This window comes from Rhizobium sp. MHM7A, assembly GCF_005862215.1.
Taxonomy (GTDB): domain Bacteria; phylum Pseudomonadota; class Alphaproteobacteria; order Rhizobiales; family Rhizobiaceae; genus Rhizobium; species Rhizobium bangladeshense.
The window spans coordinates 1-112,461 of record NZ_VCHT01000012.1; the positions used below are offsets into that span (position 1 = coordinate 1).

Annotated in this window: 107 protein-coding genes, 3 pseudogenes and 1 riboswitch (1 of these 111 only partly in view); of the genes and pseudogenes, 48 read left to right on the forward strand and 62 right to left on the reverse strand. The window is 61.0% G+C overall.

The window, feature by feature from the left end; all coding sequences use genetic code 11:
• The first annotated feature begins 58 nt into the window (after window positions 1–58).
• The 7 genes and pseudogenes from FFR93_RS29480 to FFR93_RS29510 all read left to right on the forward strand — a co-directional run.
• Entirely contained in the window at window positions 59–325 is a 267-nt protein-coding gene (locus FFR93_RS29480; protein WP_138395764.1) for a hypothetical protein, read from the forward strand.
• Window positions 322–1,182: a hypothetical protein gene (locus FFR93_RS29485; RefSeq protein ID WP_138395765.1), complete on the forward strand. Its 861-nt coding sequence runs from the start codon at window positions 322–324 to the stop codon at window positions 1,180–1,182. The genes FFR93_RS29480 and FFR93_RS29485 overlap by 4 nt, the downstream gene beginning before the upstream one ends.
• A gap of 100 nt (window positions 1,183–1,282) precedes the next feature.
• Entirely contained in the window at window positions 1,283–2,947 is a 1,665-nt protein-coding gene (locus FFR93_RS29490) for a hypothetical protein (RefSeq protein WP_138395766.1), read from the forward strand.
• A 123-nt stretch (window positions 2,948–3,070) separates the two neighbouring features.
• Window positions 3,071–3,703, forward strand: a complete 633-nt coding sequence (locus tag FFR93_RS29495) for a hypothetical protein (RefSeq protein WP_138395767.1) — start codon at window positions 3,071–3,073, stop codon at window positions 3,701–3,703.
• Window positions 3,690–4,211: a M15 family metallopeptidase gene (locus tag FFR93_RS29500; RefSeq protein ID WP_138395768.1), complete on the forward strand. Its 522-nt coding sequence runs from the start codon at window positions 3,690–3,692 to the stop codon at window positions 4,209–4,211. Before FFR93_RS29495 ends, FFR93_RS29500 begins: the two co-directional genes overlap by 14 nt.
• Window positions 4,212–4,468: 257 nt before the next feature.
• Window positions 4,469–5,665 carry a hypothetical protein gene (locus FFR93_RS29505; protein WP_138395769.1) on the forward strand — a complete coding sequence of 399 codons (1,197 nt, stop codon included), beginning with the start codon at window positions 4,469–4,471 and terminating at the stop codon, window positions 5,663–5,665.
• A 665-nt stretch (window positions 5,666–6,330) separates the two neighbouring features.
• Window positions 6,331–6,600: pseudogene (locus FFR93_RS29510) on the forward strand (transposase); the annotation flags it as partial.
• 102 nt (window positions 6,601–6,702) lie between these two features.
• Here FFR93_RS29510 and FFR93_RS29515 read toward each other — a convergent pair.
• Entirely contained in the window at window positions 6,703–8,604 is a 1,902-nt protein-coding gene (locus tag FFR93_RS29515) for an adenylate/guanylate cyclase domain-containing protein (RefSeq protein WP_138395770.1), read from the reverse strand.
• A gap of 231 nt (window positions 8,605–8,835) precedes the next feature.
• On the reverse strand, window positions 8,836–10,827 hold the full coding sequence (locus tag FFR93_RS29520; protein WP_348640336.1) for an EAL domain-containing protein: 1,992 nt from the start codon (window positions 10,825–10,827) through the stop codon (window positions 8,836–8,838).
• A gap of 242 nt (window positions 10,828–11,069) precedes the next feature.
• Here FFR93_RS29520 and FFR93_RS29525 point away from each other — a divergent pair, with 242 nt between their 5' ends.
• Window positions 11,070–12,113 (forward strand): class I SAM-dependent methyltransferase, encoded by a 1,044-nt coding sequence (locus FFR93_RS29525; RefSeq protein ID WP_138395771.1) that lies wholly within the window; start codon window positions 11,070–11,072, stop codon window positions 12,111–12,113.
• A gap of 171 nt (window positions 12,114–12,284) precedes the next feature.
• On the opposite strand, the gene FFR93_RS29530 is transcribed toward FFR93_RS29525, so the two are convergent.
• The 5 genes from FFR93_RS29530 to FFR93_RS29550 all read right to left on the reverse strand — a co-directional run bounded on the left by FFR93_RS29530 (window position 12,285) and on the right by FFR93_RS29550 (window position 16,654).
• Window positions 12,285–13,514: an MFS transporter gene (locus FFR93_RS29530; protein ID WP_138395772.1), complete on the reverse strand. Its 1,230-nt coding sequence runs from the start codon at window positions 13,512–13,514 to the stop codon at window positions 12,285–12,287.
• 115 nt (window positions 13,515–13,629) lie between these two features.
• Window positions 13,630–14,685: an NAD(P)-dependent alcohol dehydrogenase gene (locus tag FFR93_RS29535; RefSeq protein ID WP_138395773.1), complete on the reverse strand. Its 1,056-nt coding sequence runs from the start codon at window positions 14,683–14,685 to the stop codon at window positions 13,630–13,632.
• A gap of 114 nt (window positions 14,686–14,799) precedes the next feature.
• Window positions 14,800–15,558 (reverse strand): alpha/beta hydrolase, encoded by a 759-nt coding sequence (locus FFR93_RS29540; RefSeq protein WP_138395774.1) that lies wholly within the window; start codon window positions 15,556–15,558, stop codon window positions 14,800–14,802.
• Between the two features lie 17 nt (window positions 15,559–15,575).
• Window positions 15,576–15,872, reverse strand: coding sequence for a putative quinol monooxygenase (locus tag FFR93_RS29545; protein WP_138395775.1), 297 nt, complete (start codon window positions 15,870–15,872; stop codon window positions 15,576–15,578).
• Window positions 15,873–15,979: 107 nt separating this feature from the next.
• Window positions 15,980–16,654, reverse strand: a complete 675-nt coding sequence (locus tag FFR93_RS29550) for a type 1 glutamine amidotransferase domain-containing protein (RefSeq protein ID WP_138395776.1) — start codon at window positions 16,652–16,654, stop codon at window positions 15,980–15,982.
• 869 nt (window positions 16,655–17,523) lie between these two features.
• Between FFR93_RS29550 and FFR93_RS29555 the strand changes: the two genes are divergently transcribed.
• Window positions 17,524–20,463 carry a winged helix-turn-helix domain-containing protein gene (locus tag FFR93_RS29555; protein ID WP_246661374.1) on the forward strand — a complete coding sequence of 980 codons (2,940 nt, stop codon included), beginning with the start codon at window positions 17,524–17,526 and terminating at the stop codon, window positions 20,461–20,463.
• 173 nt (window positions 20,464–20,636) lie between these two features.
• On the opposite strand, the gene FFR93_RS29560 is transcribed toward FFR93_RS29555, so the two are convergent.
• From FFR93_RS29560 to FFR93_RS29570, 3 genes are all read right to left on the reverse strand, one after another.
• A complete protein-coding gene (locus tag FFR93_RS29560) occupies window positions 20,637–20,993 on the reverse strand; it encodes a hypothetical protein (protein ID WP_138395777.1) in 357 nt (118 codons plus the stop codon).
• Between the two features lie 97 nt (window positions 20,994–21,090).
• Window positions 21,091–22,026: a pirin family protein gene (locus FFR93_RS29565; RefSeq protein WP_138395778.1), complete on the reverse strand. Its 936-nt coding sequence runs from the start codon at window positions 22,024–22,026 to the stop codon at window positions 21,091–21,093.
• Between the two features lie 233 nt (window positions 22,027–22,259).
• A complete protein-coding gene (locus tag FFR93_RS29570; RefSeq protein WP_138395779.1) occupies window positions 22,260–22,919 on the reverse strand; it encodes a hydrolase in 660 nt (219 codons plus the stop codon).
• Between the two features lie 136 nt (window positions 22,920–23,055).
• Here FFR93_RS29570 and FFR93_RS29575 point away from each other — a divergent pair, with 136 nt between their 5' ends.
• Both FFR93_RS29575 and FFR93_RS29585 read left to right on the forward strand, forming a co-directional pair.
• Window positions 23,056–23,928, forward strand: coding sequence for a LysR family transcriptional regulator (locus tag FFR93_RS29575; protein WP_138395926.1), 873 nt, complete (start codon window positions 23,056–23,058; stop codon window positions 23,926–23,928).
• A 467-nt stretch (window positions 23,929–24,395) separates the two neighbouring features.
• The gene (locus FFR93_RS29585; RefSeq protein WP_138395780.1) at window positions 24,396–25,136 is read left to right on the forward strand and encodes a 3-oxoacyl-ACP reductase family protein; all 741 of its coding nucleotides are present in this window, start codon (window positions 24,396–24,398) and stop codon (window positions 25,134–25,136) included.
• A 316-nt stretch (window positions 25,137–25,452) separates the two neighbouring features.
• Here FFR93_RS29585 and FFR93_RS29590 read toward each other — a convergent pair whose 3' ends face one another.
• The gene (locus tag FFR93_RS29590; protein WP_138395781.1) at window positions 25,453–26,226 is read right to left on the reverse strand and encodes an SDR family oxidoreductase; all 774 of its coding nucleotides are present in this window, start codon (window positions 26,224–26,226) and stop codon (window positions 25,453–25,455) included.
• Window positions 26,227–26,314: 88 nt separating this feature from the next.
• Between FFR93_RS29590 and FFR93_RS29595 the strand changes: the two genes are divergently transcribed.
• A complete protein-coding gene (locus tag FFR93_RS29595; protein ID WP_138395782.1) occupies window positions 26,315–26,950 on the forward strand; it encodes a TetR/AcrR family transcriptional regulator in 636 nt (211 codons plus the stop codon).
• Between the two features lie 260 nt (window positions 26,951–27,210).
• On the opposite strand, the gene FFR93_RS29600 is transcribed toward FFR93_RS29595, so the two are convergent.
• The 3 genes from FFR93_RS29600 to FFR93_RS29610 all read right to left on the reverse strand — a co-directional run bounded on the left by FFR93_RS29600 (window position 27,211) and on the right by FFR93_RS29610 (window position 31,299).
• Window positions 27,211–28,434 carry an ATP-binding protein gene (locus FFR93_RS29600; RefSeq protein WP_138395783.1) on the reverse strand — a complete coding sequence of 408 codons (1,224 nt, stop codon included), beginning with the start codon at window positions 28,432–28,434 and terminating at the stop codon, window positions 27,211–27,213.
• 287 nt (window positions 28,435–28,721) lie between these two features.
• The gene (locus tag FFR93_RS29605) at window positions 28,722–30,353 is read right to left on the reverse strand and encodes a GMC family oxidoreductase (protein WP_138395784.1); all 1,632 of its coding nucleotides are present in this window, start codon (window positions 30,351–30,353) and stop codon (window positions 28,722–28,724) included.
• A gap of 151 nt (window positions 30,354–30,504) precedes the next feature.
• The gene (locus tag FFR93_RS29610) at window positions 30,505–31,299 is read right to left on the reverse strand and encodes an alpha/beta hydrolase (RefSeq protein WP_138395785.1); all 795 of its coding nucleotides are present in this window, start codon (window positions 31,297–31,299) and stop codon (window positions 30,505–30,507) included.
• 145 nt (window positions 31,300–31,444) lie between these two features.
• Here FFR93_RS29610 and FFR93_RS29615 point away from each other — a divergent pair, with 145 nt between their 5' ends.
• A complete protein-coding gene (locus tag FFR93_RS29615) occupies window positions 31,445–31,912 on the forward strand; it encodes a MarR family transcriptional regulator (protein WP_064710478.1) in 468 nt (155 codons plus the stop codon).
• Between the two features lie 28 nt (window positions 31,913–31,940).
• Here the strand turns inward: FFR93_RS29615 and FFR93_RS29620 are convergent, their stop codons facing one another.
• Together FFR93_RS29620 and FFR93_RS29625 are read right to left on the reverse strand one after the other, a co-directional pair.
• On the reverse strand, window positions 31,941–32,720 hold the full coding sequence (locus tag FFR93_RS29620) for an SDR family oxidoreductase (RefSeq protein WP_138395786.1): 780 nt from the start codon (window positions 32,718–32,720) through the stop codon (window positions 31,941–31,943).
• On the reverse strand, window positions 32,717–33,046 hold the full coding sequence (locus FFR93_RS29625; protein WP_138395787.1) for a nuclear transport factor 2 family protein: 330 nt from the start codon (window positions 33,044–33,046) through the stop codon (window positions 32,717–32,719). Before FFR93_RS29625 ends, FFR93_RS29620 begins: the two co-directional genes overlap by 4 nt.
• Before the next feature lie 138 nt (window positions 33,047–33,184).
• Between FFR93_RS29625 and FFR93_RS29630 the strand changes: the two genes are divergently transcribed.
• Window positions 33,185–34,081, forward strand: a complete 897-nt coding sequence (locus FFR93_RS29630) for a LysR family transcriptional regulator (RefSeq protein WP_064710475.1) — start codon at window positions 33,185–33,187, stop codon at window positions 34,079–34,081.
• Window positions 34,082–34,279: 198 nt separating this feature from the next.
• Here FFR93_RS29630 and FFR93_RS29635 read toward each other — a convergent pair whose 3' ends face one another.
• Genes FFR93_RS29635 through thiC form a run of 5 tightly spaced genes read right to left on the reverse strand, consistent with a single transcriptional unit; the run spans window position 34,280 to window position 38,681 of the window.
• The gene (locus FFR93_RS29635; RefSeq protein WP_138395788.1) at window positions 34,280–34,894 is read right to left on the reverse strand and encodes a thiamine phosphate synthase; all 615 of its coding nucleotides are present in this window, start codon (window positions 34,892–34,894) and stop codon (window positions 34,280–34,282) included.
• Window positions 34,891–35,664 (reverse strand): thiazole synthase, encoded by a 774-nt coding sequence (locus tag FFR93_RS29640; protein WP_138395789.1) that lies wholly within the window; start codon window positions 35,662–35,664, stop codon window positions 34,891–34,893. Before FFR93_RS29640 ends, FFR93_RS29635 begins: the two co-directional genes overlap by 4 nt.
• Window position 35,665: 1 nt before the next feature.
• Entirely contained in the window at window positions 35,666–35,863 is a 198-nt protein-coding gene (gene thiS / locus FFR93_RS29645; RefSeq protein WP_064710472.1) for a sulfur carrier protein ThiS, read from the reverse strand.
• Complete coding sequence (gene thiO / locus FFR93_RS29650) at window positions 35,860–36,846, reverse strand: glycine oxidase ThiO (RefSeq protein ID WP_138395790.1); 987 nt, start codon at window positions 36,844–36,846, stop codon at window positions 35,860–35,862. The genes thiS and thiO overlap by 4 nt, the downstream gene beginning before the upstream one ends.
• 2 nt (window positions 36,847–36,848) lie before the next feature.
• Window positions 36,849–38,681, reverse strand: a complete 1,833-nt coding sequence (thiC, locus tag FFR93_RS29655; protein WP_138395791.1) for a phosphomethylpyrimidine synthase ThiC — start codon at window positions 38,679–38,681, stop codon at window positions 36,849–36,851.
• A gap of 94 nt (window positions 38,682–38,775) precedes the next feature.
• A riboswitch (TPP riboswitch) is annotated at window positions 38,776–38,907 on the reverse strand.
• A 286-nt stretch (window positions 38,908–39,193) separates the two neighbouring features.
• Between thiC and FFR93_RS29660 the strand changes: the two genes are divergently transcribed.
• The gene (locus tag FFR93_RS29660; protein ID WP_138395792.1) at window positions 39,194–40,108 is read left to right on the forward strand and encodes an acetamidase/formamidase family protein; all 915 of its coding nucleotides are present in this window, start codon (window positions 39,194–39,196) and stop codon (window positions 40,106–40,108) included.
• A gap of 15 nt (window positions 40,109–40,123) precedes the next feature.
• On the opposite strand, the gene FFR93_RS29665 is transcribed toward FFR93_RS29660, so the two are convergent.
• Together FFR93_RS29665 and FFR93_RS29670 are read right to left on the reverse strand one after the other, a co-directional pair.
• Window positions 40,124–41,026 carry a proline iminopeptidase-family hydrolase gene (locus FFR93_RS29665; RefSeq protein ID WP_138395793.1) on the reverse strand — a complete coding sequence of 301 codons (903 nt, stop codon included), beginning with the start codon at window positions 41,024–41,026 and terminating at the stop codon, window positions 40,124–40,126.
• 69 nt (window positions 41,027–41,095) lie between these two features.
• Entirely contained in the window at window positions 41,096–41,884 is a 789-nt protein-coding gene (locus FFR93_RS29670; RefSeq protein WP_138395794.1) for a LuxR family transcriptional regulator, read from the reverse strand.
• A gap of 129 nt (window positions 41,885–42,013) precedes the next feature.
• Between FFR93_RS29670 and FFR93_RS29675 the strand changes: the two genes are divergently transcribed.
• Genes FFR93_RS29675 through FFR93_RS29695 form a run of 5 tightly spaced genes read left to right on the forward strand, consistent with a single transcriptional unit; the run spans window position 42,014 to window position 47,973 of the window.
• Window positions 42,014–42,904 carry a proline iminopeptidase-family hydrolase gene (locus FFR93_RS29675; RefSeq protein ID WP_138395795.1) on the forward strand — a complete coding sequence of 297 codons (891 nt, stop codon included), beginning with the start codon at window positions 42,014–42,016 and terminating at the stop codon, window positions 42,902–42,904.
• 51 nt (window positions 42,905–42,955) lie between these two features.
• Entirely contained in the window at window positions 42,956–43,894 is a 939-nt protein-coding gene (locus tag FFR93_RS29680; protein ID WP_138395796.1) for an ABC transporter permease, read from the forward strand.
• Entirely contained in the window at window positions 43,891–44,742 is an 852-nt protein-coding gene (locus FFR93_RS29685) for an ABC transporter permease (RefSeq protein WP_138395797.1), read from the forward strand. Before FFR93_RS29680 ends, FFR93_RS29685 begins: the two co-directional genes overlap by 4 nt.
• A complete protein-coding gene (locus FFR93_RS29690; RefSeq protein WP_138395798.1) occupies window positions 44,739–46,439 on the forward strand; it encodes an ABC transporter ATP-binding protein in 1,701 nt (566 codons plus the stop codon). Before FFR93_RS29685 ends, FFR93_RS29690 begins: the two co-directional genes overlap by 4 nt.
• A gap of 19 nt (window positions 46,440–46,458) precedes the next feature.
• Entirely contained in the window at window positions 46,459–47,973 is a 1,515-nt protein-coding gene (locus FFR93_RS29695) for an ABC transporter substrate-binding protein (protein ID WP_064710463.1), read from the forward strand.
• An 83-nt stretch (window positions 47,974–48,056) separates the two neighbouring features.
• Here the strand turns inward: FFR93_RS29695 and yghU are convergent, their stop codons facing one another.
• The 7 genes from yghU to FFR93_RS29730 form a co-directional block, all read right to left on the reverse strand.
• Entirely contained in the window at window positions 48,057–48,932 is an 876-nt protein-coding gene (gene yghU, locus FFR93_RS29700) for a glutathione-dependent disulfide-bond oxidoreductase (RefSeq protein ID WP_138395799.1), read from the reverse strand.
• A 154-nt stretch (window positions 48,933–49,086) separates the two neighbouring features.
• On the reverse strand, window positions 49,087–49,467 hold the full coding sequence (locus FFR93_RS29705) for a cupin domain-containing protein (protein ID WP_138395800.1): 381 nt from the start codon (window positions 49,465–49,467) through the stop codon (window positions 49,087–49,089).
• Complete coding sequence (locus FFR93_RS29710; RefSeq protein WP_138395801.1) at window positions 49,464–50,573, reverse strand: Gfo/Idh/MocA family oxidoreductase; 1,110 nt, start codon at window positions 50,571–50,573, stop codon at window positions 49,464–49,466. Before FFR93_RS29710 ends, FFR93_RS29705 begins: the two co-directional genes overlap by 4 nt.
• 2 nt (window positions 50,574–50,575) lie before the next feature.
• Window positions 50,576–51,403: a carbohydrate ABC transporter permease gene (locus tag FFR93_RS29715; protein WP_138395802.1), complete on the reverse strand. Its 828-nt coding sequence runs from the start codon at window positions 51,401–51,403 to the stop codon at window positions 50,576–50,578.
• Window positions 51,400–52,407, reverse strand: coding sequence for a sugar ABC transporter permease (locus FFR93_RS29720; protein ID WP_246661375.1), 1,008 nt, complete (start codon window positions 52,405–52,407; stop codon window positions 51,400–51,402). Before FFR93_RS29720 ends, FFR93_RS29715 begins: the two co-directional genes overlap by 4 nt.
• Window positions 52,407–53,660: an extracellular solute-binding protein gene (locus FFR93_RS29725; RefSeq protein WP_138395803.1), complete on the reverse strand. Its 1,254-nt coding sequence runs from the start codon at window positions 53,658–53,660 to the stop codon at window positions 52,407–52,409. Before FFR93_RS29725 ends, FFR93_RS29720 begins: the two co-directional genes overlap by 1 nt.
• Before the next feature lie 78 nt (window positions 53,661–53,738).
• Window positions 53,739–54,404: a GntR family transcriptional regulator gene (locus FFR93_RS29730; protein WP_064710457.1), complete on the reverse strand. Its 666-nt coding sequence runs from the start codon at window positions 54,402–54,404 to the stop codon at window positions 53,739–53,741.
• A gap of 133 nt (window positions 54,405–54,537) precedes the next feature.
• Between FFR93_RS29730 and FFR93_RS29735 the strand changes: the two genes are divergently transcribed.
• From FFR93_RS29735 to FFR93_RS29745, 3 genes and pseudogenes are all read left to right on the forward strand, one after another.
• A complete protein-coding gene (locus tag FFR93_RS29735) occupies window positions 54,538–55,734 on the forward strand; it encodes a Tm-1-like ATP-binding domain-containing protein (protein ID WP_138395804.1) in 1,197 nt (398 codons plus the stop codon).
• On the forward strand, window positions 55,718–56,569 hold the full coding sequence (locus FFR93_RS29740; RefSeq protein ID WP_246661376.1) for a phosphoenolpyruvate hydrolase family protein: 852 nt from the start codon (window positions 55,718–55,720) through the stop codon (window positions 56,567–56,569). Before FFR93_RS29735 ends, FFR93_RS29740 begins: the two co-directional genes overlap by 17 nt.
• A pseudogene (locus FFR93_RS29745) lies at window positions 56,532–56,942 on the forward strand (SDR family oxidoreductase); the annotation flags it as partial. The gene FFR93_RS29740 and the pseudogene FFR93_RS29745, both read left to right, overlap by 38 nt.
• A 212-nt stretch (window positions 56,943–57,154) precedes the next feature.
• Here the strand turns inward: FFR93_RS29745 and FFR93_RS29750 are convergent.
• The 3 genes from FFR93_RS29750 to FFR93_RS29760 are packed head-to-tail and all read right to left on the reverse strand — an operon-like array spanning window position 57,155 to window position 59,889.
• A complete protein-coding gene (locus FFR93_RS29750) occupies window positions 57,155–57,739 on the reverse strand; it encodes an intradiol ring-cleavage dioxygenase (protein WP_138395806.1) in 585 nt (194 codons plus the stop codon).
• A gap of 50 nt (window positions 57,740–57,789) precedes the next feature.
• The gene (locus tag FFR93_RS29755) at window positions 57,790–58,872 is read right to left on the reverse strand and encodes an aldo/keto reductase (RefSeq protein WP_138395807.1); all 1,083 of its coding nucleotides are present in this window, start codon (window positions 58,870–58,872) and stop codon (window positions 57,790–57,792) included.
• Window positions 58,873–58,896: 24 nt separating this feature from the next.
• A complete protein-coding gene (locus FFR93_RS29760; RefSeq protein ID WP_138395927.1) occupies window positions 58,897–59,889 on the reverse strand; it encodes an MBL fold metallo-hydrolase in 993 nt (330 codons plus the stop codon).
• A gap of 166 nt (window positions 59,890–60,055) precedes the next feature.
• On the opposite strand from FFR93_RS29760, the gene FFR93_RS29765 reads away from it, so the two are divergent.
• Complete coding sequence (locus tag FFR93_RS29765; protein ID WP_064710451.1) at window positions 60,056–60,976, forward strand: LysR family transcriptional regulator; 921 nt, start codon at window positions 60,056–60,058, stop codon at window positions 60,974–60,976.
• A 40-nt stretch (window positions 60,977–61,016) separates the two neighbouring features.
• Here the strand turns inward: FFR93_RS29765 and FFR93_RS29770 are convergent, their stop codons facing one another.
• The 3 genes from FFR93_RS29770 to FFR93_RS29780 form a co-directional block, all read right to left on the reverse strand.
• Window positions 61,017–61,367, reverse strand: a complete 351-nt coding sequence (locus tag FFR93_RS29770; RefSeq protein ID WP_246661377.1) for a helix-turn-helix domain-containing protein — start codon at window positions 61,365–61,367, stop codon at window positions 61,017–61,019.
• 305 nt (window positions 61,368–61,672) lie between these two features.
• Window positions 61,673–62,167, reverse strand: coding sequence for a lipocalin-like domain-containing protein (locus tag FFR93_RS29775; protein ID WP_138395808.1), 495 nt, complete (start codon window positions 62,165–62,167; stop codon window positions 61,673–61,675).
• Between the two features lie 49 nt (window positions 62,168–62,216).
• Window positions 62,217–63,050: an SDR family oxidoreductase gene (locus FFR93_RS29780; protein WP_138395809.1), complete on the reverse strand. Its 834-nt coding sequence runs from the start codon at window positions 63,048–63,050 to the stop codon at window positions 62,217–62,219.
• A 94-nt stretch (window positions 63,051–63,144) separates the two neighbouring features.
• Here FFR93_RS29780 and FFR93_RS29785 point away from each other — a divergent pair, with 94 nt between their 5' ends.
• Complete coding sequence (locus tag FFR93_RS29785) at window positions 63,145–64,044, forward strand: LysR family transcriptional regulator (RefSeq protein WP_138395929.1); 900 nt, start codon at window positions 63,145–63,147, stop codon at window positions 64,042–64,044.
• Between the two features lie 95 nt (window positions 64,045–64,139).
• Here FFR93_RS29785 and FFR93_RS29790 read toward each other — a convergent pair whose 3' ends face one another.
• A complete protein-coding gene (locus FFR93_RS29790; RefSeq protein WP_064710448.1) occupies window positions 64,140–64,469 on the reverse strand; it encodes an Atu4866 domain-containing protein in 330 nt (109 codons plus the stop codon).
• A 79-nt stretch (window positions 64,470–64,548) separates the two neighbouring features.
• On the reverse strand, window positions 64,549–65,103 hold the full coding sequence (locus FFR93_RS29795) for a nuclear transport factor 2 family protein (protein ID WP_138395810.1): 555 nt from the start codon (window positions 65,101–65,103) through the stop codon (window positions 64,549–64,551).
• Window positions 65,104–65,276: 173 nt separating this feature from the next.
• On the opposite strand from FFR93_RS29795, the gene FFR93_RS29800 reads away from it, so the two are divergent.
• The 4 genes from FFR93_RS29800 to FFR93_RS29815 all read left to right on the forward strand — a co-directional run bounded on the left by FFR93_RS29800 (window position 65,277) and on the right by FFR93_RS29815 (window position 68,271).
• Complete coding sequence (locus FFR93_RS29800) at window positions 65,277–66,167, forward strand: LysR family transcriptional regulator (protein ID WP_138395811.1); 891 nt, start codon at window positions 65,277–65,279, stop codon at window positions 66,165–66,167.
• Window positions 66,168–66,429: 262 nt separating this feature from the next.
• On the forward strand, window positions 66,430–66,897 hold the full coding sequence (locus FFR93_RS29805) for a universal stress protein (protein ID WP_138395812.1): 468 nt from the start codon (window positions 66,430–66,432) through the stop codon (window positions 66,895–66,897).
• A gap of 130 nt (window positions 66,898–67,027) precedes the next feature.
• Window positions 67,028–67,945, forward strand: coding sequence for a J domain-containing protein (locus FFR93_RS29810; protein ID WP_138395813.1), 918 nt, complete (start codon window positions 67,028–67,030; stop codon window positions 67,943–67,945).
• Window positions 67,946–67,947: 2 nt separating this feature from the next.
• Window positions 67,948–68,271 carry a chaperone modulator CbpM gene (locus FFR93_RS29815; RefSeq protein WP_138395814.1) on the forward strand — a complete coding sequence of 108 codons (324 nt, stop codon included), beginning with the start codon at window positions 67,948–67,950 and terminating at the stop codon, window positions 68,269–68,271.
• A 28-nt stretch (window positions 68,272–68,299) separates the two neighbouring features.
• On the opposite strand, the gene FFR93_RS29820 is transcribed toward FFR93_RS29815, so the two are convergent.
• From FFR93_RS29820 to FFR93_RS29830, 3 genes and pseudogenes are all read right to left on the reverse strand, one after another.
• Window positions 68,300–69,229 (reverse strand): phosphatidate cytidylyltransferase, encoded by a 930-nt coding sequence (locus FFR93_RS29820; protein ID WP_138395815.1) that lies wholly within the window; start codon window positions 69,227–69,229, stop codon window positions 68,300–68,302.
• The gene (locus FFR93_RS29825) at window positions 69,226–69,846 is read right to left on the reverse strand and encodes a lysophospholipid acyltransferase family protein (RefSeq protein WP_138395816.1); all 621 of its coding nucleotides are present in this window, start codon (window positions 69,844–69,846) and stop codon (window positions 69,226–69,228) included. The genes FFR93_RS29820 and FFR93_RS29825 overlap by 4 nt, the downstream gene beginning before the upstream one ends.
• A gap of 35 nt (window positions 69,847–69,881) precedes the next feature.
• Window positions 69,882–69,980 (reverse strand): annotated as a pseudogene (locus FFR93_RS29830) (CDP-alcohol phosphatidyltransferase family protein); the annotation flags it as partial.
• 233 nt (window positions 69,981–70,213) lie between these two features.
• Between FFR93_RS29830 and FFR93_RS29835 the strand changes: the two are divergent.
• The 6 genes from FFR93_RS29835 to FFR93_RS29860 are packed head-to-tail and all read left to right on the forward strand — an operon-like array spanning window position 70,214 to window position 77,445.
• The gene (locus tag FFR93_RS29835; RefSeq protein WP_064710440.1) at window positions 70,214–71,200 is read left to right on the forward strand and encodes a BMP family protein; all 987 of its coding nucleotides are present in this window, start codon (window positions 70,214–70,216) and stop codon (window positions 71,198–71,200) included.
• Between the two features lie 7 nt (window positions 71,201–71,207).
• Complete coding sequence (locus tag FFR93_RS29840; RefSeq protein WP_138395817.1) at window positions 71,208–72,620, forward strand: amidase; 1,413 nt, start codon at window positions 71,208–71,210, stop codon at window positions 72,618–72,620.
• Window positions 72,617–74,149 carry an ABC transporter ATP-binding protein gene (locus FFR93_RS29845; RefSeq protein WP_138395818.1) on the forward strand — a complete coding sequence of 511 codons (1,533 nt, stop codon included), beginning with the start codon at window positions 72,617–72,619 and terminating at the stop codon, window positions 74,147–74,149. Before FFR93_RS29840 ends, FFR93_RS29845 begins: the two co-directional genes overlap by 4 nt.
• On the forward strand, window positions 74,139–75,188 hold the full coding sequence (locus FFR93_RS29850; RefSeq protein ID WP_138395819.1) for an ABC transporter permease: 1,050 nt from the start codon (window positions 74,139–74,141) through the stop codon (window positions 75,186–75,188). Before FFR93_RS29845 ends, FFR93_RS29850 begins: the two co-directional genes overlap by 11 nt.
• Complete coding sequence (locus tag FFR93_RS29855) at window positions 75,185–76,129, forward strand: ABC transporter permease (protein WP_064710436.1); 945 nt, start codon at window positions 75,185–75,187, stop codon at window positions 76,127–76,129. Before FFR93_RS29850 ends, FFR93_RS29855 begins: the two co-directional genes overlap by 4 nt.
• A gap of 26 nt (window positions 76,130–76,155) precedes the next feature.
• Window positions 76,156–77,445: an amidohydrolase family protein gene (locus FFR93_RS29860; RefSeq protein WP_138395820.1), complete on the forward strand. Its 1,290-nt coding sequence runs from the start codon at window positions 76,156–76,158 to the stop codon at window positions 77,443–77,445.
• 32 nt (window positions 77,446–77,477) lie between these two features.
• Here the strand turns inward: FFR93_RS29860 and FFR93_RS29865 are convergent, their stop codons facing one another.
• A complete protein-coding gene (locus FFR93_RS29865) occupies window positions 77,478–78,257 on the reverse strand; it encodes a class I SAM-dependent methyltransferase (protein WP_138395821.1) in 780 nt (259 codons plus the stop codon).
• A 76-nt stretch (window positions 78,258–78,333) separates the two neighbouring features.
• Between FFR93_RS29865 and FFR93_RS29870 the strand changes: the two genes are divergently transcribed.
• Complete coding sequence (locus tag FFR93_RS29870; protein ID WP_138395822.1) at window positions 78,334–79,200, forward strand: alpha/beta hydrolase; 867 nt, start codon at window positions 78,334–78,336, stop codon at window positions 79,198–79,200.
• Between the two features lie 65 nt (window positions 79,201–79,265).
• Here FFR93_RS29870 and msrA read toward each other — a convergent pair whose 3' ends face one another.
• Window positions 79,266–79,775, reverse strand: coding sequence for a peptide-methionine (S)-S-oxide reductase MsrA (msrA, locus tag FFR93_RS29875; protein WP_138395823.1), 510 nt, complete (start codon window positions 79,773–79,775; stop codon window positions 79,266–79,268).
• 187 nt (window positions 79,776–79,962) lie between these two features.
• On the opposite strand from msrA, the gene FFR93_RS29880 reads away from it, so the two are divergent.
• Genes FFR93_RS29880 through FFR93_RS29895 form a run of 4 tightly spaced genes read left to right on the forward strand, consistent with a single transcriptional unit; the run spans window position 79,963 to window position 83,936 of the window.
• Window positions 79,963–81,108 (forward strand): extracellular solute-binding protein, encoded by a 1,146-nt coding sequence (locus FFR93_RS29880; protein ID WP_138395824.1) that lies wholly within the window; start codon window positions 79,963–79,965, stop codon window positions 81,106–81,108.
• A complete protein-coding gene (locus FFR93_RS29885; RefSeq protein WP_138395825.1) occupies window positions 81,108–81,998 on the forward strand; it encodes an ABC transporter permease subunit in 891 nt (296 codons plus the stop codon). Before FFR93_RS29880 ends, FFR93_RS29885 begins: the two co-directional genes overlap by 1 nt.
• Window positions 81,995–82,822 carry an ABC transporter permease subunit gene (locus FFR93_RS29890; RefSeq protein WP_138395826.1) on the forward strand — a complete coding sequence of 276 codons (828 nt, stop codon included), beginning with the start codon at window positions 81,995–81,997 and terminating at the stop codon, window positions 82,820–82,822. The genes FFR93_RS29885 and FFR93_RS29890 overlap by 4 nt, the downstream gene beginning before the upstream one ends.
• A 34-nt stretch (window positions 82,823–82,856) precedes the next feature.
• Window positions 82,857–83,936, forward strand: a complete 1,080-nt coding sequence (locus FFR93_RS29895) for an ABC transporter ATP-binding protein (RefSeq protein WP_138395827.1) — start codon at window positions 82,857–82,859, stop codon at window positions 83,934–83,936.
• A gap of 4 nt (window positions 83,937–83,940) precedes the next feature.
• On the opposite strand, the gene FFR93_RS29900 is transcribed toward FFR93_RS29895, so the two are convergent.
• The 7 genes from FFR93_RS29900 to FFR93_RS29930 form a co-directional block, all read right to left on the reverse strand.
• A complete protein-coding gene (locus FFR93_RS29900) occupies window positions 83,941–84,774 on the reverse strand; it encodes an inositol monophosphatase family protein (protein ID WP_138395828.1) in 834 nt (277 codons plus the stop codon).
• A gap of 109 nt (window positions 84,775–84,883) precedes the next feature.
• Entirely contained in the window at window positions 84,884–85,954 is a 1,071-nt protein-coding gene (locus FFR93_RS29905; protein ID WP_138395829.1) for an ABC transporter ATP-binding protein, read from the reverse strand.
• Entirely contained in the window at window positions 85,951–86,781 is an 831-nt protein-coding gene (locus FFR93_RS29910; RefSeq protein WP_138395830.1) for a carbohydrate ABC transporter permease, read from the reverse strand. The genes FFR93_RS29905 and FFR93_RS29910 overlap by 4 nt, the downstream gene beginning before the upstream one ends.
• A complete protein-coding gene (locus FFR93_RS29915; RefSeq protein ID WP_064710418.1) occupies window positions 86,778–87,680 on the reverse strand; it encodes a sugar ABC transporter permease in 903 nt (300 codons plus the stop codon). Before FFR93_RS29915 ends, FFR93_RS29910 begins: the two co-directional genes overlap by 4 nt.
• A gap of 205 nt (window positions 87,681–87,885) precedes the next feature.
• Window positions 87,886–89,118: a sugar ABC transporter substrate-binding protein gene (locus FFR93_RS29920; RefSeq protein ID WP_138395831.1), complete on the reverse strand. Its 1,233-nt coding sequence runs from the start codon at window positions 89,116–89,118 to the stop codon at window positions 87,886–87,888.
• 62 nt (window positions 89,119–89,180) lie between these two features.
• Window positions 89,181–90,083, reverse strand: a complete 903-nt coding sequence (locus FFR93_RS29925; protein WP_138395832.1) for a sugar phosphate isomerase/epimerase — start codon at window positions 90,081–90,083, stop codon at window positions 89,181–89,183.
• A gap of 11 nt (window positions 90,084–90,094) precedes the next feature.
• Window positions 90,095–91,129 (reverse strand): Gfo/Idh/MocA family oxidoreductase, encoded by a 1,035-nt coding sequence (locus FFR93_RS29930; RefSeq protein WP_138395833.1) that lies wholly within the window; start codon window positions 91,127–91,129, stop codon window positions 90,095–90,097.
• 109 nt (window positions 91,130–91,238) lie between these two features.
• Between FFR93_RS29930 and FFR93_RS29935 the strand changes: the two genes are divergently transcribed.
• From FFR93_RS29935 to FFR93_RS29945, 3 genes are read left to right on the forward strand one after another with little or no spacing between them, the layout of a single operon-like run.
• Window positions 91,239–92,327, forward strand: a complete 1,089-nt coding sequence (locus FFR93_RS29935) for a LacI family DNA-binding transcriptional regulator (RefSeq protein ID WP_138395834.1) — start codon at window positions 91,239–91,241, stop codon at window positions 92,325–92,327.
• 51 nt (window positions 92,328–92,378) lie between these two features.
• Window positions 92,379–92,630, forward strand: coding sequence for a type II toxin-antitoxin system Phd/YefM family antitoxin (locus FFR93_RS29940; RefSeq protein ID WP_082928066.1), 252 nt, complete (start codon window positions 92,379–92,381; stop codon window positions 92,628–92,630).
• A complete protein-coding gene (locus FFR93_RS29945) occupies window positions 92,630–93,061 on the forward strand; it encodes a type II toxin-antitoxin system VapC family toxin (protein WP_138395835.1) in 432 nt (143 codons plus the stop codon). Before FFR93_RS29940 ends, FFR93_RS29945 begins: the two co-directional genes overlap by 1 nt.
• An 18-nt stretch (window positions 93,062–93,079) precedes the next feature.
• Here the strand turns inward: FFR93_RS29945 and FFR93_RS29950 are convergent, their stop codons facing one another.
• On the reverse strand, window positions 93,080–94,417 hold the full coding sequence (locus tag FFR93_RS29950; protein WP_138395836.1) for an LLM class flavin-dependent oxidoreductase: 1,338 nt from the start codon (window positions 94,415–94,417) through the stop codon (window positions 93,080–93,082).
• A gap of 278 nt (window positions 94,418–94,695) precedes the next feature.
• On the opposite strand from FFR93_RS29950, the gene FFR93_RS29955 reads away from it, so the two are divergent.
• Entirely contained in the window at window positions 94,696–95,913 is a 1,218-nt protein-coding gene (locus FFR93_RS29955) for an SfnB family sulfur acquisition oxidoreductase (RefSeq protein WP_138395837.1), read from the forward strand.
• Between the two features lie 79 nt (window positions 95,914–95,992).
• Here FFR93_RS29955 and FFR93_RS29960 read toward each other — a convergent pair whose 3' ends face one another.
• Together FFR93_RS29960 and FFR93_RS29965 are read right to left on the reverse strand one after the other, a co-directional pair.
• Window positions 95,993–97,201 carry an acyl-CoA dehydrogenase family protein gene (locus FFR93_RS29960; protein ID WP_138395838.1) on the reverse strand — a complete coding sequence of 403 codons (1,209 nt, stop codon included), beginning with the start codon at window positions 97,199–97,201 and terminating at the stop codon, window positions 95,993–95,995.
• A gap of 75 nt (window positions 97,202–97,276) precedes the next feature.
• Complete coding sequence (locus FFR93_RS29965) at window positions 97,277–98,323, reverse strand: substrate-binding domain-containing protein (protein ID WP_138395839.1); 1,047 nt, start codon at window positions 98,321–98,323, stop codon at window positions 97,277–97,279.
• A 231-nt stretch (window positions 98,324–98,554) separates the two neighbouring features.
• Here FFR93_RS29965 and FFR93_RS29970 point away from each other — a divergent pair, with 231 nt between their 5' ends.
• From FFR93_RS29970 to FFR93_RS29985, 4 genes are all read left to right on the forward strand, one after another.
• On the forward strand, window positions 98,555–100,039 hold the full coding sequence (locus FFR93_RS29970) for a sugar ABC transporter ATP-binding protein (RefSeq protein ID WP_138395840.1): 1,485 nt from the start codon (window positions 98,555–98,557) through the stop codon (window positions 100,037–100,039).
• The gene (locus tag FFR93_RS29975) at window positions 100,036–101,097 is read left to right on the forward strand and encodes an ABC transporter permease (protein WP_064710407.1); all 1,062 of its coding nucleotides are present in this window, start codon (window positions 100,036–100,038) and stop codon (window positions 101,095–101,097) included. The genes FFR93_RS29970 and FFR93_RS29975 overlap by 4 nt, the downstream gene beginning before the upstream one ends.
• Before the next feature lie 16 nt (window positions 101,098–101,113).
• The gene (locus tag FFR93_RS29980; protein ID WP_138395841.1) at window positions 101,114–102,511 is read left to right on the forward strand and encodes an LLM class flavin-dependent oxidoreductase; all 1,398 of its coding nucleotides are present in this window, start codon (window positions 101,114–101,116) and stop codon (window positions 102,509–102,511) included.
• A gap of 320 nt (window positions 102,512–102,831) precedes the next feature.
• Window positions 102,832–103,701 carry a glycerophosphodiester phosphodiesterase family protein gene (locus tag FFR93_RS29985; RefSeq protein WP_138395842.1) on the forward strand — a complete coding sequence of 290 codons (870 nt, stop codon included), beginning with the start codon at window positions 102,832–102,834 and terminating at the stop codon, window positions 103,699–103,701.
• Here the strand turns inward: FFR93_RS29985 and FFR93_RS29990 are convergent.
• From FFR93_RS29990 to FFR93_RS30030, 9 genes are all read right to left on the reverse strand, one after another.
• Entirely contained in the window at window positions 103,698–104,519 is an 822-nt protein-coding gene (locus tag FFR93_RS29990; protein ID WP_138395843.1) for an inositol monophosphatase family protein, read from the reverse strand. The genes FFR93_RS29985 and FFR93_RS29990 overlap by 4 nt on opposite strands.
• Window positions 104,519–105,523, reverse strand: a complete 1,005-nt coding sequence (locus tag FFR93_RS29995) for a LacI family DNA-binding transcriptional regulator (RefSeq protein ID WP_138395844.1) — start codon at window positions 105,521–105,523, stop codon at window positions 104,519–104,521. The genes FFR93_RS29990 and FFR93_RS29995 overlap by 1 nt, the downstream gene beginning before the upstream one ends.
• Window positions 105,516–106,286, reverse strand: a complete 771-nt coding sequence (locus FFR93_RS30000) for a glycerophosphodiester phosphodiesterase (RefSeq protein WP_138395845.1) — start codon at window positions 106,284–106,286, stop codon at window positions 105,516–105,518. The genes FFR93_RS29995 and FFR93_RS30000 overlap by 8 nt, the downstream gene beginning before the upstream one ends.
• Window positions 106,286–107,341: an ABC transporter ATP-binding protein gene (locus tag FFR93_RS30005; protein ID WP_064710401.1), complete on the reverse strand. Its 1,056-nt coding sequence runs from the start codon at window positions 107,339–107,341 to the stop codon at window positions 106,286–106,288. Before FFR93_RS30005 ends, FFR93_RS30000 begins: the two co-directional genes overlap by 1 nt.
• Entirely contained in the window at window positions 107,341–108,183 is an 843-nt protein-coding gene (locus tag FFR93_RS30010; protein WP_138395846.1) for a carbohydrate ABC transporter permease, read from the reverse strand. The genes FFR93_RS30005 and FFR93_RS30010 overlap by 1 nt, the downstream gene beginning before the upstream one ends.
• A 2-nt stretch (window positions 108,184–108,185) precedes the next feature.
• Complete coding sequence (locus tag FFR93_RS30015; RefSeq protein WP_064711942.1) at window positions 108,186–109,487, reverse strand: sugar ABC transporter permease; 1,302 nt, start codon at window positions 109,485–109,487, stop codon at window positions 108,186–108,188.
• A 59-nt stretch (window positions 109,488–109,546) separates the two neighbouring features.
• Window positions 109,547–110,893, reverse strand: a complete 1,347-nt coding sequence (locus tag FFR93_RS30020) for an extracellular solute-binding protein (protein WP_064710398.1) — start codon at window positions 110,891–110,893, stop codon at window positions 109,547–109,549.
• Between the two features lie 230 nt (window positions 110,894–111,123).
• Entirely contained in the window at window positions 111,124–112,158 is a 1,035-nt protein-coding gene (locus tag FFR93_RS30025; protein WP_138395847.1) for a patatin-like phospholipase family protein, read from the reverse strand.
• A 247-nt stretch (window positions 112,159–112,405) separates the two neighbouring features.
• Window positions 112,406–112,461, reverse strand: the 3' end of a protein-coding gene (locus tag FFR93_RS30030) for a hypothetical protein (protein ID WP_246661379.1). It continues 217 nt past the right edge of the window; only the last 56 of its 273 coding nucleotides appear in the window; its start codon lies off the right edge, out of view; the stop codon is at window positions 112,406–112,408.

The following is a 112,461-nucleotide window of genomic DNA, read 5'->3' on the forward strand; positions in this document are numbered from 1 at the left end:
GCATAAGCTGAATTGTGGAACAAACCCTAACGCGAGAAACGAATGTTAGGGGGTTCTAATGAACATCAAGAGCATGATCGACCGCAAGCTTGTCTTGCTGGTCGTTACTCCCCTCGCCCGCGCGTTGTTATCCGCTCTCGTCGGATATCTCGCGAGCAAGGGCGCACCCGCCGATCAGATTGAGCAACTCGCCGCTGCCCTTGGGGCAGGGGGGGTTGTTGTTTTCAATATCTGCTGGGAGTTCATCGACCGGCGTAAGGCGGTGAACAAAGCCGAGGCCCGACTTATCGGGGAACTCGGCCTGCACGATAGGACCGCCGTATGATCGGCGAGCTTATCGGTGCTGGCGCAACGCTTCTTGGGGGCCTGTTTGGCTCCAAGAAGCCGAAGAAAGAGAAGACGCAGACGACGACGACGAACGTTAGCAGCGTCGACTATCAGAAGATGGTCGACAGTGCGCGGGCGGCGGGTTTCAACCCGCTGACGGCGCTCCGCAATGGCGGGGCGGCGGGCTTTAGCACGTCAACGTCTACGTCTAACTCTACGACAACGGTCCCGACAACGTCAGCGTTGCCGGGTGCCTTGCAGTCCGTTGGCGGTATTCTCGGTCAAGCCTTGTCGAGCAAGATTGATCCAGTTGCAGCCGGTAGGCGGCAAATGGATACGGCGTTGGTTGATTACCAGTTGCGCCGAGGCGACAGGCAACCGGGGACGTTGTACCCCGGAAGTACCTATGCCGGAACGAAGATGGGGCGGCAGCTAATGCCGGCTGTCGGCCCGTCAACCGGCAAGGTAGCGGCATCGCCCGCGACCATGGCAAATCCGCGCGGCTATGACCTGCAGCCTGCCAAGCAAACCAAGCTGTTCGGCGAGAAGCCGGGGTCGTGGTGGCAACACCACCCGTTGGTGCCGGATGGACAGACGTTCGAGGATGTCTACGGCGAGCATGTCGGGCAGATCATAGGCGCGCCGATCAAGCTGGTTGCAGACCTCGGCTGGAATATGGCGCGCGCTGAGCGGCATGTGAAGCGGTACACCGATCCGTACGTGCTCGGGTTCTACGACAAAGTCGGCAAGTGGTGGGAGCGGACCGCGCCCAAGGTGCCGACGACGGCGGCGCAACGCTTTCGCGGCTGGGATCCGCTGGTGCGCCCCCGAAACGTTGGGGGGGGTGGCTGGTGACAGGCAAACCCTCCGTCAAATGCGCCGCGTGTGCGCGGCGTCGTGAAAACATCAAACAAGCCGCCGTCAAGGTATGGCGCACGATCAAAGGAAAGAAGTAATGCAGCAGCTTTCTGCAAATGACATTCGCAGCATCGCCAGGACGAACACGACGCCAATCCCGATTGCGCGTTCCGTCCGGCAGATAAACCAGATCGTCGCCACCTCGATGCCTGCGGGCAAGATGGTGCCGGTGACGGCATTTCCGCTGCTCCGCGAGGACACGCTTCGCAATTCCATGATCCACTGCAAAGTTGATCTCATGGAAACGGCGGAAATCATCAAGAACGGCGTCAAATGCCGGTTCATGGCCTATTTCGTGCCGTTCCTCGCCTTTGAGCGCTTCAATGGCGGCATGGACGAATTCAACCGTTCGTACATGAAACAGAACATCGCGGACGGCGCGACGGTGACGCCGTTCTTCAACACGATGGTAGCCGGGGCGGTCGGGTCTATCCCGATCCACAAATATCTCGGCTTCCATGCCGCCGCCGCCGACACGATCAATACGGCCTATATCGAGGCCTATAACCTGATTTGGAATTTCCGCGCGCGTAACCGCTCGGAAACGCTCTATCAGGCCAAGAAGCGCCTGATGACGGCGACCACGCTAGCGCCTGCCTTCTGGCAGCATGAGCAGTTCAAGTATGTCGTTCCCGATTGGGATGACGTGGCCATGGAAGGCTCTGTTGACCTGAGCTTTACGAGCGCGAAGGTGCCGGTCTACGGCGTCGGCTTTGATCCGACCGTGGCGGGAGCGGCGGGCGCTGTGTCGTCTATGCGGCATGCGACAGGCGTGACGGACAACGTCAACAACTATAACGCCAACAGCGGAAACGTTAAGGTCAAGTCGAAGGGCATTGCCGGCCAAGTCTTCCCCGACATCTACGCCGATCTGCAAGCCAGCGGCGTCAAGATTTCGCTTGCGAACATCGAGCTTGCGAAGCGTACGCAGTGGTATGCGGACCTGAAAGCGCAGTTCGAAGGTCTGCCGGATAGCTGGATTATCGACCTGCTGATGCAGGGCGTTTCCGTGCCTGAGCAGATGTGGAAACAGCCTATCCTCATCGCCGACAAGACCGAGATTTTCGGGATCGAAAAGCGGTGGGCGACGGACGGCGCGAACCTGACTGACGCCGTGGTGAACGGCGCGGCCATGTGCGATCTGGACATGGTGCTTCCGCGTACGCCGACAGGCGGCATTGTCATGGTCGTCGCTGAAATTCTGCCGGAACAGCTTTTCGAGCGTGGCCGCGATCCGCTGTTGTTCATCACGGACCCGGCCAAGCTGCCGAACGCGATGAAAGACGATCTCGATCCGCAGAAGGTCGAGCGCATGTCGAAGGGCGAGATCGATACGAGCCACAGCGATCCGAACGGCCTGTTCGGCTATCGTCCGCTGAACTGGCAGTGGCAGCAGTCCAACACGCGCATTGGCGGCAAGTGGTTCAAGTCGGCGCCGTCGAACACGTTCAATGAAGAGCGTCAGCACTTCTGGACGGTGGAAGTCACGGACCCGGCCTACAACTCCGATTTCATGATTTCGGAGGTGTTCAACCAGCTGCCGTTTGTCGTGACCAATCAGGATGTTGGCGAAGTCCAGATTCACGGGACTGCGATCATCGAAGGCAACACGCAGTTCGGCACTCGCTTGCTCGAAAACGATAACGCCTATGCCGAAGTGATCGCCCAGGTCGATCAGGGGCGCATCACGAAGGGGGTGTGAGGCCGTCGAAAGCGCCGAATGCGCCGGCGGCTACATAGCCTACGGCGCATATCACCCACCACCACAACCAAATCTTGAACAGGAGTTTCAAGGTTTTCATTTTAACTCCTACGGAGAAAGCAAATGCAGAGACTTAATATGCTTCAGGCCTATCAGCGTATAGCTGAAGCCAGCACGACTGTCTTTCAGCAGCCGGTAGACAACGCCGAACAGTCGCGGCTTGTCAAGTTCCGCATTATCACTGAACAGGACGTAGTCCTAAAGGTCAGTGATTGCGTGTTCGATCCTGTAACAGGTGAGGTCAGCGATGTGACGAACACGCGGCTGCTGACGGTGGTCAAGGCAGGCTTTGACGAGGTGGAATTTTACTACCTCGGCACGTTCGCGCTCGACTTCATGGGAGCGGTCGAAATCTGGCTAGAGACGGTGGATAGCATCGTGGTCGAGACCGCAGCCGCCGACCTGACGAACTATGCGCGGCTTTGGGAGCGCGAGGAGCGCGACCCGCGCATTCTCGAAATCGAGCGCGCCGCTCGTTACAACCAGATGCAGTTGCAGGCGCAGATGCAGGAAGATTTCGCCCGGTATGCGGCGGCAATGGAGGCGAAATATGCGCAGTCTGCGGTTACAGCTCCTGCAAGTGGCGGAACGACAAGCACTGAGCCGGTCGTGTCCGCCAGCGCACCTGCAGGCGATACGACGACTGCAACAGCGCCTGCAGGAGGAACTGGCGGGGAACCCGATGCCGGAACCTGATCTGAGCCGGATTGATCCGGCGACGAAGTTCCCCAGGGCGATTGCTGCCATGCAAAACCCGGCGTTTCTCAAGACGCCGCGTTATCAGGAGCAGCAGCAGCGAGCAAACCGGGAGGGGGCGCACCCGCGCCTCCTCGAATTCACCGACAAAATGGTGAAGCGGTGCGCGATGCTGCAAATCCCGGTGTTTCCTCACTGCATTGTCAGGACGCGGGAAGATCAGGCGTCCGCCTACGTGCGGGGCGTGTCGAATGACAGTCCTGACGATGGGCTGTGGCCGCATCGGTTCGCGGCGGTGGATATCATCCACTGCCAGTATGCGTGGATGGATAAGATTCCGCATGCGTGGGATGTCATGGGCCATATCGGCAAGCAAGTGGCGATCTCGATGGGCCTTAAGGTCGTGTGGGGCGGCGATTGGAGCCGCTTCCACGATCCGGCCCATTGGGAGCTTGCTGGATGGAAGCAGATGGACCCGAGCACGTTCCTCCGGGACGTGGAGCGCTAGCGAACCAAAGCAGGGCCTAGCGCGGCCCTGCGCACCCGCAACGGGGCGGGGGAGTGGTGCCGGTGCTTAACCGGCGACGGTGCCACGATCCCAAAGCCCCACTCCCGCCTCAAAGCAAAAGCGAACGCCGGAAGCAATTTCGGCGCTCGCATAAGCGCGCCTACGTCACAGCCTCATGTGTACGTAGGCGCGCGCACCCGGTCTCCCTTGTCGAAGAGTGCATTTACTGACACCGGCCAAAACAGGAGCGAAATGGAATGTGCAACGCACCGAACATGCTAAGCGATGGGTCTTTGGTCGCGTGTCGAAAATGCGAGCAATGTAAGGACCACCGGGTGCTAGACTGGGTGGGACGGTGCATTGCTGAAAGTAAGACCAGTGTCGCAGCTACCTCAATTACATTGACCTACGGGCGCGATGCCGAGGGGAACGAGAGCCACGCGCGGGCGGCGATCCTGTCTTACTCTGACGTGCAAAAATACTTCAAGCGACTGCGGAAGGCGGGCTATCCCTGCCGGTACTTCGTAACCGGTGAGATGGGGTCGAAGAAGGGTAGGGCGCACTGGCACGGCATAATCTTCTGGAAGAAGAAGGTTCCCACTGCGCAAATGGACTATGGCAACAATTCGTGGAGCGATTGGAAGCCTCTCGACCAGCCGGTCGAACGTCCGATGCAGTGGAACAAGCGGTTTCATGATCCCTGTTGGCCCCATGGCTTTAGCCACTGGGAGCCGGTCCAAAAGGGGACTATGCGGGGATCAATCCGCTATGTGTGCAAGTACATCTACAAAGATGTTGATGACGCTGCATCACAGTCAAAGCTCGCTATGTCGAAGAAGCCGCCGCTAGGCGCGGAATACTTCGAGCTGCGAGCGTTACGCTTCGTGCAGGAGGGCATTAGCCCGCAAGACAGGTTCTACCAGTTCCCTAACGAAGCGACGCAGAAGAACGGGACGCCGTTACGGTTCCGTCTGGCCGGTAAGTCGGCCGATCTCTTCTGCGAAAACTTCATACGCCTTTGGCACGGGTATCCGCTGAGGGCCTATCAAGGCCCGCCCTCCTTCGCGCGCGGGGTGCATTACCCGCATAGCGACTGGCTTGAGGAGTATGAAGACCGGATGACGCGGGACGAATGGGACCGCGATGCCGAATTCGCGCCTGCGCTACAGCCGAAGCCGGGGCGCTGGCCGATGCATCCGCCGCTTGGATATTCCGAATTTGACATTGAATGGGACCCGATGGCCGAAGCGCCAAGGGTTAAAACCGAGGCCGGTTACCTGTGGTACGGCCCTAACGAAGAAGGAAGGAAGCGAGCATGGCGAGACGTGGTTCCAAGCGGAATAGGACAGACAATCTCGTCCAAGGCGAACGCCCTGGACGAGCCACGGCGCACGATCCTATCGGCGCAAGAGTGGATAGAGGGCCAAGAGTGGCCCGAAGTCTGGCCGGACTGACGGAGCCGGTCGAGCGGCGGGGACCGCCGATCAATGACCGGCGCGCAGACTACGCAAGGGACGTGGCGAAAGCCAATGCCTTGAACGAGGCTCTGCGCAAAGCGCGCCGAGAGCGAGCCATAGGCGAGCATCAGGCCGCGCATGAGCGAGCGAAGCAAGCGATAAAAGACACGCCAGCCCGGCCTAATCAGGTCCGGGTTAGCGATTACGGCTCGCTGGCGAGCCCGGTAAACAAGGCCGCAAGGCAGGTGAAGGAGCCCGATGTAAAGAGGTCACCTGATAAGGTGCGCGACGGTCCAACCTGCAAAGAGCGGCCCAAACATAATCGCGGTAATGGCGGGTCAAGGGCTTTCGTGCCGTGGTGCGGTAGAAAGTCCTGAATAAACGGAAAAGTGGCAAAAATGTCACTTTCAATAACACGCAAATCAGTTCATGCGTGTTGTGGGGGTAGGGTTCATTGAAGCGCGCCGCGCCGGTCGAAAGACCGAAATGGGTCCTAGCGGGTCGCGGGTAAACCCGCTCTAGCCCCCACTAATGCGAGTAGGGGAGGGGGATTTCTCCCCTTCACCTGTTAAGTTGTGAAATCGCGTTTAGGTTGGTCATATTCACCTTATGTGCTTTTAGTGTCGCATAAGCTGAATTGTGGAACTGCCCAAGTGGCGCCGTTGCCAATCACCCGCAATGCATCAGCGCCGATTGCCGAGGATGGCGTCAAACGGATTGGTGAACTGTATCGCATCGAAGCCGAATTGCGCGGCCTTGACCTGGCGCCTCGCCTCCCCAGGCGACAAGAGCGGTCAGCGCCGCTGATCGAAGACATGCAGGCATGGCTCGTCCATCATCATGCCCGTGTCCCGACGAAGTCGCCACTCGGCGAGGCTTTGGCCTACATCGTCAAATACTGGGACGGCCTGAAGCCCTTCCTGACCGACGGCAATAGGAGCCAAAGCCACGCGCGATTACGGTCGCCTGTTCCGGGCGCCCCAAAGCGCGATGCTCTGCGAGTGCGATCGGAAAGCAACGTGGATCTTGACGGTTCAAGCGGGTTGCATTGATTTCAGCGCAGTGGCGGTTTCAGGAGCCCTCGCCCTGGCGAGGTCCGCCAGAAATCTTTCCATCAGATCGGAATCGCCAAAGCGGCGATATTCCCTCTCCTTAGCCAAGGAGAGATCGGGACTGGCTTTCACCAGGCGCGCCATCATATCCTGCGCATCCGCCAGCTTCCCCTGGCCCGTGAGCACGGCTGTCTTGATCAGCAAGCAATCTTCTGCCTGCGGCGCACGGATCAGGCATTCGTCCAGCACCTTGTCCGCGTCATCCAGCCGGCCAGCCGCGTATAATGCTTGTCCATGGACATAGATATAATACTCCGGCGCCATAGGATGCAGGCGCCGGGCCCGTTCTGCATTGGCAACGGCGTTCGCGTATTCACCGAACCGCACCTGTGCCTTGGCGAGGGCCATGAGGCTATCGGGATCGTTCGGGTTGAGTTCGACGGCCTGCTGCGCCGCCTGCCTGGCGCCGGGGTAGTCTCCCTTGGCGGCAAGGCCGAAACTCAAGGCCTGATAGCCGCTGGCAAGATTTGGGTCGAGCCGGATCGCCTGACGCGCCTCGCTCAATCCCGTTTCGAGATCGGCATCGGTGGCAAGCCCGCTCACGGATTGCACCTTGTCCAGAATATAGGTCATGCCGAGATGCGCCCGCGCGGCGGCATAGCTCGGGTCCAGCTCCAGGGCGCGCTGGAAAAGTGTCCGCGATGCCAGAAAGGCGTCCTTGTCTTTCGATCCGTGCCTGTACCGATCACGACCGCGGAGCACGAGGTCGTAGGCCTGCAGATTTTCCGTCGGCCGCCGCGCTGCATTTTCAATCTCGGAAACTCGAACATAAGAGACGAGATGGGCTACGATCTCCGACGTCAGCTCCGTCTGCACCGCGAAGACGTCATCGACACCCCGGTCATAGCTGCGCGACCAGATATGAGCGCCGCTACGGGAATCGATGAGCTGGGCCACCACGCGAAGCTTGTCACCCGCTCGCCGCGCGCTGCCTTCGACTATGTATCCGGCGCCCAATCTTTCGCCGATCTCGCGCACATCGGCCGGGCGACCACGCAAGGCAAATGTCGAATTCCGGGCGATGACCTGAAGCTCGGGATTGCGTGCAAGCTCCGTGATAATATCTTCGGTAAGCCCATCGGCGAAGTAGCCTTCGTCGGCTTTGTCGCTCATGTTGTCGAAGGGCAGCACGGCGACCGAAGGACGGACATCGACGCTCGCTATACCCGACAACAAGGCGACGCCATTCGAAATCTCCCGGGAAATCCCCCTGAACGGGGGAACGTCTGCCAAGGCCGCGGCGCCGCCGATAACGGCAATGGCAGCGGCATAAGGTGCCGCACGACGAAGCATCTGGCGAGGGCGGGAAAGCCGCTGCCAAAGCGCGGGACCGGCCGTCAGTCGCACGGCATAAACATCCAAGGGTTCGGGAATGTTCTTGGCCTGGCGCCGACCAATCCGATAGAAGAGCTTCGCCCTCTCCCTTTCGGCGCTTCGCACTACGGCCGCACTCACGAAGATGCTGCCGGGCTCCGCCATGGACTCAAGACGTGACGCGACATTTACGCCGTCGCCGAATACGTCGCCATTGTCTTCGATGACGTCACCGAGATTGATGCCTATGCGAAGGTTGAAGGTTCGATCGGCAAAGCCGCGCTGGATCTCAATGGCAGCGTCAAGCGCTTCGTTGACACTGGGAAAGGCCGCGAGAAATCCGTCTCCGGCGCTCTTGAAGGTGCGGCCACGGTGCTTCAGAATGGTCGGTGCGATCAACTCATCCAGAACGGAGCGGAGTTCGCTGTAGGTCCCCGCCTCATCCTCCGCCATATGACGGCTGTACCCGACGATATCGCCGGCCATGATCGCAGACAGCTTGCGTTCCACGGGGGGCTCCTGGGTGATTTCCTATCGGGTATCATATAGCGACGGCAGGTGCCATTCACAGTTCGGTGTGCCATTTTTCCAGGGTGGCAGCTGAAACCGTGCAAGCAATGCATGTATGTCATCAAGCAAGAGGTCTCTGCGGTTGATGGAAGCAGAAAAGAGACCTTCATAGGGAATCCGGCCTCAGTCAAAGGTTGAACCTATGTCCATCTCCGAAACAGGCGTTTAGTATCAAAGCTTCCTGGCCATGCTGAACGGCAGCACGTTATCAGTTTCAAGCTGAGCTGCCGGCGCCGGCCGTCCAATGTAATATCCCTGAATCTGGCTGATTCCGTACTGCTGCATCAGCCGCTGATGTTCAATGGTCTCGACGCCTTCAACGAGGATCCTCACACCGCGGTTGCGCAGCAGGCTGATGATGTCGAGCAGCATCCTCTTCCCTCTCTCCGTGTTGCAGTCATGGAGGAAGGATCGATCGATTTTGACCGTGTCGAATTCTATCAGGCGAAGCCATGAGAGCCCGGCGAACCCTGTGCCAAAATCGTCGAGCCAGACTTGAGCGCCCAGCTTTCTCAAGTCGCTGATGCAACGAACCACATCCTGGTCGATTTCCAGCTCCACGCCCTCGGTAATTTCGAAAGCAAGCCGAGCGCCCGCCACGTCGAATTCCGCTAGTGTTGCTGCGACATAGCTGGCGAAACCTGGCTTCTTAAGTTCAATCGGCGAAACGTTGACGCTGGCAACTTGCACCAGGTCGGTTGCCAACAAGTCCCGGCAAACAGTGCGAATTGCCCATCGGCCAAGTTGGATGATAGAACCTGTCCTTTCCGCAACTGGGATAAATATAGCAGGCGACACGGGCGTCCCGTCCAACATCCTCAAACGCATCAAAGCTTCAACGCCGTCCGTCTTGCCTGTCTGGATGTTGCGGATCGGCTGATAGACGAGGGAGACGAGGCCGTGTTCGAGCGCGATTTTCAGGGTCGCGGCTATATCCTCGCTGTCATCTCTGCTCTGCGGGTCCTCAGGATCGAAGACCACGAGGGTGTTGCGACCACTTGCCTTGGCAGCATAAAGCGCGCGGTCAGCTTCATGAATGACCTTGTCGACCTGCCTGGTCTCATCCCGTGTATAGGATACGCCGACACTTACGGTGATGACAGTGGTCCCGTCCCGCCTGTGCTCGTGTGGCCAAGCCAGTGCTCGGACAGCCGCACACATTGCATCTGCGAGTTCGGTCGCTCTTTCCGCATTCTGCATTGGTGTGATGACGATGAATTCTTCACCCCCGTATCGCCCGATGATCGAGCCGCAGGACGAGGCGACGCTTTGGAGAAGCTGGGAAACGGCGACAAGGCACCGGTCACCCTCCTGATGGCCATAATAGTCGTTATAGTGCTTGAAGTAATCTACATCGATCAACAGGACGGCAAAGGGCGACCTATCGTTCTGCCAGCGTTGCCAACAATCACGCAGACGTTGATCGATTGCCCGGCGATTTTCCAGGCCGGTCAACGAGTCGGTGTTTGAGAGATGCAAAAGAGCCTTGCCCCTTTCGTCGGCGGCAGCTTGCTGCAAACTCGCTTCAAGAGCGTTCAGAAAGACTTTATAGCGCTCTCTGTTGAGCTGAAGGTTCACGTAAGAAGTAAAAATGAGGCAAGAGATGCAGAACGCACCGAGGATCAGCTTGTGGAGAAGCAACATAGGCGCGAATAGATAAAGCGCGCCGATGAAGATGAGCATATTCGTCACGGATGACGCAAGAGCCAGCGGAAAGCGGAAACTGAAGAACAAGTTGACGCTCATCATGAAGATCGCGCCAAAAACCATATAGTATGAGAACGCGTCCCTGACCGTGGTCATCTGGGCGGTGAGAAGCCAGACAAGATAAGCTGCCAGCACGGACGCCGCCGCGGCCATGTCGACGGTATCGGCTTTTGCCTTGCGGTATAGCAGGAGTTCCAGCATGCATAGCGCACTGACGCCAACCGCCAGCCGGCCAGCGATCGTGTACCGGACGACATCGCCAATAAAAAGATAGTCAGTGACAGAGTATGCAAGGTAGGCAGCTACCGCTATCCAGAGACCGTTGCGGGTGGCGGTCTTTCGGCTGCTCTCGCTCTTCTTCTCATAAAGGCAACGCAGCTGTTCTGGCGACAGAGTCGGCCGCATGGTGGCGACTGCCGTCTCGGCTAACACGTGCATCATGCCCCTGCCACCCAACATCCTGCAGCCGTTGCCCTACGCAGACCGCTAGCTGAAGCTGGATAGCCCTACGCAGACACCACATCAACCGATAACGCTCGAACGACCGCTAAGCGGGCGGAGTATCTCTCGGGTTCACTAATATTTTCTAAAATTAATAGGTGTACTGGCGACCGCGGCCGCCAACCTTGACTTGACCTTTGCGAGAATACTGAGAATTTTATGCAATCGATTAAATTCTTATTCACCAGTGAGGTTCCGTGGCTCAGCCCCTCTTTTCTCTTGATGGCCAAAGCTTGATCACTCCGCAGTCCGTCAGCAACAATTTCCTCTCACCTGACCAGAATCACCAAACAGACATCCTGCGAACTGCGGAAGCCGAATTTGCGATCGTCATCAACATCGCAATGCAGCGGTTCGCCGGAGGCAAAGACCTGCCTGGCGCAGTCAGGTGGTTGATTGGTCAGCTCCACGACGTCCGCCAAAAATTCGGCGCTGCTACCTGGCAGAAGCTCATTCCGATTATTCAGGCCCATCCCTCGGCAAAGATTCTGCAGCAGTGCCCGTTCACCCGCTGGTCCTTCGAAAAACCGCGCGGCTATTCCGGTGATGCCGGTCTCATCGACTTTATTTATGGGCATCCGGCGGCGGCCGACGAAGTGGCCAGATCCACTCCTCTCGGTCTCGATATCTTCGAATACACGATAAACGCTCCCGGCCCGGTAGCCGTAAGGGAACGCCGCGACATCCTGACCCGCTACGTTGATGAGACCGCTGCGCGAACAGGTTCGGACACCGAGGTCCTGGCCATCGCCGCCGGTCATCTTCGCGAAGCGGAGACATCAACAGCACTCGCAGAAGGCCGCCTTAAACGCTGGGTTGCTCTTGATCAGGATCCCCAAAGTATTGGCTCGATCTCAAGCCAGTTTCACGGAACTGCGGTCGAGCCGATCGACGGCTCCGTGCGCGGCCTGCTGGCGCGAAAGCATCAGATCGGCAGCTTCGATCTGATCTACGCAGCAGGATTGTACGATTATCTCACCGATAAAGTTGCAATCCGACTCACGCAGATCTGCATGGAAATGCTGAAGCCTGGTGGCGTCTTTCTATTTGCCAACTTCTCCGATGAAATGGCGGATGACGGGTACATGGAATCCTATATGAACTGGGAGCTCCTCCAGCGTTCCGAAGCCGACATGTGGCGTATTGCCAATGCTAGCGCGGCGGAAAACACGGTCGATAAGACAGTCTGGTTCGGTAGCAACCGCAACATCATCTACAGCACGATCAGAAAGCTGTCGTAAGTTGCGACGGGCCGGGCGCGTCACAGCCGATGCGTCCGGATCCCGCGATGTTACTGCTCACAACCGGTACTGCCAACGGAGCAGATTGAACAACTGCGCTCCCGCACTCTGCATTTGCTCTCTGAAATGGCATCTGCTGATGCCAAGGCCGGTGCGTCGGCGCGGAGCTGATCACGCTCCGGCGAGTTGGGGCGCACGTGGCTGCGTGACGGCGAACACGATCAGGCCAAGAAACGTGAGGGCGAAGCCAGCCCAGACTGCAGAAAGCAGGCCAAATCCCGCCGCGATTGCCGCCCCGCCGGCCCAGGCGCCGATGGCGTTGGCCACATTGAGTGCCGCGAGGTTCATCGCGCCCATCAATGTCGGGGCTTCCGGGGCGAAGCTTGCTAACCTCACTTGGATTGTGGGGATGGCAATCATCATCGTCGTGCCGACACCGAAGAGCCCGATCATGAGCAGCACAACATTTCCACCGAAGGATGCGAGAATTGCGAGCATAACCAGCGCGCTGCCGAAGCCGATGATGAGGCCCCTCGAGGGATGGTTGTCTGCAAGACTTCCACCAATGAGATTGCCTAGCGTCATACCGATGCCGAAGAGAGCGAGGGCTAATGGAATCCAGGCCCGGTCAATCATTGAAATATCAGTCACGAATGGTCCGATGAAGGTGTAGACAGCAAAGATGCTGGCGACTCCCAGCGCCGCGACGAGCATCATATTCCAGACAGATGCGCGGCGAAGCGAGCTCAGCTCCTGCGCGATCGATCCGCCATTCAATGCGTCGGCCCGCGGTACCCATACCGAGAGCGCCAGCAACGCCAGCAAACCTACCCCGGAAATGGCAAAATAGGTGTTCCGCCAACCGAGATTCTGCCCGAGGAAGGTAGCGACTGGCGAACCGATGATGGTTGCAACCGTAAGCCCGGTCATGACGAGCGCAAAAGCCTTGCCCCCATGTCCAGGTCCCACAATGTAGGAGGCGACCACGGCGCCCGCCCCGAAATAGGCGCCTTGGGGCATCCCGCTGACGAAGCGGGCGAACGCGAACATGCCAAGATTGACTGCGATTGCCGAGAGCACATTGCCGACGATGAAAAGGCAGAGCAACGCCAGGAGCAGAGTTTTCCGGTTGAAGCGGGCAGCCGCCAGGGTGACGAGCGGAGCCCCGATTACGACGCCAAAAGCATAGGCGGTGATCGCGTTCGTGGCCACCGGTATGCTGATATCGAGGCTTTCGGCAAAGAGTTGCAGAACCCCCATGCTGGCGAATTCGGACGTTCCAATACAAAAGCTTCCAAGGGCCAGCGCAAACAAGGTCAGACCCCGGCGCCGATGCTGCGCCTTGTCCGTGCAATAGGAGCTGACCGTCCTACATTGAGGTTCAAACGCTTTTTGGAGCATGTTCAGACTCCTCTGCACCGCTCGAGGGTGGGTTGATGATTGCCAGGCCTGGATCCGCGTCGCCAATTCAGAGGTTCCAGCGCGGCTGCGATGCCGTCATGCGGCCTCAACGGCATCAGAACTTCACGACCGCCCGCCCGACGACCTTGTTGTCTCGCTGGAGATCGAGATATTCGTTGATCTCATCGAAACCGATAGTCTTGATAGTGTGTTGGATTTTGCCTGCGGCGGCGAGCGCCATCACCTCGGCGAGGTCGGCGTTATTGCCCCAGAAAGACCCATGAAATGTCTGCTCGCCGGAGACTCGTGGGAACAACGGAATGTCGATGCGATCGGCGATGAAGCCGACATCGGCATAGTGGCCACTGATCGCCAACAAGGCGAAACCCAGTTGCATCATCTCCCGGGCGCCGGCGCAATCGATGATCGCATCGAGCTTGTCCTGCCCGGTGGCCTTCTTGAGCTCCTCGCCGATATCGCCAGTGGACCTGCCCTTGATATCGATGATGTGGTCGGCTCCATAGCTCTTTGCGATGGCCAGCTTGTCCGGATTGCGGGCGAATGCAACCACAGTCGCACCGGCGCCAAGCAGCTTGGCATATTGGACCGCATAGGCACCGAGGCCGCCGATGCCGAACACGCCGATCACCCGATCAGGTCCCAGGCCACCGGCATCGCGGATCTTCTTGATGCCGCGATAGGGCGTCAATCCGGCATCCGTGAGTGGAGCAAGCTCTTCAAATTTCAAATGCTCCGCGACCTTGATCACGTAGCGGGCCGGAACGGGAATATATTCCGCAAAGCCACCATAGGAGCCGAAGCCGGGCCAACGCACGTTAGCGCAGATATGCGTGTTGCCGACCTGGCAGTGGCGACATACGCCATCGCCCCATCCGGGAGCGACCACGACATGATCACCTTCTTCGAGCCCCGCAGATTTTGAAACGACGCCGCCTATCTTCTCTATCGTACCGGTGATCTCATGGCCCGGAATGACCGGCGGGGGAATATCGCCGTAGTTCTGGAAAAATCCGTCGACCAGAAGAACGTCGGAGCGGCACATCCCGCATGCCGCAACCTTGACCAGAACTTCGTCCGGCTCGATATCGGGAACCGCTATGTCTTCCAGGACGAGCGGCTTGTGATATTGGAGTATGCGCGCGGCTCTCATGCGTTTCTCCTTTCCTCGATAACCTGGCTTCATCGACGGCTACCTCTGCAACCGCGATATTCTGCTCAATCCTTCTGGCACCCAGGGCCGTTAAGACGGCATGCGCGCATTGTCTTAGTTTGCCGGCGCAGCCGCGCTGGCGATAAAGTCTGCGACGTCCTGCGGATGCGAGAGCATCACGGCGTGGCTGGAGTCGATTTCAATGACCTTGGCGCCGGCACGCGCTGCCATGGAACGCTGCTGGCTGGGCGGAATCATGTGGTCGTTCTTCGTCACCATGAAGTAGGTGGGCTTGTCCTTCCACGCCGGCGCCGTGACTTTGGCCTCTACGGCGCCCAGCCCCCAGGGAACCTGAGACTCGGCCATGAACCTGGTCTTGGCGGGGTCGACGTCCGCTGCGAAGGACGTCGGGAACTTGGCCGAGTCCACCAAGAGGAAACCGTCGCTAGGCGGAAGCAGCGGCGCCTTGTCCTCGCCGGGCGTCGGCACCGTGGCGATGTCGTGGACCGACTCACCTGCTTCAGGCGCAAATGCCGCCAAGTAAACCAGGCTCTTAACCTTGGGCAGGCTGCCGGCCTCGGAAATTACTGCTCCACCATAAGAATGCCCAACCAGAACGACCGGTTTGCTGGCCCTGCCAATGACGTGCCTGGTGGCATCTACGTCACCCTGCAGGGTAACGGTTGGATTCTGGACGGCCAGAACCTCGTAGCCGTCGGCGGAGAGGATGCTGTGGACGGCCTGCCAGCCCGAAGCATCGACGAAAGCGCCGTGCACCAGCACGATGGACACGGGCTTGTCGGCCGCGTGGCCGACGACGGCGGAAGCGGTTGTGATCATGACAGCGAGCAATCCTGTTATCGCGCTTTTCATCGGAGTTCTCTCCAGGGTTAATCGACCTCGACCGGGTCGAGAGTGATCGGTGTCCGATCGGCGAGATCGCCGATCCTGGCGGCATAGTCCTTGAAGTGCGGAGTGTCGCGATGGGCGGCGACAGCCGCGTCATCGGCATAAAGCTCGTCGAGCACGAAGCGGTCATGATTGGCCTTGTCTCGCCAGATATCCCACCGCAGATTTCCAGGCTCGGCCCGGCTGCGCACCCGCATTGCGGACAGGAGCGTTCGGAGTTCGGATGCCTTGCCGGGGTGCCCGGTCAGGATACCCACAATCTTCACGTGAGCGGACATGGTTCATTCCAATCTTGGACTTGGCCCATCTTCGACGTGAGTTGGGCAAGTGTCGGCTGCGGTCTGCGACCGGCGAACCGCGACGACGTGCCGGCCGGTTCACAAACTCATGCCTGCTCTCTCAGAGCAGTGAGCAACTCTTTTGCCAGCGGTCCCGCCGAGGCAGGATTCTGGCCGGTGATGAGGCGGCCATCGACGACAACATGCGGTTCCCAGTTGGACGCAGACGAGTATTCGGCGCCTTCCGCCCTCAATGCGTCCTCGAGTTCGTAAGGCACGTCATCTCGGGCGTAGTCATATTCCTCTTTCTTCGAGAAGGAGGTGAGCTTCTTGCCGCGCACGAACGGCGTGCCGCCACCGAGGTCCACGCCGAGCAATGAGCACGGGCCGTGACAAACGGCGCTCACGAGCTTGCCCGTGCTCCAAGCCCGCACGACGGCCCTCTGGACGTCCGCATTGCGCTGGATGTCGACCATCGGCCCGAGGCCGCCGGGGATCAGGATGGCGTCGTAATCCGCGGCGTCCACCTCGGCTAACTTGCGGCTGTGATTGAGGCGACGAAAGGCCTCGCTCCCGAGGAATCCTTTCTGGGCAGGGTCCTTCTCGTCGTAGGCGTCGTACGGCGTCCATCCGCCGGCAGGTGATGCGAACTCCACCGCGACACCGGCCGTGTCGAGGACATCGAAAGGATGAGCGACCTCGGCGAAAAAGAAGCCGGTCTTGCGATTGTGCGGGCCGATCACGGCCGCGTTGGTGACGATGAACAAGACGTGTTTTGTCATGGCTTTCCCCTTGAAAATGATTCAGTCGAGGATTCCGCTTCAGCGCGGCGTCCGCCGTCTCAATGAAGTGGTGACCTTGCACGGATGCGACAGCATCACTGCCTGGCCGCTAACTGATTCCGTGGCCTGGCGCGCCTCCGCGCTTCGCCATCATTGCAGCATGCTGGGCGCCGCATGCTCGGCAATCCCTTGCCGGTCCGCGCCTCATGCGACCGCAACCTCACCATCGCCGCCTGGTGCCGTTAGACCCATAGCCGCGCCCTGAGGTGCTGAATTCCTTTAATGAACTTCTTCAAATGCTCAGCCGCTTTGGGGCTGCCGCACGTTGCAAGCGGCCATCCGCGACCAAAGACGATCCATGCGTCGGGCAACTGGATCTTTACTCACGCAGCGAGTTTACATCGAATCCCGCGTGCCGCCCGTTAATCATGGTAAAATTTGGTAATGAGCTTCCGCGACGAGACCTTCTCGCCAGCTAATCCCGTTCCAATGGCGCCGGCGCGGCCGATATCTCGCCTGATGTTCCGGCCGAAAGCCTTGGCCCTTCGCCGCCGACTGCATCAGTTCTGCTCGAACCGGCGCAGGATTGCCTGGGGTGCTCGCAATACTGGCCGAGAACGAGTATTATAGATTGGTTATTCGCATATATTATGATTGTCCAAGTGCGCCGGGTTTCGCGTTCGATAAGATTCATCTGAGTGCCGCGCCGCGACCCGTTTAAGCGGCTCGCGGGTTTTTGCTGTTTTGTGCCAACATTCCATTAGGCGCGCAGATAGGCTCATAAGCAGCCCCGTAGTTGGACGCTGCGCCTTTCGCTTCGGTGGCTGGTCGGCAGACTGCTATCAAGTTCAGTTCGGTAAGAAGGAATCTTGAGGGAAAAGATTGTGACGAGCGACCTTGCCGAGCAGATTTCCCGGTCCTTCTCCTTCGGGCCCTTCGTGCTCATTCCCGAGCGCCAGTTGCTCTTGCAAGGCGATGCCCCTATTCGCATAGGTGGCCGCGCACTGGACATCCTGACGACACTGGTCGAGCGCCCGGGGGAATTGGTCAACAAGCGCGAATTGATCACACGCGTTTGGCCGGACGTCGTTGTCGATGACGGAAACCTCAAGGTCAACATGGCTGCCTTGCGGCGAGCCCTCGGCGATGGCGCTGGAACGACGCAATACATAGCGACGGTTACCGGGCGGGGCTATCGGTTCATTGCGCCAGTCGAGGTCGTCAGAATGTTCGGCTTCGCGCCACCCGCAGCGGCGGCGAGAAAGCGCAGTCACAATCTACCGATCGCGACGACGAGGGTCTTCGGAAGGGCCGAGGCGATTGAAACCATTCGACGCGAGTTGAATTCATCCCGTTTGGTGTCGGTTGTGGGTGCCGGCGGCATCGGAAAGACGACGGTCGCGCTGGCCGTCGCCGAGCAGACGATCGGCGTGTTCAGAGACGGTGTCTGGCTGATCGATCTGGCGCGGTTAAAGGATTCGTCGCTCGTGCCCTATGCCGTTGCGGCTGCAATCGGTCTGGCAACGCACTCTTCGAATATGCTCGCTGCCTTGGGCAGCTATCTCCGCGATTGCGAAATGCTCCTCGTGTTCGACAATTGCGAGCACATCATTGAAGCGGCCGCCTTCTGTGTGGATCGGATCCTGGCGGAAGCGCCAGGCATCAGGATTCTCGCCACCAGCCGAGAGCCGCTCGGTGTGAGAGGCGAACGCGTCCGCAGGCTATCGGGATTGGACACGCCACCTGCGTCGTCCGACTTGAAAGCTGCCGAAGCGCTCGACTATCCCGCCATCCAACTCTTTGTAGATCGCGCGACCGACAGGCTGGAGTCCTTCGAGCTAAGCGACGCCAACGTGCTGACGATTACGGAAATTTGCCGGCGGCTCGACGGCCTTGCGCTGGCGATCGAACTTGCGGCGACACGCGTCGATTCCTTCGGCACGGACGGGTTGCTCGCGCATCTGGACGGTCGATTTCGCTCGCTGAGTGGGCATCGCGCCGGCCCCAAGCGCCATCGCACGCTGACGGCGATGATCGACTGGAGCTACGATACTCTCTCGGAGAGCGAATGTGCGGTCATGCGCCGGCTGTCGGTCTTTGCCGGTTCGTTCGATCTCGATTCGGCCTGCGCCGTCGCCGGCGACGATCTCGACCGGGTGCAGGTGATCGACGACGTCGCCAATCTGGTTGCAAAATCCCTGCTTTCGGTTGACGTCGCTGCCGACAAGCTTGTCTACCGCCTCCTGGAGACGACGCGCGGATATTGTCGCGAGCGGTTGCAACTGAGCGGCGAGGAGGAGGTCGTCCGCCGTCGGCATGCGGAGCATATTTGCACGGTTCTGGAGCGCGCAGCGAGCGAGTGGGCGCAAAGGCCGGCCCCGGACTGGGCTGGTGCCTACGGAGGCGTCCTCGACGACCTGCGCTCGGCGCTGGACTGGGCCGGAGGGGTCGCCGCGGACAAATCGCTGTACGCCCGGCTCGCGCTCGCGGGAAGCCTGCTCTGGAACCACTTCTCTTTTACCGAAGAATGCCGCGTTCGCGTCTCGCGGGCGCTCGAGGAACTCGATGCAGCGGGGCTTGTCGGGACGGCGGCAGAGATGCAGCTTCAGGTGTCGTTCGCAGGCACGACGATGTTCACCCGCGGCGCCATACCCGTGGCCATGGATGCGATGCGACGGGCATTGGAAATTGCCGTTCGGATCGGCGACATCGACCATCAGCTCCGTTGCCTGCGGATGATCGGTACATACCAGCTCTTCAGCGGCGAGCACAATGCCGGGATCGGGACGCTTGAGACCTTCATTTCAATCGCCACCGCGGCGGACCCTTCCGCGTTGCCGGCGGGAGAAACGCATTTGGCCGTAGCCGATCTACTCATCGGCCGGCTGGAAGGCGCCCGGCAACGTATTGAACGTTTTTATGGGAACTACTTGAAAGACTCCAACGACCCGCGGTTCGCGCGTTTCCTGTACGATGGAAATGTCGATGTGGGGATTATCCTGTCGCACATACAGTGGCTGACGGGTTTGCCCGACACGGCCGCGCGCACCACAGAGGTCACAATCGCGCTCGCGCGAAAGACCGGGCATGAGCTTTCGCTCAGTAATGCGCTCGCCTGGGCCAGCCTAACCTTTCTGATGAGCAGGCGTTATCAAGAATGTGACCGCTTTGCCGCGATGCTTGACGATCAAATCGTACGGCATGGTATCGTCATCTGGCGGCCTGTTGCCACCTTCTGTCGCGGAGCAGTGGCGTGTGCTCAAGGGGACATGGCGGGCGAAGTTTTGGGCGTGCTCGAACAAGCTGTTGAAGAGTTCCGCGCTATCAGGCATCTAGCGCGGTTCCCTTTCTATCTCGGAGGCTTTGCGGACGCACTAGCCAAGTACGGTCGGCTAATCGACGCCGCCACTGCCATCCAGGAAGCGATCGATTGCGCGCAAGAGCAGAACGAGCAGTGGTGCGTTCCTGAGTTGCTGCGCATCCAGGCGTCCATTCTGTCGGCCGAGGCCCGCCGCGATGAGGCGGAAGCACTCCTCATCGAGTCGATGGCGTTGGCCGAGAAAATCGGTGCGTTGTCGTGGCGATTGCGATCAGCCTGCGATCTCGCAAGCCTCTGGCAAATACGATTGCGGGCGCATGATGCGCGCAAAATGCTGCAACCGGTTTATAATGAATTCACTGAAGGATTGGAAACGCACGACCTTGCCCTCGCAGCCGACCTGCTCGCCTCCCTTGCGCACCTTGGAGAGGACAAAGAGGTTAAAACCAATTTCGCCGACTTCGTCCCTCAAACTGGATGCGAACTCTAAGGGTGAGATGAAGTGGTAAGGAAGAAGATGACGGGTCAGCTACTATGACCAACCGTATGGCAGCGTTCGAGCACGATGATTTGCAGCGAGCGCTAGCCCTATGACGAGAACATTCCAAGATCCTCCCGCAGCGAAGAAACCCCGGCGGGTCTTGGGAACGGCGAATTCGGTCATCAATCCCTGTCACCCTCCCTTGGCGGATAAACTTCGATGTTCGCTGACCAGTAGTGTCTGGCAATGTTCTGGCTGTTGCGGATGACGTGATATGCAATATCGGGATCACCTCCTTCGAAAGTGTCGGGATCCGCACCGCACATCAGGCAGTACATGCGCTGATGAACGACAGCAGCGAAGTACTCAATCGTCGGCGCCATGCCTTGCTGGCCGATTGCCGTCATGGCTTCGCAAGCGTGATTTCTTGCCTCCGTCAGAGCTGCAAGGATTGCGTTCGACAACATCTTGTCAGTGCGGTGGATAACCTCGGCGATCTGCATCTCGGCAGGATCTTTGCCGGCATTGCCTTGTTGCATGGGCTTTTCCTTCGATCCTCGTGCCGGAATTCAGCCGCCGTCGGGTACCATCGTGCTGTACGACAGGTAGTTTTTCGCGCTGTCGGTGAACTCGCGGTCAGTCCGGAAGAGGAATGAACTCACCACGATCGCCGATCGGAAGGTCGAAGCGTCCCTCCCCCCACTTTCCGGCTCGCCACTCCGCCTTCGCTTCTTCGATACGTTCCTTCGACGAGGCAACGAAATTCCACCAGATATATCTGGGTCCTGAGAAGGTGGCGCCGCCGAGGATCATGATCCTCGCGCCCTTTTCACCCGCCGCCACCGTGATCCTGTCTCTGGGACGAAACACCATCATTTGCATCGCTGCGAACTCTTGCCCGGCGACAGAGATCGAACCGTCGACAATGTAGATCGCACGGTCTTCATGCTCGTCCGGCATCGGCAGACGCGCGGCCGGAGCCAGTTCGACGTCCGCATAGAAGGTTTGCGAAAGCATCCTGGCGGGCGCCTGCTCGCCGTAAGCGCTACCGAGGATAAGTCGCGCCGAGATACCATTATCCTCGATCATGGGCAGCGCGTTCTTGGCGTGATGTTCGAATGACGGGGTCACATCCTCATGGCTTTCGGGCAGAGCCAGCCATGTCTGGATTCCGAACAAGCTGTTCGGGCCGGTCCGCGCTGCGGCACTCGTGCGTTCCGAGTGAGATACGCCCCTGCCTGCGACCATCCAGTTCAACTCTCCCGGTCTTATGATCTGGTCGGCGCCGGTGCTGTCCCGATGGTGAAAGTCGCCGCGATAGAGGTAGGTGACGGTGCCGAGGCCGATGTGAGGGTGGGGACGAACGTCGATGCCCTGCCCGGTCAGGAGTTCGGCGGGGCCGGCCTGATCGAAGAAAATGAACGGCCCGACCATCTGCCGTTTCGGCGCGGGCAGAGCGCGACGGACTTCGAAGCCGCCTAGGTCGCGGGCTCGGGGAATGATCAGCGTTTCAATCGCGTCCACGCCCACTTGATCAGGGCATCCGGGTTCGATGCCGGGGTTCCAGCTCATGTACTACGTCCTTCTGGTGGCGTTTTCATCCGATGCGTTTGCCTTGGGGTCCACAGGAGACGGAAGCTCACAAGCTACAGTCTGCGCGCGCGCCGGTCTACGTCCGCATGATCGGTTGCGCCAAGGCCAGCGAAAAGCTAGGGGCGGTCGGCTGTTTGATCGCCGGCCCGAGCGAGGACGTGATTGGCGAGCGAAGGCCGCTCCCGGCTTTCGCTCGCCAACGCGTAACCCGATTACATTCCTGTGCCGGTTTTGGGCGCTGGGGTGTTAAGCAATTGCTGCTCCCACAGATATGCAATCCCGCTACCGCCAACATGCTGCACGATAACGTCTGTGATCCTTGCCGCCTGTTCTGCACGAGCCCAGTCGCGCTGCCATTCGGCCGCGAGCGCCAACCAGGTCATCATGTTGACGCCGGCTGCGATCATGCGTTGAATCGCGACCTGGTGCGCCTCGACCGAGACTGCACCCGAGGCGTCGGTAATCACCGTGACGTCCCAGCCTTCGCCCGCAGCCTGAATTGCCGGCATCGCGACGCATACCTCTGTCCAGAGACCCGCTATAACGAGTTGCTTGCGGCCGGTTGCCTTCACGAGGTCGACGACCTTCTGATCCTGCCAGGTGTTGATGAGCGTCCGGTCGATTATCTCCTGGCCAGGAAACACGTCCGCGATCTGGGGGAACAGATTGCCGCCGCGCTCTGCGATCACTGTGGTTAGGATCGTCGGGACGCCGAAGGCGTTGGCCGCTTTCGCCAGACCGACGGTGTTGTTGACCACCATTGTAGGCTCATGGCTGTTTACGTTTGCGAGCTGATAGGGCTGGTGGTCGATGAGAACGAGCACCGAATCTTCGGGACGCAGGAGTGAGTTGAGGCCGTTACGAAAGGTCATGGATTATCCTGGGTTGGCGGTTCGTCGAGGTACATGTGAACGCTTAAAAAGCGATCCGCGAGAACCCTGTCATTCTCACATGCGATACGGTAGTCCTCGGATAAGGTGAGGAGTGTTGCAGAAAGAGGAACGCCGGGTGGAAATCGAGGATCTCAGGACATTCGTGGAAGTTGCCGATGCGGGCGGAGTGACACCGGCGGCGCAACGGCTCGGCATCTCCAAGTCAATGGTTAGCAGGCGCATCGCCCGGCTTGAGGCAGATCTTGGCGCGCAGCTTGTGGCGCGGACGACGCGCGGAATCGCCCTTACCGAAGAAGGCGCCACTTTCCGAGACTACGCAGCGAGAATCTCGGCTGAGATCGATGCGGCGCGCGAGACGATCCTTCCGGCCGGAGAGCTCTGCGGCCGCCTGCGAGTTGCAGCGCCTCTTTCCTTCGGGCCGACGCACTTTGCCCCTGTCCTGTCTCAAATGGCGCGTCGGCACCCGCAACTACACGTCTACTCGTGCTACACCGACCGTTTCGTCGATCTCATCACGGAAGGTTTCGACTGCGCCATTCGGGTCGGCTACCTGCCGGATTCCAATCTCGTCGCCAGACGAGTCGGACCACTGTATGGAAAATTCGTCGCCAGCCCGGACTACATCGCGGCGAACGGTTCCCCTGAGACGCCGGACGAGCTTCTCAACCATCAGGCTCTAATGCAAGGAACCGAAATCTGGCAGGTCACCGATGGAGACCAAGTTCTCAACATTCGGCCACAAGGACGCTTCAAGGCCGACAACGGCGTAGCGCTCCTTGCGGCCGCGTTGGAAGGGCTCGGGATAGCAAGACTCCCGAACGGCCTTACGGACGAACATATCTCCTCGGGTGCGCTCGTCGAGGTGATGCCACGCCACGCGCCGCCTCCAGCCGGCATCTTCGTCGTCAGACCTCCCGGACATCACCCGGCCAAGAAGGTCCGTGTGCTGACAGAGATGCTGATTGAATGCTTCGATTCCGGCTCGTAGAAAGCGCCTCGAATCTGTGGCGCAAGATGTTCTGAGTAAAACTCGCCCAGCCGCATTGCCGCCTGGCCCACATATTCAGGCAACCGCGACAGGGAGATCGTCAACGGTGCTGTGAACTGCTCGCCTTTCGAAGAGCAAGCCCATAGGCTGCCATAGATCGACGTCGAGCTTGCTGCCTCCAGCCTTTCCAAGGAAGACAAACGGCTTTCGGCAGCGAGCGCGGAGAGTGAAGCCCGTAGCCGCGCTGAGGAGCGTAGAGCTGTAGCCCTGCAGGTTTATTGACCGCACCGACGAGAGACGAAACAGCGGATACCCTGGCCGCTGTTCCTCTTCGCGCAACACTCTGTCGCGATCGTCGTCACTACGGGAATCCCTGCGGAAGCACAAAATAAGCCGAACTGGTCGTCGCGGGCTTCTGAGCCTCCCGACCTGCTGAAACTTGACTATCAGTAACGGAAAGGACCAACATGATCGATCTAAGCGGAAAGCGCGCCTTGATCACCGGCGGCTCGCGCGGCATCGGTGCAGCAATTGCCGAGGCGCTTGCCGATAACGGAGCCGACGTGGCGTTCACCTATCAGCATTCGGTTGAGAAGGCTGAGGCGGTGGCAAAAAACATTGAAAGCCGCGGCCAGCGCGCGTTTGCCATCCAGGCCGACAGCGCCGATCCGAACGCAATAGCTCGAGCGGTAGAAAAAGCCGTGTCTGCGCTCGGCGGGCTCGACATCCTTGTCAACAGCGCAGCTATCGGCCATTCCGGAACCATTGCCGACCTGGATGTGGAAGAATACCAGGCCCTGATGGACGTCAACGTGCGAGCGCCAGTGCTGTTCGCGAAAGCTGTCATCCCACATTTGCAGGAAGGTGGCCGTATCATCACCATCGGTTCGGCCCTTGGCGAGCGGGTGCCATTTCCTGGAATTACCCCTTACGCCATGTCCAAGGCGGCGCTCACCTCATTCACCCGCGGCCTCTCGCGTGAGCTGGGACCAAAGGGCATAACCGTGAATCTCGTGCAACCAGGCGCCACGGATACGGATGCCAATCCCGCCGACGGCGCGGCCGCCGATTTCCAGCGCAGCTTGACGTCGCTGGGACGCTACGGCGAGCCACGCGAGATCGCGAACGCCGTGGTCTTTCTTGCGAGCCCTGCCGCCAGTGTGATCACCGGCGCAACCCTGACTGCAGACGGAGGGGCAATCGCCTAGCCGCAGCAAGACTTTAGTCGCCGGACGCACTTGTCGCTTCGCCACGGCGAAGCGGTGCGGCCGGTGGGCCGGGCATCTCTAGCCAGGATCAAAGGCGATCGGCTCGGACGTACCTGGGGGTATGCCCGTCGCCGATCGCCTTTGCCCTGACGAAAACCTGCTCCGGCAGAATGCTTCGATCTAACCCGGAAAAGCTCTGGTCGAGCACCTCTCAGTGGCTCCGGCTGTGAAGGCCGTCACGCTGAGAGCAATACAACGGAGCATTGTCACAAGGCGCGCTCGGCACGGCTGCAGACATAGTGGAGCGTCAGATCGATCAGATCCGGGCGCCGCCCGTCGCGTCAATCATCTGACCCGTCGTCCAACGCGCATCGTTCGATGCAAGGAAGGTGATGACGTCGGCGACGTCCTCCGCCCGTCCGACACGTGAGAAGACCGAGAGTGCTTCGGCGCCGGCGCGCGCATCCGGCGATGCCAGCCACTCGGCATTCATGTCCGTCTCCGTCACACCCGGCAGCACGGCATTGACTGTAATCCCGCGAGCCGCAAATTCAGGTGCCAGCGCAAGTGTCAATGTCTCGAGCGCGCCCTTGGAGGCAGCATAGGCGGGATGCGTCGGCGCCGCGATCCGTGTAAACCCGGTCGAGACATTGATGATCCGGCCGTTCTCGCGAATGTGGTCAGCCACGGCCTGGATCAGGAAGAACGGCGCCTTGTAGTTAATCGTCATCACCTCGTCGAACGCGTCTTCGCTCGTCTGCTTCAACGGCAGTGCAGGCGCGATGCCAGCATTGTTCACCAGAATGTCGAGACCAGCCGAGCCCGTCTCGGCACGCGCGGCTTCGCTGAACTGCGCCCAGAGGCTGTCGGCCGCGTCCTTGCCCCGTCTGAGATCGGCCTTCACGGCGACGGCCTTGAGGCCTAGCGCTTCGATGTCGCGTACCGTGGCATTGGCCGCATCCGAATTAGCGGTGTAGTGCACGCCGATCAGCGCGGCACCCTCCTTGGCGAATGCAAGGGCTGCCGCCCGGCCGATACCACGAGAACTTCCGGTTACAAGGGCTATCTTGTTTGCTAGTCTTCGGGACATGGGTCACTCCGTTGCTAAATTAAATAGTGAACCCTATAATAAGAGGAGATAGACGTCTGTCAATAATTTAATAGGGATCGCTATTTTAATGGCTGAGGCTGTCCGCAAACGAGGCAGACCGCGTGTTCTCGACCGCGACATCGGGCTCGACATCGCGGTACGGCTTTTCTGGGAACGGGGCTACGAGGGAACATCGACCGCCGACCTTACAAAGGCGATGGGAATCAATCCGCCCACGCTTTATTCCATGTTCGGCTCAAAGGAAGAGTTGTACCGTCAGGCGCTCGACTTCAGCATTGCCCGTGAAAACAGCCGACGGTTGAAAATCCTGCAATCGAGTCTTCCGGTTTATGAAGCCCTGAGCCTCTACCTTTATGATATCGCTGACGGAGACACGCAGCCGGACAAGCCGCCAGGCTGCATGGTCTCGACGGCCGTCCTGCAGCATGCGGAAGAAAATGCATCCGTCGCGCAGATGACGGCAAAATTGCGCGAGACATCGATGCAGACCCTCAAAGCCCGCTTCGACCGTGCCGTCGAGGAAGGCGAACTGCCTCCACATACTGATACCGACACGCTCGCGCGCTTCTATGGTGCGATTATCCAAGGCATGTCCGCCCAGGCCTGCGACGGCGCCTGCAATGCGCTTTTGAAACGGCTGATCGACATCGCACTCACAGCTTGGCCTGGAAAGCGGCAGACTTCCGCGGAAAACTCAGATTAAAGGCGCTTAACCACTCATATGACCGCAAGGAAGGCAGTGCTCGATATTGGAAATGTTATTGCCTCTGGCTGCCGAAGGAAGAGGGAAAACTTTCGCGCGTCTTGTTGAATTGGCGCGGCATGTGGCGCTAGTTTACCTCCGGCGTGGACAATCGGCATCCGGTGCAGTTGATGGGGCTCGAACCTGAGGCCCATTTGTTTCGAAACCGTCGAAGTTTCAAGAATGCTCGAGTCTGGAAACTGAAGCCAAATCCTCACGCGCTAACGCCACAATGCCGATATTGGAACAGCGGACAAACGTTCCCCGAAAGGGATCACCTTATGATGGTCATACAAGACCATGCCCGAAACAAACCGTTCTCCGGATGCTTCGGCCAAAATTCGCAATCCCGAAAAATCGGAATTCGAGACAGATGCTGCCGCTTTTATCTCGACGCCGACGATCCGGCCTCTTCTATCTTCAATGACGATATCGACTTCGTTCTGCTGCTTGTCACGAAAATGCGAAAACTCGTATCGGCTATGCCCGCCGCTGGCGAGCTTTAGGATCTCCCCAAACACGAAAGTCTCCAGCAAAGCCCCGAACTGACCCCTGTTGTCGCGCAGGCGGTCGAGAGAGAGGTCACGAAGAGAAGAGAGCAGACCAGAGTCGAGGAAATGGATTTTCGGTGTTTTGGTCAGGCGTTTCAGTTTGTTCGAAAACCATGGTTGCAAGGTTCGGGCGAGGAACAGGCTCTCGAAGATGCCGACATATTTTTGCGTTGTGATGTGATTCATCCCGATGGCGGCGCCAATTCCGGAATAGTTCACGAGTTGTCCCGAATGCTCTGCCAGAATGCCTAGCAAGCGCGGCATTTGAGCGATCTGCTCGATCTGCGCGACATCGCGAACGTCGCGTTGAACGATCGCATTGATATAATCCGCATACCAGTCCTGCCTGCGGCTCAAGGTTTTGCGGCCCAATGCCTCGGGATATCCACCTGCCAGAACTACAGCTATCAGGTCGTCACCGACGATTGGTTCTCCGGCCGTGGCTTCATTTTGAAAGGCGTCACGCAGGAAGGTGCTGCCGGCCCTTCTGATCTCGCTTTGCGCAAGTGGTAGCAATCGAACGACTTCCATGCGCCCTGCGAGTGAGTCTGCCACGCGTGGCAGCGTCATGAGATTGGCTGAACCAGTCAGGAGGAAACGCCCTGGGCGCTGGTCGGTATCCACGCTTTCCTTGATCGCCAACAACAGCTCGGGAGCGCGCTGAATTTCGTCGATGATGGCGCGATCCATACGTCTTACAAAGCCAACTGGATCCTGCCGCGCTGCGTCCAAGGTCGTCGCATTATCGAGCGTGTAATACTCCATCCCCTCCTTGGCCATTTTCTTGGCCAACGTCGTTTTTCCTGATTGTCTGGGACCTACGATCAGTACGACTCGCGTGTCTGACATGGCGTCGGCAACGCGCCGCTCAACGAGCCTTGGGTACAGCGCCACAGCTTCATTCCCTTGATGACTGTTTGAAACTACGGCGATGACTGATTGAAAGTCAATGTGTGACCGTTTGAAATTAACGTGGCGGGTAATTTAAAGTTGGCGATATGCCAGATTGCGGCATGAGGTAGGCGAGAGGCCATGCAGGCGCTGCTGAACCTTCGCTGATTGGTCACCGAGTAACCTTGTAAGCGTGGTAGGACAAGCCAACTGAGCACGAACAAACACATACCCACGTCGAAAAACTTTGCGCCACGGATAGCGGAGCGCAAAGTCCCTCGTCGTTGAAGTCACACGGACTGAGCGAAAGGTTCACGCAAAGCGGACAGACCATGTGACTTGCGCAACAGATCGGCCGCCCTCTCTCCGATGACAACACATGGTGCCATCGTGTTGCCGGTGGTGATCCGCGGCATGATCGAGGAATCCGCGATACGAAGGCTATCGATGCCATATACCTTGAGCTCACTATCGACGACCGACATATTGTCACGTCCCATTTTGGCGGTGCAGGATTGATGCCAATAGGTGACGGCCGAGCGTCTAATGAAATCGATCATGCCTGACCTGCTGCGCGCGCCTGGAGCGGTTTCACCCGTTACCAAAGGTCTAAAGCCATCGCTGTTTCCGAGTTCGCGACACAACTCGACTGCGGCCAACGCGGCTGCCATGTCTTCGGGCTCACTGAGGGAGTTCGGCTCGATCAGGACGGGATCGTCTATATCGGAGCCAGAGAGCCTCAATCGTCCGCGGCTTTTCGGCTGTGCAAGACCGTTAAACATCGTCCAACCGTGTTCTGGCGTTTGGAGACCCGTTTCGGATGGTGAAGGCACCGCGAACTCCAACTGACACTGGAGGATGTCGGGCTGGTTTAGTCGCGTGTCACTCTTCCAGTAGATGTTCGCCTCGCAGCCGCTACCGCCCACAGCTTCCGGTTTTCGGTAGGCCCAGGTGCAGCCGAAAGCGAGATGATCCTGATGATTGCGACCGACACCCGGCAGGTCCTGCACGACTGTAATACCATCCGACTGCAGATCTTTTTCCGGGCCGATCCCGGACTGCATAAGGACCTTCGGCGTATTGATCGCCCCCAGTGACAGCACCGTCTCGCAATGCGCCATGAACTGGCGTTGCCGACCATCGACCAGAGCCTCCACTCCTTTCACCCGCTTACCATCGAAGATGAGACGCGTTACCAACGCATCGGTCAGCACAGTCAGGTTGCGGCGCGACAGCAGTGGACGAACATAAGAGTGGAATACCGATTCCCGCTTGCCATCCCGGATCCGTAGCTCAGCGATCGATGCCCCTCCGGGGACTTCCATCATCTCGCCGTTCGTTGAACCGAAGACCGGAACGCCCAGAGCTGACGCGGCGCTCAACAGGGCCTCTGCGACTGGCTGGGGTGACAGAGGCTGTGCGACATGCACTGGCCCCCCCGTTCCGCGACGGGACGGGTCCACATCCCCCTGCCAATCTTCGATCCGGCGATAATAACCGAGGATCGACTCATATCCCCAGGCATCATCACCCGCCTCTGCTGCGAAGTAATCCCAATCCGCCTTGTGTCCCCTGGCCCATACCATGACGTTGATACTCGAACCGCCGCCTAGCCCCTTACCCATACTGAGAGGGAGTCGTCGCCCGTCCAAACCAGGAGCCGGTTGTCCAACAAAACCCCAGTCCCGGCTCGATCCGAGATTAAGCGGCCACTGCGCGGGGTTCGATACGGTTTCGGATTTATCATCTCCACCTGCTTCAAGCAGCAGGACGCTGGCGTTTCCATCCTCTGCCAATCGCGCTGCGACAACCGAGCCGCTGGACCCTGCGCCGCAGACGATGAAGTCAAAGACATCGCCGACGGCGTTCTGCGGAAAGGACGTATTTGCGGGCATATTATTGTCGTGGTTGTATAGTTTCACGTGAGTTCCTCCGTGAATTGTATCAGGTAAATTGCTGAAGTCTGTGTCGCGGGACGCGAGGAAATGCCCATGGATTTCGGTCGGGGATCCGGTGCACCACCGGTATCTCGCTTCCGCAGCGCTGATCAGTTAAGGGATAGCGCGAAATCGTTCACTGCTTTTCTGCCGATGCGGCCTTGGCGGCCTTGTCAATTGTATCGGCGATGACCGCCGGCTGCGTCATGAACAGGGCATGGCTCGCCGACACCTTGGTGACCTTAGCATTGATGCGCTCCGCCATATGGATCAACATGGCCTGGTCGAAGGCCTTGTCTTCGGTGGCAATAACGGCCCAGCTGGGCTTGGTGCGCCATGCGGCGTTCTCGAGCTTGGTGCCGAACGCCGACATGTTGATCGGAACCTGCGCATCTCTCATGAACGCGACATCGGCGTCGCTGACGTCGTGTGCAAACCCTGACTTGAACTTGGCCGGGCTGACGTAGCCGAAACCGTCCTTCGTGGTCTCGATAACGAACTCGGACGCGGGCGCAAATCCCTCGTACTGCTGAGCCGTCGTCTCGCCGGCATCTGGGGAGAGAGCAGAGACATAAACGAGGCCTTTAACCATTTCATCGACCCCAGCTTCCGTGATGACAGTACCGCCCCAGGAGTGTCCAACGAGAATGACCGGACCATCTTGCCGCTCAAGTGCACGCTTGGTGGCGGCAACATCATCTGCAAGAGACGTTAGCGGGTTCTGCACAATCGTGACGCGATAGCCACGTTTTGTAAGATTGTCGTACACGCCCCTCCAGCCGGAACCGTCCGCAAATGCGCCGTGAACCAGGACCACGTTTCGCACGGATTGGTCTTGCGGGAGCGATTCAGCGGCCTGCGCCGGCAAGGTGGCCGAAAGGGAGGCTGCAGATGCGATTGCGGCAATCGTGGTGATGGTCTTGCGTGTCATGGCTTTCTCCTCCTGGTAAATCGCGATAACAGTTATCGCGATATCTATAAGCTGACAGATGTGGAGTTATGCGTCAACAAGATTGTTATCGCGATATTTGTTTTCGTGATAATATCGGTTATATGTATGAGGACAGGAGTTCAAAATGACCCAACGCCACAACGATCCCCCGCCCCTGCGTGACCAACTGTGCTATGCGATCTACACCGCCGGCATCGCAATTCAGCGTGCCTACAAGCCGCTACTCGACGAGCTTGGGTTGACATACCCGCAATATCTTGTCTTGAACGTTCTTTGGGCGCACGACGAACAGACCGTGGTTTCCATCGCTGATCAGCTTGCTCTGGAATCCAGCACCTTGACACCTCTTTTGAAACGCCTGGAAGCCGCCGGGCACGTGCGCCGGACACGCAATCTCGGCAACGAACGGCAGGTTTTGGTGGCGCTGACTGACCAGGGACGCGCATTGCAGCACAGAGCAGGCTGCCTCGGCGATACATTGCTTGCAGCCTCAACCCAGACACCACCGAAACTCGCTGCTTTGAACCGCGACGTGCGACATTTGCGCGATGCGATCTACTCCCAGATCGGCGGGTGGGATGCACCCGCCTGACCTGTAATGGCGCCAGATGACCTAAAGCTCACGCGGTCGGAACAGTCCCACCGTCGATCACATGCTCGGTCCCGGTAATGGATGTTGCCCGATCCGAGGCGAGGAACGCGATCAGGTCTGCGACCTCCTCCGGCGCGGCCGGTCGTCCCAGCGGTATGCCGCCGAGCGACTTCATGATCACGTCGACCGCGGCGTCGTAGTCGATGCCAGCTTGCTCGGCTATGCGCAGAGCCAGACCATTGGAATTCGGACTGGCGATCCAGCCAGGGGACACTCGTACCACCCGCACGCCCTTCGGAGAAACCTCCTTGGAGATGCTCTTGCTGTAGGTGTTGAGGGCCGCCTTGGCCGAAGCATAGCCGGTCGTCGCCTCCGGTAGCGGAAGGCGGTTCTGGATCGAGGTGACGTGAATGACGACTCCGCTTCCCTGAGCGATCAACCCGGGGATTAGCGCACGATCCAGCCTGACTGCCGGAAAGAAGTTGAGGTTGAACTCCTTATCCCACTCCTCGTCGGTGAGCGCAGCGAAGCCACCTGAAGGAGCCGAAGAACCGCCCAGCATGTTCACAAGAATATCGAGCCCGCCGAGCTCCCGATGCACCGCGTCGACGACCGCTTGAACGCCCGCCCCGGTGGTCAGGTCAGCTTCAACGAATGCCGCACCAGAGAAGTCCGCCGGCTTGGAGCGAGCGGTGGTCAGCACACGGGCGCCAAGCTCCCGGAAGAGAGCTACGGTTGCTGCGCCGGCACCCATCGTTCCCGCGGTGATCAGGGCCCGACGCCCCTGCAATGTGAAAAACGGTGTCATACGGTGATCTCCAGTTCGGCGACCTTGTCGCCCGCGAGGACGAAGAGGAAGCGCAGGTCAATCGGGCTGCCAGGGAAAGTGCCGACGGCGTGAGCCATCACCAGGGTCTTTCCGTGTTCAAGGGCGATGTGGAAGGGTTCCACGGTGTAGCTGTATTGCCGGCTTTCATCGGCCATCCACTTACGAATGGCATCACGTCCCGTATGGGACTTGCCTTTATCTTTCACGCTGCCGTTTTCGGTGAAGGCGGCTGCGACAGCATCGGGGCTGCCATCCCGGTCAGCATCAAAATAGGCCTCTATGGCCTCGGGGAGTTTGATAGTCATTCTGGTCTTCCAATCCTGTTTTCAGCCTTAGCCAGCTATGAGCCGCGCCCATCTGAGGCCGACAAGCCCAATCTAAGACTGGACGATTGGCAGGATAACTGGGACAAAGCGGGATGAAACGTTTCGAAAAGAGGGATAATGACGCGCTCTTTCCTTGTTGACCTGGATGCCGTTCTCAGCATCGCCCGCCTGGGCTCCTTTCGGGCCGCCGCGCTGGAGCTCGGTATGTCCACGACAGCACTGAGCAATGCCATCGCCAAGCTTGAGCAGCGCTTAGGCATTCGGCTTTTCAACCGCACAACGCGCAGCGTCTCGCTGACCGACGCAGGGAAAACCTTCGTCGAGCGGGTTAGACCGGCAATGACCGACATCCACGATGCCATGCTTGCGGCTCAGTCGCTTCAGGAGACTCCGACCGGTACGTTGCGCATCAATGCCTTTGTGTCGGCAGCCCGCGAGGTGATGGCGCCGCTCATCCTCTCTTTCCTGCAGCGCTTCCCCCAGGTGCACATCGATCTGGTCACGGAGGGACGGCTCGTCGACATAGTAGCGGCCGGCTTCGACCTAGGCTTGAGGCCGGCCGATTTGGTGCCGAACGACATGATTGCCGTGCCCCTCGGTCTGGAGCGCAGCAATGCCGTCGTCGCATCGCCGGATTTCCTGCGCACGCACGGTAAGCCTGTCGTTCCGGCCGACTTGTACCGGTTTCCGTGCATCCGCGCCCGTCTTCCCAATAACGCATTGTTGCGCTGGCGCTTCGAGAAGGACGGGAACGCTGTCCAGATCGATGTGGAAGGCTCGATCACCCTCGACGAGTCAAGCCTTGTCAGGATAGCCGCGCAGAATGGAGTGGGGCTTGGATACGTCATGGAAGCGGATGCGCGCGATGACATTGCGGCCGGCCGACTGGTGCGAGTTCTCGAGGACTGGACCCCCTCTTTGGCCCCACTAGCGCTGTATTACCCTGGCAGGAAGAATCCGCCGGCAGCCTTCAGTGCGTTCATTCAGGCTGCCCGCGATTTTGCGAATCGCTGACCTGGTGCACAGATCGAGATTTTTTGCGGCGCGGGATGTTCATGCCAAGCGCTACAATCAAAAGGATGTTCGTCTGACTCGTGCGGGATTGCTTTAGCAAACTGCGCAACCGGAAGTCGAATTTTTGACCTAGTTGATATTATATGACAACACCCCGCTAAGGGCTTCCGCGTTGCCGCTGGGATCAACCCTTCACTCTCATTTCCCGGACCGCCATGGGGCGGTCGCGGCCAGCCACTGTCGCGTGCGGGCCTCCGGATCCGGGTTGCGGGTGATATCGGTGACCACGGCGGCACTGTCGGCGCCGTTTTCCAGTACCAGCGGCGCCCGTTCGGCGGTGATCCCGCCGATGGCGACGAGCGGTGTCGTGCCGACGCGCTGGCGCCAGTCGGAAAGGCGTTCGACGCCTTGCGGCGCCCATTTCATTTTTTTGAGTATCGTGGGCCAGACCGGCCCGAGCGCAACATAATCCGGCTCGGCCGCGAGCGCCGCCTCCAGCTCCGATACATCGTGCGTGGAAAGGCCTAGCTTCAGGCCGGCGCGACGAATGGCATTCCTGTCGGCGGCCACCAGGTCTTCCTGCCCGAGATGAATGAACTCGCATCCTTCATCGATCGCCAGCTTCCAATAATCATTGACGACCAATTGGCAATCCGCTGCCGCACAGGCAGCCTTCGCATGCCGTATCTCCTCGCGAAGTATTGCATCTGAACGATCCTTGATGCGCAACTGGACGAGTTTGACGCCAAGCGGCACGAGGCGTTCGACCCATTCGGCGCTGTCGACGATGAGATAGAAGGGGTCGAGCTTCATGAGAAGACGGCCTTTCCGATGACGGGAGTGGACGGCACGGCAATGTCGCGTGGTTCCAGCGGTACGGCGCCATGCGCCAGACTGCCGGCATCGATGGCAAGCGCGAAGGCCTCGGCAATGGTGGCGGGATCGCCTGCGCCGGCAACGGCTGTGTTGAGAAGAACGGCATCATAACCGTACTCCATGACGGTAGCGGCATGAGACGGCCGGCCGATGCCGGCATCGATGATCAGCGGCACATCCGGAAAATGCGCACGAAACGCCCGCAGCGCCATCGGGTTCAGCGGCCCCTGAGCGGAGCCGATCGGCGCACACCAGGGCATCAGGACACGGCAGCCGGCTTCCAGCAGCCTTTCGGCTACGACAAGGTCGTCGGTTGTATAGGGAAAGACCTGAAAGCCCTCGCCGGTGAGGATGCGGGCGGCCTCGACAAGGCCGAAGACGTCAGGCTGCAGCGTATCGTGATGACCGATCACTTCGAGCTTGATCCAGTCGGTGCGGAAGACCTCGCGCGCCATCTTCGCCGTCAGCACTGCCTCCTGCACGCTGTGGCATCCGGCCGTATTCGGCAGCACGCGCACGCCAAGCTCGCCGATCAGGTCGAAGAAGGTGCCGCCCGCTTTGCCGCCGACGGCTTCGCGGCGAAGCGACACGGTGACGATCTCGGTCTTCGAACGCCTCACCGCTTCTGCAAGGACAGCTGGAGACGGATAGCGGGCGGTGCCGAGCAGCAGCCGGGAACGGACTTCGATATCATAAAGTTTCAGCATCTCAGCCTCCTTGCATGGGTGAGAGAATTTCGATGCGGTCGCGTTCGCCGAGCCTGAAATCGGCGCGGTCCTCGCGGTGCACCAGCTCGCCGTTGACAGCGGTCGCCAGCCATCCGCCTTCGTAGTCCAGAGCCAGAAGAAGATCTGCGAGGGTCGTGGCCGCGACCTCCTGTTCCTCGCCATTGATGATGAAGGTCATGATGCCCTCCTTTCCGGTTGGTTGCCTTCTCCAAGAAGAAGCCGCGCCACCTCGCCGGCAATGGCCGGCGCCAGCAGAAAGCCGTGGCGGTAGAGGCCATTGACATGGAGGGTGCGCCCCTCCTGCGTCACACGCGGCAAATTGTCGGGGTAAGCTGGCCGCGCGCCCGCGCCGGTTTCGGTAACCCGTGCCTCGCCGAAGGCGGGATTGAGGGCATAGGCGGCATTCAGCAATTCCATCAACGAACGCGCGGTAATCGGGCCGGTGTCGTCACTTTCGATCATCGTCGCCCCGATCATGAAGCGATTGCCTTGGCGCGGCACGATATAGATCGGGTGGCGCGGATGCAGCAGACGGACGGGACGGGAGAGAGAGACCTCGCTCGTTTCGACGCAGAGCATCTCACCGCGAACGCCGCGCAATCCGGGCAGGCGGCCGATCTGGGCAGCCCCGGTGCAGTCGATGACGCGATCGTAATGGGCAAGGTCGGCATCGCCCGTGACCCCGAATGTGAGACGCATGCGGGCTTCCTCAAGTCCGGCGGCGAGCCCCGAGAGCGCCTGCCGCGGATCGAGATGCGCTTCCTGCCGAAAGAACAATGCCCTGCGGAAGCGGCCGGCGAGATCAGGTTCAAGGGCTGCGATCGCCTGCTCGTCCAGCCACTCCCATCCGCTTGTCCGGCGGCAAAAGCGGTCGAGTTCGCCGGCATCACGTCCGGCCGCCACGACAAGCGTCCCCCGGCGATTGACATGGCCGGGCAGCGCTGCCTCCCACCAATCGGCGGCAAGACGACCGAGCGCCAATACCGGCTCCTCCGCGCTTTCCCTTTCGCACCATGGAGCAAGCATACCGCCGGCAAAGCCGGAAGCGCCGGCGCCGACCCGGTCGGCTTGCTCAGCGACGCTGACCCGGAAGCCGTGCCGATAGAGCTGCCACGCAACGGTGAGGCCGGCAACGCCGGCCCCCTTGACGAGGATGCGCATCGTCATTCTCCGGAAGGCGTTTTCGCGGCCTCGGCGACCGGCATGTAGAGGTCGCCGCCGTCGCGATACCTGGCGGCCATGGCTTCCAGTCCTTCTTTCTGGGCTTCGGCACGAATGTCGTGGGAAATGCGCATGGAACAGAATTTCGGGCCGCACATCGAGCAGAAATGCGCCACCTTGTGCGCCTCCTTCGGCAAAGTCTCGTCATGAAAGGAACGCGCCGTTTCCGGATCGAGAGACAGGTTGAACTGGTCTTCCCAGCGGAATTCGAAGCGTGCCCGCGACAGCGCGTCGTCGCGGATGCGGGCGGCCGGATGCCCCTTGGCAAGATCGGCGGCATGAGCGGCGATCTTGTAGGTGATGACCCCGGTCTTGACGTCGCTGCGATCCGGCAGCCCCAGATGCTCCTTCGGCGTGACGTAGCAGAGCATGGCCGTGCCGAACCAGCCGATCATCGCGGCCCCGATGCCGGAGGTGATGTGATCATAGCCCGGCGCAATGTCGGTCGTCAGCGGTCCGAGCGTATAGAAGGGAGCCTCGCCGCAAACCTTGAGCTGCTTATCCATATTCTCTTTGATCTTGTGCATCGGCACGTGGCCGGGGCCCTCGATCATCACCTGGCAATCCCTGGCCCAGGCGATCTTGGTCAGTTCGCCGAGGGTTTCGAGCTCGGCAAATTGCGCTGCGTCATTGGCATCGGCGATCGAGCCAGGGCGAAGGCCGTCTCCAAGCGAGAAGGAGACGTCGTAAGCGCGGCAGATGTCGCAGATTTCCTCGAAATGCTCGTAGAGGAAGCTCTCCTTGTGGTGATGCAGACACCACTTGGCCATGATAGAGCCGCCGCGTGAGACGATGCCGGTGACACGATTGACGGTGAGCGGGATATAGGCAAGCCGCACGCCCGCATGAATGGTGAAATAATCGACGCCCTGCTCGGCCTGTTCGATCAGCGTATCGCGATAGACCTCCCAGCTGAGATCCTCGGCAATGCCGTTCACCTTTTCAAGCGCCTGATAGAGCGGCACCGTTCCGATCGGAACCGGCGAATTGCGAATGATCCATTCCCGGATATTGTGAATGTTGCGGCCGGTGGAAAGGTCCATCACCGTGTCGGCGCCCCAGCGGATCGCCCAGACCATCTTTTCCACCTCCTCCGCCATCGACGAGGTGACGGCCGAGTTGCCGATATTGGCATTGATCTTCACCAGGAAATTACGGCCGATGATCATCGGTTCGGACTCCGGGTGGTTGATGTTGGCCGGAATGATCGCCCGGCCAGCCGCGACTTCCCGCCGGACGAATTCGGGCGTGACGGAATCGGGAATATCAGCGCCAAAGCTCTCGCCGTCGCGGGTCAGCGCCTCCTTCGCGGCCTGCCGGCCGAGGTTTTCGCGGATCGCGATGAACTCCATTTCCGGCGTGACGATGCCGGCACGCGCATAGGCGAGCTGGGTGACGGCGCGGCCCGTCTTTGCCTTGAGCGGTGTGTTGCGAATGGGGAATTCCGGCGTCAGCCGCTCGCCTGCGGCAAAACCATTGTCTTCAGGCTTCACCAGCCGGCCTTCATAGGCTTCGACATCGCCACGCGCCTTGATCCAGTTTTCGCGCAAACGCGGCAGCCCGGCGTCGATCGAGACCGTATGTTGCGGGTCAGTATAGGGACCGGAGGAATCATAGACCGTGACCGGTGGTTCGCCCGAGGTCGGGTGAAGGCTGATTTCGCGCATAGGCACGCGAAGATCCGGATAGAGTGTTCCGGGCTTTACGACCTTGCTCGAGGCCGGAAGCGGGCCGGTGGTGACCACGGGAGTAAGCTTGGGTGCGGCAATATTCATGGGTGAGGCTCCAAGGTTTGACGTTTGGAGACCCAGTTCCAGTGTTGGAATGATGGAAAGACGCCTCAAGCGACAAAGCGAAATCCGCCCGACAGCCGCAGCGTCCGCACCGTCCCTACGCCAGTATGAACTGGATCAGGTTCAACGGGTCACTGCGCCACAATCGGCAAAGCCGTATTGTTCAGCAGAATCTCAGCCCCTTGCCGGGACACCCCTGGTGAATGCGCGGCATCAAAGACCGGAGCGGCCCCGATGTCAAGAAGGCCTCTCCTTATCCGTTCCGATGCAATGGTTTGAATTTGAGCACGATGGAAAAAGAAGGAGGCAGCCTGAAGGGAAATCCCTCTGATGTTTCATGAGCATAGCAGTGCGGGCCCCAGCCGCGCGCTCCGCTGCGGAGGCTGATGGAGGCCCCGTGCCAGGCAGGATTGGCACCCCGAGATCTCTGGTCTAGTGTTGAGTTCTCTGCGGGCATTCAGCAGCAGCCGGTACGTTGAACAAACGGGGTTCTCATGACCACGCATCGCTTCATTCCGACGATCTTCCATAATGTCATCGGTTCCCTGCCGGTGGCGCTCCGTATCGCGAGTGGCGATACCGTGGTCACGGAAACGCTCGACGCCATCGGCTATGACAAGGACGGCATCAGGCGGGCATCTGGTCCGAACCCGATGAACGGCCCAATTTTCGTGGAGGGTGCGGAGGCCGGTGATGCGCTGAAGGTAGATATCATCAGCATGACGCCGACCAGGGGCACTGGTTTTACCCGAAGCATCGTCGCGGCCAATGTTGTCGACCCTGAAACGGTTCGCGGCCTTCCGCCGCGCGATACCGCTCTCTGGACCATCGACCGCGAAGCATTGACCGTCCGGCTGTCGGAGCCGGTCGCGGGTCTCGAGAATTTCGTTCTGCCCCTCGCGCCGATGATCGGCTGTTTCGGGGTCGCGCCCGCCCTCGCCCAGGCGATATCGACCGCGACCAGTGGCGAATATGGCGGCAACATGGACTATCGCCTGTTCGGCCCCGGCACCACGGTTCGCTTCCCAATATCGGCGCCGGGCGCCCTGTTCTTTTTGGGCGACTGCCATGCCGTGCAGGGAGATGGCGAGATTGTCGGCACCGGCATCGAGACCAGTTTCGAGGTCACGGTGCGGCTGACGGTGGAAAAGAAGTCTGGGCTGGTCTGGCCGCGCGGAGAAACCGCTGAAGACATCTTCACGATCGGCAATGCCCGGCCCCTCGATCAGGCGCTTCAGCATGCGACGAGTGAAATGCTGAACTGGCTGGCGTCCGATTATGGTCTGGACAGGACGGCTGCAAGCCATCTGCTGGGCCAGGTAGTGCGTTACGATGTCGGCAACGTCTTCGATCCGGCCTATACGATGGCTTGCCGGGTCGCGAAGAAATGGCTGGCCGGCCGATCGTGACGACCGGTCCATGCTTCAGTCGTGCCGCGACAGAAAGCGGGAAACGGTCGCCATGCACAGCGGCCTTTCCTCGACATGCGGCATATGGCTGGAATTTTCGAAGAGCACCCACTCGCAGCCGGGGACGCGATCGAGATAGGGCCTGACGACGAGGGGCGTCGCCTCGTCATATTTGCCCGAGATCAGCAGCGTCGGTGCTTCGATGCGATCGAGCCGGTCTTCGATCGTCCAATCCTTCATCGTTCCGATGACGTGGAATTCCGTCGGGCCGTTCATGTTGCGATAGACGGTGTTGTCTTCGTCCATGATGGCAAAGGTGCGCGCCACCTCGGGCGGCCATGGCGCCACGCGGCAGACATGGCGATCATAGAAGACGCGGGAGGCGGCGATATAGTCCGGATCGGTGAGGCTTCCGGCGTGTTCGTGCTTCAGCAGCGTGTCCTGCACCTCCTTCGGCAATTCCTGCCGCAGCCGGTTGGCCTCGGCAACCCAGGTGTGCATGTTGGCCGGCGAATTGGCGATAACCAGGGCTTTCAAACCCTGCGGCCGGCGCACCGCATGTTCGGCGCCGAGCATGCCGCCCCAGGACTGGCCCAGAAAGGCGTAACGATGCTGGATGCCGAGGTGGGCCAGCAGTTCGTCCAGCCCTTCGAGGAAGAGACCGACCGTCCAGAAATCCGGGCCACTGTCAGGAAGGCGGGTGGAATTGCCGTTGCCGAGCTGGTCGTAATGGATGACCGGCCGGCCGTCGAGGGCGGCGATGTCCTTGAATGAATCGACGTAATCATGCGTGCAGCCGGGCCCTCCATGCGCAACGACGAGAGGCAGCTTGTCGCTTTTCAGCGAACCGGTCACGCGGTACCAGGTGCGATAATCGCGAAAGGGCAGATAGGCTTCACTTGTCGCGACTTCGGCCACCGGCATCTCCATTTCTCGGAAGTTTGGAGACCATAACGCGGTGGCGGCAGCGGAGGCAGCTATCATAAGTTATAGGTTGGGCAATGACCGTCCACGCTCTTCAAGAAGGCGGTAATGCGTCGCGCGCACGACGGCCTGCGTACGATTGCGGGCACCGAGTTTTTTGGCCGCGGCGTTGAGATGCATGACCACGGTCGGAACGGAGCGGCCGATGATGCGCGAGATTTCCTTGGCGGAATAGCCTTCCGCAGAATGGCGCAAGCATTCCCGCTCCCGCTCGGTCAGGCGGATGGTGCCGACGCTCCTCGCGCGTGTGTCGAAAAGTGAATAGGCGGTCTCATGAAAGATATGGGCAAGCAGGTTGAAGTCAGCGATAGCGCGCAACGCATGCCGTTCGAAATCGCGGTCCCCGCGGAAACGGATGCCGGTGACCGTCGCATAATCGCCCCCCGGCATATGCACCGGCACGGTGACGCCGGTCGACATGTCGCGTTCGCGGAGATAGCGCGTCACCGGCGCGGTGTCGTCGCTCATGAAGCGGTTGATCAGCGTGTCGGCATTGGTGTCGTAATTCCAGAAGAAGGGCGCGCTGCTGCGCAGCGCCACCTGCTGGACCGGGTCGATGCGGAAATAGCCGCGGTCGAACCAGTAGTCGTGCATGTCGTCGGCGATGTTCCTGAGCTTCAGCAGCGACGGAATCATGATCGCGCCGTCAATATCATAGGGCACCGGCGTATAATCATAGATAAGGGCCTCGAAGCCGAGCTGCTTCATCGCCTCGAAGGCCTGGTCGATCCGGCCGTCCAGCGTTTCATGCGCCGTAAATTGCCGTCTGATCGTTCCGATATCATCAAGCATGGGCAGTTCCCCGATTGGCATGCACCGCCCTACCCTATCACTTCTTATAGCTGGCATGGAGCGCGTTTTCCGGTAAAAAATTAGCCATGCCCAAATATTGAGCAAGGGAAATTTCTGCTGGAGCAATCAATGTGGCGTGAAATGCAGCCGGACGCGCGATTCGAGGTCGATGTGGATGGCTATCGCGTCGTCGCTTATAGCTTCGGGACCGGCGACGAGACGGTGTTCTGCCTGAACGGCGGTCCCGGCCTGCCATGTGATTACTTGCGCGAGGCCCATTCCTGCCTGATCGACAAAGGCTACCGCGTCGTCGCCTTCGACCAGCTCGGCACCGGCGCTTCCGACCGGCCGGACGATCTCTCGCTCTGGACGGTCAGCCGCTATGTCGAAGAGACGGAAACCGTGCGCAAGACGCTCGGGCTCGGCAAGGTCCACATGCTCGGCCATTCCTGGGGCGGGTGGCTCGCGATAGACTATGCTCTGACCTATCCCGAAAATCTCAAGACGCTGATCCTCGAAGATACCGTCGCCGACATGCCGCATCTGATCTCGGAACTGGAACGGCTGCGGGCAGCGCTTGGTCCGGAAACAGTCTCGATGATGCAGAAGCATGAGGCGCAGGGGACTTACGATCATCCGGAATATCTCGCCGCCGTCACCATCCTCAACTACCGCCATGTCTGCCGCCTGGCCGAATGGCCGGCGCCGGTGCGCCGCTCGCTCGACGACTGGAACATGGCGCCTTACGCGACGATGCAGGGCCCGAACGAATTTCTCTACATAGGCAATCTCAGGGACTGGAACCGTATCCCCGATCTGCCGCGGCTGACCTTGCCCGTGCTCATCACCACGGGAGAGCATGACGAGCTGACGCCTGCCTGCGCGCTGAGGATGAAGCTCGCGCTGCCGAATGCCGAGCTCAAGGTATTTGCCAATGCCAGCCACATGCCATTTTATGAGAACCCGCAGGACTATTATCCGGCGCTTCTAGGCTTTCTTGACCGGCACAAGGCATCCTGATGCAAGTGAAAGCGGCTCAAATCCCACGAAGACAGAGGGGCGATCGCCGTCATGCACCGCTATAAGTTCGTTCTGACGCGACCGCTGCAGTTTCTGCCCGTACTTTTCGGCATCAGTATCATCACCTTCATCCTGGTCCGCCTGATCCCCGGCGATCCCGCACGCAATATCCTCGGCACGCGTGCAACGCCGCAAGCACTTGCGAGCATCCGTGCCCAGTACGGTCTCGATCAGCCGATGTGGCTGCAATATGTCTATTTTCTCAAGAACCTCGCCGATGGCGAAATGGGCAAGTCTATCCTCTACAAGATCGACGTGCTGAAGCTGATCGCGACCCGCATCGAACCGACGCTCGCGCTCGTTGGCGCGAGCGTCATCCTCTCCGTCCTGATCGCGGTGCCGATGGCGGCGATCGCCGCGCGAAATGCCGGCCGAGCGCCCGACCATGCGGTGCGCATCGTTTCGACCTTCGGCATCGGTTTTCCGCCCTTCTGGCTGGGGCTGATGCTGATCATCCTCTTCAGCGTCGAACTCGGCGTGCTGCCGGTTTCGGGCTACGGCGCGACCATCGGCGACAAGCTTTCACATCTCGTGCTGCCGAGCCTGACGGTGGCGCTGTCGCTCTCGACCGTTTTGACGCGCAGCCTGCGGGCGGCAATGATCGAGGCGCTGAAATCGGATGTCGCGACGGCGGCGCGCGCCCGCGGTATGCCCGAGGGCATCGTCTTCTGGCGGCATGTGCTGCCGAATTCGCTGGTACCGACGATCAACCTGCTTGCCGTCAACATCGGCTGGCTGATCGGCGGCACGGTGGTGGTCGAGAGCGTCTTTGCGCTGCCCGGCATGGGGCAGCTCCTCGTCAGGGCGATCTTCTCGCGCGACTATATGGTGGTGCAGGGCGTGGCCATGGTCTTTGCCTGCGCCACCGTGCTGATCAATTTCATCGCCGACATCGTCACCGTGGCCGTCGATCCGAGGGTGAAGCTATGAGCATCGAGGCGACCGCACCCGCCTCCCCTCGCCGGCGCCGCTTCCTCGGCCAGCGGCCGATGCTTGCCGTCGGCGCCGGCGTGCTGCTGTTCTTCATCATGCTGGCGGTCGCCGCACCTCTTATCGCGCCCTATGACCCCATCATGCAGAATGCCGAGGTGCGCCTGCAGGCGCCATCGCTGATGCATCCTTTCGGCACCGACAATTTCGGCCGTGACATCCTCTCCCGCGTCATCTGGGGTGCGCGCATCGATCTGCAGATGGCGCTGATCGGTGTCGTCTTCCCCTTCCTCATCGGCACGACGGTCGGCACCATTGCCGGCTTCTTCGGCGGGATCGTCGACGCGCTGTTCATGCGGCTCGTCGATATCATCCTCGCCTTCCCGTTCCTCGTGCTGATGCTTTCGATCATCGCCATCCTCGGCCCCGGCCTCGGCAGTTTCTATATCGCCATGGCGCTGGTCGGCTGGGTTTCCTATGCGCGGCTGATCCGGGCGCAGATGCTGGTGCTGAAGGGCAGCGATTACGCTGTCGCCGCCGTCAGCCTCGGCTTCAGCCGTTCGCGCATCATGTTCCGTCACCTGCTCCCGAACGCCATCGCCGGCTCGATCGTCTTTTCCATGTCCGATGCGACGCTGGTGCTGCTCAGCGGCGCTGCCGTCAGCTATCTCGGCCTCGGCGTTCAGCCGCCGATCGCCGAATGGGGCGTCATGGTCGCGGAAGGACAGAGCTTCATCACTACGGCCTGGTGGATCACGCTGTTTCCCGGCCTCTCCATCGTCTGCCTGGCCTTCGGCTTCAGCATGCTGGGCGATGCGCTCGGCGAATTGCTGGGGGTGCATGAATGAGCGGCTCGGTGCTCTCCGTTCGCGATCTTACCGTCAGGGCGCATCTCGATTCCGGTCCGCGCACGCTGCTCGATGCTGTTTCGCTCGACCTCGGCCGCGGTGAAATTCTTGGCCTCGTCGGCGAGAGCGGCTCGGGAAAGAGCCTGTTCTGTCGCTCGCTGGTGCGTCTGCTGCCCTCCTCGCTGCTGAAGATCGAAAGCGGTTCCGTGCTGCTCGAGGGGCGCGACCTGACGCGGATCGACGACGCCGAGATGCTGAAGGTGCGCGGCGGCGAGATCGGCATGATCTTCCAGAACCCGACCAGCCATCTCGATCCGGTCATGCGCGTCGGCGACCAGATCGCCGAGGGCATCCGCTACCATCAGGGCCTTGGCGCCCGCGAGGCCCGTGCCGCGGCAGTGGAGATTCTCGCGCAGGTCGGCTTTCCCGACCCCGGCCGCCAGTACGACAGCTATCCGCATGAGTTTTCCGGCGGCATGCGCCAGCGGGCAATGATCGGTGTCGCGCTGTCCTGCAACCCGAAGATCCTGATCGCCGACGAGCCGACGACGGCGCTTGACGTCACGATCCAGGCGCAGATCCTGCGGCTGCTGATCGATATTCGCGACCGGCGCGACCTATCGATCATTCTCATCACCCACGATCTCGGCATCGTCGCCCAGACCTGCGACCGCATTGCTGTGATGCGCGGCGGCAAGCTTGTCGAAGAAGGGCCGAAGCGGACGATTCTGACGCGGCCGCAGCATCCCTATACGACCAACCTCATCGACAGCCATCCCTCGATATCAGGCGAGATGCCGGCACCGTCGCTCGAGATCGCCGGGGCAAGCCGGCCAGCCGCAGCATTGCTCGAGATCGACGATCTGCACGTGCGCTTCAGCGGCGGCGGCAGCCTGTTCAAAGGGAGTGCCAGGACGATCAGCGCCGTTGCCGGCGTCAGCTTGAAGATCATGCCGGGCGAGACAGTTGGCATTGTCGGCGAATCCGGCAGCGGCAAGAGTACGCTTGCCCGCGCCGTGCTGGGATTGACGCCGCTTTCCTCGGGGCACGTGACTTTCGACGGCATCGACCTGGCGCAGCAGAGGAGCGCGGGCCTCGCAAAGCTCAGGCGCGAAACGGCGATGGTGTTCCAGGACCCCTACAACGCACTGAACCCGCGGCTGACGATCGGACAAATGCTCGGCGAGGTGCTGAAGGTGCAAGGCAAGGTCGCCGCCGCCGATATTCCAGCGCGGATCGGCGAGCTGCTCGACCTCGTCGGCCTCGAGCGTGAATTCGCCGGGCGCAAGCCGCGCAGCATGAGCGGCGGTCAGTGCCAGCGCGCCGGCATCGCCCGCGCGCTCGCCGTCGAGCCGAAGCTGATTATCGCCGACGAATGCGTGGCGGCCCTCGACGTCACCATCCAGGCGCAGATCATCGAGCTTTTTCGTCAACTCACCGCGAAGATGAACCTGACGCTGATCTTCATCGCCCATGATTTGGCGATCGTGCGCAATCTCTGCCAACGCGTCGTCGTGATGTATCGCGGCGAGATCGTCGAGGAGGGCCGCTCCGACCAGGTCTTCGCGCGGCCGAAGCATGCCTATACCGCGGCGCTGATCGCTGCCATTCCCGACATCGATCCCGACAAGCCGCTGCTACAAGGCGCCGACCGCAGGGGCGAGCCGCAATCCATGTCCGTCAAACGCATGCCATAACAAAGAAGGGAACGAACTGATGACAAAAAGGTGGAAATCAATCGGGCTCGCCGCCATGCTCGCTGGCCTGACGCTGAGCGCAAGCTATGCCGAGGCCGCCGGCGTGCTCACCATCGGCCGCCGCGAGGATTCGACGACATTCGATCCGATCAAGACGGCGCAGAACATCGACAACTGGGTGTTCTCCAACGTCTACGACGTGCTGATTCGCGTCGACAAGACGGGCACCAAGCTGGAGCCGGGGCTTGCCGAAAGCTGGACGGTGTCGGATGACGGGCTGACCTACACCTTGACGATCCGCGACACGAAATTTTCCGACGGTTCGCTGCTGACGGCGGAAGACGCGGCCTACAGCCTGCTGCGCATCCGCGACGATCCTGCCTCGCTCTGGAGCGATTCCTACAAGGTGATCGAGACGGCGGTCGCAACCGATGCGCATACGCTGACGATCAAACTCAGGAACCCGTCCGCGCCTTTCCTCTCGACCCTTGCGCTGCCCAATGCCTCCGTCATCTCCAAGAAGGGCATGGAATCGCTGGGGGCTGACGCTTATGGCGAGAAGCCGATCGCATCCGGCGCCTTCGTGATCGACGAATGGCGGCGCGGCGACCGCGTCATCCTCAAGAAGAACCCTAATTTCTGGGAGGCCGACCGCGTCAAGCTGGATGGCGTCGAGTGGATCTCGGTGCCCGACGACAACACCCGCATGCTGAACGTTCAGGCCGGCGAGCTCGATGCTGCGATTTTCGTGCCCTTCTCCCGCGTCGAGGAGCTGAAGAAGGATCCTAATCTAAATGTCGACATCGACGCATCGACACGAGAGGACCATCTGCTGATCAATCACGCACATGGCGCCCTCGGCAAGAAGGAAGTCCGCCAGGCGCTGGATCTTGCGATCGACAAAAAGGCGATCGTTGATACCGTCACCTTCGGCCAGGGCACGGTCGCCAATTCATATGTTCCCAAGGGCGCTCTCTATTATTACGCCGATAACCTGCAGCGGCCCTATGATCCAGCAAAGGCCAAGCAGATGCTGGCGGCGGCCGGCGCCTCCGACCTGACGCTGAATTACGTTGTGCGTGCCGGCGACGAAGTCGACGAGCAGACGGCCGTCTTGGTCCAGCAGCAGCTACAGAAGGCCGGCATCACCGCCAATCTGCAAAAGGTCGATCCCAGCCAGGAATGGGATATGCTCGTTGCCGGCGACTATGACATCTCGGTCAACTACTGGACCAACGACATTCTCGATCCGGACCAGAAGACCACCTTCGTCCTCGGCCACGATTCCAACAACAACTATTTGACCAACTATAAGAACGAGGCGGTGAAGGAACTGGTCGCCAAGGCGCGTCTCGAGCTCGACCCAAAGAAGCGTGAAGAGATGTATGTCGACCTGCAGAAGATGGCCAAGGACGACGTCAACTGGATCGACCTTTATTACAGCCCATATATCAACGTCTCGCGCAAGAATATCGAGAACTTCCACCAGAACCCGCTCGGCCGTTTCTTCCTGGAAGACACGGTCAAGAACTGAGTTCGCGCAGTATGCAAAGGCTCCGCCGCCTTTACGGCGGCGAAGCCTCATTCATTGCTGCGACAAGTGACTGATCAGCTTGCTTACTCGGCGGCCGCGAGCTTGTCCTGCGTTCTGGTTTCGAAGTCGCTGGCGTCGTGACGCTCGTGCAATTGCGTCGAGGGGTCGCCGGAGAGGCGGTTGACCATCCGGCCGCGCTGCACGGCGGGCCGGCTGTAGATAGTGTCGGCCCAGCGCAACACGTTCTTATAGTTCTCGACCTGCAGGAATTCGGCCGCCCCGTAGCTCCAGCCCTTCACCAGGCCGCCATACCATGGCCAGATGGCAATGTCGGCGATCGTGTACTGGTTGCCTGCCACATATTCGCTTTCGGCCAGACGGCGATCGAGCACGTCGAGCTGACGCTTCACTTCCATTGCGAACCGGTCGATCGCATATTCGATCTTCGTCGGCGCATAGGCGTAGAAATGGCCGAAGCCGCCGCCGAGATAAGGCGCGCTTCCCATCTGCCAGAATAGCCATGACAGGCATTCGGCCCGTTCGCTCGGCTCGGTCGGCAGGAAAGCGCCGAATTTCTCGGCGAGATAGGTAAGGATGGCGCCGGATTCGAAGACGCGGATCGGCTTCGGCCCGCTGCGGTCCATCAGTGCCGGGATCTTGGAGTTGGGATTGACGGCGACAAAGCCGCTGCCGAACTGGTCACCCTCGCCGATCTTGATCAGCCAGGCGTCATACTCAGCACCGCTATGGCCAAGGGCCAGCAGCTCCTCGAGCATGATCGTAACCTTCTGGCCGTTCGGCGTTCCAAGCGAATAAAGCTGCAGCGGGTGACGGCCGATCGGAAGCTCCTTCTCATGTGTCGGTCCTGCTATCGGGCGGTTGATATTGGCAAATTGGCCGCCATTCGCCTTGTTCCAGGTCCACACCCTCGGGGGTATATAGTCGGAGGTACCGCTCATCTTTCAAACTCCTGGTATTGATCGGACAGAGCGCGACGCCTGCTGGGTCGCCGCATTTTTCCTGACATAGCAGAGGCGATGAGGTTTTGTCACAGCTATCGGAGTGGTTTCACGCAAACGTCAGAGCTTGGCAAAGTTGCGGAAAACAACCGGTTCAGGCGGCACCCTCGCCTTCATGATTGACGGCCGTCCTGGTACCGGAGGAGAACATGATCAGGGCGAAAAGCGGTTCCTTGCCGAGCGCGCGCGCCCAGTGTCGGATATTGCGGGGAATGCGGATCGCGTCACCGGCTTCAAGCCGATAAAGGGCGTCGCCAATCTTGTGCTCGCAACTGCCGGAGACGACATAGAGAATTTCCTCGCAATCAGGGTGCGAATGCAGCTGATTGCGCTCGCCGGGATTGATGCGGCAGGTGCCGAAGGTCATCTCGGCGCCGGGCGTGCCGTCGCCGGTGATCTTCCAGTTGAGTTCGCCCCAGCTGGTCGGCATGAATTTGCCGCCGGCTTTTCTGAAAATGACGTCGGTTTCGCTCACGACTGTGCCTCCGGTGAGAGATTGGTGGTGACGCCGGCATCCGTACGTCGGTAGAATTCGAAGAGCTTCATGATCTCGCGGGCAATTTCGAGCGTGCCTCTCGTGATCGGCGTGCCGGCGAGGATCGCATCCGTGAGATGCAGGATTTCCGGGACGTAGCCGAGATAGAAGAGGTTGTTGTTGTAGAGCTGGCCAAGTGAATGCTCCGGCTCGTAGAAGAGTGCCGCGTTCTCGTCCGGCTGGATGAAGCTCGCGGCGCGGCCGTAGGACGGAAGGTCCGCCTTGCGGAAATAGGTCAGCCGGCTGCCGTTTTCGACAATGGCATTGGCGCCTTCGCCAATGATTTCGACGCGCTCGAAGATGCTGCCGCCCGATTGGCCGGCGGCAAGGTGCAGTGTACCGATCGCGCCGGAGCGGAAGCGCAGGCTGGTGACGCTCGCCCCCGTCACGGGCTCCCACTCGTAGCTAGCGCGTTCTATCTCGCCGCCCAGGAAGTTGAGGATCGCACCCGGGTGGTAGATGTGGTCGAGAAAGCTCTGCATCTTGACGAGATCGGCCCGGTCTTCCCGGCGCGGCAGGCTTTGGGGATAACGGACATTGATCGAGGTCAGCCTGCCGAAACCCGGCGAGCCAATCAGGTCCTTGAGCTTCTCGATTGTGGGGAAAAAGGTCTTCTTGAGTCCAGTCATCACCATGCGGCCGGCCGCCGCACTTGCCGCCTGCAGCCTCTCGATGTCCTCGATGCTTGCTGCCGTCGGTTTCTCCATCCAGACGTGGGCGCCTGCTGCAAGCGCGTCGAGCGCCAGATCGGTCGCCTGCACCCGGCCATCGGGATGATAGGCAGTGACGAGGAAGACCAGGTCCGGCTCTTCCCGCATGAGCATCTCGCGGTGGTCGGCATAGGCTTTGCCGGCGCCGAAGAGCCTGGCGAATTTCTCTGCACGGCCGAGATCGAGATCGCATAGGCCGGCGAGGTCGATCGGTGCATAGCGCAACGCTGGATAGACATTGCGGTAGGCATGGCCGCCGGCGCCGATGAAGCAGGCTTTTATGCGGTGTTCGAATTCGAAATTGTAGCGGATTTCCCGCTGGACGTGATGCGACATGGTCAGCCCTTGATTGCCCCCTGCGTCAGCCCCTCGGTGAAACGGCGCTGCATCAGGATGTAGAGAAGGATGATCGGCAGGAATGAAATGACAGTGCCTGAGAAGACCAGGCGGTAGTCGGAAGCATAGGTGCTTGCGAAACGGACGAGCCCGAGCGGCAGCGTCTGCACCTCTGGGCTGATCAGCACGATCAGCGGCAGGAAGAAGTCGTTCCAGGTGGAGAGCGCGCTGATGATTACGAGCGCCTGTACTGCCGGAGCCGAGATCGGCAGAAACACCTTGGTGAGGATCTGGAAATGCGAGGCGCCGTCGATCTTGGCGGCCTCGACCAGATCATCCGGCACACTGATGAAGAAGCTTCGCATCAGGAAGATGCCGAAGGGAATGCCGTTGCTGACCTGCACCAACACGATACCAGCAAGCGTGTTGACGAGGTTCAAGCCGAAGAGCACCTGGTAGAGCGGGATCACGATCGCCTGTACCGGCACGGTGAGGCCGAGAATGAAGGCATAGAACAGCCACTCGCGGCCGGGAAAACGGATCTTGGCGAGGGCATAGCCGGCCGGCGCGCAGGTGACGAGCGACAGGAGGACGACGCCGACGAGATTGATGAGGCTGTTGCCGACGAGGTCGCCGAACCCGCCTATCTGCCAGGCATCGAGATAGTTGCGCCATATCAGGTTGGCGGGCCAGGTGAAGGGATCCGCCCGGCCGATCTCGGCCTCGGTCTTGAAGCTCGAGATCACCAGCCAGACGAAGGGGGCAAGGATCAGGATCAAGACCGGCGTCAGCGCCAGCACCACCGGCCATTCGCGGTTGCGTACACTCATTGGGACAGCCTCGCGCGCCAGCGGTTGAAGACGATGGTGATGACGATCGCAAGCAGGCTGAGCAGGATGCAGAGCACGGCCGCAAGCCCGTGATCCTGGGATTGGAAGGCAAGCCGATAGATATAGGTCGTGATCAGTTCACTCTGATAGAAGGGCCCGCCATTGGTCATGACGAAGACCGTGGCAAAGCCCTTGAGGCCGTTGATCATCGCCAGCGAGATGACGAAGGTCATGACCTCACGAAGTCCCGGCAGGGTCACATAAATCAGCTTCTGGAAAGCGTTGGCGCCGTCCACTTCGGCTGCGTCATAGAGCGAGTGATCGATATTCTGCAGGCCGGCGATGAAGAGCAGCATATAAAGGCCGAAGCCCTGCCAAGAGCTTGCGACGTTGACGGAGAACAGCACCAGTGCGGGATCCGAAAGCCAGCCTTGCGTGAAGGCGCCGAGCCCGATCTGCGTCAGGGCCGTGTTCAGCAGGCCGAAAAACGGATCGTAGATGTTGGCCCAGATGACGCCGACCACGGCGAGCGAGACCAGATGCGGCAGGAAGAAAGCGGTGCGGAAGAAGACCTGCGTGATCCTCAGCCTGCTGACCGCAAGCGCCAGCAGAAGACCGAGCCCGCCTGCCATCACCACATGATAGGCCAGCCAGGCGAAGGTATGAACGAGGCTCTTCCAGACGATTGGATCCTGCGCCGCCTTGGCGTAATTGCCGACGCCGACGAAGCTCGCCGAGGTGTTGAAACCAGCGGAACTGTTGAAGCTCAGCCAGAAGGTCGCGGCAATCGGCAGCAGCGTGAAGACGGCGTAGAGCGCGAGCGCCGGCGCCACCAGCCAGAATGCGGTGCGGGCATCGTCATTGGGCGATCCCTCAGGTAAGGCAGCGCCGGCCGTCCGGCCTTTGGACATGCGGGCAGACAGGCCGCCCGTATGTCCCGCCACGGCAGACGCATCCCCGAGAGGAGCCACGATCTTGCTTCCCTGCGTTTCTGGAACAACCACTATTTGGCCTCGGCCATCTTCGCCTGGAGCTGCTTCATGCCGTCCTCGCCGCCGATCTGGCCGGAGATCAGGCCCTGGATGACCTGGAAATAGGTGTCGAGAACGGTGCCCGGCAGATAGACGCTCGGATTGTAGCCGACGCCGCCAGCGGCCGCGGCGAAGATATCTTTGAGAACGGGGGTCGGCGGTTCGACGCCGGGGATTTCGCGCGGGTAGATCATCGTGCTCGCCGGATCCTGCGCGCGTTTCTTCATCGCCGCATCCGAGAGCATGAAGTCGATCCACTTCATCGCAAGCTCCGGCTGCTTGGAATTGACCGGCACGAGCCAGCTCCAGCCGACGCCGCCGGTCGGGATTGCTGCACCCTTGATGTCGGAAGGCATCGGCGCATAACCGGCGTTGGCGAGGTCGTAGCCGGCCTTGCGGGCATTGGCGGTGAACCAGGGACCGGCAACGAACATCGCCGCACGCTTGTTGAACCAGAGGCGGGAGGCGCCATCGAGATCGAGGCCGGCCATTTCCTTCTTGATGTAGCCCGCCTCGACCAGCTTCTGCAGCCGGACGGCGCCGGCAGCGATCGATGGATCGTCGAAGGCGACCTCGCGGCGCATCGCCTTGCCGATCACCTCCTTGCCGCTCGCCGATTGCAACAGGTTGCCGAAGAGATGGCCGGCGCTGCCCGGCGTGCGCGGACCGATGGCGATCGGCTGCAGGCCGGTTTCCTCGATCGCCTTCATCAGCGTTTCGAACTCGGCCCAGGTCGCCGGGATCTTCCAGCCCGCCTGCGCGAAAACGTCTTTGTGATACCAGATGCCGAGAGCATCGAGCCCATCGGGAACTTCGTAGATTTCGCCCCCGAACTGGCCCTTGAGCTCGGTGTAGAGCCAGGGATAGATCTGATCCTTCCAGCCGCGCTTCTCATATTGCTCAGTGAGCGGCATCACCTGCTTGGCGTTCTTGACGACGCTGATGCGGCCGATGCCTGAATTGGTGAGGATCACGTCGGGGCCGGCATCCGACTGGATCGCCGCCTGCACGGCGCCGTTGCTGATCGTCCCGGTCGGCGGCATGAATTCGACGGTCACACCGGGATTGGCCTTTTCGAAATCGGCCTTAATGCCGTTCCAGAGCTGCGCGACCAGCGGTTCGGTGATCTGTTCCGGACCCCACATTTTCAGGGTCTCGGCATGCGCCAGCGAGCTTGTGGCGATCATCGCCGCCAGTGCCGTGCCGCGGGCAAGAAATTTCAGCATTGCTCCCTCCTCCGGGCCGCTCCTCGGCCACGTTTTGCTTGTTGAAAAGGAGACCTCCCTCTCCTTCGTTCCGGGCGGCTAACGCGCCGGATCTTCTTTCTGAAACCGCGCCATGACGGCCTGCTGAACATCGCTGATATGCGCGTGCATCAGTGCCTTGGCGCGGGCGATGTCACGCGCTCTGAAAGCCTGCAGGATCTGATTGCGCTCCTCGGCCGCCCTTACGGCCAGATCGCGGCTCTCATTGGCGATCGAGCGGCAGATCTGGATCTGCAGCGCGAGCCGCGCCAGCGTTTCGACCAGCGGCGCACTTCCTGAAAGCTCGGCGATGGTCTCGTGAAACTCCTTGTCGCGGATGCCGTAGGTCGCCATGTCGCCGCGGCGCAGCGCCGCCACCGCCTCGTCGAGGATGCGTTCGAAGCCCGCGATATGTCGGTCGCTCATCTGCGGAACAGCGAGTTCGACGGCGAAGCACTCGAGCGTCTTGCGTAATTCGTAGAGGTCGTCGATCTCCTTGGGCGTGAAGCTGCGCACGAAGAAGCCGCGATAAGGCTTGATCTCGATCAGACCTTCCTTGGCAAGCGTGCCGATCGCCTCGCGGAACGGCGTGCGGCTGACCTGCAGGCGTTCCGTCAGTTCCTTTTCGTCGATCGAGACGCCGCTCGGCAGTTCGCCGGAAACGATCAGGCGTACGATTTCCTCGTAAATCCGCTCGCGAAGGGTCAGGTGGCGCGGTGCGTTCATAGTCTCCACTTCCGTCTGGCATTCGTGATTTAAGTATGCAATATACTAAAGAATATACAATATGAAAAATACAAAACGGGGAATTTTGTTGAAAAACCAGCAGAAGCTGGATTGAAAAAGAGGAGGAAAACCAATGGGAAAGGTCTATATAGTCGGCACCTGCGACACCAAGGGCGCTGAACTGAACTACGCCAGGGAGGTGGTTCTTTCGGCCGGAACCGAGGCCATTCTGGTTGATGTCGGCACGCTTGGTGAGGGTGCGGACGCCGATATTCCAACGTGCGACGTCGCGGCATTTCATCCGGATGGTGCTGCGGCCGTGCTCGGGCAGACCGACCGGGGAACCGCGGTTTCGGCCATGGCCAAGGCGCTGACGGGTTTCCTGAAATCACGCAACGATATCGGCGCCGTCCTCGGCCTCGGCGGAACCGGCAATACCGCACTTGTAACGGAAGCGATGCGGGCGCTTCCCATCGGCTTGCCGAAATTAATGGTCTCGACCGTTGCCTCGGGGAATGTGGCTCCATATGTCGGGCCGAATGATCTCACCATGATGTATTCGGTCGTCGACGTCGCCGGCCTGAATGCGATCTCGCGCAAGGTGATCGGCAATGCGGCGAATGCGGCGGCCGGCATGGCCCGCAACCCCGTTCCCGCTTCCAGGGATGATCGACCGGGCATCGGCATGACCATGTTCGGCGTCACCACGTCCTGCGTCACGCAGGTTCGCGAGATGCTCGGCAAGACCCATGAAATCTATGTCTTCCATGCGACCGGCGTCGGCGGCCAGTCGATGGAGAAGCTCGCCGATTCAGGTCTGCTGCAGGGCGTGATCGATGTGACGACGACCGAGATTCCCGATCTCCTTGTCGGCGGCGTCTTTCCCGCGACCGAGGATCGCTTCGGCGCCATCATCCGCAGCGGCCTGCCCTATGTCGGCTCGGTCGGCGCCGTCGATATGGTGAATTTTGGCGCGCGCGACACAGTGCCGGCATCGTTCTGTGACCGAAGGCTTCACGTCCATAATGCGCAGGTGACCCTGATGCGCACCACCCCAGAGGAAAATCGCCGGATCGGCGCCTTCATTGTCGAACGGCTCAACCGGATGCAGGGGCCGGTCCGCTTTCTGCTGCCGCTTCAGGGCGTGTCGGCGATCGATGCCGCCGGCCAGCCGTTCTACGATCCCGAAGCCGACGAGGCACTGTTTTCCGTCATCCGCGCCGGCTGGAACGATGCGCCGAACAGGCGCCTCATCGAGATAGACGCCCACATCAACAGTCCGGAATTTGCCGCGGCACTCGTTGCCAGCTTCCATGACATCCACGCCTGAGGAGAGAGTTTTGACACACGCCAACCGCAACGACATTCTGAACAAGCTTCGCCGCAAGATCTCCGAGGGCCGGCCGATCATCGGCGGCGGCGCCGGCACCGGCCTCTCCGCCAAGAGCGAGGAGGCCGGCGGCATCGACCTGATCGTGATCTATAATTCCGGCCGTTACCGCATGGCCGGGCGGGGCTCGCTTGCCGGTTTGCTTGCCTATGGCAATGCCAATGAGATCGTCAGGGAAATGGGCCGCGAGGTCCTGCCGGTCGTGCGCCATACGCCGGTGCTTGCCGGCGTCAACGGCACCGATCCCTTCATGCTGCCCGATCACTTCCTCGACGAATTGAAGGCGATGGGTTTTGCCGGCATCCAGAACTTTCCGACGGTCGGGCTGATCGACGGCACGTTCCGCGCCAATCTCGAAGAGACCGGGATGGGCTTTGATCTGGAAATCGACATCATCGCGCGTGCGCACGCCAAGGATATGCTGACCACCCCTTACGTCTTCAGCAGCGAGGACGCGATTGCCATGAGCAAGGCAGGTGCCGATATCGTGGTCTGTCATCTCGGCCTGACCACGGGAGGCGCGATCGGCGCAGAAACGGCGCTGACGCTCGAGGGATGCGTGGAGAAGATCAACGCATGGTCGGATGCTGCGCGGTCGGTGCGCGAGGACGTCATCGTGCTCTGTCATGGAGGCCCGATCGCGATGCCCGCGGATGCCGCCTACGTGCTCGCCCGCTGCAAGGGTTGCAACGGTTTCTACGGCGCAAGTTCGATGGAGCGGCTGCCGACTGAGGTCGCGATCCGCGCGCAGGTCGAAGGATTTGCGAAGATCTAGGAGCGGTTTGGACCGGCCCCGGCGCGGGCTTGCCATTCAAGCCGACAGTGCCGACCCGGGCGCCATTCGTCGCGCCGTCAGCCAGACGCTCGACACACTTGGCGGGCTTGACATTCTGGTCAACAGCGCAGGCATCGGAACCGCAGGCATGACCGCGGATCTGGCTCTCGCCGACTTGCAGGCCATGCTTGATGTGAACGTTCGCGCGCCCGTCCTGTTCGCACAGGCGGCGATCCCGCAGCTCTCATCGGGCGGCCGGATCATCTCTATCGGCTCTGCTTTGGCGGAGCGCGTGCCTTTCCCAGGTGTCACGGCTTACGCCATGTCGAAGTCGGCACTCCTGTCGCTCACGCGAGGCCTTTTGCGCGCACTTAGACGCCGGCTTCAACGCCTGATTTGCCCTTCGCGTTGTCCGGGCGTCGTGCTTTACGGCGTCCGGCAGGCTATTTTCAATAGCGGCCGTAAGACGCGTTGACAGAGATCTCTATCTGTCAACGAGGCTGTGCAAATCAGCGGAATGCACGTAAACGCAAGTTGAGAAACTCGTAAGCGATTAAGTCCGCCCTCTCCCGCGGCCTTCCTTCGTCAGATCACGAAATCAAACCGTCCGAACTTTCCGTCACTGGTTTGCTTCATGTCGAGGAGCAGTGCCTCGTCAAACAGCCGGTCTCCGGCGTTTCTGGGCTCGCGGGGAAAATAGAGTTGAGTGGTAAGGACGCGTCCCCCTGGGCGCTGGACCTTGAGATGGAAATGACGCGTGCGGCCGGGATAAAACGCGGGGACGATGGTGTTGAACCACCATCTTCCCCGGGTGTCGGTGAACTGGTGTCCGCGCAGACGGAAACCCACGCTGTCGTAGTCACCGTTTTCGTCAGCATGCCAGATATCGACGAGGCTGCCGCCAAGCGGTCGGCAGCGGTTGTCGAGCACGAACCCGGCGACGGTTATTCGCTCGCCCCCGGGTGCATCCGGATAGAGATCCCGATTGAGCGGCGAGTTTGGCTTGAAGAATGGACCGGCTTCTCGCTCGAGGGTTGGTTGATCTCCATCGTCACATGCAAGGGTGAGCGGCAGTTCGGGAACGGCCTGCGCAAACGCCTTCATTCTTGCTGCGTCGATGAGAGGCAACGTCAGAAAGGCCGTCAATAGCGAGCGTCTTGTGGAGGGCAAGGTCGATCTCCTGGCGATTTGTTCTAAGGGGACAGCAAAATAGTCGCGCCTTACCGCAGGCGCTGCACCGCATTCGCCTGCGCCTCCCGGATTAGGCCGGCATACATATTCTCTTTATCGGGATACCACGGCATCGTGCCGATGGACCCGAAGCCGGGAATGGTCTCCATATGCGCGACCATGCGGGCACGCATGCGCTCGTCAGGAAGCGGGCCTGTCATCGTCTGGACATTATCACTCATGTGGTCAGGGTTGGAGGTGCCGCAGAGTACGCTCGTGACCGCCGGATGCGCCATGACCCACTTCAGGAAGAACTGCGCCCAGCTCGTCGCGCCGAACTCGACTGCGAAACCAGGCAGCGGATGTCCCTCAACCACCTTCATCAACCGTGCTTTTTCAAGCGGCAAATTGATCAGGACGCCGACGCCCTTGTCGGCCGCGGCCGGGAGAAGACGGCGCTCGGCGTCGCGGTTGAAGATCGAGTAGTTCGTCTGGATGAAATCGACATCGTCGCGCTGGACGATCGCCAGCAACTGATCCTGCGCCGCCGACTCGTGATGCGTCACGCCGACATGGCGTATGAGCCCTTCCTTCTTCCAGGCTTTCATCAGTGGAATGACGACCGGTGCATTGGTGATGCTGTGGCATTGCATGAGATTGATCGTGGCGCGCCATGTCCGCATGCGCGATTGCCGAAAGCTTTCAACGGCGTGGCTTTCGTCTCCAAGATACTCTCCTGTCGACCAGACCTTGTTGGCGAGAAACATCTCATCGGATCTTGCAAACTCGCCCATGAACTGCCCGACGCTGACTTCGGCCGAGCCGTAGAGAGGCGATGTGTCGACCACGCGACCGCCTGCAGCGACGTACCGCTCGAAGACCTGACGGAGAGCGTCACGGCGATCACCGGGCTTCAGGTCAAAGGTGAGGAATGTGCCGAGACCCAAGACTGTGACCTTTTCGCCGGTACGTGGTAAGCTGCGGGTCAGCACATCCGGGTTTGATCCAGTGACTGGCGACGCCACATTCTTGTCCTCGGTTTGCGCCGTAGCGTTGGTGGCCAGTGCCAGCCCTGTCGCCGCCGCCCCCATAGTGCCGAGGAAGCCGCGTCTGTTGATCTTTGAGTGGTCCATGAGATTTCTCCGTTTCGCTAACCGTCAGAATTGCCAACTAGCTGGTACCCAGGCATAGCCACCGTCGGTCTTCAGCATCCGACCAAGACCAGGGAATGGATAGTGGAAACCAAGCACGGGCATGCGCTCGGCGGCCGCCCTATCGAAAATGCGACGACGGGAAGAAAGAGCCGTCTCTTTGTCGCGGTCGGGTCCGGGCAGCCAGGGATTGTCGACGTTGACGACAGGGTGGTAGGCAAGGTCTGCCGTCAGCAGCAACTGGTCGCTCCCGGAATGGACGAGGAAGGTCGCCATGCCGGGCGTGTGACCCGATGCGACGATCGTCGTCAGACCCGGCACGATCTCGGCGCCGGCTTCATAAAGCTCGACGTCGTTCATGACCGGCGCCAGGCTGTTCTTGATGTTTGCCGCGAAGCGCAGACGGAATTCCTCCGGCACAGGCATGTAGGAGAGATCCGGATCGGTGCGGACGAAGAAGTCCCAGTCGGCCTTCGGGACGAATACAGTGGCGCGGGGAAAGGCCTTGCCGCCGTCCGCGGTCCTTAAGTTGCCGACATGGTCGGGGTGGGTGTGCGAGACGACGATCGCGTCAATGTCCGTGGGGTCAAGACCGATTGCCGCGAGGTTATCGAAGATGCGGCCACCGTTCGGGCCCATGGTCTTGCCGGCGCCAGCCTCGATCAGAATCCGCCGGCCACCGGTCTCGATCAGCAGCGTGTTGAGGTTGAGCGTCATGTGGTCGGTCGGCAGAAATGCCTGCCGCAGGACCTCTTGAAGCTCGGCTTCCGGCGCGTCGCTTGCATAAACGCGGGGCGGGCCACCAATCACGCCGTCGCTCAACACAGTCGCGCTGATTTCGCCGACGCTGAAGCGGTAGTGACCAGCGTTGGCGGTCACCAAGGGCGCGGCCTGGGCGTTGGCGCTGCCGGAGCCACCCAGGCTCGAGATAAGCATGCTTGATACGCCTGCGACAGCGGACAGCATGATCGCACGTCTGTTGAGAGTGAAGGCATTCATCGGTCTTCCCTTCTGCATTGGACACTCTTCATTGGCTTGGCTGGTCGAACTGCCCGCTAAAGGAAGCAGATCGAGCAGGGCGATAATCTCTGAGCTCATCATGACATGGGTCGATTGGTCTGATAACCTGCGCTAAGTTTATCACTTTGGTTAGAAATACTTCTCAATGGATCCAATTCGCTTAGACAGCTTCGATGTCTTCGTGGCCATCGTACGTTGTGGCGGTTTCCGTGCAGCAGCACTCGAGCGAGGCGTGTCTTCATCTGCCTTGAGCCAAACGATGAATGCTCTGGAAGAGGCTCTGGGTATCCGGCTCCTCAATCGAACGACGAGGAGCGTGTTTCCGACAGAGGCTGGACAGCGCCTTCTTGAACGTCTGGCACCTGCATTGAGCGACATCAGGCTCGCGATCGCAGAGGTCGACGAATTGCGCGATAGCCCATCCGGAACCCTCAGGATCAACGCACCGGCACCGGCCGTCGATCATGTCCTCTGCCCGATGGTATTCGACTTTATGGATGCCTATCGCGAGGTGAAGATCGAGATCATCAGCGATGCTGCTGTCATCGATATCGTGGAACAGGGTTTCGATGCCGGCGTCAGGTTCGGCAAGCAGCTGGCCCAGGACATGATCGCGCTGCCGCTTGGACCCGCGCTTCGCTATGCAATCGTCGCTTCGCCTGACTATATCAAGAGATGCGGTCAACCGCTGACGCCGCACGAACTCGTTGGTCACGACTGTATAAGGCGTCGTTTCCCTGGTGGCACGCTTGTCACCTGGCGGTTCGCCGAGGGAAGCGAGGAAATCGAGGTCACTCCCACGGGCCGTTTGACCGTCAGTTCCGCACACAATGAACTGCAAGCTGCACTGGCGGGCAGAGGAATCGCCCATGTCTTCGATGACTACGCCAAGCCGCATGTCCAAACCGGCCGGCTGGTGGAGCTTCTCTCCGACTGGAGCCCCACCTTGCCACACTGGTTCTTATACTATCCCAGCCGCCGCCTCCCGAGCGCCGCCATGCGGGCGTTTCTTGATTACATGAGGAGCTACGACTGGAAGGCGAAGAATGCCCTCGACCCGCGGTGATTTGGCCAGCAGCTTGCGTAGAAGCAGATCGGAGCTCCTTCTAAATCCGGCATTGTTCGGCCGCATCGAACTCCCTACGCGAGGCTTCGATATCTTGCCATGTGTCGCGGATCCAATCGTTGAATCCCGCAAGCGGCTTCAGCATCGATTTTCCGCGATCGGTCAGCTCATACTCAACGCGCGGTGGCAGTTCGGTGTAATAGTGCCGTGCTACGAGCCCATCCCTCTCAAGATTGCGAAGAGTAAGCGTCAGCATACGCTGCGAGATATCGGGAATACCGCGTTGAAGGGCGCCAAACCGCATCGGTGCATCGGGGGAAAGTGAAAGCATCGAGATGACGAGGATCGACATATGATGGCTGATAAACGGGATTTTCTCGGCAGCCAGCACGCCAAATATCCTTTTGCGACTACTGGCAGCGGCGCCTTTGTCCAAATCCTGATGCCGCGATCTGGCTTGCCTTTGCCCCGTGCAGACCCCCTGCCTTCCTGTCCGATGCCGGTGTCGAGGAGGATAAGATCTGTCCCTGCGTTCACCAACCAGCCGATGACGGCGGCTCCCGCCTTGAACATGGAACGACGATTGAAGAGCGTGGTTTTCTTCCTCCAGATAGCTCAGCTTCGCTTTGGTCATGGCCGAAGGACGGAAGCTCGGCGAGGTCGAGACCTCATTCAGAGGGCTGGCCTCCGGCGCCTTTATTTGACCCGCTGCCATTCAATCCTGATTTCAGTGCCTTCCGGTCTGCGGAATTGTTCGGTCATGCGGTCGCCTTCAACGACCAGCCGCAAATCCTCACGTGTTCGTACGCTGCCGACCCAGTTCGGGAATGTAGACCCTTCGACACGGTTGCCGCTGAATTCTCCTTTCTCATCAACGGTGTAGGTTCCGAAAAATCCGATGCTGCCTGACATGGCCATGCGATTTTCATCATCCGTCCCCTCGCCGCGAGCGTTGGATGCAAACCGTGTGATGCCGGCGTCGGTCAGAACTTCTACGAAGTGCATGTCGGGGGTGAAGACGAGAAGACCGTTGGGCTTTTCTCCATAGGCAGAGATATTTTTGCCGCCGGGATCGATCGTCGCCGACATCATCCGCCAGGTGCCTACGACTTGGTTTTCTGCGGCTGTCTGCGCGAAGGCAGAAGACGAGACGCTGAGGGCGAGAGCCAATATTATTGATCGAATGGACATGTTGTCTCCTTACTGCATGAGGTCCGTGTTTACAGATTGCTGCTGCGGTTCACAGACCCTGCCTGTCGGCGGAATTCGCCACTCCTCGCTGCGCCTCAAGGGCAGACAGGCGTGCGGAAAGCGCCTGTGAGATGGAGGAATAGGCTGTGCTACCCAGCGCTAGCCGCAATGGTGGCGTCTTGCTCTCGGCGGCTGATATGATTGCGGCCACGGTGCGCGCGGCATCCCCCTTGATCTCGAAGCTGCCGTCGGTGATCGCCCGGCGAACGGCCCCGGCAGGGGTTTCATCGTAGGCATCCATCGGTTTCGCGCGGACGAGATTGGCTCCGAAGTTGGTGCCGGTCGGTCCCGGCTCGGCAATGATGAAGTCGATGCCGAAAGGCGCCACCTCCTGTGCCACGGCTTCGACAAAGCCCTCGATGCCCCACTTGGTTGCGTGATAGAGGCTGAAGCCTGGATAGGCGATCTGCCCACCCTCGGAGGAAACCTGGACGATCCGCCCGCCGCCTTGTTTTCGGAGAAGGGGCAGTGCGGCACGGATGAGATGGATGGATCCGGCAAGGTTGGTGGTGATCTGCCGGTCGATCTCTTCAGTCGTGAGCTCTTCCGCAGCACCGAACAGGCCATAGCCGGCGTTGCTGACGATTACCTCTATCCGCTCGTGCCGTTGGAATGCGTCTCTGACGGCCGTGGCAATGCGCTCCGGCTCGACCAGATCGAGCTGAACGATATCCAGGCGTTCGCGGTATTCCTGCGCAAGTTTCGTCAGCGCCGCCGCGCGGCGAATCGCTGCGACCACGTTGTGTCCCTGGGTGAGCAGCTGTTGCGTCATCTCGAGACCGAGCCCCGAGGAAGCGCCGGTGATAAACCATGTCTTTGGCATGTGAACTCCTGATCTGTTCATCTGCAATGTAAAACAGCAATATTGGTGATATAAGATCTTCAATTTGAGATGCCGTGGTGAGGATAATTCACGAATAATGCGTCCCAGTCTGAATGATCTCGCCGCCTTTGCAGCGGTGGCCAGTCACCAGAGCTTTCGCAGAGCTGCCGACGTCATGGGCGTTTCGCGCTCGGCTCTCAGCCACGCAATCATCGGCTTGGAGGCAAAACTGGACGTGCGGCTCTTTAACCGGACGACCCGCAGCGTGTCGCTGACCCAGGCCGGCGCTCGCCTGCTCGCGCGCCTCGATCCGGTTCTTCAGGATCTTGATCAGGCGCTCGATACCTTGTCCGAGGAGCGCGGCACCCCGAGCGGCACACTGCGGATCAATGCAAACAAGAGCGGCGCCCGCATTCTCCTCGAAGAGGTCGTGCCGCGCTTTATGGATCTCTATCCCGACGTCGAGCTTGATCTTGTTTCGGAAGGTCGGCTCGTCGATATCGTGGAACAGGGATTCGATGCTGGAATACGCCTGCTGGGAACCGTCCCGAAAGACATGGTCGCGGTGAAGTTCGGCGGCGACGTGCGTTTCATTGCCGTGGCAGCGCCGTCCTATCTCGAGAGCAGAGCAAGACCGCATACGCCCGACGACCTTTATACGCATTGCTGCATCCGCCAACGTCTGCCTAGCGGAAAGCGCTATCGCTGGGAGTTCTCAAAGCGCGCGGCCGAAGTCGCTATCGACGCGCCGGGCAATCTCACCCTCGACGACAATGATCTTCTCGTGCAGGCGGCCGCGGACGGCCGTGGCATTGCTTATGTGCCGGAATATTTCGCACGGCCGTTTCTGGCGTCCGGTCAACTCGCGACCGTGCTCGATGATTGGTGCCCGCCGACGCCTGGTCTGGCGCTCTATTACCCGCGCAGCCGGCACGTGCCCTCCCCGTTGCGGGCCTTCATCGACCTGCTGCGAGAGGTGGACAGGGCACGATGACGGGGCGACGGTGCACGGCGTCCGGACCTGTCAGAGGATTTGGCGGCACCCATCGCTTTGAAGCGTTTACGCACCGCGGATGCTCGCCCAATGTGTCAAGGCGTCGCTGGCTTGCGGCGCAAGATCATGCCGGCATGGTGCAGTGTGTTCGCATCGACGAAATCGCCGTCGGCGGTGAAACCCGTGTCGTCCCAGTACTCGATATGCGTCCCGTCGACTTCGTAACGGCCTTCATAGGCACGCTCGCGCTGACCGCGGGCCTCGACGTAACGTCCGCTCGGCAGAAGTTCATGGCGAACACGGTTGTCGTCGGTGACCCACATGCCAACGTAAGGATGGTTCGGCTGCAAATTGGTCTCCTGTGCTTCTGCGGGTTGAATCGAAAGGGTGGCCGCCGTGATGAGTGCTGCAAATGGCTGCCGCATAGTCGGGTTCCGTTAAGCGTTGCTATTCTCGGTTTGGAGGCGATAGCGCATAGGTGCGCGGTGCCGGTTCGGGCGTCGGTCATTGAGCGCGCGGAGCGTTATTGTCGACAACCTGCTGATAGGCAACGAGGTCCAGGAAGGCTTCCGCATTGACGACGAGGCCGTCCTTCATCTTGAATATCCAGACAAACTGGTTGCGATAGGGCGCGCCCGACGTTGTGGTCGCGGTTCCGTCAAAACGAATGATGATCGTGTCGCCGTCGGCAAAGATGTTGTGCACCTCCGGCATGATCGCCGTCGCGAGACGGCTGGTCAGGGGACGCGATGCCCGTTCGATAAAGTCCTTCTGGTTGCGATAGGTGCCGGCGACCGGCCCGGAGCCATGGATCGTCCAGACGACGTCGGGAGCGAGAAGTTCCGCGAAGACGTAGGTACCACCACGCCATTTTTCGAAGGCGGCTTCGACGATAGCCTTGTTCCGCTGCTCGATCGCGGAACTGTCAGGGGCCTGCGCCTGCGTTGCCGCGGTGGTGGCAATGGCTGCACCCGGCAGGGGGAGCGACAGCAATGCCAGTGTGATCAGGGCTGGTCGGCTCGCGCCGGCGACCCACTGGCGTGTCGGAAGAATGGTCATGGGATCAGTCCTTTCCTGTTGCTGAGAGCTTGCTAAGACCATCGATCGGCAATGAAGCTGCGTGCACCGTCCACAGGCCTCGCGCCGTTTGAATGGTCAGTCGCAGCGTAGACGCATCGATAAGGTCGAACAACTTGCCCAATAATGACCGCTCTGGTAAATAGATCTAACCAATGGCAATCGACCTGAATGGCATTTCTGTTTTTCTGGCAGTCGCCGAAGCGCGGAGCTTTCGCGTGGCCGGGGAGAATTTGGGCGTCACACGGCCAGCAATCAGCCAGGCCATCCGCCGTCTGGAGGACCGGCTGGGCGTCGCGCTCGTACGCCGCACGACGCGCAGTGTCAGTCTCACGGAGGCCGGCGAACAACTGTATCGGAGGGTGGCCCCGGCTATTTCGGAAGTCGGACTGGCGCTCGACGCGACCGCGGACCGCGACAGCGCACCGGGCGGACTGTTGAGGCTGGCGGTGTCATCTATCGCCGAGCAGTTCATCTCCGGGCCGCTTCTGGCCCGCTTCGCGGACACCTTTCCCGCTATTCAGATCGACGTGACCGTCACGGACGAGGAATTCGACATCGTTGCGGAAGGCTATGACGCGGGGGTACGTTTGGGCGAAGTCATTGATCAGGATATGATTGCCGTTCCGGTATCCGGCGAGCAGCGCCAGGGCGCCTTCGCTGCGCCGTCCTACATTGAACGTTTCGGCAAGCCCGAACATCCTTCAGAGCTCTCGTCGCATCGTTGTATCGGCTGGCGTCCAGCGCCACACAGCGCACCTTATCGTTGGGAATTCGGCCAGCATGGCCGCGAGTTCGACGTGGCTGTCGACCCCCAGATCACCACCAACGACATGTGGCTTATGATCCGCACAGCCTGTGCCGGCGGCGGCATCACCTTCGGGATGGAGGACACCTTCAAACCCTATGTCGAATCTGGTCAGTTGGCTCCTCTCCTTCAGGAGTATTGCCCTCCCTTTGCCGGCTTCTTTCTTTATTACCCCAGCCGGCGCAATCTGCCTCCGAAGCTTCGGGCACTGGTCGACCATGTCCGGCGGTGGCGATAGCATCCGTCCACGAGATCGCCGTGGTGACAGGCAGTGCCAGTCTAGGCCGGGTCGACGCGGATCCTGCGGGCCAAGGCTACCTTTAAGCCATGGCCGCATCGCGGATGGTCGCTCGATTGCCCACCCGATCGCGTTGCTTTCGTCGAAGACGCCGTTCAGGTAAACCACATTGCGGCTCAGTCCGGCTTGACTTTAGTCAAAGCAGGCGCAGTCGATAGCGCTATGATGACGAAAATGGCTCGCCTTCGAGGATATAGGCTCAATGTATCGCACGATCATCTGCGGCATCGGCATGGGCTCGCGACAGACGGCAAACCGCCTGTTGCGCCGGGCAGCGGCGCTGGTGGACGACGGCGGAACCATTATCGTCATGCACGTTGTCGAGAACATCCCGCACCGTCACCTGACTGACATTCCCGAGGAATTCGAGACTGCTGCCATTGTCGACGTCGAGCAGAAACTTGCATCGTGTTGCAAGGAGCTGGGCATCCCGGCGAGGATCGAGGTTCGCATCGGCGTAGCCGCCTCGCTGCTCGTGTCGGCCGCCAGGGAAACAGCGGCCGATCTCATCCTGCTGTCGTCACACGTGGCCGATATCACCGACTATGTTTTCTCGTCGATCGTAGAGAAGGTTGTGCGCCATGCCGGGTGCTCGGTTCTTATCGACCGGCGCCTCGATCATCACCGCGAGGATGCCGAGGCTCAAGCAGAAGATGTCGCTTTGCTCTGATCCCGGCGAGCTTCCGCCGATCATGGCACGACCGGCTTGACGCTCGCGGCATCCCCTCCCCGGCGGCGGCCTGGCAACCTATATCAATCCCAACCAACCAGCAGTATTCACTGCCTGACCGGAGATATGCATGAGCCAGGATCCCTATGAGCTTCTGGGCGTAAAGCGGGATGCAACCCAGAAGGATATTCAGAGTGCGTTCCGCAAGCTCGCCAAGAAACTTCACCCCGACCTGAACCCCGGCGACAGACACGCCGAGGAAAGGTTCAAGGAAATTTCGACCGCCTACGAAATTTTGAGCGACGAAGAGAAGCGCGGGCGCTTCGATCGCGGCGAGATCGATATGACGGGCGCCGAGCGGGCGCAGCGCAGCTATTATCGTGACTATGCCACAGCCGGCGGTCCGGATAATCCCTATCGCAACAGCGCCGGCTTTGCCGATTTCAGCGATGCCGATGATATTTTCGCGAGCTTCTTTTCGCGCCGGACCGGCGGCGGTGGCCGGGCACGCAGCCAGGGTCAAGATCGGCGCTTCTCCATGGAGGTCGATTTTATCGAGGCCGTCAACGGCACCAGAACCGAGGTCAAGCTTCCCGACGGTCCCGCGCTCGAGGTCAAGATTCCGCCCGGAACCCGCGACGGCCAGACCTTGCGGCTGCGCGGCAAGGGCGAGCCGGGCATCGGAGGCGGGCCGGCGGGGGATGCGCTGATCGAGATCCGCGTTCGCCCGCACCGCTTTTACACGCGCGACGGCGATGACATCCGCCTGGAACTGCCGATTTCCCTCAGCGAGGCTGTGCTCGGCGGCAAGGTGCGCGCGCCCACACCTTCGGGACCGGTCAGCCTGACGCTGCCGCCGCATTCCAACACCGGAAAGGTCCTGCGTCTCAAGGGCAAGGGCGTTCCAAAACGCGGCGGCGGACACGGTGACGTCTACGTCTCGTTGAAGATCGTGTTGCCCGATAGCCCTGACGAACGGCTGACCTCCCTGGTGAAGGAATGGGCGAGCGCACATCCATACGATCCGAGGAAGAACATGGAGGCCTGATCATGAATGATCACGAATTCCGTCTTTGCTTGAAAATCGATGTGGTTCAACTCGATTTCTGGGTCGAACAGGGTTGGTTGATCCCGGAGACGTCAATGGGGCAAAGGCAGTTTCGCGACGCCGACGTCGCCCGCGCCCGGCTCATTCTTGATCTCATGGGCAATATGGGCGTCAACGAAGCCGGTGTCGATGTCGTCATGGATCTGGTGGACCAGCTTCATGGCATGAGGGGAACCATGGGCAAGCTGCTGACGGCGATCGGCAGGCAAGAACGGGACGTTCAGCAGCGTCTGTTCGATAGTCTTGAGGAGGTCGACCGGTTTTGAACGGCCGGACGCATGATATCGGATGTCCTCACACCGTGAACCAGTAGCGGACGATGTGGAAGAACAGCGGCGCTGCGAAGGTGATCGAGTCCAAGCGGTCGAGCACGCCGCCATGCCCCTCGATGACATAGCCCCAGTCCTTGGCGTTGAGGTCGCGCTTGATGGCCGAGAGCACGAAGCCGCCGAAGAAGCCCGCGACCACGACGACCGTGCTGACGGCCGCCGCCTGCAGAGGCGAGAACGGCGTCAGGCGATAGAGCAGCGTTCCCACAAGGATGGCCGAGGCGCCGCCGCCGAAGAGGCCTTCGAGCGTCTTCGACGGGCTGATGTTCGGCGAGAAACGATGCTTTCCGAGAAGCTTGCCCCAGACATACTGGAAGACGTCGCTCAGCTGCACCACGATGACGAGATAGATGAGAAGAAGCGCCGGGGGCGTGCCGGTCTGCAGCATCAGCAGTGCGGGTGCATGGCTGATCGAATAGACCGTCAGCATCAATCCCCATTGCACCCTGGCGGTTCGCGCCAGGAACTCGTTGACGTCGCCCGTCAAGGTCGCCACCGCCGGCAGGATCAGAAAGGCATAGACCGGGATGAAGATCGCAAAGAGGCCGTACCATAATGTGCCGAGCAGCACATATTGCACCGGCAGCACCACGAAGAATGACAGGAAGAGCGCCAGGTGGTCGCCACGTCGCGACGGCGTCAGCGTCCAGAATTCGCGGAGCGCCATGAAGGAGAGGAATGCGAACAGTACGACCACCGCAGTATCCCCGAGCAGGAGCGCGCCGCCGAAGACGGCGACCATGATCCACCAAGACCGAATTCGGGCATTGAGGTTATGCACGGTGGCAACGGATCCGGGGTCCGTGGCGCGCCGCTGGAGGATGAAACCGATGGCGGAGGCGACCGCCAGCAGGCCGAGGATTGCGGCCAGCACAATGGAGAAAAAGCTGGTCATTCGACGGGCCCCCCGCGCGCGAGCTCGATGACTGCTGCACGGGCGCGGGCCAGGAATGCGTCCTTTCCTTCGCCCGGTTCGACGAGTAGCGGCTTGCCGAAGCGCGCCGTGCAGGTGATCGGCACAATCAGCACGCTCCCCTTGGGCAGGATGCGCTGAAGATTGTCGAGATGGATCGGCACGAGTTCGACATCGGGGAAACGGCAGGCAAGGCGATAGATGCCGCTGCGGAAAGGAGCGATTTCATCCGTGGCGCTTCTCGTCCCCTCGGGAAAGATCAGGATCGAACGGCCCTCCTCGAGCAGGCGCTCGAGGGGCTCCAGCGGGTTGCTTTCCGGCAGCGGCTTGCGGTCTATCAGGACGGCGCGCAGGCCTTTCTCCGCGATGAAGCGGCGGAAAGTGCTGGTTCCCCAATAATCACGTGCGGCCACCGGATGGGTAAGCCGGCGTACCTGATACGGCAGGGCGGCCATGACGGCGACGGTGTCGACGTGGCTGTTGTGATTGGCGAAATAGATGCGGCGGCGTGTGTCGGGCGTGCAGCCCCGCCACTCGCTTCGAGCGCCGACCATGATACGGACGAACAGCACGAGAAGCCGACGGACGAGTGCGCTCATAACTTCTCCAGGCAACGGCCGAGGTTCGTCGTGCGCGTGATAAAGGTGCGCGAAAGCCGCGTACTCACGGCGATCGCCCCCGACGACGACCGGCTCGCGATCGGCCGCCGCGAGGCGTCCTCTTCTTCAACCATTTCAATTTCCCCAACCCGATCGTCTATGCATATCCTGCCAGAGTCGCCGCGCCAAGCCCCGCAGATCCGGCTCGAGAAGCACGATGGCACCGGGCGTGCAGCCTGCCACGTCTCGTTCTTTCAGCCAGGTTACGGCGGCCGATCAGCCTGATTTTTAAGCCTATTCGCTGCTTGACACATTTTTGGGCGCTACTATGATTTTTGAACCAGATGGTCAAAACGGGGAACAATCAATGACCAAAGACATCCTGATTTCACGCCGCGCAGTGATCGCGTCGGGCATTGCGCTTGGCGTGAGCGGCTTCGCGCCGCTCGCTAGAGCGGCTGCGCCCTTGAAAGTCGCCGGAATTCATGCGTCGCCGGTCGAAAATGCTTGGAACTCCTGTCTGCACAAGGCACTCCAGGACGCCGCCAAGGACGGCGTCATCGAATATGTCTTCTCCGAAGGCGTCTCCGGCACCGACTATCCGCGCGCCATGCGCGAATATGCCGAACAGGGCAATAAGCTGATCATCGGCGAGGCCTATGCGGTGGAAAAGGAGGCGCGACAGGTTGCTGCCGACTACCCCGATACTGCTTTCGTGCTTGGCTCGAGCGGCGAGCAGGCCGGCGACAACTTCGGCGTCTTCGGCACCTGGAACCACGATGGCGCCTATCTGGCCGGCATGCTGGCAGGCAAGATGACCAAGTCGAACGTCGTCGGCTCGGTCGGCGCCATACCGATCCCCGAGGTCAACATGCTGATCAACGCCTTCGCCGCGGGCGTCAAGGCGGTCAACCCCGATGCCAAGCACCTCGTCTCGTTCATCGGGACCTTCTTTGACCCGCCGAAGGCGCGCGAAGCCGGTCTCGCGCAAATCGACGCCGGCGCCGATATCCTGTTCGGCGAGCGCATCGGCACGGCCGATGCCGCCAAGGAACGCGGCATCAAATCGGTCGGCTCGCTGATCGATTACACGCCGCGTTATCCAGATACCGTGTTCGCCAATGCCATGTGGTATTTCCGCCCGATCCTGAATGCTGCAATCGCCGATGTCGCCGCCGGCAAGCCCGTTGGCAGGAACTACACGTCTTACGGCCTGATGAAGGAAGGCGGCAGTGATATCGTCTTCGTCAAGGGCGTGGCACCCGCCGAGGCGGAGGCTGCGATGGAGGCCAAGCGCGCGGAGATCAAGGCCGGCACCTTCGAAGTTCCGAAGATGATGGACGAGCCGAAGTAGTCGGTTCATGCAGGGCGACGCGACTGAGCTGGCGGCGGCGATCAGGCATGGCAGCCTGAGCGCTGCAGAGGCGATGCAGGCCTCCATCGACGCGGCCGTGCAGCATGAGACGCTCGGCACGATCGCTCATCTCGATGCCGCAATGGGTCTCGCCGCAGCGCACGCCTGCGACCGGGAACGGCGCAGCGCGCCCGATGATTTTTCTGGGCGGCCCCTTGCGGGGGTGCCGACCTTGGCGAAGGACCTTGGCGGTCCCTTTCGAGGACTGCCCGTGACGGCGGGTTCCCGCCTCTTTGAAAGAAAGGGCGGCGAAGCGGATTCCGATCTGGCTTCCCGGTTTCGCGACGCCGGCCTCTGCCTGTTCGGCCTGACGACAAGTCCGGAATTCGGTCTTTCGCTCGCCAGCGAACCGGCGATCGGGCCTGTCTGTCGCAATCCGCTCGATCCGGCCCGGACCGCGGGCGGCTCCTCCGGCGGCGCGGCGGGGGCGGTTGCGGCCGGGATCGTCGCGATTGCGCATGCCACCGATGCCGGCGGCTCGATCCGAGTGCCGGCAGCCTGTTGCGGCCTCGTCGGACTGAAGCCGACCCGAGGCGCCATTCCGGGGGGGCCATCCTTCGGCAACCACCTCGCCGGCATCGCGAGCGAACTGGCGGTGTGCCGGTCGGTGCGGGATATGGGGCTGATTTTCAGCCGGCTGAGCGGTCATGCGCGCGGACCTGTTCCGGACCCCTCCCCTGTCGAGATCGACAACGGCCGTTTGCGGATCGGCCTGCTGACCGACACCGGGGCGGTTTACCCGACTGAGGGTGATCGCCTTGCAGCAGTCGAGGACGCGGCGCGCATGCTCGAACGCGATGGACACCTTATCGTTCCACTCGCCTCGGCCGAGTTCGAATGGAGCGTCGCCGCCAGCGGCCGCGCCTTTGCCGACATCGTGTCCGTCAACCTCGCCGCCCTCATCGAGGTGGCGGCTCTTGAGGAAAGCAGGGCCGAGCCTCTCACGCAGGCTTTCGCGGCGCGTGGACGGGCGCTTTCTTCGACCATGCTCTGGAACACGCTGAACGATGCCGTTCTGGTGAGTCATCGTCTTTGGAGGCTGTTCGACAAGGTCGATTGCATCCTGACGCCGATGCTTTCGTCCGCGCCTCTTGCGATCGGCTCCTTTCCGACCGATCATGCCGATACGGATCTGCATCTCGAGAGAATGATGGCATTTGCGCCGCTTGCCTGCCTCGCCAATATTTCGGGTTTTCCTGCTTTGGCGCTCTCCTTCGGACAGGATCGACAGGCCATGCCGCTGCCGGTGCAGCTCATGGCGCCGATGGGCCACGAGCCGCGCCTTCTGTCGCTTGCCGCACGCCTGGAGGCCGAGGGGCGATGGCAGCACCGGTTTCCGGTGGCAGGACTTCCGTCATGACCAGCCCCGTTCTGGAAATTCTCGGCGTCAGCAAACGCTTCGGCGCCAACCTTGCCAATGATGATATTTCCATGACCCTGGCCAAGGGGGAGGTCGTGGCCCTGCTCGGGGAAAACGGTGCCGGCAAGACGACGCTGATGAGCATTCTTTTCGGCCACTACACACCGGATGTCGGGCGAATTCTGATTGAGGGCGCGGAGGTGCCGCCGGGCAAGCCGCGTGCGGCGATCCGCGCTGGTGTCGGCATGGTGCACCAGCATTTCTCGCTGGCGCCCAATCTGACAGTGCTTGAAAATGTCATGACAGGCGCCGAAAAGCTGTGGTCCTGGCGCTCGGCAACTTCAGCGGCGCGCAAGAAGCTCCTGGCCATTTCCGAGCGCTTCGGCCTAGCGGTCAATCCCGATGCCCGTCTCGGCGACCTGTCGGTCGGCGAGCAGCAGCGGGTGGAGATCCTGAAGGCGCTCTATAACGACGCCCGCATCCTGATCCTCGACGAGCCGACTGCGGTGCTGACCAACATCGAGGCCGAGCGGCTGTTCACGACACTGAAGGAAATGGCCCGCCAGGGCCTGTCGTTGATCTTCATCTCACACAAACTCGATGAGGTCATGGCTGCAGCCGACCGCATTGTCGTCTTACGCGGCGGCAAGATGGTCGCCGAACGCAGGGCAGCGGAAACCAGCAAGGCGGAGCTCGCCGAACTGATGGTCGGGCGGCGCGTGACACGGCCCGTGCGCGAGCCGTCGGAACCCGGGGCGGTCGCCCTTGAGGCTGACGGCGTGACGGTACGCACCGGCGGCGTCGACCGGCTGAAATCAATCAGCTTTCGGCTGCAACAGGGTGAGATCCTCGGCATCATCGGTGTTGCGGGCAATGGCCAGGCGGCGCTGGCGCATCTTCTTTCCGGTACACTGGCGCGCAGCGCCGGGGACCTTCGGCTGTTCGGGGAAGTCGTTGGCCATCTTAGGGTCTCAGATGTCGTGGAAGCCGGCATCGGCCGCATTCCCGAGGACCGCAACCACGAGGGCGTGATCGGGGAAATGGCGATCTGGGAAAACGCCGTTTTGGAGCGCATCGTCTCGCCGGCCTTCTCGCGCCGCGGTCTCGTCAATCGCAGGGCCGGCATGGCTTTCGCCAGGGAGATTATCGACGGATTCGATGTTCGCGGCGGCGGGCCGGCAACCCGCACAAGGCTGCTATCCGGCGGTAATATGCAGAAGCTCATTCTCGGCCGCAGCCTGTATCGGCGGCCGCGAATCCTGATTGCCGCGCAGCCGGCCCGGGGCCTCGACGAGGGTGCCGTAGCCGCTGTGCATGCACGCCTGCTCGAAGCCCGCCGGCAGGGAACCGCCGTGCTGCTGATCTCGGAGGATCTCGACGAGGTGATCGCGCTTGCAGATCGCATACAGGCGATCGTCGGTGGCCGCTTGTCGCCGCCCGTCGATGCCGAAGGAGCCGACGGGCGCAGGCTGGGGCTGATGATGGCCGGCGAATGGCAGGAAACTCGCGAGGCCGGCTATGCGATTTGAGCGCCGCGAGCACCGCCCGCTTTCCCTGCTGATCGTCACGCCTGTGATCGCCGTCATCGCCGCGCTTGCGCTCGCCGGTATCCTGATCTCGATCGCCGGCGCGCCGGTGCTGGATGCCTATTGGCGCATCCTGACCGGCGCCTTCGGCTCGCGGCTGTCGGCGACCGAAACGCTGACGCGGGCAACGCCGCTGATGTTGACCGGGCTTGCTGCGGCCGTCGCCTTCCGGGCGCGGCTCTGGAATATCGGCGCCGAAGGCCAGTTCTATCTCGGCGCCATCGCCGTTGCGGCGGCAAGCTCGAAACTGCTGGGTAATCTTCCAGCTCCCATTCTCATTCCGCTCCTGTTGTTGATCGGCGCCATCGCCGGCATGGTGCTGATCCTGGTTCCGCTGTGGCTCAGGCTGCGCTTTTCAGTCGATGAGGTCGTCACCAGCCTGCTCCTGAACTTCATCGCCGTGCTTTTCGTCTCGATGCTCATCGACGGGGTTCTCAAGGATCCGCTTGCCTTTGGCTGGCCGCAATCGCAATCCGTCAGCGATCACGCCATGCTGCCGAAGCTGATCGCCCGCTCGCGCCTGCATATTGGCCTTGCGATCGCGATCGCTCTTGCCGTCGGCGTCCATTTCGTCCATTCCCGCACCGTATTCGGCATGCAGTCCCGCGCCGCGGGCCTCAATCCCGCCGGCGCGGTCTTCGCAGGCGTCCCGCTCGGTAGAACGTTGGTGAAGGTCGCCTGTCTCTCGGGCGGGCTTGCGGGGCTTGCGGGAGCGATCGAGGTAATGGGGGTCAAGGGTTACGTGACAACCGATCTGTCGCCCGGTTTCGGCTATGCCGGTATCGTTGTCGCGATGCTTGCCAACCTCAATCCGCTCGGCGTCGTCTTTGCCGCCATTTTTACGGCCACCATGTTCGTGGGCGCCGACGGCATGAGCCGTGGCCTCGGCATCCCGACCTATATCGCCGACGTCACGGTTGCGCTGTCGCTGCTGACGATGCTGGTTGCGTTGTTCTTCACCCAGTACCGGATCCGGCGATGATGCAAGTGTTCGATATCATCGCCTCCGCCGGCCTCTGGGCGGCAATCCTGCGCATCGCTACGCCGCTGATCTTCGGCACGCTCGGCGCGCTGCTGTGCGAACGGGCCGGCGTGCTCAATCTCGGCATCGAAGGCATCATGACCTTCGGGGCGATGATCGGCTGGCTGTCCGTCTATCATGGCGCCGATCTCTGGACCGGCCTGCTGATTGCTGCGGTCGCTGGCGGCGTCTTCGGCCTGCTGCATGCGGGGCTGACGGTGACGCTCGGCCTCTCACAGCACGTCTCGGGCCTCGGCGTCACGCTCTTTGCTTCCAGTTTCAGCTATTATGTCTTCCGGCTGATCGTGCCGCTTGCCAATACGCCGCCCACCATCATGCCGTTCCAGCCGATCGCCATTCCCGGCCTCTCGACGCTGCCTTTCCTAGGCCCGGCCTTCTTCACCCAAACGGCACCGACCTATCTTGCGATCCTGATCGCTCTCGTGATGGCCTACATCATTTTTCGCACGCCCGTCGGGCTTGCGATCCGCATGACCGGCGAGAACCCGCATGCGGCGGAAGCCCAGGGCGTCAATCCGATGAAGGTGCGTTACGGCGCGGTCATCATCGGCAGTGCGCTGATGGGAATGGGCGGCGCCTTCCTGACCTTGTCGGCATTCAACAGCTTCTTCCCGACCATGGTGCAGGGGCGCGGATGGATCTGCATCGCGCTCGTCGTATTCGCCTCCTGGCGTCCGGGCCGCGCGCTTTTCGGCGCCCTGCTCTTCGCCTTCTTCGATGCCTTCCAGCTTCGGCTGCAGACCGTGCTGAGCGGGCTCGTGCCCTACCAGCTCTTCCTGATGACGCCCTATATCCTTTCCATCGCCGCGCTTGCCGTCATGGCCCGCCGCGCGCGCGTTCCGCAGGCGCTGATGCAGCCCTATCGCCGCGGTGAGCGCTGAGACCGTCCACATCCAACGAGGTTCCGATGTTCGATCTGATCGTCAGAAACGCAAATCTCCCCGATGGCCGCACCGGCGTCGATATCGGCATCAAGGGCGACAGGATCATCGCTGTCGAGCGCAATCTCCAGGCGCAGGCGGTGGAAGACATCGACGCAACCGGCAGGCTGGTCAGTCCGCCTTTCGTCGATCCGCATTTTCATATGGACGCTACCCTGTCGCTCGGCCTGCCGCGCATGAACGTTTCCGGCACCTTGCTCGAAGGCATCGCGCTCTGGGGGGAACTGCGCCCGATTGTGACGAGAGAAGAACTCGTCGATCGCGCTCTGCGCTATTGCGATCTGGCGGTGACGCAGGGCCTGCTCTTCATCCGCAGCCATGTCGATACGAGCGATCCCAGGCTGGTGACGGTCGAGGCGATGATCGAGGTCCGCGAAAGAGTGGCGCCCTATATCGACCTGCAACTGGTCGCCTTTCCGCAGGACGGCTATTACCGCTCGCCGGGCGCGATCGAGGCACTCAACAAGGCTCTCGACCTGGGCGTCGACATAGTCGGCGGCATTCCCCATTTCGAACGGACGATGGGTGACGGCACGGCCTCGGTCGAGGCGCTCTGCCGCATCGCTGCCGATCGCGGCCTGCCGGTCGATATGCATTGCGACGAAACCGACGATCCGCTGTCGCGCCATATCGAGACGCTGGCTGCGCAAACCATTCGCTTCGGCCTGCAGGGTCGTGTTGCCGGCTCTCATCTGACGTCGATGCATTCGATGGACAATTATTACGTTTCCAAGCTGATCCCGCTGATGGCGGAGGCGGAGATCAACGTCATTCCCAATCCGCTGATCAACATCTTGCTGCAGGGACGGCACGATACTTATCCGAAACGCCGCGGCATGACCCGTGTGAGGGAATTGATGGATGCCGGGCTCAATGTTTCCTTCGGGCACGATTGCGTGATGGACCCGTGGTATTCGATGGGATCGGGCGACATGCTGGAGGTTGGCCACATGGCGATCCATGTCGCGCAGATGGCCGGCATCGAAGACAAGAAGAAGATCTTCGACGCCCTGACCGTCAACTCGGCGAAAACGATGGGCCTTGCAGGCTACGGCCTGGAGAAAGGATGCAACGCCGATCTGGTGATCCTCCAGGCGCGCGACCCGCTGGAGGCGCTGCGGCTGAAGCCGAACCGGCTGGCGGTGATCCGCCGCGGCAAGGTCGTCGCCCGCTCGGCGCCGCGCATCGGCGAACTTTTCCTGGATGGTCGTCCGGCCCGGATCGACGGCGGCCTGGACTATGCGCCTCGCTGTTGAAAGACGAATTCGAGGTGCTGTTCGCCTCTGCTCTATGCCGCCGCCCGGCGCGCCGTGATGATCCATGCGCGAGAGTCGAAGAATACGCCTTCGGAGGTCATATGAAGCTCCAGCAAATCGCGCAGCCGCCGCAGCGGTTCTTCGGGCGGTTCACCAGCATGTGCAAGCGCGTCTTTCACGAGATAGAGGCCGGCGAGCGCATCGAGTGCCGTATCCACATTTGGTCCGTAGAAGACCGGTTCCCGAACGTCGATAAAGTCGATCGAAGTAAGGCCTGCTGTCCGTAAAAGCTCGGTAGCGACAGCAGGATCGCCGAGCGAAAACGGATCGGGAGTGCCTGCGGAAACCGTAGCCGGCGCCGCCAGAGCCTGCCGGATAGCATCGGACCACTCGTTGCGCTCCCGGCTCTGCCACACCATCCACGCAAGGCGTGCGCCCGGACGCATCGCCCGGCCAATATTGGCAAAGGCCGCCGCCGGGTCGGCAAAAAACATCACGCCGAAGCGGCTGATGCAGAGGTCGAAACTGGCAGCGGGAAATGCGTGGACTTCTGCGTCGCCCTGTTCGAAGGCGGCATTGCGTAGACCCTCGGCGGCGCTCCGCCGCCTCGCGATCTCCAGCATCTCCGCGGAGCTGTCCACACCGACCGCTTCTCCCCGCGTCGCGGCGCGGGCGGCCTCGCGGGTCGTCTGCCCCGCACCGCAGCCGATATCGAGCACCCGGTCAGCGGTGCCGACATTGGCAGCATCCCGAAGCTGCCAATTGTGTCGCGCCAATTCTGCGTCGTAAAAGTCGGCAAGATCCAGCGCCATTACGCCCATCCTCGGTTCTCAAGTTCGTCAAAAAAGATTGTAAAACCGGTTTCAATAAGCAATCGGATGTAAGGCCATGGAAGCAGTCAGATCGTCTCCGGTCGCCGACAAGGTCGTCGAGTTCCATGGTGTGCAGCTCCAGACCCAGGCATTCGGCAATCCGGCCAGCCCACCCGTGCTGCTGATCATGGGAGTGATGTCTTCCATGCTGTGGTGGCCGGAAAGGTTCTGTGAGGAACTCGCCGTCCAAGGACGCTACGTCATTCGCTACGACCAGCGCGATACGGGGCTTTCCACGTATTATCCGCCAGGCGAGCCGAGCTATTCGTTTAGCGATCTGGCCGACGACGCCATCGCCGTTCTCGATGGTTATGGAATTGAAGCCGCGCATCTGGTGGGAATGTCGATGGGCGGTTTCGTTGCGCAGGAGGCCGCACTGCGTCATCCCCGGCGGGTGCGGACGCTCACCCTGATCAGTTCGTCGCCAGTCGGGGTCGGCGGGTTGCCCTCCTCCACCGCAGCTTACAAGGAACATTCCGCCGCTGCCGAGAAAATCGACTGGTCCGACCTTGAAGCCATCGCTGATTTCATACGGTGTGACTCAGCCATGCTTGCCGGCACGAAGCATCCGCACGACGCCGAGGCCGCGAGCGCTCTGATTGTCCGCGATATGGACCGCGCACCATCCTATGTCAGTGCGACGAACCACTTCATGCTGTTGAGCGGAAATGAGGGGGCAACCTTACATGCATCCCGAATAGAGAAGCCGGTACTCGCAATCCACGGCACATCAGATCCGCTATTTCCAATCGAGCATGGAGAGGCCTTCACGCGTGCCGCCCCGAACGCAAGATTGCACCGGATCATTGGCGGAGGACACGAAATTCATGATCTGGACATCGACGAGGTGGTGCGCGCAATCGCGGGCCACACGATATCCTGAGGTCGGGCAAGTCGATGCAGCAGCGATGCATGCCGGCATCCAGATGCCGGCATGCATGAAGAGCGTCAGGCGATCTTCTGGCGGGCCGGCAGTTTCCAGCCCGGCCGGACGAAGTGGCAGGTATAGCCGTTCGGTATCCGCTCCAGATAGTCCTGATGTTCGGGCTCGGCCTCCCAGAAATCGCTCGCCGGCACGACTTCGGTGACGACCTTGCCGGGCCAGAGGCCCGATGCGTCGACATCGGCAATCGTATCGCGGGCGACGCGCTCCTGTTCCGGGCTGACGTAGAAGATCGCCGAGCGATAGCTCGTTCCGACGTCGTTGCCCTGGCGGTTGCGCGTGGTCGGGTCGTGGATCTGGAAGAAGAATTCGAGGATTTCGCGATAGCTGATCCGGGTGGGATCGAAGATGATCTCGATCGCCTCGGCATGGGTTCCGTGGTTGCGGTAGGTGGCATTCGGCACATCGCCGCCTGTATAGCCGACGCGGGTCGAGATCACGCCCTTGTACCGGCGGATGAGGTCCTGCATGCCCCAGAAGCAGCCGCCGGCGAGTACTGCACGTTCTTCGGTCATTTGATATCTCCTTGTTTGCCGAGAGATAGTGTCTCCTGCTGCCGAATTCCATACGGCGGAAATCAGCACAGCTGTGCAATTTCCTTTCGAACAGGGCCGTCCTGTCATGCCGATGTTACGCGCCGACGCTAGCAAAGCCCAGGACAATCCGCGGAGACAGAGCCGCGACACCTGATGGAGATGGGTTATGAACAGGCGTGAATTTTTGATCGCATCGTCGGCTGCGGCCGGTCTTCTGGCTCTTCCGCGCTTCGCATCAGCCGCGGCTGGCACGATCGACCTCTATAGCGGTTCGGACGCCAACATCATCGATCTCTGGAATAACATCATCCGTCCCGCCTTCGAAAAGGCCCATCCCGGCCTTGCCGTGAAGGTGACGGACGCCGGCGACAATAACGGCTTGCGCGCCATCGCTGACCGTGCACTCGCAGCCCTGAAGAGCAAAACCAATCCGCAGGCCGATCTCTTCGAGCATTTCGATCCGCGCCTGCCGTCCGGCGGCATCGATGCCGGCCTCTGGGTCAAGCTCTCCGCCGAGAACATCGAAGGCTACGACCGCATCAACCCGCTCGCCCTCGATACCCCCTACTCCCTTCCCTATCGCGGCTCGCAGGTCCTGCTCGCCTACGACACGACGAAACTCGACCCGAAGGATGCGCCGAAGAGCTGGGAGCAACTCACCGCGTGGATCAAGGCCTATCCGGGCCAGTTCATCTATAACAGGCCTGACAAGGGCGGCTCGGGCGGCAACTTCGTCCGCCGCGCGATTCACGAGGTCAACGGCCGCGATCCGAGCAAGTTCAAGGTCGACAATTTCTCCGCCGACTTTGCCGGTGAGGCCCTGACGCCTGCCTGGAAGATCCTGGGCGACCTCGCCCCTTCGCTCTATGACAAGGGCGCCTACACGGCCGGCAACACGCAGTCGATCCAGCTGCTCGCCCAGGGCGTCGTCACCATGGTGCCGGTCTGGTCGGACCAGGTACTGCAGGCGATTTCCCAGGGTGTGCTGCCGGATACGACCGGTCTGGTGCAGCTCGGCGATCTCGCCCTTTGCGGCGGCTTCTCGAGGATTACCGTGTTCTCGAACGGCGCCAACAAGGATGCGGCGCTGAAGCTCGCCGCCTTCATGTTGACCAGGGAAATGCAGGAAGCGATCATCACCGAGATCGGCGGTTTCCCCGGCATCTCCTGGGACCATATCTCCGATGATCTGCGCAAGAAATATGCCGACGTCATCCCCTCGACCATCCCGACCTTCCCGAGCGGCGATTGGGAAACGGCGATCAACGACGGTTGGTACCGCAACGTTGCCCCTGGCATCAGCCGCACCTGATGTCTGCCGAGGCTGCGCCGGCGGCTCCGCGCCGCTCCCGGTTCATCGACAGGGGGAGCTCGATCGGGCTCCTTCTTGTCGCCATGCCTGTCTTCCTGCTCGCATGGCTGATCATCTTTCCTATCTTCTCGGCGGTCGTCGGTACGATCTTCGTTCGGGGTGCTGACGGAGCGACGGAATTGTCGCTGGCCTCGTATCGCTTCTTCTTCAGCGATCGCTACAGCCTCAGCAATCTTTGGGTGACGCTCTGGACCACCGCCGTCTGCGGCATCCTGCTTCTAGCGATCGGTCTCCCGATCGCGCTTTACCTCAGGTTTTCGCAAGGGCGTCTCGCCGCCTATGTGCAAGCCGTGGCGATCTTTCCGATGTTCGTGCCGTCGATCATCCTCGCCTATGCGTTGATTAGAACCATCGGTCCGAACGGCACCGTCGACCTGCTGCTGAACGCCGTCGGTCTGCCCAAGCTGCGCACGCCCTATCTGACGCCGTGGGGTCCCGTCATCGGCCTCGTCTGGGACAATCTGCCCCTGACGGTGCTGATGCTGACGGCCGGGCTTTCCTCCGTCTCGAACAGTGCGATCGAGGCCGCCCGCGACGTCGGCGCAAGGCCGCTTCGGGTCCTTGTTTCGATCATCCTGCCGCGCATGGGCAATTCGCTGCTGGTGACCGCTTCCTTCGCCGTGCTCGGCATCTTCTCCGCCTTCACCCTTCCCTATGTGCTCGGCCCGGCATCGCCGGAGATGATGGGACCGTTCATGCAGCGCACCTTCGCCGATATGAACAATCCGCTTGACGCCATGACGCAGGCCGTCATCACCTTCGGTATCTGCCTGGTCTTCGGCATCTTCTATGTCCGCTCAATTGCCCGCAGCCGCGAGACCAGACCATGAGCGACGGCAGACCAGCTATGAAACCTCGCTTCGACTGGATCGGCCTGCTCTTTGCCGGCCTGCTGACGCTGTTTATCGCGCTGCCGCTCCTCGTCGTCGGAACATGGGCCTTCACCGAAGTGTGGCGCTACCCCTCGGTGATCCCGCAACAGTTCGGTCTGCGCTTCTGGGGCCAGACGCTGGCGCGTCCCGATGTCTGGGAGGCACTCCTTCTCAGCCTTCGATTGACGACGACCGTCACCGTTCTCTCCGCCGTCATCTGCCTTCCCGCGGCCTATGCCTTCGCGCGCATGCGCTTTCCCGGCAGGAATATCCTCTTTCTCTCGTTCCTGGCGTCGCACGCCTTTCCGAAGTTCGGCCTGCTCGTTGCCATTGCCGGCATCTTTCTGCAGCTTGGCCTGATCAGCACATTCTGGGGTGTCGTGCTGATCCAGCTCGTCAGCACGCTGATGCTGATGATCTGGATCCCGGTCGCCGCTTTCCAGAACGTCGACCGGCGCATGGAAGAGGCGGCGCGTGATGCCGGGGCAACGCCGCTGCGCGTCTTCTGGTCGATCACGCTGCCGCAGGCAGCTCCGACCATATCCGCCGCACTGCTTCTGACCTTCGTCGGCACCTTCTACGAAACCGAGGGCGCCTGGCTGATCGGCGCGCCCGAGATCCGCACCATGCCGGTGCTGATGATCAGCTTCATCAACAACCAGATCGTCGTGCAATACGGGGCCGTGCTTTCCGTCATGCTGTGGGTGCCGTCCTTCATCGCGCTGATGTTTGCGCGCCGCGTCGTCGGCACCGGCGCCTTTGCGAGAGGTTTCGGCGCGTAAGCCGCCGCACGGCAATTCAGGGAAGGATTTGAGAATGGCACATCTGGCGATCGAGGGTGTTTCGAAGCTGTTCGGGACCGCCTTCGCGGTTCGCGACTTCTCGCTTGAAGTCGGCGACGGCGAACTCGTATGCCTGCTCGGCCCGTCCGGCTCCGGCAAGTCGACGCTTCTCAGGATGATCGGCGGCTTCGAACGCCCGAGCGGCGGAACGATCCGCATCGACGCCAGGGACGTGACGAACTTGCCGCCCGAGCGGCGCCCGACCGGCATGGTGTTCCAGAGCCACGCCCTCTGGACTCATATGGACGTCTTCAACAACATCGCCTTCGGTCTCAAGCTTCGACGGCTGCCAAAAGCGGAAATCCGCGAGCGCGTCGAGAACGCGTTGGCGCTCGTCGGCCTCGCCGATTACGGGCGGCGGATGACGAGCCAGCTGTCGGGCGGGCAGCAGCAGCGTGTCGCGCTCGCCCGCTCGCTGGTGCTCGAGCCAAAGATCCTTTTGCTCGACGAGCCCTTCGCCAGCCTCGACCAGCACCTGCGCGAAAGATTGCGGGAGGAGGTGCGCGATATCCAGCAGCGCCTGGGCATCACCACGCTCTTCGTCACACATGGCCAGGACGAGGCCCTGGCGCTTGCCGACCGCATCGTCGTCATGCGCGATGGGCGCACCGAGCAGATCGCGCCGCCGAGCATCATCTACCGGCAGCCGCAGACGGCCTTCGTCGCCGGCTTTATCGGTTCGATGAATTTCGTCGAGAGCCACACCAGAAACGGTGTCTGCGAACACACGCTCTTTCCTCTGCCCGTTCCCGTCGAAGACGGTCCGGTGACACTGGCCACCCGCCCGGAGGCGCTGACGATTCGTCCCTCGGAGCGGGTCGATGCCGCGACGGTGCATCGCACCGTCGATTTCGGGACGCATAAAATGATCGAGGTGGATCTTGCCGACGGCACTCGCCTGAAGGCGATGGTGCCGCCGGACGATCGGGTTCAGGCCGGAATGAAGGTCGAGCCGAGTTTCGTGAGCTTTTTTGCCTTTCGCGACAATGCCCTTGTGCATCAGTCGATGCCGGCAAGGAACGATGCGGAAGCTGGGCGGCTGTTGCCGGTTTGAAGCATTACGCTTTGGTGGAGAAGCCGCCCAGCAGCCAGGGATGCAGCGCCTTGCTGGCGGCAAGAATATCGCCGCGCCCGTCGACCGCCGCGCCGGAAAAGCGGGTCACGATGCCTCCGGCCTCTTCGACCATCAGCGCCGAGGCGCCGAAATCATGGATCGAGAGCCCGTCCTCGAAGAAACCGTCGAGCCGGCCGCAGGCGACATAGGCGATCGACAGGGCTGCCGAGCCCAGGCGGCGCACGCCTGCGGTATTGGCCATCAGGCGCTTGATGGCTTCGAAATAGGTTTCCTCTGCAACCGCCTGGACCTGGCCGGGGATCGGCAGGCCGGCGCCGATGAGCACGTTCTCGATGTCGTCTACCTCGGCGCAGCGGATGCGCTCGCCGTTGAGAAAGGCGCCGCCGCCGAGTTCGGCGCTGAAGAGTTCGTCCTGCATGGCGTCATAGACGACGCCGGCGACGAGCCTGCCGCCTTCAGCGATCGAGATCGTCATGCCGAAGTGCGGCAAGCCCCAGGCGTAGTTTGTCGTGCCGTCGATCGGGTCGATGTAAACGACCGGCGTGTCCGGCCCCGCCGCACGGTTGCCGACGGCTTCCTCGCCCTGGATGGCGTAATCCGGGAAGGCCTTGATCATTTCCTCGACGATGATCCGCTCGACGGCGACATCGATCTCGGTCTGATAGTCGCGCGGCGCCTTGGCGAGCATTTCCTGGGACGTTCGCCGCCGGAGCGCACTGCGGGCGGTTTCGCCCGCCTTCAATACCGTTTCGGCAAGAATGATGAGGCGGGATGAGGCATTCGCGGAAAGACGCGCTGATGTCGGAGAGGATGTCATGTGGAAATCCGAATGCTGCAGATATGACGGAATGAATCGTGCGGACCACTCCCTTCGCAGAGGCGGATGATGATTTTATGAAGCTGCCCACGCGCTTGCACGGCGGTTGCTATATCAGGCGGTCGGTCGATGCGTCAAAGAGGTGGATCTGGGCTGGGTCGATCGAAAGCCCGATCATCTCTCCAGCCTTGACCCGGTCGCGGCGCGACTCGACGATCGTCAATTCGGGCTCGGTCGCCGCGACGATGAAGGTCGACGAGCCGGTCGATTCGACGAAGGCGATCGGCACATTGAAGCTGCCCTGTCCCGCTTCGACGACTCCGATATGCTCCGGCCGCACGCCCGCGACGAGCTTGCGTCCGGGCTCGATGTCGCGGTTGAGCGCAAGCCTCTGTTTCACCGCACCAAAATCCAGGATCAGGCTTTTGCCGTCTTCCGCGACGATCGCCGGAATGAAATTCATCGCCGGAGAACCGATGAAGCCGGCAACAAATCGGTTTGCCGGCCGGTCATAGAGGTCGAGCGGTGCGCCCTGCTGTTCGATAACGCCGTCGCGCATCACCACCACATGGTCGGCCATCGTCATCGCTTCGACCTGATCGTGCGTGACGTAAACGAAGGTGGCATTCAGCCGGTCATGCAGCGCCCGTATTTCCTTGCGCATATGGACGCGTAGCGCCGCGTCGAGATTGGAGAGCGGCTCGTCGAACAGGAAGGCCTTGGGATGGCGGATGATGGCGCGGCTCATGGCGACACGCTGACGCTGGCCGCCGGAAAGTTCGCGGGGATAGCGCTTCAGGAGATGCGACAGGCCGGTTGTGGCCGCCACCTCTTCGGCGGCCTTCTTGGCTTCAGCCTTGGCGACGCCGCGGATGCGCAGGCTGTAGGTCAAGTTTTCCTCGACCGTCATATGTGGATAAAGCGCGTAGGACTGGAAGACCATGGCGACGTCGCGCTTGCGCGGCGGCACGCGGTTCATCAGCTCGCCGGCGATCCTGAGATCGCCGGTCGAGATGCTTTCGAGGCCGGCGAGCGAACGCAACAGCGTGGACTTGCCGCAGCCGGAAGGGCCGACGAGGGCGACGAAAGTGCCCTTGGCGATGGAAAGATCGATATTTTTGAGGGCATGGAAGGCGCCGTAATATTTGTTGACGCCTCTGAGCTCGATCTGCGTGGTCATTTCAGGGCTCCAGAGGTGAGGCCGGACACGATGCGGCGCTGCAAGAGAACGAAGATGGCGAGGATCGGCGTCACATACATCGTGGCGTAGGCCATGATGTTGTTCCACTCGTTGGTGTTCGGCCCCATGAAGGAGTTGAGGCCGACGCTTGCCGGCTGAAGCTCGGCCGCCTGGATCATCGACTTCGAATAGACGAATTCGCCGAAGGCCTGCATGAAGATCAGGATGGCGCTGACGAGGATGCCGTTGCGGGCGAGCGGCAGCACGATGTTGAAGAAGGCGCCGACGCGCGAATTGCCGTCGACGAGCGCCGCCTCCTCCAGTTCCTGGGGAACGCTCATGAAGGTTGCCCGCACCAGAACGACGAAGAAGGGCATGCTCTTTGCCGCAATCGCGATGATGACGGCAAGTCGCGGATAGGAGAGCAGGCCGATCTGCGAGAAGCCGACGAAGATTGGCGTGATCATCAGCGAAGCCGGCAGGACCTGCAGCATCAGGATCAGGAACAGGCCGACATCGACCCAGACGTTGCGATATCTCGCGAGCACATAAGCGCAGCCGACCCCGAGCACGGTGATGAGCGCCATGGCGCCGAGCGCGATCAGCAGCGAATTCCAGAGATAGCGGCCCATATCGCGGCTTTCCCAGACATAGGTGTAGGTGCCCCATTGCGGTGCGGCCGGCCAGAAGCTCGGAGGTGTGGCGAACATTTCCGAGCCGCTTTTCAGCGCGGTTATGTACATCCAGTAGAGCGGAAAGAGATAGATCGCCGCCATGGCGATCGATATTGCCAGCATCAGGCGGTCGCGGTTCGTCGTCGTGCTCATCCGCGCACCTCGTGACGTGTGGAGCGGACATAGACGACGGATGCGAACATCACGAAGACGATCATGATGACGGAGATCGTCGCGCCCTTGGCAAAGTCGTATTGGCGGAAGGAGAGATCCCAGGCCCAGTATTGCGTGACGTTGGACGAATTGTTCGGTCCACCCGAGGTAATCGCGGCGAACAGATCGAACTGCTGCAGGGTGAAGATCAGCCCGAGCGCAATGATGGCGCCGATCGTCGAGCGCATCATCGGCAAGGTGATCGTCCAGAAACGCTGCCAGACATTGGCGCCGTCGAGCTCGGCCGCTTCGTAGAGATCGGCCGGAATGCCGGCCAGACCGACGGACAGCAGGATCATGTTGAACGAGGTGCCGAGCCAGATATTGGCGATGATCACGGCATAAAGCGAATAATGCGGGTCCGAGCGCCAGAAGATGTTGCCCGAGATGATGCCGCTCTCTTTGAGGATGAAATTCAGCACACCGAAATCGCCCGAGAGAATCCAGTTCCAGATGGCGCCGACCACCAGGCCGGGCATCACCCAGGAGACGAGGAACAGGCCGCGCATCCAGGAAGCGCCAGGAAAATTGACCCAGAAGAACAGCGCCAGGCCGAAGCCGATCACGAACTGACCGGCGATGGAGCCGACGACGAAAATGAGGGTGTTATAGAGGATCGGCAGCGTTTCCGGCTGCGCGAAGAGGTCCGTGTAGTTCTTGAAGCCGACAAAGGGGCGCGAGAAGGTTCCGAGGCTGAACATGTCAACCTCCTGGAAGCTCATCACTACATTGTAGATGAGCGGCAGCCCCGCCATCAGGAACAGAAAGCCAAGGGGAAAGGCGACCAGCACGATGTCGAAACCGCGGCCGTCCCTGACGCTCGTCAGGATCCTCTTCATGGGTCCTCCGATATCCCGAACGGGGCCGCCTGGCGCTTGATGCGGAAGACAGCCCCTGCCGGGAGGAAAAGGTTAGATTTTTCTTCCCCCCGGCGGGGAGAAGAAGAGGGAGAAGTGGCGACCCCGGCCCTGCGCTCGCGCTTCGGGCGTTCGTCGCTGCAGTCGACTCACTGGATCGATTGCTTCGACAGCGCCGAACCGCTCCTCACCCTAGTACAGCCTTGATCTTGTCGGCCGCCTGGTCGAGCGCGTCCTTCGGGCTCATCTGGCCGGTGAGTGCGGCCTGGATGGCGTCCTGGATCGCCTTGGAGATCTTCGGCCATTGCGGATGGGGGCCGCGCGGCTTGGCGTATTTCAGCTGCTCGAGGAACACCTTGAGGGCGGCATCCTTCAGCGGCTGACCGCTTTCCGGGATCGAGATGTCGGAGCGGGCCGGAAGCTGGCCGAAATTTTTGAACATCTTGTCGTCCTGCGAGGCGAAATATTCGAGCGCCTTGAAGGCTTCGGCCGGATGTTTGCTGCTGGCGAAGATCGCCCAGTTGAAATCGCCCATGGCCGACGAGCGCTCAGCCCCTTCCTTGGGAACCGGAAGCAGGGTGACGCCCCAGTTGAATTTTGCTTCCTGGATCATGCGGTCGAGCTCCCATGGGCCTGAGATCGCCATGGCCGCATTGCCGGAGTTGAAGGTGCCGGTCGAATCCCACTGGCCGCGCGTCAGACTATCGGGAGAAGCGAGTTTCTCGTCGATGATCGTCTTCCAGATCTCGAGCGCCTTCACCGCGCCATCGGCATTGATGTGCTCGTAGCCGCCGCCGCCCATCTGCGCCCAGGGAAGGAATTGGAAGGTGCCCTCTTCGTTGGCCTTGGCCGAGAAAGCAAGACCGTAAATGTTCTTGGCGGGGTCAGTCAGCTTGCGCGCATCCTCGACGAGCTCATCCCAGGTCTGCGGCGGCTTGTTTGGGTCGAGGCCCTTCGCCTTGAACATGTCCTTGTTGTAGTAGAGCGCGATCGTGTTGGTCGCTTTCGGCACGCCGTAATATTTGCCGTCCCACTCGACAGATTTCAGCGGGCCGGGGAAATAGTTGTCCGGCTTGATGACGCTCGACTTGGAAATCATATCCGTGAGATCGAGGAAGGCGCCGCGCGATGAGAAGAGCGCGTGCTCCGGATTGTCGACGGCGATGATATCCGGCGCCTGGCCGGTGGCATAGGCGCGCATCGCCTCGGTGACGACATCGTCGAACTGGATCAGCCTGTATTCGATCTTGATGCCGTTGTTCTGGGCGTTGAATTCCTTGACGAGGTTCGGCGCCGGCTGAGTGTCCTTGTCGAGCGACCAGAGCGTCAACGTGACGTCCTCGGCCTTGGCCGAGAGGCCGAAGAGCGAAACGCCTGTAAGCGCCAGAGCGCCGAGAATTGCATATTTGCGGATAGCCATGGTTCTCCTCCTTTGTGGTTATCCCCGTTGCCGGCAATTCCTCTTTGCCGGCCACGATGTCATCAGACCGGATCGACGACGAATTCGCCGCCCCGGGCATGCTTGAGGTGGTTCAACGCATAGATCTGGCCGGTCATCTCGAGCTCGTCGCGGTAGACCGGGTCATGCCAGCCTTCGATGTCGATCGATCCGGACCAGCCTGCAAGGCGCAGTTCGGAGATGATGTCGGTCCAGTTGCTGTCGCCGAAGCCCGGCGTGCGCATGAAGACGAACTTCTCCTTGCCGAAGATGCCGTGTTCCTTGATGACCTCCCAGCGAATGGTCGCGTCCTTGCCATGCACATGAAAGATCTTGTGCGCCCATTTGCGGATCTGCGGCATGGGATCGATGAGGTAGACCATCTGGTGGCAGGGTTCCCATTCGAGGCCGATATGGTCATCCGGCGTCTCGTTGAAGATCAGCTCCCAGGCGTCGGGATTGTGGGCAATGTTCCAGTCGCCGCTTGCCCAGTTGCCATCCATCGCGCAGTTCTCGAAGGCGATCTTGATGCCCTTGTCGGCGGCGCGCTTGGCAAGCTCGCTCCAGATCTCCCTGTAGCGCGGCAGGCTATCGGTCAGCGGCTTGCCGCGGACACGGCCGGTGAAACCGGCAACGCAGGTGGCACCGAAATGGTGGGCGTTATCGATGCAGTCTTTCCAGCCCTGCAGGGTTTCGAGATCAATCGCCGTCTCCTCGAGCGGATTGCCGAACATGCCGAGCGTCGAAATGGTGATGTCGCGATCGCCGATTGCATCGAGGCAACGCTTGCCGAGCTCGGCAAGGTTCTGCCCCTTGGTCGTCTGCCAGAAGAAAGGCTCGAAGCTTTCGAAGCCGAGGCCGGCGATCTGACCGATGCGCGCGGCGGCATCACCCTTGTTGCCGCTGACCATGGTGCCGATGCGAATGGATTTTGCAGGGTTGCTCACGTCACGTCATCCTATGCTGAAATTTCGATGCGCCGGCCGGTCTTGGCGCTTTCTATCGCGCCGAAGACCATGGCAAGGCTTCTGATATTGTCGGAACTGACGGTCTCAGGCTGTTTGCCCGTGCCGATCGCTGCGATGAAATCGGCGATGACGCTGGCGTGGCCGTGGGTTTCCTCGTCATGTTCCGGATCGGGAACGTTTACGGAAGCAAAGCCGTGCAAGAGGCCGGGCTCTTCGCCGGCGACGGCGGCCTTGAAGCTCTCCTCGCCGTCCCAGGTCAGCATGCCCTTCGAGCCGACGAGACGCCACTGGCTTTCCCAGCTGGTGCGCTCGCCTTCGGCGCACCAGGAACCGCGGTAGGTGAAGACGATATCGTCGGAAAATTCGAAAATGGCATTGGCCGAGGCGCCGTGCCGGTACCAGGAGCCCTTCGGGTTGCGTTCGACGCAATAGACGGCGAGCGGCTTCTGATCCGCGACGTAGCGGGCGGCATCGAACGTGTGGATCGCCATGTCGAGCAGCAGCACATTGTCCATCTCCTCGCGGAAGCCGCCGAAATGCGGCGCGATGAAGAAGTCGCAGTGAATGGCGGTGAGATCGCCGATCGCACCGCTGTCGACGAAACGGCGCAGGCGCCTGACCCCCGATATGAAGCGTCGGTTCTGGATGACGGCATGGATACGGCCGGTCTCTGCGGCGAGGTCGATCAGCGCAGCGCCTTCGGCAAGCGAGGCCGCCATCGGCTTTTCGCTGAGCACATGGCAACCGGCTTTGAGCGCGGTCGAAACGACATCATACCGGGCGGACGGAATGACGATGTCGAAGACGAGATCAGCCCTGGTGGCAGCGATGACGTCGGACAGGTCCGAGCCGATGACGGCGCCTTCCAGATTGAATTCGGCGGCGAGTTTTTCCGCCGTCTCCCGGTTCAGGTCGACGAGGCCGACGATGGAGATGGAATCGGCGAGTTGAGGGTTGGAAGCGATGGCGCGCAACCAACCTTTGGACATAGCTCCGCACCCGCACAGAATGGCACTGAATTTCACGATTTCCTCCGAGGGAGTGGCGCCAACTCTCCTGGTGACACGCATCCCGTAAACGTTTACGACTGTAGGCGAAAACATTTTCCGCTGTCAATAGAGGCGAAATGCGAAAATGCGGAGCAGAGGAAAAGCGTCAGCAGCGAGAGGCATTCGCCAGCTTGCGGAACACCTTGATATCTCAATCGGCACGGTCTCCCGTGCGCTGAACGGCAAACCTGACGTGAACGAGGAAACTCGCCGGCGCGTGCTGGCGGCCGCCGAGGAACTCGGCTATGTCGCCGATCAGTCGGGGAGAAGCCTCCGGCTGGGCGAGACGAAAGTCATCGGCTTCATGATTGAATCCAGCCAGGAAGTGGTCGAAAATGCCGACAACTTTTTCCTTGGGGTCACCAGCGGGCTGCAGCATTGCTTTGCCCGCCATAAGCTCGACCTCCTGATGCTCCCCTGCCCGGCCGATGAGGACCCGTGCGAATATCTGAAGCGCATGGTGGCGCGACGTATCGTCGATGCGATGATCATCTCCAACACGCAGCGTATCGATCGGCGCATCGATCTTCTCTTGCGGGCAAAGATTCCCTTCCTCGCTGTCGGCCGCAGCCTTTCAACCAGCAATTTCCCCTGGGTCGATCTGGATTTCGAGGGGGTCGCCGAACGCGCTGTTGAAAGGCTGGTCGCGCGCGGCCATCGCCGGATCGCGATCACTGCGCCATCGTCCGAGGCCAACCTCGGCTACGTCTTTGTCGACAGCTATCGCCGTGCGCTCGAACGGCACGGCATCCGCTTCGATCCCTTGCTGGTCATTCGCGTCAAGTCGAGCGAACAAGGCGGCTACCGCGCAGCACAGGAACTGCTGCAGCTTGAAGACCGCCCGACCGCAGTCATCCTGATCTACGAGATCATGGCGATCGGCCTCTACCGACGGCTGACGGAATCGGGGATCCTCCCCGGTCGCGACCTCGCGGTCATAGGTTTCCGCGATGCTCCGCGCGCACGCTTCCTGCAGCCCTCGCTCAGCTGCTTCCGCATGTCGCTCCACGATCTCGGCATCGCGATCGGCCAGACGCTTCTCGCCAACATGCCGGCCTATCGCGCGTTCTATCCGGATGGCGGCCGCAACATCATCTGGCCGCTGGAACTGGTATCCGGCGAAAGCGACGCATTTGAGATCGGAGCCCGGAGCCCTGACCTGAGCGTCTTGTAAAGTAGACATGATGTAGTATATTTTTTCGTAAATGTAGTATGGAACTTTCCGATGAGAATGTCTTTCATGACCAGCGCCGCCTTCAACCAGAATCCAAGCAAGGCGAAGAAGGAGGCAAGTGAGCGGCCGCTCGTGATCACCGATCACGGCGAGGCAGCCTATGTGCTTGTCAGCTACGCCGAATTCCAGGCGAATTGGAAAGCGCCGAAGACGCTCTTTTCGGCATTGCGCGATCCTCGGGCGGATGAACGAGAATTCGAGCCCGAGCGGGTCGGCTTCGACGACAGGACCGTCGAGTTCTGATGGTGTTCCTCCTCGATACGAATATCGTCTCCGCCGCGCGCAGGGTCGAACGGCAGGCGCGGGAATTCCAAGACTTCATGAAGGAGTTTTCCGTCGCCGAAGCCTATCTCTCAGCGGTCACGATCATGGAAATCCAGTTCGGCATTCAGCGCGAGCGCACAAGGGACGCTGGGTTCGCCCAGGATCTCTACCGCTGGATGGACGAGATCGTGCTGGCGGAATTCGCCGGGCGCATCCTGCCGTTCGATACGGCGACGGCAAGCCGGGCCGGCCTGCTGCCGACCGCGGATAAGCGTCCCTCCGCCGATGCGATGATCGCAGCCACGGCGCTGGAGCACGGGCTGAAACTGGTGACGCGCAATGTCGCGCATTTCCTCCCGCTCGGTGTCGAATGCATCGATCCCTGGCGCTTTGCCGGCACGCCGAGCTGAGCGCTCGCGAGCTGTTCTTCATGCGCCTGCGGCGAAAAACCGGTTCTCCGGCCGCGGCAGGCCGAGATGCTCGCGCAGCGTCGTGCCTTCGTATTCGCTGCGGAAAAGGCCGCGGCGTTGGAGCTCGGGGATCAGCCTTTCGGTGACATCCATCAAGCCCTGCGGCAGGTAGGGGAATACGACATTGAAGCCGTCCGAGCCCTCTTCCTCCAGCCAGCGTTCCATCTCGTCGGCAATGCTTATCGGCGTGCCGACGAAGGCGAGGCCGGTATAGCCGCCGTAACGCTGCGCCAGCTGGCGCACGGTCAGCCTTTCCTCGGCGGCGAGCTTCAAGACCTGCGCCCGGCCGGTCTTGCTGGCATTGGTGTCGGGAATATCGGCTGGCAGCGGCGCGTCGGGATCGAAGCGGGAAACATCATGGCCGAGCGCGATCGAGAGCGAGGCGATGGCGCTGTCGTAATGCACAAGGCTGTCGAGGGTGGCGCGTTTGGCGCGGGCCTCCTCGATGCTGTCACCGAGGATGACGAAGGCGGCCGGCAGGATCTTCAGATGATCGCGGCTGCGGCCGATGGCCTCCATACGGCCCTTGATATCGGCGTAGAGCGCCTTGCCGGCGGCAAGGTCACGCGGTGAGCAGAACACCACCTCGGCGGTCTCGGCTGCGAGCTGACGGCCGGGATCGGACTGGCCGGCCTGGACGATGACGGGCCAGCCTTGCGGGGGGCGGGCAATGTTAAGCGGCCCGCGAACGCTGAGCTCCTCGCCCTTGTGACCGAGCACATGCATCTTTTCCGGATCGAAGAACAGGCCGCTTTCCCGGTCGCGGATGAAGGCGTCATCGGCGAAGCTGTCCCAAAGACCAGTCACGACATCGTAGAACTCGCGCGCACGATGATAACGTTCGCCATGCTCCACGTGCTCGTCGAGGCCGAAATTAAGCGCGGCGTCGGGATTGGACGTCGTGACGATGTTCCAGCCGGCACGGCCGCCGCTGATATGGTCGAGCGAGGCAAATCGCCGGGCGATGTGATAGGGCTCGTCGTATGTGGTGGAAGCGGTCGCGACGAGGCCGATGCGCTCCGTCACCGCCGCCAGCGCAGATAGCAGCGTGAAGGGCTCGAAGGAGGTCACAGTGTGGCTGCGCCTCAGCGCCTCGACCGGCATATTGAGTACGGCGAGGTGGTCGGCCATGAAAAAGGCGTCGAACTTCGCCCGCTCCAGCGCCAGCGCGAAGGATTTCAGGTGTGCGAAATTGAAGTTGGCGTCGGGATAGGAGCCGGGATAGCGCCATGCGCCGGTATGCAGGCTGACGGGGCGCATGAAAGCGCCGAGGCGCAACTGCCGTGAACGGGTCATGATGTTCCTCATGGATCGGGCTCGGCGGGCGCCTGCCCCGGATCTCGGTTACGTAGGACTTCAATGAATTCAAATCGAGACCGTAGGCGGCATTTTCGGCCGCAAACTTTGCCGCGTTCTAAGTGGCACCGTAGCGCGTCTTATCCGAAACCGTAATCGCGCCGGTCGGAGACAGATAAGAAAGCACTTTTTATTTTCCATCGCATCTATAGAATTTGTTCTCTTATCTCGGCGCGCGATTTCTTTCACCGATAGCATCGTCAGAATTGGAGGCAGCGATGAACACCGTGCTGAGGCAAGCAGACCAGATTCGACAAGTGGCCGCTCGTATCGAGAGCGATGAGGAGGCGATCGCCACCGCTCGGAGGCTGGCCGCGCAATTTGCGGCGCGCGCCGCCGAACGTGATGCCGACCGGATCCTGCCTTTCGCCGAACTCGATCTTCTCGCGCAGTCTGGACTTCTCGCGATCACCGTGCCCTCGCAATTTGGCGGGCTCGACGTTTCCAACGCCGTACTTGCCGAGATCACGGCGATCCTGTCGGAGGCTGACGGTTCGATCGGGCAGATCCCCCAGAACCATTTCTACATTCTCGAAGCGCTCCGAACTGATGGCAGCGAGGAGCAGCAGCGTTATTTCTTCGGCCGCGTTCTGGCCGGCGACCGCTTCGGCAATGCGCTTTCCGAGCGCGGCACCAAGACCGTCGGCCACTACAATACGCGCATCACCCGCGACGGGCCGGGCTACAGGATCAACGGCCGGAAATTCTACTCGACCGGTGTCCTCTTCGCCGACTGGATTACCGTTTTCGCGCTTGATCCGGAGGACAGGCTGACCATGGCCTTCGTGCCGAGGGGCACCGAAGGCGTGGAAATCGTCGACGACTGGGACGGCTTCGGTCAGCGAACCACCGGCAGCGGTACGACGATCCTCGACAATGTCTATGTCAGCGCCGATTCCGTGGTCTTCCACCACAGGGGCTTCGAGCGGCCGACGACGATCGGCTCGGTCGGCCAGATTATCCACGCGGGTATCGATCTCGGCATTGCGCGGGCGGCCTTCGCCGAAACACTGGATTTCGTCAGAACGAAATCTCGTCCCTGGATGGATAGCGGCCTCGATCGCGCCTCCGACGATCCTCTGACGATCGCCAAGGTGGGGCAGATCGCCATCCGGCTGGAAGCCGCGACGGCACTGGTGGAGCGTGCCGGCCACAAGGTTGACGCCGCACAGGTCGAGACGACGGAGGCAAAGGTGATCGAGGCGACACTTGCCGTCGCCGCCGCCAAGGTGCTGACGACCGAGGTGGCGCTCGAGGCTTCGAATACGCTCTTTGAACTTGCCGGCACCTCATCAGTGCAGGTCGGCCTCAATCTCGACCGTCATTGGCGCAATGCCCGCACGCACACGCTGCATGATCCCGTGCGCTGGAAATACCACGTCGTCGGCAATTATCATCTGAATGGGGTGCTGCCGCCGAAGAACGGCGCGCTCTGAAATCCCTGTCATCCAAATGAAAACCCCCACGCCTGGCGTCGGCGGTGGGGTTTTCGATTTCGCTGACAATCTCCCCGCCTCAGCTGTACAGGCTGACTTCCGGGATTCTGTCGTTCAGCACGAATTCACCGACTTCCCGCGCCTTGTAGAAGACCGGGTCGTGCAGCGTATGTGTGCGGACATTTCTCCAGAACCGGTCGAAGCGGTATTTGTCGGCCGTCGAGCGCGCACCCGTCAGCTCGAAAACGCGCGATGTGATGTCGAGAGAGATGTGGGTGGCGTGAACCTTAGCTGCATAGGCTTCGGCGGCCGCTTCGCCGCGCTCGCGTGCAGTCACCTTCGGGCCACGGGCAAGGCCCGCCTGCACCGCAGCGGCTGCGCTGTCGGCAAGGGCTGCCGAGGCCTTCAGCGCCGCGGTGAATTCGCCGACCCGTTCGAGGATATAGGGATCGTCGGCTGCCCGCTCGACGCCTGAAGTGATCCACGGACGGGTGGTGGTGCGGACATAATCCACTGCGGCCTGCAGCGCGCCTTCGGCGGTGCCGAGATAGAAGTTGACGAAGACCAGCTGTATGAACGGTGTGTTGAAGGTCGAAAGCACCGGCGCGGCGGCATTAGGTGCGGCGGGGGCGCCGACGAAATCCTCCTCGTAGACGGGGAAATCGCGGAATTCGACGCTGCCGCTGTCGGACAGGCGCTGGCCGATGTTGTCCCAGTCGTCATTGGCCACATACCCTGGCCTGTCGGTCGGCACGGCGAAACCGGCGATCTTGTCGTCTAGCGCCGCATTGGCGTTGATGTAGTCGGAGATACGCGCCGCCGTGGAGAAGGACTTGCGTCCGTTCAGCACATAACCGTTGCCGCGGCGAGTAAGCACCAGCCCGGGATCGCGCGGGTTGACGGCGGCGCCCCAGTAGAGATTCTTGGCGACGGTTTCGCTGCCGAGCACATGGGCACGCGCCGGGTCGAGCGTCCAGTAGATATACTGGCTGTTGACATAGTGGTAGCCGAGCAGCTGGCCGATCGAGCTTTCGCCGCGGGCGAGGATGCGCACCAGCTTCAGACCGTCTACCCAGTCGAGGCCGCCACCGCCGATCTCGGTGGGATGCAGCGCATTGAGCAACCCGGCATTCTTCAGCTTGACGATTTCGGCGAGCGGCGGACGACCGTCGCGATCGAGGTCTGCGGCGCGTCGGGAAAGGTCGGCCGAAATTTCCTCGGCACGGGCAAAAAGATTTTCTCGCGTCGGATTGCGGCTCACCGCGAAGACGACATTGGACTGGCTCATGGACGGGGCTCCAATTCTCCAAAAGGTGATCCGGCGGGAGGCGCACGCTTCCGCCGGAAGGGTCGAGCTGAAATCTCAGAAAAGCTTGTCCGGGATCCAGCTCGCGGTTGCCGCGTCGCTGGTGCTGAAGGCCGGGATCTTGGCGGCCAGATCCTCAATCGTCTTGACGCCGGCGGCGCGCAGGCTCTCCTGCGTCAAAAGCGTCGGCTTGACGGTGATCTGCCGAGGAACGGTCTGCCCGGCTATTTCGAGCGCCGCGGCGCGGATTGAGACGGCGCCGACGACGGCCGGATTGGTCGCCACGGTGGCAACCCAGGGGCTGCCCTCCTCGCTGATCTCTTGAATATCGGCTGTGGAAACGTCGGCCGAATAGATCTTGAGTTTGCTCGCGATGCCGAGGTCGTTGGCGGCGAGCTTCACACCGCGGGCGAATTCGTCATAGGGGGCGAAGACGACCGAAATGTCGGGATTGGCGGTGAGCGCGGCCTTGGCCTGGTCGGCGGTCGAGGTCGCCGTCGTGTCGCTGACATTGCCGAAACGGGCCTTTTCGACCACGCCTTTGTTGTCGGACTTGAACTTGTCCCAGACTTCGTTGCGGCGATCGAGTGGTGCAAAGCCTGCAACATAGACATATGCCGCTTTAAAGTCCGTGCCGTTGTCCTTCACCACCTGCTCGAGAGCCAGCGACGCGAGCTCATGGTCGCTCTGCTCGACCTGCGGAATCTTCGGGTTGTTGAGATTGACGTCGAAGGCCACGACCTTGATGCCCTTGTCAAGCGCCTGCTGCACGACGTCGCCGAGCGATTCCGGCAGGCCGTGGTCGATAACGATGCCGGAGACGCCGAGATTGATCGCTTGCAGGATCTGCTCGCGCTGCTCGGCGGCGTCCTGGCGGCCAGGGAAGACGCGCAGGTCGATATCCAGCGCCTTGGCCTGGGCCTCAGCACCGGCCTGATAAGCCTGGAAGAAATCGCCGGCCGAGATATAGCTGATTAGCGCCACCTTGACGCCACCCTTGTCGAAAGGCGCCGGGGCACCGGACAGGCCGTCGGCGCTTGCGCCTTGTATGAACATGAACGGAATGACGGCGGCGGAGAGTGCGAGCCGTGCGAGGGATTTCATCGTCGCGTTCCTTCTAACAATCGGAGGCGTCGTCTGACAGGTTCAGCCCTCGCGACGCTTCGATTTATTAGATATATTATCTATGCTTTTAGTAGATTAAATGATCCGATTTTGCCGGCTGCTGGAGATTCTTTGTTTCCCTGGTGCAGTTCGCCAGGGAAATGCGTGCCTGGAATTCGCCCCTGCGGACGGGGCACACTTCGGCTTCGAATACAGTTCCGGATCTTGTCGATGCCGCTTCTTCACATTGAAAACATCACACGCAGTTTCGGGTCGACGCGGGCGCTGGCTGGCGCGGATCTTTCGATAGAGCGCGGCGAGATCGTGGCGCTGATGGGGGCAAACGGCGCCGGCAAATCGACGCTGGTAAAGATTCTTTCCGGGGTGCTCGCGGCTGGCGGCGGCACGATCCAACTCGATGGCCGCCCTTTTGCCCCGCGCAGCCCGGCCGAGGCGGCGAAAGCAGGTGTCGTTACCGTGCATCAATCGACAGATCTCGTTGGCGCGGCGGGACTGACCGTTGCCGATGCGCTGCTGCTCAATCGTTTCGCCGATAGCAGTACGCCCTTCTTCGTGTCACGCACCGGCATCCGCCGCGCCGCACAGGCGATGCTCGACGCCGCCGGCTTCAGTCTGTCGCTCGACCGTGATTTCGGCGAACTTACCAGCGCTGACCGGCAACTCGTGGCAATCGCCCGCGCACTTGCCAATCGCGCCGATCTTCTCATCCTCGATGAGCCGACGGCGAGCCTTTCCGGCGAGGAAAGCCGGCGGCTCTTCGACATTCTGTTGAGGCTTCGCAAGCGGGGCCTATCGATCCTTTACATCTCGCATCGCACCGCCGATCTGGAAACGATCGCCGATCGCGCTCTCGTCATGCGTGGCGGCCGCGTTATTGGCAGCTTTTCGCGGCCGATCGATTTTTCGAGTGCCATCGAGACGATGATCGGCCGCAAGCTGGAAGCGGCGCGGCCTGATGCGTGGCCCGCGACCGGACCGGCGATTTTCGAGATGCGTGATGTCAGCCTGCTGTCGTCAGGTACGACCTTCGATCTGTCGGTGCATGAAGGCGAAGTGGTGGCGGTGACGGGCGTGCTCGGCGCCGGCAAGAGCCGCTTGCTCCAGGCGATTTTCGGTGTAACGGCGCTTGGGCGTGGCGCGATGTTTCTCGACGGCCGGCCGTACCGGCCGAAAAGCCCGGCCGAAGCCATCGCGGCCGGTGTCGCCATGGCGGCCGAAGATCGCCACCGCTCCTCGCTGATGCCGCCGGCATGGCCCGGCCATTCGCTGTCGGCGACGATCAGTCTGCCACATCTCGCCAAATGGTATCCGCATGGTTTTCTTTTCGGCGGACGCGAACGGCGCGAGGCCGAACAGGCGATGGCCCGTCTCGGCATCAAGGCCGCAGGCCCGCTCGCTTCGATCTGGTCCCTCTCCGGCGGCAATCAGCAGAAGGCGGTGATCGGCCGCTGGGAAGCGGAGCCGAGCCGGCTTTTGCTGCTCGATGAGCCCTTCCAGGGCGTGGATGTCGGCGCCCGTCACGACATCATCCGAGCAATCCGCGCCCGCACCGACCGGGCGACGCTGATCGCGACCTCCGACCCCGAAGAGGCCTATGAGGTGGCCGATCGCATCCTCGTCATCGACCGCCACGTGTTGAGGTCTCCTGCGGGTGGGATTGCCACTCCTGCCGCCATTCAGGGAATATCTGCATGACAACGATCGACAACGACCCGCTCACACACGCCGGCGCCCGGCAAAAGCCATCGCCGTGGACCAGTAGCAGTCGTTTCGCCGCCCTGGGAGCGTTCTTGCGGGCGGGCGCGGTGTTCATCCTGCTTGCGGCTCTCGTCGTTAGTTTCACCATCGCCGAGCCCGCCTTCATCAATGTCGCCAATCTGATGAGCATCCTGCAGGCGGTGTCGGTCGTCGCCATCCTCGGCGCCGGCGTCACCGTCACGCTTGCCGTCGGCGGTTTCGACCTGTCGATCGGCGCGGTCGCGGCATCGAGCGTGATGGCGGCGAGCTACGCAATGATCGTCTGGGGCTTGGACGCCTATGGAACGGTGCCACTGGTGCTCGCCTTCGGTGCCCTGGTCGGTGTCGTCAACGCCTTCCTTATCGTCCGTCTGAAGGTCCCGGATCTCCTGGCGACCTTGGCGATGATGTTCCTGCTCTCCGGCCTGCAGCTGATCCCGACCGCCGGCCGGTCGATTTCGGCGGGTCTCACCTTGCCCGACGGCTCGAAGGCGAACGGGACCTACGACCCGGCCTTCCTGCTGATCGGCCGCTACAGCATCCTCGGCACCCTGCCCGTTTCCGTGGTGCTGATGGCCGCCGTCGCCGTTCTCCTTTTCATCCTCACCGAGCGCACCCGCATCGGTCGGCTGCTGTTTGCGACTGGCGGCAATGAGGTCGCCACCCGGCTTGCGGGAGCCTCGACCGTCAAGCTGAAGACCCTTGCCTATGTCCTGTCGGGAACGCTGGCGTCGCTCGGCGGCATTGTCATCGCCGCCCGCGTCGGGCGTGGCGACGTCTCTTCCGGCGGCTCGCTGCTGATGGATTCGGTCGCTGCCGCGCTGATCGGTTTCGCCGTCCTCAACCTCAGGCGTCCAAATGTGCTCGGCACCGTCGCCGGCGCCGTCTTCGTCGGCGTGCTCTTGAACGGCCTCACCATGCTGAACGCCCCCTACTACACGCAGGATTTCGTCAAGGGCGCCGTGCTTGTCGGAGCATTGGCGCTGACCTACGGCCTCGGCCGCAGCAATCCGTAATTCAAGGAAGAAAGACATGACTCGCCAAATCAGGCTGAACGCCTTCGACATGAATTGCGTCGGACACCAGTCACCGGGGCTCTGGCGCCATCCGCGCGACGAGTCCTGGACATACAAGGACCTCGATTACTGGGTGCATCTGGCAAAGACGCTGGAGCGCGGCAAGTTCGACGGGCTGTTCATCGCCGATGTGCTCGGCGTCTACGATGTGCTGAACGGCAATGTCGATGCCGCATTGCGCCATTCCGCGCAGGTGCCGGTCAACGATCCGCTGCAGCTCATCCCGACCATGTCTTATGAGACCGAGCATCTCGGCTTCGGCCTGACCGCGTCGCTCTCCTTCGAGCATCCCTACACTTTCGCCCGCCGCATCTCGACGCTCGACCACCTGACTAAGGGACGCGTCGGCTGGAATATCGTCACCTCCTATCTCAACAGCGGCGCACTCAATATCGGCCAGCCGGCCCAGACGAAACATGACGATCGCTACGATCTTGCCGAGGAATATCTCGAGGTTTGCTACAAGCTGTGGGAGGGCAGCTGGGAGGATGGGGCTGTCGTCCGCGACCGCGAAACCGGCATCTTCACTCATCCCGACAAGGTTCATCCGATCCGCCATTCCGGCAAGCATTTCAACGTGCCGGGCATCCATTTGAGCGAACCCTCACCGCAGCGCACGCCGGTGCTCTACCAGGCCGGCGCCTCCAGCCGCGGCAAGGATTTTGCCGGCGCCCATGCCGAATGCATTTTCGTCGCCTCGCCGTCGAAGGCCGTGCTGAAACGCTATGTCGCCAATGTCCGCGAGGCAGCGGCGCGTGTGGGCCGCAATCCGCGCGAAATCCTTGCCTTCAATTTGCAGACCGTCGTCCTCGGCGAGACTGATGCCGAGGCACAGCGCAAGTTCAACGAATACCGAGAATATGCCTCCTTCGAAGGCGCGCTGACCCTGATTTCAGGCTGGACCGGCATTGATTTCGGCCAGTTCGGACCGGACGAGGTGCTGCGGCATCGTCATACCAATGCCGTGCAATCGGCCGTCGAGACCTTCACGACCATTGATCCCACGAAGGAATGGACGGTGCGCGAGATGGCCGACTGGGTCGGCGTCGGCGGTTTCGGTCCCGTTTTTGTCGGCTCGCCGCAGACGGTTGCCGATCTGATGCAGGAATGGATCGAGGATACCGATGTCGACGGCTTCAACCTCGCCTATGCCGTAACGCCCGAGAGTTTCGAGGACGCGGTCGACCTGCTGGTACCGGAATTGCAGAAGCGCGGCGTCTACAAGACCGAATATGCCAAGGGAACACTGCGGGAAAAGCTTGGGGGAGCAAGCCCTCGGCTTGTCGCGCCGCATCCGGGTGTCGCCTATCGCGATCTCTTCAGCGAGCCGGCACGCTGGGCGGCCCGCGGCTGATTGAATAATGGCTGGTGACGAAGTGTCTCGCGGAGCCCGATGCTCGAATTTAATCCTCTGCCGCAATCGAGTACGGGCGCTTTTGATTTGATTGGCGCGAGCGTCCGGAATATCTGAGCAGAACCCGGCTGCCGGTCGAGATTGAGGCCGTCGCCGAGGTACTCGACGCCGGCCCTCGCAGCGCTCAGGCAAGCCGGTCAATTTGCGAATACCGCCGCCGCTTCAGAGGCGATGTCGCAGCCGACTGTCGCTGAATATTATGGCCGGCTCTTGATAATAACGGCCTGGCAAGGCAGGAGAGTGTCCGTCGCGGAGACTGGATGCAGATGACGAGATTGGCGAATTCGCAGGGCCTGGAGATATTGCATGATGGGCATCGTACCCGCCTGAAATGGCACCGGCTGCGCAAGCGGGTTGCCGATCCGCTGTTTTCCGCCGAAGTGATGGCGGAGGGTTTTGCAGCAGGCGCCTCGATGGAGCTCGATCTGCGCGTGCGCGCCGACGGCGGCTTCGTCGTGCTGCACGACAGGGAGCTCGAAGGTGAAACGACGGGCCATGGACCGATCGCTGCGAAGACCATCGCCGACCTCCGCGATATCAGTATGAGGGACGGCGGCCGGCCGCTCATCCTCAGCGAGGATCTCGCCGCCATGATGCAGGCAACGCATCCGGCCGCATTGCTGCAATTCGACATGAAGGACGATTACGAAGCTATCGGAACCCATGGTATCGAGCATCTTGCCGTGCATTTCCGCGACATCACCGCCTCGGTGATCGTCAGCGGCGGCAGTCTCGACCTCATTGTGGCAGTCAAGGAAAAGCTTCCGCATCTGCTGCGCGGCATCGATCCGACGGACAAACTTTACGATATCCGGCAGGCCAGCGGCTGGGGTGCGGCCGAAATGAAACTGCGCGCCGACCTGCGCGGTCCGACCGAACCTGACACGATCTATCTTCACTGGCAGCTGATCCTTGATGCCGCCAAGGATGGCCTCGACCTGATCGGTCTCTGCCGGGACGAAGGCAAACGCGTCGATGCATGGACCTTCACCTTGAAGGACCCCGGGGCTGGATTCAGCGAAGAGGAATGGCGCAGCTTCTCGACATTGATGGCGCTGAAGCCGGATCAGGTCACTACCGATGAAGCGCCAGCGACCGAACGCGCCTGGCGCCTGCGCATGTCCGGCTAACTTGCGACCATCAGCCCTGCGCTCTCAAGGATGAAGGCAAATTCGTCGGCGAGCCCCGGCGTATGGGCGACGACAGGCCCGCCACCCGCAAGCAGCCTGCCGACCGGCGGCATTGCAACTGTCGCGCCTGCCTCTTCAGCGATCAGCGCACCGGCGAGCATATCCCATGCATTGAGGTGGCGTTCGTAACAGAGATCAGCAGCACCCTCGGCGACGCGAACAAGGTCGATGGCGGCTGCGCCCATGCGCCGATAATCCATGCCGCGCTCATGCAGCCGCTTGGAGAGTGCGAGATACTCATCGAAGCTCGTCTTGCGCGAATGACCGAGAATGATCAGCGCACTGGCGGGATCGGCAGTCGTCGCCGCATGGATCTGCAGGCCGTCCTTGAAGGCGCCGCCGCCGCGCACGGCGTGAAAGACTTTGTCCTCGGCCGCGTCGTAGATGACGCCGATCTCGACCTTGTCGCCGACGACAAAGGCAATCGAAACGCCCCAGTAACGCAAGCCCCTGATATAGTTGGTCGTGCCGTCGATCGGATCGACGACCCAGGTGCCGGCACCTTCCGATTGCCCGCCGCTCTCCTCTCCCATGAAGGTATCATCCGCAAAGCGCGAGATGAGGCCCTGGCGGATCGCCTGCTCGGCCATCCTGTCGGCGGTGGTGACGAAGTCCTGCAATCCCTTGCTTTGAACGGCAAGCGTGCGGGGATCCGACTCGCGCCGAAACCTGGCTGTCTCCCGTCCGACCTCAAGCGCAACGGTAATGGCGGCCTCCGCCCGTGCGCGGATGGCAGCGGCGTCGAATGGGGCATTCATCAGGCAGTCCTTCTTGTTATCAATGTCACCGGCGTGAACTCGACACGCGCCGTCAGCTCCGGTTCGGCCATCCGGCTTATTAGCAGGTCGACGGTCTGTTCTGCCTGGATGTCGCAGGGTTGGCGGATGGTCGTCAGGTCGTAGGCGGTCCAAGCGGCCTGGGGGATGTCGTCATGGCCGATAATGCGGAGCGGCGGCGCCTCGTCGCGACCCCTGCCCTGCATGAGGCGGTCGAGCACGCCGCAAGCCATGTAGTCATTGGCGCAGAACAGCCCGTCGACGCCGGATGCGGCCAGGCCGGTTGCCGCATCATAACCGCTCCGGTAGTCGTTGATCCTGACCTGCAGGAACTGCGCCTCGGCGCCAAGCTGCTTGCAGTGGGCGATGAAGGCCTCGCTGCGACGTCGCGCTGTATAGGATCTCGCCGGGGCGGCCATCACGGCAGGCTTTCGCACGCCATTGTCGATCAGGTGGCTGGCCGCCAGATGGCCGGCCATGCTGTCGTCAGAGATGATGCGGTCGACCAAGGGAATGTCATTGCCCTTGTTGATCAGCACGATCGGGACGCCTTCGGCTGCGCATTGTTCGCAGATTTCGGTCGGTGGCGCGTCCGATGTGACGATGACGCCTGACACGGCGTAATGCAGCAATTGGCCGATGACCGTCGAGGTGTCCGCCTCCTGCGAAGTCGGCAACAGGATCGGGCGGAAGTTACGGGCGAGCAACGCCCGAGACAGATACTCGATCTGCAGCGTGCGGAACGGATTATCGAAACCGGCGGCGACGAGACCGACGAGATCGGAGCGTTTATTGGTAAGGCTTCGGGCGAGATAATTCACCCGATAGCCGAGTTCCTTGGCGGCCTGATAGACCTTCTCGCGTGTCTTCGGCGAAACGCTGGCATCCGGGGTGAAGGCGCGCGACACGGCGGCGCGTGAAACGCCGGCCACTCGCGCCACGTCGAAGGATGTTACCTTGCGCGGTCCCTTGTCCCTGTCAGCCAAGTGCTTTCTCCTTGATCGGAGGCGACCGCATCATATCCGGCAAATCGGTGCAGATGCCGAGAACCGGGAGTTTCATGAGGTCATCGAGAATGGTCCGCCGCTCCTCGTGCCAGAGCACGATCTCGCGGCCAGCCTCGAAGGCGCGAGCCATCAGCGCCTCGGTCACCAGGTCCTGCGGCCGCTCCCCTGCCCTCTCCCAGCAGAGATGAAGAATATCGGCACCGGCAGCATCACCGAAAGCATGTGGATCGTCGCCGACGCGAATCAGCACCGAGAGCGGAAAATCGCAGGCCGCGTCCCTGAGTTCGCGTACCTGCGCAGTATCGAATGAGCCAAGGCAGGCAAAGCGCTGGTTCATCTCGGCAAGGTGCCGCCAGCAGCGGATGCCGGTCCCCGGCGCCTTGAGCTCGACATAGAGACCGGTTCCGGTCTCGCGGGCAAGAGCGGCGACCTCCGAAAAGCGCGGCACGTCGACGTCGTCAAGATCGGCAAGCTCCGCCGCAGTCATTTCCGAAATGCGCCGGTCGATGCCGTAGACCCGCTCCAGGTGGTCGTCATGGGAGACGACCACCACTCCGTCGCCGGTCAGCTGCGCGTCGAGCTCCCACATCTCCGCACCGAGTTCGGCCGCGCGGCGAAAAGCGGCGAGCGTGTTTTCGCGTTCGTGGCCGCTGGCGCCGCGATGGGCGATGCAGAATGGAAGCCAGCCCTTGGCCCTCGGCCAGCCGTAACGTTCGAAGAAGGCCGAAAAATCGCGGGTCATCAGAGCCTCGTTCCGTTCTCGTCGAAGACGAACACGCCGCGGCTGTCGATCCCCCAGGCGACATCGTCGCCGACGTGAATATCATGGCGCACCGGTTGGATCGACCGCAGCAGCGGGCCGCCGGCAAGACGTACGTCGTAAAGATTTTCTCGCCCTTGCGTTTCGGCGAAGGTGATCTTGCCGGACACGGCTACGTCGCCGGCAGGCGTAAAATGCTCCGGCCGGACGCCGAGCATCAGCTTGCTGCCGTCGGCGGCGCCGATGGCGTTCGGCAACGGCACCCGGATCTCGCTTTCCGGGATTGCGAAGGCGCCATTGTCCATGACGCCGCGCAGGAAGGTGATCGGCGGGTTGCCGAGGAAGCCGGCGACGAAGGCGGTCTTGGGATTGTTGTACATTTCGGCCGGCGTGGCGATCTGGACGATCTCGCCCTCCTTCATGATGGCGATACGGTCGCACATGCTCATCGCCTCCACCTGGTCATGGGTGACGAGGATGGCGGTGATGCCGGTCTCGCGCTGCAGGCGGCGGATTTCAGAGCGCATTTCGAGGCGCAGCTTGGCGTCCAGATTGGCGAGCGGCTCGTCGAGCAGCAGCACGTCGGGCTTGCGGATCAGCGCGCGCGCCAGTGCCACGCGCTGCTGCTGGCCGCCGGAAAGCTCCGACGGCCTCCGGTCCATCAGCTTGCCGATCTGGACCAGGGCCGCAATACGATCGACCTCTTTTCGGATCTCGGCGGCAGGCGCACCCTTTACCTTCAGCGGAAATCCAATGTTCTCGGCAACCGTCATATGCGGGTAGAGCGCATAGGATTGAAAGACCACGCCGACATTGCGGGCTTGGCTCGGCAGATCGGTGACGTCACGGTCGCCGAAGAAGATGCGCCCGCCGGTCGGGCGGTGAATGCCGCAGACGGCAAAAAGCGTCGTCGACTTGCCGCAGCCGGAAGGGCCGAGCAGCGCCAGCATTTCGCCGCCCGCGACTTCGAGACGCATGTTCTCGATGACTTTGGTCGAGCCGAAGCTCTTCGAAAAATTGTCGAGGAGGATGCGCATCAGCCTTTGCTCCCGCCGCCATAGATGTTCATGAGATACTTGTTGAAGAGCGCATAGGCGATCAGTACCGGAACGAGGTAGAATAGGCCGACCGACTTGAACATGTTGAAATCGTAATTGTTATCGTCGGCGAGGAACCCCGCGAGATAGACCGAGAGCACCTGTACCTGATTTCCAGGCGCCAGCACCTGCGGCAGGATGAATTCGCCCCAGCCTGACAGAAACGAGAACAGGCCGAGCGCCATGATGCCGGGCTTCACCTGCGGCAGCACGAGACTCTTCCAGACCCTGAAACGCGAGGCGCCGTCGACGACGCCGGCCATTTCGATCTCCCATGGCACGGTGTCGTAAAAACCCTTCATCAGCCAGATGCCGAGTGGCAGGTCGATCGCCGCCTTCACCAGAATCACGCCGATCAACGAATTGTAGAGGCCGATCATCTGCAGCACGATGAAGATGGCAATGATCAGCGTCACCGAGGGGAAGGCATGCAGCACCATGACGCCGGCAAGGAAGAAGCCGCGCGCCGGCACATTCAGTCGCGACAGAACATAGCCCGCCATTGACGAGACGATCAGCACGACGCAGGTGGTGCAGGCTGCAAAGAGCAGCGTATTCGCAGTCACTTGCCAGATGTTGGCCTTGCCGGGCGTCGTCTGCCACAGGAATCGCCAGTGGTCGAGCGTCAGGCCCGAAGGCAGCAAGGCGTCCGGCTGCTTTACCGTCACCGTGTCGAGGAAGAGATAGACATACATCAGGAGCAGCGGCAGGCTGACGATTGTCAGCGCCGTCATAACGGGCCAGCTCTTGTAATTTGCCGAGGGCTGCGATCGTTCGGCCATGGTCAATCCTCGATCAGGGGCTTGGCGACAAGCGTGCGGTAGTTGAAGACGCGCAGATAGAGGAGCGACAGGGTAACGCCGATCACGACGAGCACCAGCGCCATGGCTGCGCCCAACCCGTATTCGAGATTGCCGGCATAATTCCTGAGCGCGGTGTGATAGGCGGCGAGCGCCCAGACCTCGGTCGTATTACCAGGTCCGCCATTGGTGGCGAGCAGGATCTCGTTGAAGGAGGCGAGCAGCGACAGCGTCTGATAGCAGGTGACGAAGAGGATCGGCCAGCGCATCTGCGGCAGGATGATGTAGCGGATCTGCTGCCAGCGCGACGCGCCGTCGACCTCGCTCGCATAGAACTGGCTTTTCGGAATGGCCTTCATCGCCGAGGAGAAGACCAGCATGCCCATAGAGGCGCCGATGAAACCGTTGATCAGCACGACGAAGAACCAGGCATTATAGGCGGTGTCGAGCAGGTAGTTCTTCGCGGGGTAGCCGAACTTGCCCATCAGGACCGAGATAAAGCCGCTATCCCAGGCGAGCCATTTCCACAGCAGTATATAGATGACGACGGGGGTAATGCGCGGCAGCAACCAGATGCCGCGGAAGATCGAGGCTGGTCTCGGCGGCATGTAATGCGTCCAGATTGCCAGCAGCAGTGCATAACCGACATTGAAGAGCGTCAGCACCAGCGCGACGTAGAGTGCGGTGTTGAAGAGCACGCGCGCCATATCCGGCGAGGTAGCGATGCGCGAGAAATTGTCTGTCGTCCAGGTCCAGCCGGTATAGCTGGCCCGGGCGACGGTTTCCTTCTGTTCCGGCGTCAGTTTGAGGCCCAGAGTATCGAGAGCCGAAAAGAGCTGTCCCTTGCTGTCGAAGCGCGTGTTGACGATCGAGCGGTTGAACTGTTCGGAGATCTGCTTGACCTCACGCGTCGAAGGTCGTTCAGCCAGATCCTTGAGCATACGCTCGGCTTCGCGGCGCGTCGGGAAGACCTCGCCGGCGTGTTTGGCCCGCAATTCCGCGGCGATGCCGGGCGCAAGCCCGAGTCCTTCCACGGCCTTGAGGCCGGCCTCGTCAATCGCATAGCGCGGTTCGGCCATTTCGTCGGCAATGTCCGGCATTACCGATTTCAGCGTGTTCAGCGAACTCGGCGCGATCTGATAGGCGCCACCGGAAATACCGGTCGCCGTCGTCATGTTGGTCATCGAAAAGACCGCCGTCAGAACGACAGGCATAAGGAAGAAGAGAACGATCATGATCGCCGCAGGCGCGATCATCACCAGTCCGAGCGTTCTGGACGACTTCATGGGAGCCTCCTCGCGGATCCTCTGGGCGGCGGGGCGCCGCCCGGAGGAGTGCTTAGATCTTAGCGGATGAGGATCTTGTCACCGAGCGTGCTCTTCAGCTCGCTCTCGGCATCGCCGATGGCGGCGTCGACGGTCTTGTCGCCGGTCCAGGACGCCTGAAGGTTCTTCCACATGATGTTCCAGTAGGTACCGAAATCCGAATTGTTCGGCATCGCATTGGCATGCGGCAGCAGGCGTTCTGTGGCTTCGCGAGCCCAGCGGTCGTCGGCGTAGAAGTCGACTTCGGCTTCAGCTTTGGAGATGCCGAGATGGGCGGATTTAATCGCATGCAGCGCGTTGATGCGCGGTTCGGAGGCGATCGTGATGAGTTGGGCGGCGATCTGCGTATCTTCATCGCTGTGTCCTGCGGTCAGCATGTAGACGAGCGGATGCGTCAGCGTGTTGGGCTTGCCGCCCTCTCCGGCCGGGATCAGCGTGAAGACGATGTTGTCGAAGAAATCCTTAAGCCCTTCCTGGTTGACGAGGCGGGCATAATGCCAGGTGCCTGCGTCCCAGATACCGGCTTTGCCGGTGGCGACTTCCTTCCACCACTGATCGCCCGGCATGCCGATGTGGTTCTTCTTGGTAACGCCTAATTTAACGGCGTCGGCGAAGAACTGGTAGGTTCGGGTCATTGCGGCCTTGTCGAAGACGAGCTTGCCGTTCTCCTCCATCGTGCCGCCGAAACTGGTGTAGAACTGCCAATAGTCAGGGCCGTTGCTGGGGCGCGGATAGAAACCGTAGCCTGGCTGGACGAGGCCCTTGTCCTGCATCTTCTTGGCATCTTCGAGCAGGCTCTTCATGGTGTACTTGCCGTCCTGAACGTTCTGCGGCAGTGCATCCAGATCGGCGTCGCTGTAGCCGATCGCCTTCATGTACGGCTTCCAGAAGAACATCGGACGGGATTCTGCATCCTGCGGAACGCCGTAGACGGTGCCGTTGTAGGAAGCGATCTGCAGCAGGTTCTCATAGATGCCGTTGAGCGGCCAGGCGTCGAGATCGACATGATCCTCGATCGGAACGATGAGGCCCGCCTGCGACCATGGAGCGATGTCTTCATGACCACTGGCGACGATATTCGGCGCCTTCTTGGCCTCGGCGGCAAGGGTCAGCGCCTGCTTGAAATCGTCCCAGCCGGAATAGGGCTTCTTCTCGACGGTGATCTTCAGATCTTCGCCCTTGAGGGCAGCTTCGCGCTGCAGCTGCTGGGCCGCGATTTCGATGGCATCGAGTCGATAGACATCGTTCGGGCCGGTGCCGCCGGCCCAGACGCTGATGGTAACGTCCTTGGCGAGTGCGAGTACGGAGGTCGAGGCCAGTATGGCGGCCGCGATCGTAAGGGATTTCAACGTCGGCAAAATGGTCATCTTCTTCATCTCCCCAGAAGAGCAGTGTGAGGCCTCTTTGACGGGTCATCACTGGCGTTTGACGACCGCTTCGAAAGCCCGCGAAACGTGACAAATCCCGCTCTATGGGCTTGATGTAACGGCCGAATGACAAATTGAGCACGTGTGCAAAATTCATTATGACGATGTGCGGGCGAGTTGCAAGCGGCGGCTTTCGAGGGGCGGCACGCGTCAAGCCGAAGAGGTCACGCCTACAGATCCCAATATTCCAACCGGCCTGCTTCGGAAAGCCGCCATATGTCAAGGCGGTGCCGTCGCGGCGGCATTCGGCCGATGGCGTCGACAAGCCGGCGGCCATCTCTAAATCCTACGTTCCACCGCTCGTTTATCGATTTGCGGGAATAGTCGAATGTCTTCAACCCAATGTCATCGAACCGGTTGCCATAGTCTAAATGGATGATTGTAATCGAGGCGCCCTCGCTGCTGTTGACCGCCGTCTTCAGCCGTCTCATAGCGTGCCGACTCTGCGAGCCGAACAGGATGTCGGTGGTCCGCCTAACCGTTTCCTCCATCGATGTCGGCACCTTGTCCTGCTGGGCGAACAAATCAAGGCAAATGCAAAGAACATCCTCTTGCAACTGGCCGGAGAAGAGGGCTTGCAGAGGTAGATTTGCTACAATTCCAGGATCGACGAATGTTCGCCCGCCCACTGGGACGGGTGGGAACGCTATCGGGAAAGCCGTGCTCGCCATGATGTGGTCGACGGATAGCTCGCCGCCGCGGCTGTCGAACACGACCTCCTCGCCGGTCTCTATATCCACCGCCGTGATGATCACCGGGATGACGCCGTCAGAAATCCGGTGGAAGTCGATCAGTTCCGTCAATGTGTGCCGCAGCGGCTCGCTATTCAGTAAGCTCCGATCCGAAGCTCCAGGCGAGAGCACCGACCATACCCCTGGGAACGATGGACGGAACAAGCCGGGCCTACCGGCCAGGAACGCCCGCAGCACGGAGCGTCGTCTTTCCGCCCGACCAGTTATGACGGCCAGAGGATGGAAGAAGGGCAGTTCAGTCTCAGCCGCCAGATCCCAGAAGCGCCGTAGCTGTGGCACGCGCTTCTCCGGCCTGTTTCCGGCTATGACGGCTCCAGTCACTGCTCCAATCGAGGCGCCTGCAATCCGGCTCACCTCGATCACGTTTTGATAGAGGACCTCGTAGACTCCAGCGTGATAGGCGCCGAGCGCGTTGCCACCGGAAAAGCAAAGCCAAATGTCTGGCGTGTGCATGCGCTACGCTCCGTTCATCGTCCAGCAAAGGTTCTGTCCGCTGGAGGGCTCTTCGCGGCGACAACACTCTCCGCAACAACCCGGCGATGCCGGCTCGTGCGCCGCGCCATAGTCGAGCGGCAAACCATGCGCAGACTGCTTCCGACCGGGAAGGGGTGTGCTGGCGGACACAAGCAAGTTCCCGCCGGTTAGCGTTGCTTCGATCGCGGCGTTCAGCCAGTCGTTGCCGGGCAGGCGCTGCCTGCAATCAACGGGTCTTTTCAGTGCCGTTAGGCGTCGTGATCATAGTGGGTCCGCCCCCGT

What these genes read in the sequence shown, in the direction of transcription:
- FFR93_RS29480 (WP_138395764.1), top strand. Translation starts at nt 59, where the DNA reads ATGAACATCAAGAGCATGATCGACCGCAAGCTTGTCTTGCTGGTCGTT.
- FFR93_RS29485 (WP_138395765.1), top strand. Translation starts at nt 322, where the DNA reads ATGATCGGCGAGCTTATCGGTGCTGGCGCAACGCTTCTTGGGGGCCTG.
- FFR93_RS29490 (WP_138395766.1), top strand. Translation starts at nt 1,283, where the DNA reads ATGCAGCAGCTTTCTGCAAATGACATTCGCAGCATCGCCAGGACGAAC.
- FFR93_RS29495 (WP_138395767.1), top strand. Translation starts at nt 3,071, where the DNA reads ATGCAGAGACTTAATATGCTTCAGGCCTATCAGCGTATAGCTGAAGCC.
- FFR93_RS29500 (WP_138395768.1), top strand. Translation starts at nt 3,690, where the DNA reads ATGCCGGAACCTGATCTGAGCCGGATTGATCCGGCGACGAAGTTCCCC.
- FFR93_RS29505 (WP_138395769.1), top strand. Translation starts at nt 4,469, where the DNA reads ATGTGCAACGCACCGAACATGCTAAGCGATGGGTCTTTGGTCGCGTGT.
- FFR93_RS29530 (WP_138395772.1), bottom strand. Translation starts at nt 13,514, where the DNA reads ATGCTCCAAAAAGCGTTTGAACCTCAATGTAGGACGGTCAGCTCCTAT.
- FFR93_RS29535 (WP_138395773.1), bottom strand. Translation starts at nt 14,685, where the DNA reads ATGAGAGCCGCGCGCATACTCCAATATCACAAGCCGCTCGTCCTGGAA.
- FFR93_RS29540 (WP_138395774.1), bottom strand. Translation starts at nt 15,558, where the DNA reads ATGAAAAGCGCGATAACAGGATTGCTCGCTGTCATGATCACAACCGCT.
- FFR93_RS29545 (WP_138395775.1), bottom strand. Translation starts at nt 15,872, where the DNA reads ATGTCCGCTCACGTGAAGATTGTGGGTATCCTGACCGGGCACCCCGGC.
- FFR93_RS29550 (WP_138395776.1), bottom strand. Translation starts at nt 16,654, where the DNA reads ATGACAAAACACGTCTTGTTCATCGTCACCAACGCGGCCGTGATCGGC.
- FFR93_RS29560 (WP_138395777.1), bottom strand. Translation starts at nt 20,993, where the DNA reads ATGCAACAAGGCAATGCCGGCAAAGATCCTGCCGAGATGCAGATCGCC.
- FFR93_RS29565 (WP_138395778.1), bottom strand. Translation starts at nt 22,026, where the DNA reads ATGAGCTGGAACCCCGGCATCGAACCCGGATGCCCTGATCAAGTGGGC.
- FFR93_RS29570 (WP_138395779.1), bottom strand. Translation starts at nt 22,919, where the DNA reads ATGACCTTTCGTAACGGCCTCAACTCACTCCTGCGTCCCGAAGATTCG.
- FFR93_RS29585 (WP_138395780.1), top strand. Translation starts at nt 24,396, where the DNA reads ATGATCGATCTAAGCGGAAAGCGCGCCTTGATCACCGGCGGCTCGCGC.
- FFR93_RS29590 (WP_138395781.1), bottom strand. Translation starts at nt 26,226, where the DNA reads ATGTCCCGAAGACTAGCAAACAAGATAGCCCTTGTAACCGGAAGTTCT.
- FFR93_RS29595 (WP_138395782.1), top strand. Translation starts at nt 26,315, where the DNA reads ATGGCTGAGGCTGTCCGCAAACGAGGCAGACCGCGTGTTCTCGACCGC.
- FFR93_RS29610 (WP_138395785.1), bottom strand. Translation starts at nt 31,299, where the DNA reads ATGACACGCAAGACCATCACCACGATTGCCGCAATCGCATCTGCAGCC.
- FFR93_RS29615 (WP_064710478.1), top strand. Translation starts at nt 31,445, where the DNA reads ATGACCCAACGCCACAACGATCCCCCGCCCCTGCGTGACCAACTGTGC.
- FFR93_RS29620 (WP_138395786.1), bottom strand. Translation starts at nt 32,720, where the DNA reads ATGACACCGTTTTTCACATTGCAGGGGCGTCGGGCCCTGATCACCGCG.
- FFR93_RS29625 (WP_138395787.1), bottom strand. Translation starts at nt 33,046, where the DNA reads ATGACTATCAAACTCCCCGAGGCCATAGAGGCCTATTTTGATGCTGAC.
- FFR93_RS29630 (WP_064710475.1), top strand. Translation starts at nt 33,185, where the DNA reads ATGACGCGCTCTTTCCTTGTTGACCTGGATGCCGTTCTCAGCATCGCC.
- FFR93_RS29635 (WP_138395788.1), bottom strand. Translation starts at nt 34,894, where the DNA reads ATGAAGCTCGACCCCTTCTATCTCATCGTCGACAGCGCCGAATGGGTC.
- FFR93_RS29640 (WP_138395789.1), bottom strand. Translation starts at nt 35,664, where the DNA reads ATGCTGAAACTTTATGATATCGAAGTCCGTTCCCGGCTGCTGCTCGGC.
- thiS (WP_064710472.1), bottom strand. Translation starts at nt 35,863, where the DNA reads ATGACCTTCATCATCAATGGCGAGGAACAGGAGGTCGCGGCCACGACC.
- thiO (WP_138395790.1), bottom strand. Translation starts at nt 36,846, where the DNA reads ATGCGCATCCTCGTCAAGGGGGCCGGCGTTGCCGGCCTCACCGTTGCG.
- thiC (WP_138395791.1), bottom strand. Translation starts at nt 38,681, where the DNA reads ATGAATATTGCCGCACCCAAGCTTACTCCCGTGGTCACCACCGGCCCG.
- FFR93_RS29660 (WP_138395792.1), top strand. Translation starts at nt 39,194, where the DNA reads ATGACCACGCATCGCTTCATTCCGACGATCTTCCATAATGTCATCGGT.
- FFR93_RS29670 (WP_138395794.1), bottom strand. Translation starts at nt 41,884, where the DNA reads ATGCTTGATGATATCGGAACGATCAGACGGCAATTTACGGCGCATGAA.
- FFR93_RS29675 (WP_138395795.1), top strand. Translation starts at nt 42,014, where the DNA reads ATGTGGCGTGAAATGCAGCCGGACGCGCGATTCGAGGTCGATGTGGAT.
- FFR93_RS29680 (WP_138395796.1), top strand. Translation starts at nt 42,956, where the DNA reads ATGCACCGCTATAAGTTCGTTCTGACGCGACCGCTGCAGTTTCTGCCC.
- FFR93_RS29685 (WP_138395797.1), top strand. Translation starts at nt 43,891, where the DNA reads ATGAGCATCGAGGCGACCGCACCCGCCTCCCCTCGCCGGCGCCGCTTC.
- FFR93_RS29690 (WP_138395798.1), top strand. Translation starts at nt 44,739, where the DNA reads ATGAGCGGCTCGGTGCTCTCCGTTCGCGATCTTACCGTCAGGGCGCAT.
- FFR93_RS29695 (WP_064710463.1), top strand. Translation starts at nt 46,459, where the DNA reads ATGACAAAAAGGTGGAAATCAATCGGGCTCGCCGCCATGCTCGCTGGC.
- yghU (WP_138395799.1), bottom strand. Translation starts at nt 48,932, where the DNA reads ATGAGCGGTACCTCCGACTATATACCCCCGAGGGTGTGGACCTGGAAC.
- FFR93_RS29710 (WP_138395801.1), bottom strand. Translation starts at nt 50,573, where the DNA reads ATGTCGCATCACGTCCAGCGGGAAATCCGCTACAATTTCGAATTCGAA.
- FFR93_RS29715 (WP_138395802.1), bottom strand. Translation starts at nt 51,403, where the DNA reads ATGAGTGTACGCAACCGCGAATGGCCGGTGGTGCTGGCGCTGACGCCG.
- FFR93_RS29725 (WP_138395803.1), bottom strand. Translation starts at nt 53,660, where the DNA reads ATGCTGAAATTTCTTGCCCGCGGCACGGCACTGGCGGCGATGATCGCC.
- FFR93_RS29730 (WP_064710457.1), bottom strand. Translation starts at nt 54,404, where the DNA reads ATGAACGCACCGCGCCACCTGACCCTTCGCGAGCGGATTTACGAGGAA.
- FFR93_RS29735 (WP_138395804.1), top strand. Translation starts at nt 54,538, where the DNA reads ATGGGAAAGGTCTATATAGTCGGCACCTGCGACACCAAGGGCGCTGAA.
- FFR93_RS29740 (WP_246661376.1), top strand. Translation starts at nt 55,718, where the DNA reads ATGACATCCACGCCTGAGGAGAGAGTTTTGACACACGCCAACCGCAAC.
- FFR93_RS29755 (WP_138395807.1), bottom strand. Translation starts at nt 58,872, where the DNA reads ATGGACCACTCAAAGATCAACAGACGCGGCTTCCTCGGCACTATGGGG.
- FFR93_RS29760 (WP_138395927.1), bottom strand. Translation starts at nt 59,889, where the DNA reads ATGAATGCCTTCACTCTCAACAGACGTGCGATCATGCTGTCCGCTGTC.
- FFR93_RS29765 (WP_064710451.1), top strand. Translation starts at nt 60,056, where the DNA reads ATGGATCCAATTCGCTTAGACAGCTTCGATGTCTTCGTGGCCATCGTA.
- FFR93_RS29775 (WP_138395808.1), bottom strand. Translation starts at nt 62,167, where the DNA reads ATGTCCATTCGATCAATAATATTGGCTCTCGCCCTCAGCGTCTCGTCT.
- FFR93_RS29780 (WP_138395809.1), bottom strand. Translation starts at nt 63,050, where the DNA reads ATGCCAAAGACATGGTTTATCACCGGCGCTTCCTCGGGGCTCGGTCTC.
- FFR93_RS29790 (WP_064710448.1), bottom strand. Translation starts at nt 64,469, where the DNA reads ATGCGGCAGCCATTTGCAGCACTCATCACGGCGGCCACCCTTTCGATT.
- FFR93_RS29795 (WP_138395810.1), bottom strand. Translation starts at nt 65,103, where the DNA reads ATGACCATTCTTCCGACACGCCAGTGGGTCGCCGGCGCGAGCCGACCA.
- FFR93_RS29800 (WP_138395811.1), top strand. Translation starts at nt 65,277, where the DNA reads ATGGCAATCGACCTGAATGGCATTTCTGTTTTTCTGGCAGTCGCCGAA.
- FFR93_RS29805 (WP_138395812.1), top strand. Translation starts at nt 66,430, where the DNA reads ATGTATCGCACGATCATCTGCGGCATCGGCATGGGCTCGCGACAGACG.
- FFR93_RS29810 (WP_138395813.1), top strand. Translation starts at nt 67,028, where the DNA reads ATGAGCCAGGATCCCTATGAGCTTCTGGGCGTAAAGCGGGATGCAACC.
- FFR93_RS29815 (WP_138395814.1), top strand. Translation starts at nt 67,948, where the DNA reads ATGAATGATCACGAATTCCGTCTTTGCTTGAAAATCGATGTGGTTCAA.
- FFR93_RS29820 (WP_138395815.1), bottom strand. Translation starts at nt 69,229, where the DNA reads ATGACCAGCTTTTTCTCCATTGTGCTGGCCGCAATCCTCGGCCTGCTG.
- FFR93_RS29825 (WP_138395816.1), bottom strand. Translation starts at nt 69,846, where the DNA reads ATGAGCGCACTCGTCCGTCGGCTTCTCGTGCTGTTCGTCCGTATCATG.
- FFR93_RS29835 (WP_064710440.1), top strand. Translation starts at nt 70,214, where the DNA reads ATGACCAAAGACATCCTGATTTCACGCCGCGCAGTGATCGCGTCGGGC.
- FFR93_RS29840 (WP_138395817.1), top strand. Translation starts at nt 71,208, where the DNA reads ATGCAGGGCGACGCGACTGAGCTGGCGGCGGCGATCAGGCATGGCAGC.
- FFR93_RS29845 (WP_138395818.1), top strand. Translation starts at nt 72,617, where the DNA reads ATGACCAGCCCCGTTCTGGAAATTCTCGGCGTCAGCAAACGCTTCGGC.
- FFR93_RS29850 (WP_138395819.1), top strand. Translation starts at nt 74,139, where the DNA reads ATGCGATTTGAGCGCCGCGAGCACCGCCCGCTTTCCCTGCTGATCGTC.
- FFR93_RS29855 (WP_064710436.1), top strand. Translation starts at nt 75,185, where the DNA reads ATGATGCAAGTGTTCGATATCATCGCCTCCGCCGGCCTCTGGGCGGCA.
- FFR93_RS29860 (WP_138395820.1), top strand. Translation starts at nt 76,156, where the DNA reads ATGTTCGATCTGATCGTCAGAAACGCAAATCTCCCCGATGGCCGCACC.
- FFR93_RS29865 (WP_138395821.1), bottom strand. Translation starts at nt 78,257, where the DNA reads ATGGCGCTGGATCTTGCCGACTTTTACGACGCAGAATTGGCGCGACAC.
- FFR93_RS29870 (WP_138395822.1), top strand. Translation starts at nt 78,334, where the DNA reads ATGGAAGCAGTCAGATCGTCTCCGGTCGCCGACAAGGTCGTCGAGTTC.
- msrA (WP_138395823.1), bottom strand. Translation starts at nt 79,775, where the DNA reads ATGACCGAAGAACGTGCAGTACTCGCCGGCGGCTGCTTCTGGGGCATG.
- FFR93_RS29880 (WP_138395824.1), top strand. Translation starts at nt 79,963, where the DNA reads ATGAACAGGCGTGAATTTTTGATCGCATCGTCGGCTGCGGCCGGTCTT.
- FFR93_RS29885 (WP_138395825.1), top strand. Translation starts at nt 81,108, where the DNA reads ATGTCTGCCGAGGCTGCGCCGGCGGCTCCGCGCCGCTCCCGGTTCATC.
- FFR93_RS29890 (WP_138395826.1), top strand. Translation starts at nt 81,995, where the DNA reads ATGAGCGACGGCAGACCAGCTATGAAACCTCGCTTCGACTGGATCGGC.
- FFR93_RS29895 (WP_138395827.1), top strand. Translation starts at nt 82,857, where the DNA reads ATGGCACATCTGGCGATCGAGGGTGTTTCGAAGCTGTTCGGGACCGCC.
- FFR93_RS29900 (WP_138395828.1), bottom strand. Translation starts at nt 84,774, where the DNA reads ATGACATCCTCTCCGACATCAGCGCGTCTTTCCGCGAATGCCTCATCC.
- FFR93_RS29905 (WP_138395829.1), bottom strand. Translation starts at nt 85,954, where the DNA reads ATGACCACGCAGATCGAGCTCAGAGGCGTCAACAAATATTACGGCGCC.
- FFR93_RS29910 (WP_138395830.1), bottom strand. Translation starts at nt 86,781, where the DNA reads ATGAGCACGACGACGAACCGCGACCGCCTGATGCTGGCAATATCGATC.
- FFR93_RS29915 (WP_064710418.1), bottom strand. Translation starts at nt 87,680, where the DNA reads ATGAAGAGGATCCTGACGAGCGTCAGGGACGGCCGCGGTTTCGACATC.
- FFR93_RS29920 (WP_138395831.1), bottom strand. Translation starts at nt 89,118, where the DNA reads ATGGCTATCCGCAAATATGCAATTCTCGGCGCTCTGGCGCTTACAGGC.
- FFR93_RS29935 (WP_138395834.1), top strand. Translation starts at nt 91,239, where the DNA reads ATGCGGAGCAGAGGAAAAGCGTCAGCAGCGAGAGGCATTCGCCAGCTT.
- FFR93_RS29940 (WP_082928066.1), top strand. Translation starts at nt 92,379, where the DNA reads ATGAGAATGTCTTTCATGACCAGCGCCGCCTTCAACCAGAATCCAAGC.
- FFR93_RS29945 (WP_138395835.1), top strand. Translation starts at nt 92,630, where the DNA reads ATGGTGTTCCTCCTCGATACGAATATCGTCTCCGCCGCGCGCAGGGTC.
- FFR93_RS29950 (WP_138395836.1), bottom strand. Translation starts at nt 94,417, where the DNA reads ATGACCCGTTCACGGCAGTTGCGCCTCGGCGCTTTCATGCGCCCCGTC.
- FFR93_RS29955 (WP_138395837.1), top strand. Translation starts at nt 94,696, where the DNA reads ATGAACACCGTGCTGAGGCAAGCAGACCAGATTCGACAAGTGGCCGCT.
- FFR93_RS29960 (WP_138395838.1), bottom strand. Translation starts at nt 97,201, where the DNA reads ATGAGCCAGTCCAATGTCGTCTTCGCGGTGAGCCGCAATCCGACGCGA.
- FFR93_RS29965 (WP_138395839.1), bottom strand. Translation starts at nt 98,323, where the DNA reads ATGAAATCCCTCGCACGGCTCGCACTCTCCGCCGCCGTCATTCCGTTC.
- FFR93_RS29970 (WP_138395840.1), top strand. Translation starts at nt 98,555, where the DNA reads ATGCCGCTTCTTCACATTGAAAACATCACACGCAGTTTCGGGTCGACG.
- FFR93_RS29975 (WP_064710407.1), top strand. Translation starts at nt 100,036, where the DNA reads ATGACAACGATCGACAACGACCCGCTCACACACGCCGGCGCCCGGCAA.
- FFR93_RS29980 (WP_138395841.1), top strand. Translation starts at nt 101,114, where the DNA reads ATGACTCGCCAAATCAGGCTGAACGCCTTCGACATGAATTGCGTCGGA.
- FFR93_RS29985 (WP_138395842.1), top strand. Translation starts at nt 102,832, where the DNA reads ATGCAGATGACGAGATTGGCGAATTCGCAGGGCCTGGAGATATTGCAT.
- FFR93_RS29990 (WP_138395843.1), bottom strand. Translation starts at nt 104,519, where the DNA reads ATGAATGCCCCATTCGACGCCGCTGCCATCCGCGCACGGGCGGAGGCC.
- FFR93_RS30000 (WP_138395845.1), bottom strand. Translation starts at nt 106,286, where the DNA reads ATGACCCGCGATTTTTCGGCCTTCTTCGAACGTTACGGCTGGCCGAGG.
- FFR93_RS30005 (WP_064710401.1), bottom strand. Translation starts at nt 107,341, where the DNA reads ATGCGCATCCTCCTCGACAATTTTTCGAAGAGCTTCGGCTCGACCAAA.
- FFR93_RS30010 (WP_138395846.1), bottom strand. Translation starts at nt 108,183, where the DNA reads ATGGCCGAACGATCGCAGCCCTCGGCAAATTACAAGAGCTGGCCCGTT.
- FFR93_RS30015 (WP_064711942.1), bottom strand. Translation starts at nt 109,487, where the DNA reads ATGAAGTCGTCCAGAACGCTCGGACTGGTGATGATCGCGCCTGCGGCG.
- FFR93_RS30020 (WP_064710398.1), bottom strand. Translation starts at nt 110,893, where the DNA reads ATGACCATTTTGCCGACGTTGAAATCCCTTACGATCGCGGCCGCCATA.
- FFR93_RS30025 (WP_138395847.1), bottom strand. Translation starts at nt 112,158, where the DNA reads ATGCACACGCCAGACATTTGGCTTTGCTTTTCCGGTGGCAACGCGCTC.